Genomic DNA, 96,240 nt, shown 5'->3' with positions numbered 1-96,240 from the left:
ATCTCGTTTAGAGATCGAAAAGCCAATTCAGAAATGAGTTGGCTTTTTTTGTGTCTGTAAGAAATAAAACGTCGAATTTCCTCTTTTTATTACTTGCCAAAACCACTGTTCAAATATACAGTAACTTTGTTTTTCGATAATATAAATAGAGGCATTAAAATGCACATAGCACAAACTCAAAAGCAGCAAGAACCTTCACAATGGAAAACATGCAGCTTATGCAATAAAGAGGCTTTTTGTAACCCATCGACTAGCGTAACAATGGCATGGATAAAAGCAGGCTTTGGGCAACAGAAATGCACTTGGCATTGCGAAACCTGCAAACCTGCTGCTAAGTTAATGAATTAACTTATCTATCAAATTAATGGTAATATCATTGTATTAAAAGATCCTAACTTGATTAGGGTTCAAAATAAAAACAAGGACTTTAACCATAATGAAAGTAATCAGCTTTTACTTCGCATATTTTTAATAAACCATATAATCAATGAGTTAAAATGAAAAAACAAAAGAATGGCGATAAGATGGCGACAGATATTTTCAGTTTAATAATGTATGCATTTTCTTAAATAACAAAAAAATCTTAATTCCTTCGCAAAGTACACATATTCCATAATTGAGTTTTTACACACCATTAACGTAATGTTTATAGTTAATTCATGCAAGTGACACTAAGCAAGTTCTTCCTAGAACCTTCGCTTGCGTTCTGGAATAGCCGAGAGCTTTATAGCTCTCGGCTTTTTTCTATCAATAGGATATTCAGATAATAATAAGAAAAGGTATTACTACTTGGTACTACAAAGGCTTAAATCTTTAACTTCATCAACAACAGATTCAAGATAGCCAGTATTACTTATGCCAGTTTATTTATTCGCTTTGGCCATATACAGCTTTGAAGTATCATAAAAATCAAGGCGGCTATACTCATACTGTCAGTTACCTGTATATGAATAAAACCATAATCATGTATTAACTCTTTATTGAAGCAAATTGAATAATGTTGTGCGCCAATAAAAATATTAAATACAATGTAAGCTAGAATCCAAAGCGTACTATCTATCTTAGATGAGACTAACCTTGCAATATACTTAGTTAGTAACAAAGCAAAAATAGAAACTATTATGTATATAATCAACTCATTCATCAGAACTCTTTCTCATTCCATTAATTGTATTGTAATTACCATAAGCTTCACCAAATAACGCTGGCTTACTCATTGTTCGCCATCCTTTTTGATAATCGGCAGCTAAATGTCGGAATAATTTAAATTGTGTCGCATCGGGTACACTGGCATAAGGTACTTTCTTTATTACATTAACTAAACCATATATTGATAACCCTAGATCAACAGAGCTATATGCTAGATCTGCTTCTCTTACACCATAACCCAACGTTTTAGATGCAGCACGATACCCTTCTTTCACCCAACCAACATTACTAACTTCTTGCTCACCGTTAAGATAATCCATAATGTTAGCACTATTTTCATAAATATTATTTGCTCCGTGGCTAACCATTGAAACTCCAACAGTTCCACATAATGCTACACCTGCGATAGTAGTTAAAGGTGTTGAGGCACAAATGGCATAACCCCCTGTGACTTGAGCAATACCACCAATGGTTCCTATTCCATATTGAGCAAGAGCTCTTGCTTGCTCAATAAGAGAACGTCTTTCCTTTTTCACATAGATAACAACGTCATCTTTTGTGATTTTTCCCTCTTCATAATCAGATCTCAAGCATTTACCAATATGTACATACTCGTTTCTAAACTGATACTGAATCATTGGATCACTTAAACATTCAACACTCAATGTATTACATTGAGCCATTAACCCACGAATAGCTAAATCAACCTCGTCATTTTCAATATCATTATTCATGAATTAGCGTCATTAATTGATTTCAACCATGAACCATATCCATTTGTATTTCCAGATAGGTGCTTCCATTGAATATCTCGGTATGAGATAAGTACAACCTCCTGCATCTCATCTTGGTTAAAGTCAATTACGTGAGGCATATTCATAGAAACACTTCTAATTTGAGCGCCCGTTAATATGATTTCATAAAATCTTTCCAAGCCAGACGATGCACTAGGTCTATAAAAAGTAATGGTGCAATTTAGCACATCACCATCACTACACGCTTGTGACAATAGTGGGGTACTTTTATCTATTTTTTTTACGATTTGAATTGGTTTATGTATAGATTTGTTTTGATATTCAATGCCATGAGAGAATGATAATACAGTAATTTCATCTTCATGATTTCGTTGATATGAATTACCCATTGAATCTCTAGTATTACAACCTTGAGATATGCAACCAGTATTAATACTCTCTATTGTTAGATATGCAGTGCCAGCCATTACAATTCCAGTTTTTAGCTAAAGTTATGCCATTCTACCAAAGTCCAAAATCTCCTTAATACTGAAGACCTAGTAAAATAAACATAACAAGTAGGCATTTTTACTAAAACACTAAAAGCGTGATACTAATCCAACCAGTATTGATTTCAATCTATTGCAATCAAATTATAACTCTAATTCACCTTATAGCTACCTGCAGAACTTCCCTTATCAACCACAACCATCGCATTGGTAGTTATCTCATCAACTATTGCATTTGCTATGGCTTCGGCTAAATCCGCAGCTTTCGCAAACTCGCCCTCTGTCACCATGCCTTTGCCTTCCATCTCTTTAACAATCTTGGCTTTTAATGAGCCTTTATCTAATGCCATATTACTTTCCTGCAAATACGGTGGTTGATCCATCCACATGGGGTTTCCCCGTAAACGGACAAATACTTTCACAAGTGATAACTCCTGCACCGCCGTTTAGTGTGATTATGTCACCTTTCATATTGATGTTCTTTGCTTGAATAAGTTGGTCTTTTGAAATGGTGATCGTTTGCTGTCCGTTGATGACTATCGTGTCGTTTTTTTCTATCGTTAACACTCGATTACCCATCACGGTTAATTTGTCATTAAGACCAATCACTACATCTCGCAGCTTACCAACCACTTGAACCAATTCCCCTGCAGAGGCCATTTGCATATTGCCCAATGCACCAAGCACAAGATTATCACCTGCCAGAACATCAATGGCACCCAATGACTCAATCACCTTTTGGCCCGTGATAGACTCGGTACTGTGTTGTTTTACGATCTGTGTTTGTTGACCTGAATTGATGGTATTGACATCGGCCGTTTGTGTTTTTAAAAAAGCATGATCATGCTGCTCTTGGTCTGTCGTTTTCCACTGATTGCCAACAGTGTCAGTACGTTCTTGGACTTCTTCTCGTTGCTGCAGTAACAGTTCGCCCACTTCAATATTTGGTAATGTCCAACCAAGACCCAACACCGTTCTAATAAAAGGTTGGTCAGCTCGACCATTCGCAAAAGCAAGCTCGACAATAGAGCCCTCATTGGGCGCATGAAACTGGCCTTGCTCACTGCCGCCAAAACCAATCGGCAACATCACACTTTTATAAACAGGTACCGTAATTTCAGGCTCACCGTTCTCATTCAGCAATTGCACATCCGCTGCGTATCGAGGACGAAAGGCCGTATTAATATCACCACTGTTGGCGCTATCGGTGACCGCCATGACTTGACCCAACTTAGGCAAATGAAACCCGGCCGCAAGCTCTGGAAACAACTGCTTTATTTTCTGTTTATCTGAGCTGTCTTGTTTACCCGTAGACCAAAACAGAGTGAGTTCATCGTCTTTGATTTCTTGTTTGGTGATGCGCTGGCCATTGACCTCAACCGCCGGGCGAATAGAGGGAAACAGCGGCAACGTGACACTGTTCCCCCCTTTTTGTTTTTGGATTAATTCTTGGGGAATAAGGATTGGTTTATTATGATAATTAGAATCTGCATGACTGCCAATGAAGATCATGCCATCCGCTTGCTGATACCACACAAAATCTGGAATTCGAAAGGCTCGACCAATATTTTCAAGCACCTGATAACCCGATCCATTACTGGTAAAGTTAGCCACCGGTGTATTGAAATAATCGGCATTATCGTTATAAGTGAATGAAAGACCGGTGTCTTTACTCAATTTATCCAGGATACTTTTTACGGTTGCATGTTGAAGTGATAATGGTCGTGATGAGCTGAGTAAAAAGCACAATTCACGCACCACTATTCGAGTAAAACCAATGTTGTTTGGTGTGGCCTTAGTGATGTATCCGGTGAACCATGGCTTTAGTGTGCCATTGCTACCCAATTGATAATGGATATTCTGACCAACAGCAATCGCCTGCTCTTTATCTTCCACGGTTAAAATACCTCGACCACCTGCAGATAACTCAAGTACCCAATTCTCATCCGAGGTTTTCATTTCAATACTGTTAATCAATAGACGCTTTTCAATCTTCATTGTAATTGCGCCTCGATTTGTTTATTGAGTGTGTCAGCATTAATCGCCGGTGTTTCACCATCAACCGTGCGTTTTTTATTGTTCTTTTCGGCTTGCTGCTCGGCCACACTTAAATGCTCACGCAATTGAAAGCTCACTTGCCACGCAAGCAAACCGTCTTGTTCGACTGCTTGCACTCGACCTGCAAACCGAACTTGACGAATTTTAAGACCTTTGGCCACATCACTGCCGATCACAAACACCTTTCGCGTCCCATCTGTTTTTTTCATTCGCGCTAACTCATACAAACGAGATAACTTGGTAATGTCTCTAAAATCAATCAACCCTGAAATCGCCAACTCAGCCCCCTTTTCTCCTTGCTCTGCATTCGAGGTCGATGATGAAAAGCCCGACATGTCTTTTTCTTTGATTTCAAAGCTTGGATTTACACGGCAATTTTTTAAGTTAATGGATTCCCCATCTAACACTAATAAGGTCATGAAAATAACTCCGTAAAAAAATCCAAAGGGGTGTCTGACAGCATTAACGCGACCGCCGAGTGAGCATAATTTGCATTAGGCACATCAGCGTGTTCAATCATCGTAGCAATCGCATTGATTGAACCATCGACACAAAACACATGTACATCACCACTGATTTGACTGAGTGCTGTGATGCTAGTTTTTATATTGTTCAGTGTACTGACTCGTTTAATGCCTAACGCTTCAAGCTTTTGTACTACTGTGTTCTTATCACTCGAAAGACTCTCTAATTGCGAGAGTTGAGAGCCAAGTAAACTAGACGTATCTCGTAATGGATTGGTGTGTAAATGTTGCTTGGCTTTAAAGCGAGGCTGCAGCGGCGCACTTCTTATATCAAACTTGGTTTGCTCAATGGTTAACTCGCTGCTCGCTTGTCTTGCCGCCGCTTGCCATTGTGGGATTGGCACCACCGCACCAAAACGCTGCAGACTTTGTGCAAATTCGGCCAACGTTCTGGCACTCAATAACACCATCACCGCATACACATGGCCACCGGGTGTTTTGCTGTCATTTGGATCGCGTAACTTAAGGATCATTTGTTCAATGGCATTTTGTGAGGACAACACATGACCCGTTTCTTTTTTGTTGCCAATACCAAACTGATAAGGGGTAATACACAATTGCTGACCACTAACCAAGAACCCATCAAGCTGCTGACGTAAACTAAGTAAAGCCAAAGCATCCGCGCTTAATGTCCCTTGTGAAAACGACGCCTTAGGCCCTACCTGAGACAAACGGCCATTGGCCGCTGTCATTTCACCATCAACATGGTTTAATACATCACACGCTTGCTGATGAATTCGATTGAGTGACGTTGGCCACTGTAAGGTTGAATGCTGCCAACTCATACCAATCCCGATAAGGTTGGACGACCGCATTCTGGAAAATCATCTTGCTGTACGTATTCATTTAAAAGAATGCGATCACCAAGTAGCGAAAAATACTCATCTTCACTGTAATGGGTTTTTCTTAGCTCTGAGTACAACTCTGGAATTTGCTTATCCTGAGCATAAAATAATAATTCAGTTTCAACCTTTGTCAGTTTGACTTGCTGCCATTGCTTTTCGTCTTGCGCCCACACAAAACGATAACGAAGAGGATCGTATTGCCATTGACCAAGTTCCTCATTCCATGAATCAAATTGCTCTGGCTCTAATAATGTATGAGTGTTTGGAAGCAAACCAAGCTCTTCAACTTGGTAATCCCCTTTTTCATCGTTATCACGATCTTTGGAAAAAGCAATTTGCTCACGATGGTCTTCAAGCTGCTTCCACTTTCCATCCACTAAATGAACCGCGTATCCTTTCTTTACTTTGGGTGGTCTAGTAAACGTATGTTTTTCAGGTAAGGTAAAATTAAAGTCACTAATCAAAAGCTCTTGACCTTCTTCATTCCAATACGAATTTCCAATCTGAATTGGATAGACCGTCCATTTCTTTTCTGCGTATAGCACCGTTTGAGTTTCAGGGTCAAACTCTGGTGGTACTTCCAATACGGCCCAATCAGGATAATCACCATCAGGAGTACCAATAACAAAAAACTGACCAACAGGAGAGAAAAATTCATTTAAGGACTTATCCTCAACTTCTGACCATGTTTGATTTATTGCATCAAACTTGCCCGTCATTCCTTTTTTAGAGGGTTCATAAATCACCGTGGTGCAATCAGAACCAAGAGCCGTTCCTGCGGCTACATGTTCTTTATCATTACCTAACCACCAACCCTCAGAATGAATTCGAGAAATATGTAATGTAATAGATTTCTTTTGGACCTTATTCATTAGGCTAATCTCACTATCCAGTTAAATTTACGATGATTGATGGTATTTTTAAGCGCACCAAATAAAGCAATCATGACACTATGAGCGTGTGAACCAATTCCGACGGTATGGGCATGATTACCAGCTGCAGCAACCGGATTATTGGATGAGGTGTTATATCCTTTTTGTGTTTCTCCCCTTTCCATATATAAGCCAGAACCACCAACACCACCTCTAGCCCATCGATAAGGATGTATGTGATTACCTGTCGTATTACTTGTTTTGGTTCCTAAATTAGTAGAACTCACAGTGGAATTGGGATGTCCATGCTCTTTAACTTGACCCTCTTCATAAGCAAGGACCAATTCACCGTCTTCTTTACCCACAATCCCAAGACCACGCATATCAGGAATAATGCCATCTGGATACAGCTTGGCGAGTTCAGGATTCGCAATCACATCAAACCCTTGCCCTTTGTGAATAGCAAACCCCTCTGGCGCAATGTCTGAGCCCCAAGGCAATGGCACTCCCACCGGACAAATTTTTGCGGCCAAAGACAGCCATAATTTATCTAATACGTATTTTTGAATACCACGCCAGAACTGTGGCAATTTAAGGTGTTTTGGCTCTTTCGATTCGTTATCAATATCTGCATCAGTGGCCGCATTATCCACTCGCTCAAACTCACCAGTACCGCCCACCAATCGGACATCACTGATATTTCCGGCACTGTCTATCTCTGCAATTTTAGTCAGATAGTGTTGAACACCATTGTCATCCACATGGTTGATTAATTCTGTGGTTGAACAAATCAATGACACCACCGTTTGCCACTGGCTTGTTAACTGGCCTTGAAAACTGGCGTCCAAATAAATACCGCTACTAGGAACGACATCAGTAATGGTGATATTTTGTGTGGCATGGCAACGCAAACCACCCACATAACCGATACCTAAATTCGCGCTGTATACGCTGTCATTTTTTTGGACTTGAAAACCATCGGTTAAAAATGTGGCGTGACCATAATGGTCAATATTAGATAAACGCTCACGTTCATCCATTCCAAACAAACGCGCTGTAAAATCAATCTGCCAAGTAGACGCATCGACATTAATGCCAGTGATACTCTTCGCGCCTGAATAGCCCATTAATACCGAGCGCGTAATACTGTTACCCGTAGCCACACCCGAAACACTTTTTTCTTTATCTGTATTGGGAAAGTGGCTAATTGCAGCAATGACGCCCGACGCTTTGTTTCTTAGCCCTAACCAGTTAAATGAAAAATCACCCACTGTCGTATCCATAATGAGTGAATACACCACCGCATTAGGATTAATAAAACCAGATTGAGATACATCCGCGACATAAACAATGTGCTCTGCAGGTGGTAATCCTTCTGCTCTATCAATTGGTGCGTTAGGATCTTGATTTGGTACTAACGCCAACACCATTTCATCTAAAACAACCGGTGTATTATTGGCTTCTTGTTCAGCCTTATAGCTTTCAAAGGCCAAAGTAATAGCAGATTGAGACATAATTATTCCTTTAGTTCTGCAACAGTGATGCCGTGTTCCCAATGAAGAGGTTGAGCGGTGAACTCAAGACTTACTGGTGACAACACTTCAAATTCATAGCGGCGACAAGTACGCCCGTAGTACGCAATAATTTGCCCAAGTAATATGTTATTGACTGCGAGTTGGTCATCCGATAATTGAATACTGATGATGTCAAAATCACGTTCAACCAATCGCTCTTTGACCTCAACATGACCAATACCTAATCGAGTAAAAATACGTTTAAACCCAGCGACTTCTCCGGCATCTTTTGCGTTCACAAACGCAAACTTCACACGCTTTCGATACAGCGCTAATGGCTCTCCATTAAAACGGGTAATGTCTCGCTCCCACGCCAATAGATTCAACACCGCAAGCGAGCACACCAAAGGATCCGATTGTTGTAATGGGAACAGCAACCACGTTCGAACCGTTTGAAACAGAGCTTGAATACCGTTGGCCAGAAAATACGGCTCTTTGATTTTCTCGCTAAGGGTGACACCATCCATCCACCAAGGCGGCTTTTGCTCTGGTAGAATTGGGGCTTCTTCTTCAGTGTTCATTGGCTAACTCCACCAATAAGGTTTGAATGCGAGGAATAGATAAACCACTCACGATGTCATCGCCTTGACCATCGGCCGTAATTTTCAAACTCATTAATCCGTCTTGATTCAAATCATTGTGAATTTGTTGGCCTAATCGACTCAATGAAAAACGGGTGTTCGGAGCGGTTTTATCGATACGATTAAATTCAGCGTTTTCTCGAAACGCACATCGAGCACGTTGCTCTACCCCTTTTTTAATGGTCTCTTTCATCGCCTCATCGATGCGCTCATCACAAAAGACCTGTATTGATAATTCATGTTGGGTTTCAGCAATCGCACGACAAGTGAGAATGTCCCCATGTCCATGATAACCCTCGCCCATGATGTAATTATTGAGCTTATCAAGTAGGCTCGTTGGCGTTTCACCGACATCCATTAAGATAAACGCCGTCGAGCTGCCCGGAATAATATGTCCTGTATTTTCAAAGAAAATAAGATCCGAACGAATGCCTGCTACCGTTGCAATAATAGAGCGATACACCGCATCAATATGGTAATGCCCAGCAGCAGTAAATTGATTTCGAGTACGAAGCATTAAATCATCGTCGGTTTCATCTTCCGTCCCAAGGCGAGTAATGTAATCACTCTGAGTCACCGCACTTATAATGCCCGACACCGCTTGTGGCAAAATACTGTAATAACCCGCACTCAAGTTATACGCGATACCTCCATGCTCAGCTTCTGCCAATACCTCACCATTGATGTCACCTGCAGGAAGAAGCGTGTCTTCTATCACTATTAATCGATAAATAGTGTCGTTCACACGCTCTGTTTCAATGACCGTTCCTTTAGAAATATTAACTGCAGTATCACGATCTTCTTTTGTAAACAGAACCACACCACGCATTGATTGTTTGAGTTGTCTTTCAAGCCCCACTTCCCACGCTTTTAAATCGGCATATACTCCTTTGGCCGTAGCTGCAAACATATTGGGTAATACGTGAGTGGCAAGTAAGACATTCACAAGCCAAAGTACCGGCGCAATCACCACCGCTTTAATCAAACGCCAGAACGGAGACATGACTGAATCATTACTGATGTTAGAGCCTGCCGCTTCAACCTCTTTTTTTAGCTCGGCTTCAATGGCCTCTTCGGTGGTTAGAATGCCACTGTCATTGATGATTTTTTCAAAATCGACCGTTGGGCGTAAGCTCATACCTGTACCTCCAAAGTAACCGGACCAAACTCTTCGGTGTCTGCCGTCAATAAAATGAGTAACTCGTTTTTTGTACTGGCTCCCATGTCGGTGGCCGTGGCGCTGCCTGCCACAATGCGTTCGTCTTCTTCAACAAGCATTTCAATTCGAGTCAGCACATAATCACGTTTAGCTTTGTTTCGCTCTGCAGATAATTCTCTCGCAATCCCTGACTCTAAAATGGAATGCACCACATCCTGACCAATACTTTGGCGGTTATCGGTCATGATAGGCTGCGCCCCTAAATCAAAATCCATACCACCATCAGTCACTAATACATCAACGTATTTTTGCTCACTCATCCCACATCCAACTCTGAACGCTCATCTAAATCAGCCAATGACAAACTGCTCGCTGTGGTTGTGATGTACACATCCCCCATGTGAACCTGTTTCCCTGAATTCCCCTTAGATGACTTCGCTACTTGAGCCGCAAAACTCTCTTGTGGCTCAATGCCTCCCACACCACTGTTTAGATAGTTTCCAATCGGTGCCGTTTTTGCTCCAACTTCAATGTCATCCATTGCGATTGGGCTCGAGACTTCTGGCATGGACACTGAGCTGTCACTGCCAATATCTATTCCTGGTATTAAATTGATTTTCTCAACAACCCAATCAATAGTGGCCCCTAATTTCTTAAAGAAATCCATGTTACTAAAGGCCGCTTTTAGGTCATCCCACCAATAAATCACAGCAGCGACCGCCGCTACAATCAAACCAATGCCAATAATGATGGGTAACATTGGCACTTGAGCCAATGCCATGGCTAAGGTTGCCGCAATCGCAGCGGATCTCATGGCAAGCAAACCGCCGCGCATTAACACCATCACCCCATTAAAGATAATGGTTGTGGTTGTCCATCCGGCAGTCGCTAACTTAGCAATGCCTGCCACCATCGAAAACAGAGAGACAATTCCGGCAATCGATAACAAGGCAACCCCTGCATAACCAATAAACTCGGCAAGCACCGGATACTCTTGGGAATAACTCACAAGCACCGTTAATCCATTAGATAACGCACCAGCAACACGATTAATGGCCGGTAAAATAAGCCCACCAACCGCCGCACGAATAGCAAACCATGACGCTTCCAATCTTTTCCACTGGTCAGTTTGCGCTTTCGCCATTTGAGTGGCTTTATCCATTCCCGTTACTTTGCCCAATGTCTGCATAGACTTGGCCAGTCCATTGGTGTCAGTCATCAATAACTTAATCATGCCAACCGCTTCATCACTGCCGAACGCTTTCTTAAGTGAATTTCCTTCAGCCACATCTATCGTGTCACCAAACTTGGTTTTCAATTTCCCAAGAATATCGAGCATTGGCAGCATTTGGCCTTGGCTGTCTGTAAAACTCATGTTGAGTTTGTCTTGCGCTCCAGCAACCCCCGTTAAAAATGCTTTGTATTTTGTACCGGCTTCACTGCCTGACATCGCGGCTTGCAACGTACCAAGAATGGCCATTTGCTCATTCATCTTAATACCGGCAGAAGTTGCATTGGCTCCAACACTGGTGAACGCATCACTCATGCCTTTACCCGTGGTTTTAAACATCTCCACCGATTGCGCCGTCATGCCTGCGACTTGTTTGGACCAAATACCAGCCCCCATTTCATTGGCTTGGTTTTTAAATACCCCATACATGGTGCCCATGTAACTGGTGATGGTTGCCGTGTCCGCTTTGGTGGCCGCCGCTAATACCGCCGAGCTTTTGGTAATATCAGAGAGTTGATCCCCATTGATACCAGAAAAGGCCGACTGAATATCATAAGAGGCGTTCACAAACTCAGTCGCCGATTTCCCATACTCGGCCGAAAACATCAACGCGGTGTTTTTAAGTTTATTTAAATCCTCTCCAACCACACCCAATGAAGCCACTTCACCCAGTTTTCGGTCCATTTCAATGGCTGGCATCAATGCCGATTTGATAGCAAGACCTGACGCAATTAATCCTGCGGCACCGCCAGCCACTTGATTCATTCCGGCGCGACCTGCATCAGAGACATTGGTCACCTCTGCGCCAATGGATTTCAGCGGTTTGGTGGCTTGGTCAATGATGGCCACTTGCAGCATTAATTTATCAAGACTTGATGCCATGCATTCCCTTACTCACTATTTCGGACCGCCATTCAATCCACTTGCCACCGCTTTAGCCAATTGCTCAGTTCGGTGTTTTTCAAGCCACAAAGCCCGAGCCAAAGAGTCTTCTGAATCGTCTTCATTGGGCAAATGGCTACGCCTGAAAATCAACGCTTGCTCAATAAAGTTGCTCTCAATGGCCTTGGCTCGTTGGGTTAGTTTTTTACTTCGATTTCCAGATCACATTCATACAGCTCATTCACTTTATTAAGCAGTTTCATCGCCATGCCCGGCTTAGAAAGAAAGTCATTCAGATTCTCTTTATCCGCAGGCAATACGATGCGACGCAAATAGTTCATGATGGGCGCCATCTTGTCGTTCGGCTGCATTTCATTAATGTATTTGTTGTACGCCACCATGTTTGGTTCAAAGCGCAATTGAATACCACCGACGGTTAATACAATGCTGTTGCCTTCTTTTGCTTTGGTCATGATTTTTCTCGCTTCTCTAACAGTTTATAAATTTGGTCGAATCCGGTTTGGATTTGGCGCTCTACTCGCTCCGCCAAATCCTTTACCTCGGGTTTAGTGGCGTATCGTTCAGCCACATGAATTTTCAAATCGGACAGCTCTTTGGTCATCGAAAATAACTTAGTAATAAGAGCCGTCAGTAATAAGGTTAAAAAACTGGCAATGGCAACAAACGCATTCACCCAACTAGGATCCATAATTACTCCTTAGTAGGCCGCACCTCGGGAACTTCTTTTAATCGCTTACCCTGCAATGACATCAATACGTCATCAACCGTCTCTTGCATGACATCGTTGGTCGTCAGTGATTTTAATTTCTCTAGCCCCCACACCACCAAGCGAGTAGCAAAACGCTCAACAATCACTTGCCACGTAATTTGCAAGAAAATGCCTTTCACAATCTCCCACAAACTTTTCCCGAAAATACCCATTAAAAAATTCATGATTACTCCTTCATAATCGTTAGTTTTGCAGGCTTACCGCTCAACTCTTTCATTAATGCCTTAAACGCAGTGCCTGAACTAACAACACTCCACTCACCATCAAGACACCCAAAGTCCACACCCGGCGCACCACAACCAATAAGCTGCGAGGGTTTATTGGCGATATGCCACAAACAGGCGTCTCGAATACTTGGACCTGATACCGTTACGCCTAAATACTCAGATTCAAGGGCGTAACACTCACCGTATTTATTGCTAACATGCGGAAGCAGATCATAGTCACCTTCAGGAACGCACGATTTGAACGGCTCGTTATTAGCCCAAACAGGTTCAACAAAACAGCAAACACGACTGCCATCCGAGCGAAATAAATAGGAATACGTGCCGTGTTCAAAGTAACGACGCTTTAATTGGTAATACTTCATAACTTCCCTTTATCATCTAATTCTTGGCAAGTGACACAATATTCACACCCTTGCTGAGCGTCTTGTCGTGCCTTGGGGATCTCATCACCACATTCCAAACAATGGGGTAAACTTTCATGATGAGAATGTCGTTTGTTTTTTGCGACTTGCTCACCGACATACGCGGCGCACAATCTCATATCGAGCTCTGAAGCTTGGTCTAATGCGTCCATATTTCCCCTTAGAAATTACGAATGTCATAATCAGATAAATACGGCACACCATTAAGCTTCACAAAATCAGAGCCCGTTACAAACCCTTTCACTTTGTGTTTAGTCAGCTCTCCGCCTTTTGAATCAACATTTAATACGTCCGATAACAGCAACTTCACTGCATCCAATTCAACCTTCATTTCTTCTTCGCCATTGTTGGCATAAAAGAGAGCATCATGAGGTGTCATCCCACGCCAAGAGCCAGATTTACGCGCCGCATCAATCAGTAAATTGAAGTTCTTAGTTGAGAGTTCATACTCAACGTCCGCCCCCACTTCACCATCAATATGACCTTTTGGAATACCACGCTCTTTCGCCACGACAGTGCCATCATCAATAGTGACTGTTGCTGTTTCAACATGGATAAATGTCCCCATGATCTCCACATCAAAACTGCTTCCAGATAAACGAGACATTATTAATTCCCTCCCGGGTTACTTAAATCGAGCATTAAATTGATGGTAATTTTTTTCGGACAATCCGTAGGTTGAGCCGTGATATATAGCTCTACTTCCGTTTTGGTTTTCCATGCAATCGTGATGTCTTCATCTTTTGGCGGCATAATGTCACCCACAAATGGGACACCATTCACGACGGTTGCTTTGCCCATGACTTTTAAGTCACGCATGAAATACATCTTGGCACTGGCCATGGATTGCGGTTGTGAATTGAAGTTACGATCACCAATTCGAGTCACCGCACGAATACGCATCAAACGAGCGACCTTATCCATCACTCGACGATTCTCAACCACCTGATAATCACCGCCTTCAATATCAAGCATTCGACCATCAGCCCAATAGATCCCATCAACATCCGGATACCACATTGGCACCGACAGTCGATTCTTTTCTAAGGTTTGCAACGTGGCCAGTTGCAATGTCACGCCGTCTTTATCTGTTGGCAGAGTCACATCACCAATCAATGCCCCCGTCATCACGCGGCAAGGCGAATCGGCAATAGATACTGAGCGATTACTTAACCGTCCCATTAACTTGCCAAGCGCATCCGTCCAAATTGCAGGAATGATCATTACGCCATCTGCCGCAATGGTGTCTTGCAATGCAACCATCGCCGTTTCCCAATCAGACCACGCTTGCTCTGCAATCAATGCAGTGGTTAGTGCAACGAACTGCCAGCGACCAAACTTTGCGATCAATTCATTACGAAAGGTTTGCGCCGCAGAGACCTCCGCTTTTGTTTTGATGGGCTCACACACCACAATGCCTTCAAAGCTTTGGGTTTCTTGTGCTTTACGAGCCCCATCGGTCCAATTAGTTTCATCGTCAGCTAATACATACACCGCTGCCGTCCAATTCTGTCCAGCGTTTACCATCGCTGCCAGTAGATTGGATTTTAAAAGACTCGCCTCTGCTCCTAATTGCACATCAAAATCCGTTTGCGTATTAACCGACAGCACCTTGCCTTGGTTTGCGGATGCCTTTCCGATAAAAAGAGAGTGGCGTTCAACTTCACTCACCTCACCTTGCATCATGTTCTTTTGGTTAACTTGAACCGTAGGGAATGTCATTTCTGCCCTCTCATTTCATTGCGTGTCATTGTGGTTAATGCCTTTCTATCAATCTCAGCAAACGGTCTTGCAGGCATTGGGACATCCCAACGACTTAACGGTGACTTATCACTGAGTATTCGAATGATTAACCCGGCTTGTCCCACACTTAAATTTTCCGTTATCCATTTCAAAGGCGGTTTTCTTAACTTTCCTTTTCGCCCCTTTGGGGATAACCGTCTTGAAAATACTTTATAATCCAACTCTCGTAATCGCTTCGCTTGAGTTCGAGTGGCGGCTGAATCACTATTAACACCGCTCTTTTTTAACACTTTTATGGATTGAGCTTTTGAGCCCTTTTGGTCAATCCCATGGTGATGAATAAACGCCACCTTTGCAGATTGAGCCACTTTCCATCCAATCGTTGCACCACTGGCAGAGACCTTGGTCACCGTCATGTATCTCGCAATACCCGACTGCATTTTTCCTTTACGTCGGCTTTTGCGTTTTTCCCACGGTGAGCCATTTGGTGTCTTTTGTGCTCGTGCATTCTTTTTTGATTGCTTAACCGAGGCTTTAGACGCTTTGGCTAATATCCGTTCACGTTTTTTCGGGGGCAGCGATAAGGCTTTTACTGTTTCTAATACCGCTAACTCGGTCTTTTTATCAGGCGTAATTGAGATCATTTCTCTGACTCAATCAACGTGACATCATTCCCCGTGTGTAGCCATATTTTGTCTGCGACCCACACCTCATAAGGCTGTAAGCTGTAGGTCTTCCCTCGAAACGTGATCTCACCCTTGTCATCTTCAACTACCGTAATGGTTTCAATAAAAGGCACTGAGACTTCAATCGTGACGGTATTGTCAGATTCAGGCTCTACCGAGTACGACGGCTCACCTAACTCGAATGTTTCTCGATCAGGATCGTTATCCATGACCCATGCCATCATCGTGGCAATCACCACCATGGGATTCACTTCTTTAAACGGAAACTCTTCAATACTAAATACCGCGTCGTATTCCATTTTCCCAAGCTCTAACCCAAGCCCCATGTGCTTTGGTGTTAAACGTAAACCTACATTTTCCATCCAAGAATCAACTTGTCTGTGGAGTCGTGTTGGCATAACGCTTAACATCGCCGCTGTCAGTCCTTTAAGTAAATAGCCTTGCTCTACTTGCTCAGTCATAGCAATTCAATCCCTACGCGGCTTTTGCCTTTAATCGCTCGAATGTGTTGCTGACTTTCAGCAAGTAGACTGTCTCTTGTTTCTGGCTCACGCTCGGCCACGTTATCCCCAGCGTCACGTAATTGAGTTGTCGCAAACTCCGGTAATAACTCCGATTTAGCCCGAGCAAATACCGCACTTTCATACAAGATGATAAGCAGATTCTTATCGCCAACTTTCGGCTGACCTAGAACATCTTCCGCCTTATTAATGCCTTCGGCTTCGTATCCTGTTTTTACGGTTATCAATGCAAGATTAATTTGAGCAACCGCAGCGGCAACAGCGTAAGCAATCGTGTCTTTGTCCATCTCCATTGGCGGCGCACGACGCTTTTCAAAATCACCGGCATTTAAGTCAGGCCAAAAGCCATCGTTCTCGATCACGGTGTCTTGATATTCATTGTCTGTTTTGCCATTAAACATACGGATGCCTTTTACTTTGTGTTGCTAAAAATTGGTACGCCTCTAAGCCACTGGTCAACACGTTACATTCAGCACATCGCTAATGAACGTTTGCCAGTTGAGGCGCATGGCAGGGAGTCGTTGCTCTACAAATTCACACCTTCTTTTAAGGCTCGAATTCGTTGATTAATGTTATCTAACACCGTTTTCACTTTTGCTTTGCCATAGATGTTGTCCGCTTCAGTAAGCAGCGCATGTGCTTTCTCTAACGTTTCGACATCACCAACAGACGACGCTCGTGGATGACCATCTTTATCTCGTAATAAAAATAAACCGGCGAACTTAAAATACTGACAAGTGAGCCTTTCACTCAAACGCCATTTTTCTCGCACTTTTTTAAAGGTCTGTGAAAAATACGGATCAATCGAATGACCCATGTTTGACATTTTATGTGTCCACTCCAGCACATGACCTGCACAGAACGTGGCCAAATCACGGTTAAACGGAGACGTCACGCCAAGCTCAATCGCCTTATCACACCATTCAATTGCGGTATCTAACTCTTCAATATCAAAGAGCCAAATGATCATCTGAGAAAACAACGGATTATCATACGTTTCTTTATTTGCTAAATAGTCCTCAATAGATGGACGATATTTAGGTATAAGCACATCACGTTTATGAGTAATTTTGTCTTCGATACGGTTAATGCTTTTCAGCACCGCCATGTCGTTTTCTAATTCAATCAACAATAAATGTAAGCTTTTAGGCTCAAGGCTCGACACCAACATAGACGGCGTTTCTTTTGCTAATATCGCTTGGCGTTGTTTTGCTAACGGACTGGCCATGTTTCTTTCCTTATGCCGCAGGTTCAACAATCGTGACTGATTCAATCGCCGCAAATTTCTTATGGTTACCGACCGCGTACCCTTCCATACGAATATGGTTTGCTTCATAACGCAGCTCATCGTCATTGTTTTTCTGACGACGCTGTTGCGTGTTCGATTGAGTCAACACTTGCAGGTTCTTGGTGTTCGTCACCCAAATCTGAGTGGCTGGAAAGAATGGCGGTGTATACGCTTTTTTACCTGCAATGGTTTTTGCCAGTGATTGTGCCGCTTTATGCTCTGTTGGAGAATCTGCCGCTTCAAGCAATCGGTGCTGCTCGGCCGCCACTAAGTCAGAGCCAACAAGCACAACCAGATCAGGATCTTGACGATGCTCTGGTGCAATGGTCGTATTAATTAAATCTTGAACCAAAGAATCCAGATTTTTATACGACTCCGCCGTGTTACCCGTAGGATCTAACTTCACACTTGCTAATACTTGAGCTTTGGCTTTTTCTTTAACAATGGTTAACCACCCTTTGTTAACGTCTTCGCCCAATGGATTAGCCGATGGATCGGTTGCATCTGCAATCGTTTTACCGTTAAAACCCACACGCAGAATATCAAGCGCAAACACACGAGTGATGGCATTAAGCATTAACTTAAGCCACTCGCCTTTTTTGCCCGAGTTCGCCCATTGCGTCATGGTTTCCCATAAAATATGTGCGCCTGAATCCGTTTTGGTCAATTCATACGTATTACCGCTTTGACCCATTTCACGACTAAAACGACCTTTAGCAGTACGACCTGTAGATAAACCACTGTTACCGACATCGATCACTTGACCTTTAATTTGAGGCACTGATAGCAATGAAATCAAACCAAGAAACGCATCTGATTCAATAATCATCTGACGTAATGTGGTTTCCATTGGCGGCGTAATATTAAACGTACTGTAAGGTGCGTCTGAGCCTGCTGCCGTTGATACCGCTAAACTAAATTCAGCAAGGTATTGAGTTGAAAGTGCATTCAGCATTAACAGATTGCTCCTGCAGTAAATTTGTCATCATCACCGACCGCTTCATTCGGACGCTGCCCCGGAACTTCTTTTGAAAGCTCTGCAAACTTGGTCTCTAACCCTGTTACTTTTTCAGCAAGTGGGGTGAGTTGTTTTTCAAGCTCTGCACTAAATTGTTCAGCAGTAAAATGCTGTGGTTGCTCATCGGTTTCCACCGGAGCGGTTGCAGGTACTTGCTTAGAAAATTCGTCTTTGAGCTCATCTTTAAGCTCTGTTTTTAGCACACTGAAATTCTCTTTTAGTGCTTCTGCTAATTCTTCTTTTGTCACATCAATGTCCTCGGGCTCTTGAGGTTCAGCAAATTGCTCAGGCAACTTGCCACCAGATTGGAAATAATTGGCGATCACACCAAAGGCATCTGCAATCACGTTTTTTGAGTAGCATTCATCTAAGTTAAACGCTTCTAAATGACTGCACTTAATGATTGAGTCAGGCTGATACCCCTGAATGTCACTTCCTTGTTTTGAAAACTGTAGGCGCGTTGTACCTGTGGACGCTGGAGAGTCAGTCACTGCTAGTCCCATGAGATACGCTTTGCCGGTGCTTTGAAAATTGGGATGAATTTCAATTGAGGTATACAGCTTTTGCCCTTTTTTATTGGCAGAGAGTAATAGGCTGTTTGGCATCAATTTAGATAACAGTCGCCACTTGCCCGATCTCTTTTCTGCTTTTACATGTAGCACCTCCCCCCAATTATTTCCTTCAAATACATTCCAATGTGAACGTGAGTGCTCAGGCCAAATAAGTGCGGCATAAAGCTCTGGAGAATATGACTCCCCCATTTCTTTAATTTGTTTCTCACTGATCTCGCGACCATCAATAGTCACGCCTTCAGTAGCAACAATTTTCCACTCACTTACTTTGCTCATCTCGTCTCACAATATGGTTAATGCCGTGTCAGTGAGAGCAACAATACGCCTTTGAATCACGAATATCAGTCAGTTCAATTCCGACAAATTCGGATATTGGCAAAAACGGAATTTATCGGAATTCAAGATGGATATTTGCCATTTTTCAGGGCGTATGATGCAGAGAAATACACAAAATAAGAGAAGACATGGCGTACTCACCGGAAGTAAGGCAAGCAGCACGAGCCTTATATTTGAAAGCTTGGACACCCAAAGAAATTGCCTCAGAGCTCAAACTCAGCAATGAACGCATTCTTTATTATTGGGCTGACCGTTATGGTTGGCGCGATATGTTGCGAGAGCATACGGTAGACGAAGCCATTGCCACTCGTATTCAAGCCATCTTAGAAATGCCAGAGCCAAGTAAAGGTCAAATGGATTTACTTGAGCGCTTAATCAAACACCACACCAATTTAAAAAAACTACGCTCGCAAGATGTGCAAGCAGAGAAAAATACAAGCAGCGGTCCATCAAAAAAACAGTCTTCTTCTGAGCCGAAAAAAGAGAAAAAGCCAAAAGGAAAAAATAAAAAGAATGGCGTTGACCACATCACTGAAGAGGATTTTACAGCGTGGCATGACTCGTTGTTTGAATATCAACTTACGATGCGTGACAACGTACATCAGCGAACGCGAAACATTCTTAAATCTCGCCAAATTGGGGCAACGTTTTATTTCAGTGGCGAAGCATTAGAAGACGCTATTTTAAGCGGTGATAATCAGCTTTTTCTTTCTGCATCGAGAGCCCAAGCCGAAGTATTTAGAAGCTACATTATTGCGTTGGCCAAAGAGTTTTTAGACATCGATCTTACGGGTAATCCGATTGTGTTATCCAACGGAGCTGAACTTCGCTTTCTATCTACCAACGGCAAAACCGCACAGAGTTATCACGGTCACCTTTATGTTGATGAGTATTTTTGGATCCCTCAATTTGATGCAATTAAGAAAGTTGCATCAGGCATGGCCACGCACACAAAGTGGCGTAAAACGTATTTCTCTACCCCCTCGTCAAAAAGCCACCAAGCTTACCCATTCTGGACTGGTGACCAATGGAGAAAAGGCAAAGAGTCACGTGAAAAAATTGAATTTCCAACCTTTGACGATTATCGAGACGGTGGCCGTCTTTGCCCAGATAAACAATGGCGTTACGTCGTCACGATAGAAGATGCGGCTAATGGCGGTTGTGGCTTATTTGATATTGAAGAGTTGCGAGATGAATACAGTAAGGAAGATTTCGACAACTTGTTTATGTGCATCTTTGTTGATGGAACTCATTCTGTTTTCAAATTCTCAGCACTGCAAAAAGCCATGGTCGATGCAACGCACTGGAAAGATTTTAAGCGTAATAATTTACGGCCATTCGGCTCTCGTGAAGTGTGGCTTGGGTATGATCCCTCTCGAACCCGAGATAACGCTTGCCTAGTAGTTGTTGCTCCACCCATTGTCGCCCCTGAAAAATTCAGAATACTTGAAAAACATTATTGGCGTGGGCTGAACTTCCAATATCAAGTGGCTCAAATCACTAAGGTATTTGAGCGTTATAACGTAAGTTATTTAGGGGTTGATACCACAGGAATTGGTGCTGGTGTATGGGATTTAATCCATAAGAAATACCCACGCGAAGCTCACGCAATTCCTTACAGTAACGAAAGTAAAAACCGCTTAGTCATGAAAATGATTGATGTGATTGAATCTGATCGTCTTCAATTTGATGCCGAGCATAACGACATCGCCATGGCATTCATGGCGATAAAACGAGCCCCAACCAATTCAGGCAATGCCATGACATTTAAAGCAGAGCGCAGCGAGCTGACAGGCCACGCCGATGCATTTTGGGCAATTTCACACGCACTGATTAATGAACCTCTTGATCACAAGCAAAAACAAAAATCGACTTGGCAGATATAACCCATGACTGAAGAAAAACTCACTACCACTGAACCTTCCGATGAAAGCATCATTTTTAGCTTTGGCTCACCAGAAATCATGAACAGTGATTTTAGTAACTACGAATACAGTGAATTATTTTATAACGACACCGATGATTATTGGGAGCCGCCACTCGATAGAAAAGGACTAAATAAACTGACTCGCGCCAATGCATACCATGGCTCTATTTTAATGGCGCGTCGTAACATGATTTCAGGTCGCTTCATTAAAGGCGGTTTACGAAAACAACAAGTTCAAGCGGCCGTGCATGACTTCTTGGAATTTGGGGACACTGCCATTCTAAAACTGAGAAATCATTTTGGTGGAGTGGTTGGTCTTTATCCACTGCCAGCCATGTATTTACGTAAAAACAAAAAAGGAAATTTTGTCCTACTTGAGCGTGATAACAAAACACGGATATACAAAAAAGAAGACGTTATATTCATTAAACAATACGATCCAGTGCAGCAAGTTTATGGTGGTCCCGATTATCTTGGTTGTGTGCAATCGGCATTATTAAGTGAAGATGCAACCACGTTCCGCCGCCGTTATTACAAGAACGGTTTACACATGGGGTTTATCTTCTACGCTACCGACCCAAATTTGAGTAAAGACGACGAAGACGATTTAAAACAAAAAATGGCAGCAAGCCGTGGCATTGGTAATTTTCGTTCGATGTTCATCAACATACCTAATGGTAATGAGAAAGGTATTCAACTCATTCCTGTTGGTGACATTGCCACCAAAGATGAATATGAAAAGATTAAAGACGTGACAGCTCAAGAAGTGCTGACAGGTCATCGCTTCCCTGTTGAGTTGGCCGCTATCATTCCAAACGGCGGAACCCGTGGTGACCCGATTAAATTCAACTATGTTTATAATCAGAATGAAGTCATTCCCTCTTGCGAGATGTTTATGGATGCGGTGAACTCTGACGAGGAAGTGCCAAAAAACTTACATTTTGAATTTAATTTGGAGAATTCAATGGAGTAAGAACGCTTTATTTTTTCTGCTATAAATTGAAATTTTACTTTTGGCCTGAAATTCCCATTCAGGCCTTATTGATAAAGGGCTAAGAGATCTTTTTCAGATCTTTAATTGAAAACATGATCTTTCCAAAAAAGGCCACGGAAAAACTGAGAGCCTTTGTTTATCAAACAGTTAAAAAGGACATAACCAGGTACTACACGCTTCATAATTTCAATTTACTGAAATATTTTTCAATTTACGAAATTCTTAAAATCAGACCAATTAATTTAACTTCAATAAGTTACCCATTAAAACCACTGAAATAAAACTGAAAAAATTAAAAAAAATGAGGCGGAGCGCGTAGGTAGGAGGAGTGATTTTTCCGTGGCTTTCTTTCTGTTTTTTACTATCAAAAAATTTCAACTAACATAATATAAAACACGTTACAAAAACAACATACTGTAATATTATCTATTTCCTTAATATTTCAATAAGCAGAAGCCTTTGTATGACTTGATAAATATTTATCATACAAATTAATATTCAATTAAAAAATAGACCTCCAAAAGACTTTGAACGAATCAAAGGTAACCAACCTCAAAATATGGCGATAATATTCATGCCTCATTTAGGATTATTATGTTTAGCAAGAAAAGCTCCATCCAATCCAATGAATTGAAACACATCAATAAAACACTAAAGAAAATTGAAATATCTTTAAATAATGAAGAAGAAAACAAAGCTAAAGCAGCGTGCGATATGTTCATCAAAGTATTCGAACATGACCGACAAAAAAGTCAAAAAATTGAAGATAAAGCAAATAAAATAATTACTTTTTTAGTATCACTTTTTACCCTTTATGCTGCTTTATTTATTTGGGTATATAAATCTAGCGAACTGATAAAGGAGGGCTTTTTTCCTGTAAATATGGTTCACAACGCATTAATTTTAATTCTTCTTGTATCCGGCCTATTGTTACTTGTTAGTATAAATAAAGCTTTTAAAGTTCAATGGCATAGACAAGAAATGAATCCTGTTGCGAGTTTTGAAACATTTTACAAAATGAAAATGGATACAGCCTGTACAGCTCAAAAAATATATGATTTTTATGCTACTTCATACTCAAAAATTTCTGAACATAGAACTACAAGTAATATAGAAAGAGGAAAACAGTTAGAATCGGCATTTGATTGGGCACGAATAGCTGTAATATTTAATTTATTAAGTTCTCTATTAATTTTATATGTTACAACTAATTCAAGCTCATAGCTCAATAGAAGTTAACATCACAGCTAATAACTGTATAAAAACACAGCATTATTTCGTATAATAAACACGTCAGTCAGTGAGGTGTTTATGAGAATTCTTTGCCCAGAATGCGGTGGTAAAAGCTGCATTCAAAAATCAAATCGTGTTTCGTTAAGTTATTCAGATTTATACTGTAGTTGTCGTGACCCTGAGTGTGGTCATAGCTTTGTAATGAACCTAACTTTCAGCCATACATTAAGCCCATCAGCTAAAACTTCTAGTCAATTGGCGTTTGAGTTATTAAAAACCTTAGCGCCCAATCAGCAGCAAGAACTCAAGCAACAGCTTTCAATGTTGTAATAAAAAAAACCACCGAAATTATTCAGTGGTTTTTTTTAATTACAATTTTACGAGTCTTCTCGAGCAACTACTTATCAACTCATGCCTCTTTAATTCTTCTTTTGAATTAGCTACCCCGACATAGCCAGCTGATTCATGTTTTATTTTACTGCACAAATAAAAATCAATTAATATAGGTATCCCGGTGGAATATGAATAAATAGTTACAGCTCTTCCTACTGGCTTAAATATTAACGCTTCGATAGCGCTAGTTATTGGTGATGCTGGTGTTTCAAGCAAAATAGTTCCTAAAACTACCAATGATGCTGAAATCTTAATGATGTTCATTCCATTTCCTTCTTCCAAACCCAAAATTAGACTCCCTTCAAGACTAAACAACTTTTCCGAAAATAAGGGGGGTTGGAAGAACGGATACTGCGGCGCAAAATTCATTTTAAAACTAAAAAAGTTACCCACGGGGTAACTTTTTTAGTCTCCAGTAAACATCAAATGCACATCTTCGGTGATTCGGCATCATCAGCCATTTCTATGATTTGCCTTAACTGATCAACTTGAACAGAACTCAATTTTTCACGATGGTCAGCCACGACCAACCCGACAAGGTACATACCTATATCAGTTCTATTTTCTTTATAATCACTCATAGCAACAGCGTCCAAAATTAGCTCCATTGCTTTTAGGTATTGTTCTTTATCTGTCATTGCTACTGTAATCCTTGCCAAAAGACCTGTATAAATATACAGTATTATTTATTGAGTTTACAGTAAATAGAGATAAATATGATTCAACTTGCAGAAATAACAAGAAACCAATCACAAATTCCTCAATGGAAAACCTGCAGCTTATGTCATACCAATGCCTTTTGCTTTCAAGTAACTAGCGTAACATCGGCATGGATTAGAGCAGGCTTAGGGCAACAAAAATGCACATGGCGATGTGAGAAATGCCAACCAAATTCATAATTATCTAATGATATTCCTACATAAGCATTGATTGCTGCTGCGTATAATCAATATAAGCAGCCCAGCAATCACTTACCTCATTCACGTCTCTCTCATAAATTGGTTTTCTGTCCTGAAGAATAGCTTTCCAATATGCTCTCTTATCTTGGAAACGAATAAATGAATCTTGATAAAAAACGTCTGCTTCATTTTTTACGTCACTCAAATCAAGATCACGACAGTTCATTGGCCACCCTCTTGCACCAGCTGCCCAAAATATGAATTTATCAATCTGCTCTTTTGCTGACTCACCTTCAAAGGTAATACAAAACTTATTCTCAGAACTAACGTGAACACCACGACTTTTCATTGTCTTATTTAATTTCTCAGCCTGCTTCTCTAATCGAATAATTCTACTCTGCAGCTTTTTCAATACATCTTCAGGTTTGTTCTGTTTCTTCGCTATCGACTTGGCCACTATGGTTTGGGCTTTTTGCTTATGTATCTTTTCGACCTGTTTTTTTATTGGTCTTTTCCATTGCTCAAGCTTATAGCCTAATTCTTTAATAATTGCCGTCATGTTATCGGCATCAAAAGAGGCGATACATTCCCACGCCGGGGCGCGTGAACACTTAGAAATATTATAGCGATTTCCTTTTATCAAACCTTGGTCGGCATTTTGCCCTTTTGCTGCATAGCCAACAGCTTTGATAATGTAAGAACCTGCCGCTTGCGGTTTTCTAATTCGCTCTAATTTAGCAAAACCATGACCCCATATTTTTTCAAGACGTTTTGCCCAGGCACTAAACAACGGTGGCTCAACTTGCCAGCGTAATAAAATATGAACATGAGGATTTGATTCACCAGCTTCATTCGCCGGTGATTCAGCTACCCAAATATAATGAAAATCACTTAATTCTTGTGTTGGACCAAAATCGCTTGGTTTAGTGTGGCCACCAACCTTCACTCTTTTTAGGTCGCAATACTTAACATCACTTTCTTTATCAATTTGAATTGAATGATCTGCAGTCCATCCACGGTGATACAGCTTTTTAGCTGAATCAAGAAAACGAGATACCTCTTTGCCCATTGTGGTTTCAAGTGTTTTTTCTAACGTAAATTCTTTTTTAGGCTTAAATTCTAACGAGCAGTATTCACCAGCAATCTCACCATTACGGTTTAAGACTCTTGGATAAGGATTTTCATCTGATGGAATTGTTGAGTAAGGCCCAGCAATATTACAAATAGGGTCCATTACTTTTTTCTCATTGGCCTTTGCCGTTTTCGTTACCATGTTACGTTTATATTGAATTGGGTGATGCGCCCCCATTGTTTTAGATGCTTCACCATCAGTCATTCCACCAAAAATAGCGAGACGTTGGTCTTTATCAAACGTCAAAGTTAAAAACGTAGTAAACCCTTCATGACATGTTGAAGTGTAAGCCGCTGCCTCAAAAATTTGACTCACAGAACGCGAGGTTAATTTTTCTGTAAAGCGTTCGCCGGTGTTTACTTCGGGTGCGCTGCTCGATGGCGTTTGTGTTATCGCTTGAAATTTATATGTCTCATTCCACTCGCGGTGCATAAGCTGCATCGAAATGGGAACAATCTTAGGTTCACACGCATTTCTACGCCCCTTCTCGTTCAATACTGCCGCTGTTGATTGCTCAGCCCCTAAATACAGTGAATCGTGATTAAAGTAAGTCTCAGGACTCGAATATTCGATATTTTCTGAGACTTTCTTTGCCATTTCAGGCTTATTTATTTTTGTCGGACTTTTGCGCCCTTGGACAAGGCTATACTCTCCGGCGATTCTCGCCGCCACTTCGTGGATGTATTTAGGTGTTTTATTTAGTTTCGCAAAATAATCAGTCGCTCGCTCAATTTCAGCAATGTGTTTTTCTTTTCGATTAAGAAAGCGATCATAGACAGGTAAACTTTTAACTAAACCAGACTCTAAAAGCTGCATTTCTTGTGCAGAATATGGCTGTTCCTGAATTTTTGAACCTAAAAAACCCGCTCGGAAGCAGGCATCATTTCGTTTAATTTCATCATGGGGTCGTATTGACCCCATTATATAGAGTAGATCTTTTTGTTCCATTAACTCACAACTCACTTAACTCTTGTGAATCACATAAAAGAAATCCACCAGTGTGATTTCCTCTTGCTAACACCCCATTAAGAATGTGAGTGCAATCCAACATTTCACAGGCTGATTGAATGGCATCATCACGGCTTTCAAACTCACCTATTTGTTTAACCATCAATTCACCAGTATCTTTATCTCGGACTACACCACCGCCAGAGTTCATTGTTACTGCAACAAAGTTTAGGCACATACTATCTCTTCTTTTTTGTCTTTTGCTTCTGCAACTAAAGAAAGTAATTTATCTTCGATTTTCAGTAATTCTTCTAAGACTTTTGGTTCATCTAAAGATACAAAACCACAATCTAATTGTTCTTCAGAATCATTAAATTCAGCGGTTAAATACACTGCTTTAATACCTGTCGAAAAAGTAACTCGGATTTTTAAATCATCTTTCACACTATGAGCTAAAGCGATTAATTCAAACACTTGATTGAGGACTGCATTCTCTGACTTATTAATTGATTCAATCGACAATGCTTTAATCCCCGTTTTCTCAGCAAGCACTGTTGCTTCTTGCGCTAACGTTTTAGCTTCAGACAAGATTTCTTGTGGTGTCATATTTTGATATTTATTCATGCTAGCCTCGTTATTTAAAGTCAGATAAAGAAATTGAATTGAATTTGGTTGCTACAGTAGCTATTCGCTTAATGGCGCGATGTAAACGAGCGAGTTCTAATGAATCCATTTCATCTAACCCTATGGTTACGTGACGTTCTTTAAGTTTGGCTGTAAAACAAAACGCTCGGCGATCATCTTCTGTAAGGTTGTTCCACATTAATCCGCCTTGGCTTTTGCTATTAAACATTTCATGCAAAGCGGCAATGGTGACTTCTGCAGGTGGTACTTGTGAAATCTCTGATGCTTGTCCCATGCTTATCTCCTTTATGACAAACTTGGAATAGATGGCATTGACTGAGCAATATCAAAAGCACAAGAAAGAACAGGTATAGAGTGAAACTTGTGTTCTACCTCTGCCATTAACAGAACTAACTCGTTAATGGTGTATTGCGCTTTTTCTACAATGGCATCTTTGGTTTTTAGTGTTACGCGGTTCGTTTGATTGATATCTAACGTGTGACGAGTAATTTCACCCGTTGTCGCGGTTACTTCTAAAACACGATGCGTAAGCTCTTTATTGGTTGCTTCTAACTTTGGTAATTCAACAGCGGTTAAACCAAGCTCAAGCAAAACACCCTCAATAATCGCCTTGTTACCAGACGCTTTGGTTATTTTGAGTAACTCGATAACTTGCAGTTGGTGAGGTTGAGCGCCGTTAAGTTTGTTTCTTAACATTTGCCCTTTCATACCTACTGCACCGGCTAACTTTTCTAGATCTTCTTTAGCGGTAAAACGCACCATTGCTGAATCAAGAACGTTTTGTTTAAGCTCTGTTTTTGCATACATTGAATTCACTCCTATCAAAAGTAATACTCAAATGAGTCTATTAAGAGTCATTAATGAGAAGCTTCTAATGCGCGTTTAGTAAGTAGTGCAACGTTAATGAGTACTTTCTCATTAGTTTTGTCTTTTTTAAGGATTGGTAAACGGTTGTCTTTACACATCACTTTTATTGTTGCGACGTTTATCCCTGAAGATGCTGAAAACATCTCAATTGTTTGATAAGGCGATGTAATCGCTAACACTGTTTGATTCATGGTGGTATCCTTATGGGTTATTAAATGCGGTTAAATATGGGTAATGTCGGATAATTAAACTTAGAACGACACCTCAACGCACTCAACCGCAAGCGCTAAATTTCACTTTGTTCGTATTTGCGTACATTTAGATACTAGGATCTTTCTAATGGATAGTCAACAACAAATAAGCCCATATACGTACGATGGTGGCAGACCCGTACTTGAACGAGTGCAAGAAATACTTAAAGAAAATAATTACGGTAGCCTTTCTACAGCACTAGACATTAGCCGCAGTACCTTATCTACATGGCGTAATAGAGATCTAACGCCATTCGAATTGGCTAGTCGTATGCATATAAAGCTTGGTGTATCTCTTACTTGGTTATTACTTGGTGAAGGTGAGAAATACGACAATGAAATTGCAGAAGCTAATCAGCGCAATAAATTACCTAGCTTTGAATTGAATGATGGCGAGTTAGCAGAAAAAGCCCCTCTCTACTTTGACCCTGAATTTTTAGGCGAGAAAGCGACTACCTGCGATTTGATGGTGGTTAGTTTTAATGGTCAAAAGCTTTTTGTTGATAAGAACACAACGAAGATTGTTAGCGGCAGCTACTTAACGAAAAGTAAAAATGATTTTGCATCAATTGTTGAACTTGAGCGTTCGCCACTGGGTGAAGTAATGCTTGGGGATAATGCGATTGATGAGAGTCAGTTGGATGTATTGGGTAAGGTTGTTTTGATCTAAATTATAGATATATTCTCTAAACTATTATTGAATAGAGTTTAGTTGTAAAAACTCTATTCAATAAATAATAAATCTTGATTATTTGACTAACCAATTTAACTCTCTTTCAATTAAACTATGTTTAGTAATCCTACTTCTCAACAAATTAACTTTAATTTTAAGGTTGCTCTCTTTAGTTGAAAACTGAATACAATCCTTATGTTTTTTTATCAATTCATTTGCCGCAGCTCGTGAAAAACCAAAATCTTGTAACTCTATCTCTTTTAAGTCAATAGCTCCATATTCTAAAAACGGAGCTAGATTATAACCCGCATCCAATTCACCATAAATTGAGCTGCATAACTGATAAAAGTGAGCGCTATAACTTTCTAACTTAAATGTTATTTCATTTTCAATACACTCTATAGTTTCAAGAATCTTTTGATTAATATGTATAGGATTTTCTATATCAAGATCAATCCATTGGTTATAAATGTCTGGATCTCTCACTTTTTTTCCATATTTAATCGCATTATTAATCATCATACTCAGAGGAGTTCCTCTCAACCAAGAGTATGTCATGATAATAAGCTGCTCCAAAGAATCAGGATTCTTCCTCAAGCCGTAAATATCATTTAGCATATATATATATTTAGCCACATCATCTCGATTATAAGAATGTAAGTAGTTTTTTCTATTTTTAGCGTAAGAAAAAGCTTTAGCTTGAATATTACTATCAAAATTATGATTACTCACAAATGCATTTTGATCTATCCCTTCAAGACCTTTACGTTTTAAGTGTTCATTTCCTGAAGAAATAATATTATTTTTAATTTTATCTGGAAAACTGGATAATAACGTACCTACTTTGTTTGTTTTATTATAATCCATAATTTCATGTAAAATTAATGCACTTAATTCTTTTATTCTCGCATGAGGTTCTTTGGTTTTATCATTCAAATAATTAAGTATTTTCCTATGTTTAGATAATACCTCTAAAATCCAATCATTTATTATAACTTCATTATCTTTTTTAACTTTTTCTTCAACTTCAGTCCAGTCCATATCTAAACTATTAATACATATTATATTACCTGTTAATTCATTTTTATAACGGCCAGCTCTACCAGCTAAATTCCAAAAATCAAGACTACATTTACTTTCATCTTTAACCGTCATTTTAGAAAATGGATAAATAAAAACATTTTTAGTCGGAAGATTAACTCCTTCTAACAATGTTGATGTACAAAAAATGTATTTTATTTTTTTTCTAGCATACAAATCTTCAATTCTTTTTCGAATAAATGTAGGAAGAGAACCATGATGATATGCAACACCATACTTAATTAATTTTGATAGATAAAAATCTTCATGAATAAAATCAGCGATAAGTTGAGATTCTAATAATAATTCTTTATCTTCATATTCATTCACCTTTCCAGTTTCAATTAAATAATTTAAAAATTCATCGCATTTTTTAACGCACTCACTTTTACTGGATATAAAAACCAAATTTGAAGGACTTTTTTCTCCAACCGAAGTTATAAGCTCAAAATCAGTTGAATAAGTTTTTTGAGGTTGAAACTCTATTACTTTCTTGCTAAGAGAATCAAAATATTTAAAAACATTAGTTTTAATATCAGCAAAATATAAATTTTGAGCTACAGGACTTTCTTTTATACTTAAACTTTTAGTTTTTTCTCCTAAATCAAAAGTAGTAAAAAAAACTTCTGGATTAGAAATTACAGGACTAGAAAATACAACTCTCATCTTATCGAATATATCTAATGATCTTCTAATTACTTTGAATAAAGTAATTGTTCTCTTACTTTTCCGTTCAACTAACTTATGGGCTTCATCAATTATTAAAATATCAACATACATATCTTTATAATTCGGTTCGAAAAGAAAACTATTATAGCGTTCTTGAGTAAATATCAATATGTTTTTCTTTTTTATATCTACTCCTGATACAGACTTACTGATATTAATATCATTTAATTTTCTTTCATTTAGCATGTAACGGAAATCAATTAAATACTCTTCCAACAATGCTTTTGTCGGGAGAATAAATACAATATTATCTACTTTATCAATTAATTCTATTGCGGTATTCTTTAAAATAAAAGACTTACCTAATGACGTTGGACCGGAGAAGCTAAAGTGAGAACAATCAATAATATCTTTATATATTTCGAATTGAGAGTTAGTGAATATGTTATCACTTAATGATATTTTTTGAGTTAGTTTCCTAACTTCACAACTAAGTTCAGAGTTAACTGGTAACTCAATACTATCAGAAGTAAACACCTCTTCTGCTGAAAAAAGTCCAAATTTACTTAAGATTGATTTTGTAATTAACTGACAACTATAATCATAATTAAAAAGCTCATAAACTGATGAAATTATTTTTAATGATAATCCTCTATAATACTCTTTGTCTGAATTAGAAAAGAAATCAGCATATCTTAATAATTTTTTATATTCATCATTTGTTATTGGATTTATAGATATATCATTGAAATTGTTTTTTGATATAATCAAAAACAGCTTCACATAACAGTCATTAAATTCTTCACTATTAACTATTTTAGTGCAGATATAGTCAATTGCATTAACATTCATTAATCAACTTCTCCATCAAGTCATATAACTCATTGTCTTTATTTACTGGAATTACGAAGACATTAACTGTAATGCCATAATCCAAAAAATCTAAATAATTTTTTGGTATATTATCAGCAGCTAGATTAATAATATTATTAATACATTCATTCATATTACAATCTTTAGTTATATTTAATCTATCTAAAGATATAGTATGTACTATAGATATAGATTTAATCTCTTTATCTACATTTCCAAAGAGTATATTATAAATATCTTCACATTCATCTTCGGAATATTTTTTATCTAAAAATGCTCGTTCAGTGATCAAACTAGAGTTAAGAGAATAAGTATTTATATCATTTATTATCTGCCCTAAGGTTTGATTAATAGTTTCACTAATATCTCCATACCCTGTAAAGTTTGAAACTAAAAATTCGATCTCACCTGTTTTTGATACTGAATAATGCATATGATGATAATTAGAATCCTCAATACACGTGGAATAAATATGTGGTGCATGCAGAAATGATTCTACTACTTTACTAGATAATAATTTACTTACAGGATCTAATGATCTTTTATTTTTTATAATATTTATAGCAGACATCAAAAATAAATTTCTATGTACTACACTCTTACCTAAAACAACATCAAAATTTGAAAATAATGAATCTACAATAGAACTTAAATTAAATCTAGGAATCCCTTTATTCCGAGGTATTAATCCATTTAATTTCACCTTATGATTTATATTAACAGAAGATAGCAAATTAAATTTAGATTTAAATTCTTCATCAATATTTGAAGTCATAAGAGGGATTCTAAAAACTGAACAAGAAAAATAATCATTTAATATAGAAAAATCAATATCAAACAAAAGTTCTCCAGATAAATCATTATCCGATTCATTATTTGTTATTACGGAAACTGCAGTACACTCACCAGCGATACTATTTTTAACAACCAGAGATCCAGAAATACCATAGTATGAATCGCTTTTTTCTACTAATTCCGAAATACTATTTGAATATATATTAAAAAAACAAACACCACATTCGATTACTGCTTTATCTAAAATAACTCTTGATACTGCAGTATTATTTTTCTTATATCCATAAATAGTATAATCACCATCAGCTACCTTACCAATCTTTATTGTATTTCTAGCAACCTCTTCAACACTGGTAATCACCATATCTTTATTCTTAAAACTGTATACTTTAATTGGTGTTAATTTATTATTTTCATAAGTAGTAAATTCTATTTCTTCAATATTTAATTCAACATTACATTCTTTACAGCTATCTGTATCGTTATTTTGATATTGTTCACACACATCTGTTTTATGACAAAGTCCGTGCTTTGAAGTAATAACAAACGATGTATTATCTGAGCTTGATTTAAAATGATAACCACTTGATTCAGCATCACAAACGCTCACTTTAATTGCATTTTCTCTACTCATAGAAAACTGTATTAACTCCATTATCTGAGTATGTTACATTAACTTTAAAGTTCAAATCATGGCATTGTTCAAAAAGTTCTCGAACTCTTACATCATTACTACTCATGTGTATCGTAGGATTATTATTAAATTTTAGAATCCTAGCTAAAGTAATGTTATTTGGATGATTATTTTTTGATTTATCTGCACAAATAATATAATCCGTAATACCTATTATTTTTAATAATTTTAAACTCGTATTTTTTTTACTTCCATGATGAGAGAGTTTAACTACATTAAATACTCTATCGTTTTCATTTATATCTAATAATGAATCAACAATATCTTTTTCATGTGAATCACCAAGAAATAACGCTTTAGTATTTTCATATTCTATGATAAATGAAATACTAGATTTATTTGTTATTGATAAATCTTTTTTAAATTTATCACACTTTAAATTAATTATATTAAAACATTCAGATAATGAATCTTCACTATTTTTTAATGCTGATATTTTCTTTATTTTATCTTTATTAAATTTATTATCTAATAAAGATAAAGTATCTATACTCGGTGTTAAAGGAGTAATTTTGACATTACCAATGTGTAAATGTTTATCTTCTTTCGTTAGCGTGATTACTTTTATACCTTCATCATCTAAGTTTTTTTTTAAGTTTATATCCTGCTTAAATGAAATTTTCTTTGTTTTTACGCTAATTACTTTCCCTAATAACTCTAAACTATTGAATACAAAACAATTTATAATAATACCTTTCTTTATAAATTCTTTATAACCACCAATATGATCATCATCATTATGCGTTACAAAAGCAACATCTACAGAGCTTCCATTTAACAATTCTTTCAATTTATTCGCTACTCGATTACGTATAACAAATTTTTGAGGTCCAGAATCAATTAGAATTTTTAAATCACCACAACTAACTAATAGGCAATCACCATGACCAGCATCTAATATATCTATATACAACAAATCTTTTACCTATACATGAGTCAGTTACAGATTATTCTACAAGAGTTAATTAGGTATCGCCTAACTACATAATGTGATTAATTGAAAATTCCACTCATAAAGAATAAATTCGTGATGAAGTGCACGTTATTTGTATTAAATACCTATTAAGTAGAACATCTAAGATCAATGTATATAACATCAAATTTAAACATTGAAGATTCTCAATAATCGCATTACTGTATATATATACATATTTATCGGTATTTAATGTGTCAGTACGTAATTTAAAAGATGGAAGTAAGAAACCTTGGATTTGTGAATGCTATCCAACGGGCCGAGAAGGTAAACGGATCCGTAAACGCTTTGCAACAAAAGGAGAAGCAACCGCATTTGAAACCTTCACGATGAAAACTATTGATGACAAACCATGGCTTGGTGCAAAAGAAGACAAACGCCCTCTTTCTGAGTTGCTAACGCTTTGGTTTAATTTACATGGTAAGCATTTACGCTCAGGCGTGACTACTTATCGCCGGTTAATGATGGTATGTGAAGAACTGAACGACCCAATCGCTTTACGTTTAACACCGACTGATTTTGTTCATTATCGCGCAAATAGAAAAACACGAGGCCGAGGAACAGGACGAAGCGGCGGTGAACTTTCACCAGCCTCACATAACTTTGACCAGCTCTCTCTTCAAGGTGTGTTTAACCATTTAATTGAAATTAAAGAATGGGATTACCCAAACCCAATGCTGGGAATAAAGAAGATTAAAACAGGTGAAAGTGAACTCACTTTTTTATCTAAAGCTCAGATTGATGATTTGCTTTTGTTTGTATCAAAAAGCCCTATTGGTGATCAGCTCTCTTCTATTATCAAAATTTGCTTATCCACTGGTGCGCGAATTATGGAAGCGGTAAGTCTTCAAGGCTCTCAATTATCTGAGTATAAGATCACGTACATTAATACTAAGGGGAAACGAAACCGCACTATTCCCATTTCTAAAGAATTATATGATGAGCTTTATCAACCGACTTCTGGCCGAGTTTTTACCTGTGGCTATGGTGTTGTTCATAAATGGCTAACCTTGGCATTACCAGATTTACCCAAAGGACAATCGACTCACGTTTTGAGACATACTTTTGCGAGCCATTTTATGATGAATGGTGGTAATATCTTGGTATTACAGAAAATCCTCGGTCATCAGGATATTAAGCAAACAATGGCTTATTCACATTTTGCACCTGATCACCTAAATGATGCGGTTTCGTTAAACCCATTAAATGCCACCAAGTACGACATAAAATATGGCGACAAAGTGGCGGCAGCGGTTAACAACCATTAGTTTTCATTACCCTTATTTAGTTTTACTCACATAACTAACACATTGAAAAATAACGAAACCCTATATAAAACAAGGAATCTAGAAAACAATGAAAGTAATCAGCTTCAACATAAATGGCCTTCGTGCTCGCCTTCATCAACTTCAAGCTATCATTGATAAGCACAACCCAGACGTTATCGGTCTTCAAGAGATCAAAGTACATAACGAAATGTTCCCTGTCGAAGCTGTCGAAGCAATGGGCTATAAAGTCTACTTCCATGGACAAAAAGCACATTACGGTGTTGCTATGCTATGTAAAGAAGAGCCTATTTCTGTTCAATATGGTTTTGATACGGATACCGAAGAACATCAAAAACGCATGATCATGACGACACATCAGCGTGAAGATGGTTCACAGTTCACCGTTATGAATGGGTATTTCCCACAGGGTGATAGCATTAAGCATGAAACTAAATTCCCATACAAACGTCAGTTCTATAAAGATCTAATGACTCATCTAAACTCTCATCATAACAGTGATGAAGAACTCATTATCATGGGTGACATTAATATCAGCCCTATTGATTTAGATATTGGTATTGGTGAACCAAATGCGAAACGTTGGTTAAGAACGGGTAAATGCTCATTCCAGCCAGAAGAGCGTGAATGGCTACAAACATTAAAAGATTGGGGATTTGAAGATACCTTCCGTAACCTTCATCCAGAAGTAACCGACCAATTCTCTTGGTTTGATTATCGCTCAAAAGGCTTTGTTGATAATCGTGGCCTTCGTATTGATGTTGTAATGGCTACGCCAACACTCGCAGTTAAGTGTACTGAGGCGGGAATTGACTACGAACTACGTGGCATTGAAAAACCTTCTGATCACGCACCAATCTGGTCTACATTTAAATAATAATAAGCTCTCATCTCAATTTAAGGGGAGAGCTTTTTTATTATGTTATTGTTACGAATAAAAATAAGTTTGCTACGATACTCATTAAATACTCTATTTTAATGATCTACATATAGGCTAAACCTTATTTAGACTCGTGTTATTGAGGAAATACAATGAAATTATTCATCTTTGACCACTGTCCATTTTGCATGAAAGCAAAAATGGTCGCAGGAATAAAAAAGCTTCCTGTTGAATTTACTTATCTTCAAAATGATGATGTCGATACACGTATCGAAATGGTAGGCGCAAACATGGTACCTATTCTAGAAAAAGACGATGGCAACTATATGGCTGAAAGTCTTGATATTGCAAAATATCTCGATGAGATCGATCACCATCCTGTCATAGAGAAAGGCACTCACGCTGACGATATCTCAGAGTGGCTAAGTAATGCCCGCCCCTTATTTAATAAATTAACCTTCCCTCGTTGGACTCAATTTGAGCTACCTGAATTTGAGCGTCCTGAAGCAGTAACGTGGTTTACAGAGAAAAAAGAAGCATTTATTGAAATGAGTTTTAAAGAGGCTCTTGCTCAAAGTGATGAATACATTAAGTCGTTAAAACCTCTTTTAGTTAACGTTAATTTCATTACTTTACCATCAGAAAAAGGCAATAAGATCACTTGGGATGATGTCAATTTTTTCCCATTCCTACGTAACCTAACCGTCGTAAAAGGATTAGATTTCCCACCTCATCTGAAAAACTATCTAGAAGAGATTAATGAACTAACAGGTGTAAATCTATATTTAGATGTCGCTGTATAACATTAATTTAATTAGTGGTTATAAGGTAAAAAAAGAGCACATAAAAGTGCTCTTTTTTTTATCATTACAATTAGAACCAACGTTGGAACCAAAGTATTTCACCATGCTCAATGAAATCAAAAAGACTCAAAAAGAATGCGCAAATAACGACTAACTTTACTAGCCTTATCAATAAAAATGATAACTTCATAACAATCTCCTCAAGAGCCTAAGCTGACCACCTACTTGTTCGAATGAATCTTAACAAAAAAAGAGCACATTCAGTGCTCTTTTTGATTAGTACTTAAAAGCCAGTTAACTTAATGGCCTCATAAATCTAAGCATTCGTGTTTCGAGCTGCTTAAATATAAAAATAATAATAAAAGTTAGACACATGTAAAACAGACCAGCTGCTATATACGATTCAAAAGGAGCATAATAACGAGAATTAACTAATCGAGCGGCTCCAGTTAATCCATTAAAGTGACAATCCCAGCGATTGCAGAACCGTGTAACATGAAAATCACTTCATTACTGTATGCTGGCAATGCTCTACGTAAAGCACTTGGTAAAATAATGCGTTTATAAGTTTGAAATTGACTCATACCATAAGCCTTAGCAGCTTCAATTTCACCTTGTGGTAATCCATTGATTGAACCACGAACAATTTCAGATGTATATGCGCCTGTATTTAATGCAAAAGCAACCAAAGCACAGAAAGAGGCATGCTCCCATACGGTGTCTTTTACTGGATAAAATTGATCCATCCCATAATAAATAAGGTACAACTGGATCAGTAAAGGCGTTCCTCGGAAGAAATAAATATAAGCCCAAGCAGGCACCCAAATTAATGGATTAGTGCTATTCCTTGCTATCGCAGAAGGCACAGCAATACACAAACCAATAACTAAAGAAAGCGCAACCAACCAAACCGTAGTCCAAAGCCCTTCTAAATAAACAGGTAGGCTCTCAATAATAATTGAAAAATCCATGCTTACCTCGTATGAATACTAAATTTACGCTCGACTAGCTTTAACGCGCCTGTCGAAACGGCAGTGAATAACAAGAAAATACACGCAACAGTCATATAAAACGTAAATGGCATTTTTGTAGTGCCTGCTGCCATTGAACTCACTCGTACCATATCCTCCAAACCAATAATCGACACTAATGCGGTTGTTTTTAATAACACTAACCAATTATTACCAAATCCTGGTAATGCATGTCTGATCATTTGTGGGAACAAAATACGACGAAAAGCCATCGCACCACTCATCCCATAAGCTTTTGCGGCTTCCATTTCACCGCGATCTACTGCCATTATTGCACCGCGGAAAGTTTCAGCCATATATGCACCAAAGATAAACCCAATAGTTAAGACACCAGCGATAAACGGGCTAATTTCAATGTAATCTGGAAGGTAAGAAAACCATTCATGCTCAGGATTAGAGTTAGTCATCCACTCATTAATCCACTCATTCGTTGCGTACAACCCGTTGTTAAGCAGCATCTGACCGCCAAAAAATAACAACATCATTAACACAAGATCGGGGATACCACGAACAACCGTTGTATATACGGTTGCGATTGACCTTGCCCAACGATAAGGAGCCATTTTAGCCAATGCTCCGAGTAAACCTAAGAATACCGCTAAGATCAGAGATAATAGAGCCACTTGCAGCGTCACTATTGCCCCCTCTAGGATGGAGGATTCATATCCTTGTAAATCTAACATACTGCTTCCAAGCTTTCACTTTAATACCCACTCCAATACATAAGACTTACTCGATATATATTGGGGTAAGTATGACTATTAGAAATAATGGAAGAGACACCGAGTGTGTCCCCTCCCTTTAATAATTAATTCTAATGTTTATTCACCATAAACATCATAATTAAAGTATTTAGCGGCAATCTCTTGATAGATACCTTTTTCACGTAATGAATCAATTGCTGCATTTAATTGGTTAGTTAAATCTTTATCTTGCTTGCGAGTTGCAATGCCAAAGCCATCACCAAACCATTTAGGATCAGTTAATGATGGGCCAACAAACTCATACTCTTTACCGCCTGGCTTATTTAACAAACCTTCTTCAAGTGCTGATGCATCACCAAGAACAGTATCAATACGGCCAGCTTTAAGATCGAGGTATGCTTCATCAAATGACCCGTAACGTTTAAGATCAACGCCTTTACCAAAATTATCTGTTAAGTATTTATCATGCGTTGTTGCGCGTTGAACACCAACAGTTACACCTTTAAGACCCTCTTTTGTCATTACTAGTTCTGTTCCTTTTTTAGCAACAAACTTATTTGGGATCAGTGCGTATTTCTCAGTAAAATCAATTTTCTTTTTACGCTCTTCTGTAATCGACATCGCTGCAATAATTGCATCGTACTTACGAGCAAGCAGTGATGGAATGATGCCATCCCAATCTTGAGCCACAATTTTACAGCGAGCTTCCATCTCTTGACACAGTGCGTTTGCAATATCAACATCAAAACCTTTTAGTTCACCTGAAGGTTCTGTCCAACTAAAAGGAGGATAAGCCCCTTCAATGCCAAATCGGATTTGCTTCCATTCTTTTGCTTGAGCTGCGCCAGTTACGGCCGTAGATGCAACAATTGCTGCTAATAACCACTTTTTCATTTCCTTGCTCCTGTAACTAATTTAATTATTCTTATCCATATTTACTTTGTTGTGTTTCGGTGGAACTCATTTCATCAATCTAATAAATGGATGAAATAAACTGTTGCAGTCTTTCTGATTCCGGATTAGTAAAAAGCTTTGCAGGGTCTCCCTGCTCTTCAACTAACCCCTGATGCAAAAACATCACATGATTTGATACGTCTCGAGCAAATGCCATCTCATGAGTTACAACTAACATAGTGCGACCATCTTCAGCGAGATCTCTCATTACACCTAACACTTCCCCAACTAGCTCAGGGTCAAGTGCTGAAGTTGGTTCATCAAATAACATCACTTCAGGATCGACAGCTAATGCACGAGCAATAGCTGCACGTTGTTGTTGTCCCCCAGACAAATGTCCAGGATAATAATCCCTACGTTCATACAACCCAACTTGCTTTAATATTTGCTCCGCTTTTTCAATCGCTTCTGCTTTTGGCATACCTAATACATGTACAGGTGCTTCAATCACATTCTGTAAGACCGTCATGTGAGACCAAAGATTAAAACCTTGGAAAACCATCGCTAAACGAGATCTAATTCGTTGAACTTGTTTTTCATTCGCAGGAATTGACTCACCTCGACGATTATTTTTCATTTCAATGAGTTCACCATTTACCCAAATTTCACCCTTTGTTGGTGTTTCAAGTAAATTAATACAACGCAGGAAAGTACTCTTACCTGAGCCTGATGATCCAATAATAGAGATTACATCACCTTTATTGGCTTCTAATGAAATACCTTTTAGCACTTCATTTTGTCCAAAATGCTTGTGTAAATCTTTTACTTCTAGCGCGACTGCATCCTTCATGCGCCATATACTCCTAATTTCAATCACACATTAATCGTTTGCTTTTCTCTTTATTCTTAGAATTTAACACTCAAAATTATCACAAGCAACAATTTATTAACCAAAGCATGAGCGGTAAACATAATCCAAATGAATGAAGAATTTTAATTCAAATAAAAATAGATTTTACGCACTTATCAACTTAATTCTAATATTTATATTCACTAATGAATTAACAATATTGAAACATTTAAATTTAGGTTTTTATCCTTAAAATACAACGAATATAGCACATACTACACGTACTACATGTAAATGAATTACGACTATTATTTGCTTTTTATTAAGAAATGTTAACAAGTTCAATATTGTTGATACCATTCTAATTATGCATCAAAAACACTGTAGAGGACTGTTATTAAAAGAAAAAAATAGTAACAAAACCATCATTAACATAATAATACCAAAGTATTAACCGTCTCATTTTGTAGTTTTCTTTCATATACAATTATATAGTGATCGAGATCAATCATTGGCTTAATTTTCATGTGCTACACTCAGCCCAAATAACAAGAAACACCTATCAATATTATTAATATATTGACTCTTTATTTTACTTTAAAATTTTATTATGAGGATTCTATGTCTATAGACAAAGATCAGAACGAAAAAAGCTATAGCGAGCTACATCGCCCAGCTTCTGAGTTCAATAGCCGTTCAGATTATTTAGATCATGAACTTCAAATCATGAAACCACGTCGCTTTCGCTTGAATTTACCAGGCCGTGATTTCCGTTTTGAACTTGAAGATCTAGTTCCTGCTTTAGCTGGTACAATTGGTATTATCGCAATGTATTCTGCGGTAATGATGTCTTGGGCTGATGGCCTAACTCAAGCATGGGATCACGTAAACTTAGGCAAAGAGTTTGCTATTGAAGTAGCTCGTGTTGAAATGCTTATCCCTGCACTATTATTCTGTATTCTTGCATCTGGCTTTATTAACCCTAGAGCTAACCTTGCAGGTAACCACGGTCCAATGATACCTCTAATCGGTACGATCGCTCTTGCCGGTGCCCACCCTCTTGCTCTTGCTCTTCTTTTGGGTGTCTTTGGTCTATTATTAAGCTACTTTAAAGGTGGCTCTAAACTGGTCAATTTAACCTCTGAAGGGGTTGCTGGCGGTTTACTTGTCTTTTTAGGCTTTACCGGTGCAATGAGTCAAATTGGTGAAATCCAATCTTGGGCAACAAGCCTACAATCTGCTGATGTTGCAAAAGGTAGTATGGGTTATGTTGGCTTAGTGGTTTTAGCTGTAAACATCGTTCTTTATGCTTTATTAGCACGTGTTAATAAACGTTGGTTAGCGATCCCTGCTTGTGCATTTACCGGCTTAATCATTGCTCTTATCTTTGGCGCTGGTTTTGATTTGGTTTTTGAAACAGAAATGGGGCTACCAAACCTGAATCCAGTTTACTGGTGGGGCTCAACGACTGAAGGTTGGATGCTTGGCTTACCAAACTTACAGCACTTTATTGCTTCATTGCCGTTTGCAATTCTTGCTGTAGCAATGTGGTCACCTGATTTCCTAGGTCACCGTATCTTCCAAGAACTAAACTACCCTCGTCGTACTGAAAAAGTATTGATGGATGTGGATGACACTATGACCATGTGTTCAATTCGCCAAATGGTTGGTACAGCCGTTGGTGGTGGTAACATTACTTCTTCTTGGGGTACCTACATGATCCCTGCAGCGATAGCGAAGCGTCCTATCCCTGCTGGTGCAATTTTACTAGGCTCTTTATGTATCATTATTGCAATCTTAGGTTTCCCTATGGATGTAGCGGTATGGCCTCCAGTAATGCGTATTGCTTTATTAGTTGGTGTATTCTTACCTCTTCTTGAAGCTGGTGTTCAGATGATCAAAGATACTAAAGATTCTCAATCTGCAGGTATTTGTATTTTTGCAGCCGCTGTAACCAACCCTGTTCTTGCATGGGCTTTAGCAATGTTGTTAGATAACAATGGGTTAATTGGCGACAAAGAGCGTTCTAAGAAACTTTCTTTTGCTGATCGTATTATCATTCCTGCGGGCGTATTAATTGTTTGTTTCATTGCAATGCTTGCTGTTGGTATGCTTGAAGGTCAATATGGCATCCCAGCTTTACTTTAATTAAGTAAGCGTTACTATAATACTTCTGGGGTAGCGTCAACAGCTACCCCAAAATTATTAAAAAAGTTTAAGATTTATTGATTTAGTTTAAGGTTTATAAAAAAAGTTTAAGCTATGATTGAAAAATAGAGCGATTAGTCGCAATATGAATGCGTATAGACTAGTTTTTATAACCATCCATATTGTTATTAATATTAGAGTGTACTATTTGCCCATACGGGTTGTGGTCTATTCATAACACCACTTAAATAGTACGTATTTTTTCTACTAAGAAAGGTAGGTATATCATGGCAGAGCAATTTGCTAAAGCTTGGACAGGTTTTGCAGACGGTGAGTGGCAAAACGAAGTTAACGTTCGCGATTTCATCCAAAAGAACTATGCGCCTTATGAAGGTGACGAAGAATTCCTAGTTTCTGAAGGTACTGAAGCAACTAACAAGCTTTGGGCTAAAGTAATGGAAGGCATCAAACAGGAAAACGCAACTCATGCACCTGTTGATTTTGATACTTCTCTTATCTCTACCATTACAGCTCATGACGCTGGATACATCAACAAAGACCTAGAAACAATCGTTGGTCTTCAAACTGATGCTCCTCTAAAACGTGCAATCATCCCTAACGGTGGTGTACGTATGGTTGAAGGTTCTTGTAAAGCATACGATCGTGAACTTGATCCTATGGTTTCAAAAATCTATTCTGAATACCGCAAAACACACAATGCTGGTGTTTTCGATATCTATACTAAAGACATTCTAAACTGTCGTAAATCAGGTGTTCTAACAGGTCTTCCTGATGCATACGGCCGTGGTCGTATCATTGGTGATTACCGTCGTGTTGCACTTTACGGTATTGATTTCCTAATCAAAGACAAGCTAGCTCAATTCGCTTCTTTACAAGAACGTTTTGAAAAAGGCGAAGATCTAACAGCTACTATGCAACTTCGTGAAGAAATTGCTGAGCAACACCGTGCTCTAGGTCAAATCAAAGTTATGGCAGCTAAATACGGTTGTGATATCTCTGAACCAGCAACGACAGCTCAAGAAGCTATTCAATGGACTTACTTCGGCTACCTAGCAGCTGTTAAATCTCAAAATGGTGCTGCAATGTCTCTAGGTCGTACTTCGACTTTCCTAGACATCTACATCCAACGTGATATCGAAGCTGGTCTTCTAACTGAAGAAAAAGCTCAAGAAATGATTGACCATTTCGTAATGAAGCTACGTATGGTTCGTTTCCTACGTACTCCTGAATACGATGAGCTATTCTCTGGTGACCCAATCTGGGCTACAGAATCTATGGGTGGTATGGGTATTGATGGTCGTACACTAGTTACACGTACTAACTTCCGTTTCCTAAACAGCCTTTACACTATGGGTCCTTCTCCAGAGCCAAACATTACTGTTCTTTGGTCTGAGCAACTGCCTGTAGGCTTCAAACGTTTCTGTGCAAAAGTATCTATCGATACTTCTTCTATCCAGTACGAAAATGATGACCTAATGCGTCCTGACCTAGGTTCTGACGATTACGCAATCGCTTGTTGTGTATCTCCAATGATCGTTGGTAAGCAAATGCAGTTCTTCGGTGCTCGTGCTAACCTTGCTAAAACAATGCTTTACTCTATCAACGGCGGCGTTGATGAGAAGCTGAAAATCCAAGTTGGCCCTAAAGAAGCGCCAATGACTGATGAAGTTCTTGATTACGCTAAAGTAATGGATCGTCTAGATCACTTCATGGATTGGTTAGCAACTCAATACGTTACAGCATTGAACTCTATCCACTACATGCACGACAAGTACAGCTACGAAGCGTCTCTAATGGCTCTTCATGACCGTGACGTTCGTCGTACAATGGCATGTGGTATTGCTGGTCTATCTGTTGCAGCCGATTCTCTATCTGCAATCAAATACGCTACAGTTAAACCAATTCGTGACGAAGATGGCATCGCTATCGACTTCGACATCGAAGGTGATTACCCTAAATTTGGTAACAACGACGCTCGCGTTGATGATATCGCATGTGAACTAGTTTCTACGTTCATGGGTAAAATCCGTAAGCTTAAAATGTACCGTAACGCTATCCCTACTCAATCAATTCTTACTATTACATCTAACGTTGTATACGGTAAGAAAACTGGTAACACACCAGATGGTCGTCAAGCAGGTGCACCTTTTGCTCCTGGTGCTAACCCAATGCACGGCCGTGATGAAAAAGGTGCTGTAGCATCTCTAACATCAGTAGGTAAACTACCGTTTGCTGATGCACAAGATGGTATTTCTTACACATTCTCTATTGTTCCTAACGCACTAGGTAAAGACGATGACAACCGTCGTTCTAACCTTGCAGGCCTAATGGATGGTTACTTCCACCACGAAGCTAACGTAGAGGGTGGTCAACACCTTAACGTAAACGTTCTTAACCGTGAAACTCTAGAAGACGCAGTTAAGCACCCAGAGAACTACCCACAACTAACTATCCGTGTATCGGGTTACGCTGTGCGTTTTAACTCTCTAACTACTGAACAACAAAAAGACGTAATCGCACGTACTTTCACTGAAACTCTATAATTTCAGCGTTAATTAAGTAGCATTAAGCCCTGCCATTTTGGTGGGGCTTTTTTATTTCCACTTTCCTCATAATTCCCCCTATTTCTCTCTGGTTACCCTACTTAATTAGTTCAAAGTGTAATAAAATGGCCACATAATTATAGCTCGGAGAAATGTCGTCATGTCTGTAGGTCGTATTCACTCTTTTGAATCTTGTGGTACCGTTGATGGTCCCGGTATTCGCTTTATCATCTTTTTACAAGGTTGTTTAATGCGTTGCATGTATTGCCATAACCGCGATACTTGGGACACGCATGAAGGTAAAGAAGTTACCGTTACTGAATTAATTGAAGAAGCAAAAAGCTATCGTCACTTTATGAAAGCATCTGGCGGCGGCATTACCTGTTCTGGTGGCGAAGCAATGCTTCAACCTGAGTTTGTTCGTGATTTCTTCCGTGCAGCACAAGCTGAAGGTATGCATACCTGCTTAGACACTAATGGCTATATCCGTAAACATACTGATGTTATCGATGAAGTATTAGAAGTCTCTGATCTTGTTATGCTTGACCTTAAACAAATGAAAGATGATATTCATAAAGAGTTTATTGGTGTATCAAACGCTCGCGTTCTAGATTTTGCTCGTTACTTACACAAGATTGGACAAAAAACGTGGATCCGCTACGTTATTGTTCCTGGCTATACAGACGATGAAGAATCAGCACATCTACTTGGTGAATTCATTAAAGACATGGATAACATTGAGAAAATTGAATTGCTTCCTTACCACCAACTAGGTGCACATAAATGGGAAGCGATGGGGCTTGAGTACCCTCTTGATGGAGTAAACCCTCCTTCTAAAGAAACCATGGAAAAAATGGTAGAGATCCTAAGCCAATACCATAACAACGTGAAATTCTAAGCTCGAACTTCACCCTAAATTTATTCTAAATGCCCGACTATCGGGCATTTTTATTGGAAAAAATCATGTATCAATTAAGCTTTTCACTACAAGAATTTCTCTCAGAATATTGGCAGAAAAAACCAGTTATCATCAAAGGTGGTTTTGAAAACTTTCAAGACCCAGTAACGCCTGAAGAGTTAGCCGGTTTAACACTAGAAAATGACGTGGATTCTCGCTTTGTTTCTAACTTAAACAACGAATGGAAAGCAGAACACGGGCCATTAAGCGAAGAACTATTCGATACGCTGGGTGAAACTAATTGGTCTATTATCGTTCAAGCCGCTAACCATTGGCACGAAGGGGCAGCTGAGCTATTTAAGCCATTCAAACAAATGCCAAACTGGTTATTTGATGACATCATGATCAGTTATTCTGTGCCAGATGGTGGCGTTGGTCCACACATTGATCAATACGATGTGTTCATCATTCAAGGTCAAGGCAAGCGTCATTGGCGTGTGGGTGATATCGGTGAATATCAAGAAGAGCACCGCCATAGTGCATTAAAGCAAATCACTGGATTTGATCCTATTATCGATCAAATTTTAGAACCTGGTGACATTCTTTATATTCCACCAGGCTTCCCACATGACGGCTATGCATTAGAACCATCAATGAGCTATTCAGCGGGCTTTCGCTCTCCAAAAGAGCAAGAGCTAGTAAGTAATTTTGCGGATTTCATTATTGAAAATGAACTAAGTGATGTGCATTACCACAATCCAGATCTTCAAGCGCAAACTCACGGAACAGAGATTACAACGCAAAGCTTTGAAGACTTAAAAGCCATGATGTTAAATGCCATGTCTAATGAACAGAGCCTTAAACAATTTATGGGGGAATATTTAAGTAACTCTCGCCATAATCTAAATATCCTTCCTGATTCTGAAAAATGGACAACTGAAGAATTACTTGGTTACTTACAGTCAGGTCAAGCTCTGATCAAAGTTGCAGGCCTTCGTGCTTTCTATCATGAAGCCGAAGCATGTGAAGGTAACATGACGCTTTATATTGATGGCGAAAGCTATGTTTTCCCACTAGCTGTAAAAAATGATGTCATTACGCTATGTGAAACATCAGAATTTACACTGCTTGATGTCGAGAATTTACTGCAAGATCCACATTCAGTAGCTAACTTACTGCAGTTTGTAAATATCGGCTACTGGTTCGTAGAATCAGAGGAAGACGAAGAATAACAACTATATTAATCTGATTTTTTACCACTGTAATTAATTATACAGATTAAAAACAACGCCCATGAATTTAACTCCATGGGCGTTTTTATTTTCATTACAGAAAGATTTAAACTTTAAACTGTGACATCAGCTCTTTTTGTTGTGTAGATAAAGAAGACAGTTCCAAACCTACCTCTTCACCTAGGTTCGCCTGCTCTAGCATCTTTTGGCTTGAATCTCTGATATTACTGACGCTTTGATTTACTTCATTGGATACCGCTTGTTGCTCTTCTGCGGCTCTCACAATCTGCATATTCATGTCTTGTATCGTTACCACCGCATCACTGATCTGCTGCAAACTTTCTACTGATAATTTAATGGTTGATGCTCCATCTAAAGCTATCGTATTGCCTTCTGTGATAGCTGAAACCACGGATTTAGTTCCCGATTGCAACTGATCAATAACCGTACGGATCTCATCAACCGAATCTCCAGTACGGCTCGCAAGTTGACGAACTTCGTCAGCCACAACAGCAAAACCTCGCCCTTGCTCACCTGCTCGTGCTGCTTCAATGGCAGCATTCAATGCTAATAAATTAGTTTGCTCTGAAATACCTTCGATAACCGATAAAATCGTCGTAATATTAATGCTATTACTTTCTAATTCTTGAGCTACGGGAACCGCTTTTTCCATATTAGCAACTAACGATTGGATCACCGACTCAGTTGTTAGTATTAACTCTTTTCCTTGGTTTGATGCTGATTCAGCTTGTTTAGCCGCATCCGCTGCCAATGTAGAGTGATCAACCACTAAGCTTGCTGTTTGAGTTAACTCTTCAACAGCAGTTGCAACCATATCAACTTCTTTAAATTGAACATTACTGCCTTCTTTAGATTCGCTTGCAATAACACTCGATCGCACAGCAACATTAGATAACTCATCACTACTTTGAGCGACATCTTTAATTGTAAATTGCAGTTTTTCTAAGAAAGCATTAAACCAATGTGCCAATTGTCCTACTTCATCTTTATTCTGTATAATCAAACGTTGAGTTAAATCCCCTTCACCAGAAGCGATATCTTTTAAACGTGCCGCGACAACTGAAATAGGTTTTACAATCTGTTTCGTTGCAAACCACAAGGCTACCAAAACTAAAAAAGTTAACCCTACGCCAACACCTGCCTGCATAAATAAAAATTCATTTCCTTGGCTTATGAGTAATTGATCTAATTTTTCAGCATCAGAAAAAACAGTCTTTCTATCAACTTCAATAATTACTCCCCAATTTTGCGACTTTAAATTAATAGGCACGAAGACAAATAGCTTATCTTGATTAGCTGACCATATTAATTGTGTCGTCCCTTGTGAGACCCAAGAGGATACAGAAGATAATGTACTGTCATGGGCTCCTAAGTTCTGCCCAAAAGAAACCTCTTTCTGGTCGGATAAAATAAGCTGCCCTTTACCATTAACGATATAAATAGCACCTTTTCCATTAAATATAGCTTTATCCGCTTGAGTAATTAGCCCAGACAATCGAGCAATATCAAGATCAATACCTACCATTCCGATGGTTTGACTCTCTTTTATTAACGGGGCAGTAATAGAGCTAATCAATCTTGTGACTCCATCACTTTCATAATAATAAGGATCCATAATACATAAACGACTTTCTTTTAAACTACATGTAAACCAATAATTAGCAGTATCACCGTTAGATTTTGCAGTTGTGTTACCTAATTCTTTCTCAGTAAACACACGCATTTGAGCAACTTCAGCGGCCGATTTAAACCAATAAGGAGCAAAGCGTCCTACTTTATTTGAACTTGCATACCCTGCATCATGATAATTAAAATCTTCTCCGTCTAACATATCTGGTAAATAGATACTGTAAGTACCATAAATATTTGAATATTGCTCAACAGGTCGTTTCATCATATCACTTAAAGATTGGCGTAAATCACCACTGTCCATAAAGGTATCTTCAGCACTCTTTTGAAAAAATAACGCACTTTCAGCAAGCATTTCTGCTCGGTAAATCGCTTCATCTAAATAAGTTTGTATTTGTTTGGATTGATTTTTCGCTTCTGCCATTAACAATGTTTGAGTTTGCTGAATAACGGAGTTTGATGTTTGTTTTTGAACAATTTTTTGATTTTCAATCGATGAGTAAATTGAAAACCCAATAAGCGAAATAGCAAGGGTGATAAGTCCAATAGCTGCCGCTATGGTTATCTTCCACTGAAGTGAAAGTGATTGCATATAATATCCTTTTAATATGACTTCGTTGACCTGTTTATTTTCTAGTTATTCTAATCCTGATAAGTCGTTGATCAGATACTTATTTAGGATGTTATTAAAACGCTATCTGAATTCTTATGATTATATATATCGACAGTTAGTAAAAAATATTTAACCAAATATCAACATTTTATTTAATAGGTACAAAAAAAGCGCGATATAAAAACTATCGCGCTTAAGCCTGTCACAGGCTGAATATAAACTTAATTACTCAATGTGGATAAGTCAACCAACCACACGGTAATTAAAATTAAATACTGGCTACTGCCAGACAAGAAACAGCATGTACATCTGTCCCTTTTAGCTCAGGTTTAGTTTGGGCACATATATCTGTAGCTTGAGGACACCGAGTACGGAATACACAACCAGAAGGTGGATTGATTGGCGAAGGTAAATCGCCTTCTAACATATCAATTACCTTTGCTCTCTCAAGCTTTGGATCTGGGATTGGAACCGCTGACATAAGCGCTTTAGTGTATGGATGTTTAGGATTACTAAATAGTGCATCAGATTCACCTAACTCTACTTCATTACCTAAATACATAACTAACACGCGATCAGAAATATGCTTTACAACTGATAAATCGTGAGCAATAAAGACCAAACTTAAACCAAGTTCTTTCTGCAGTTCTTTAAGAAGATTAACAACCTGAGCTTGAATCGATACATCAAGTGCAGATACTGGTTCATCACAGATAATCATTTTAGGCTTTAAAATAAGCGCACGGGCAATACCGATGCGTTGACATTGACCACCAGAGAACTCATGAGGGTAACGGTTAATTACGTTAGGTAGTAATCCCACCTTCGTCATCATCTCCTTTACTCTGTCTTTTACTTCATCTTTAGTCAATTTCGGATAAAAGGTTTGTAGTGGCTCAGCAATGATATCTCCAACCGTCATACGAGGATTAAGAGAAGCTAGTGGATCTTGGAAGATCATTTGAATTTCTTTACGCTTTTGACGCAAAGGCTCATCTTCCAGCTTAGTTAGATCCTGACCAAGCCAAACAACCTCACCTTCTGTTGCTTCTACTAAACCAATAATTGCACGAGCAAACGTTGATTTACCACAACCAGACTCACCTACAACACCAAGCGTTTCACCTTCATATAAACGAACATTTACGCCATCTACTGCTTTTAAGTTAGCAGGTTTTGCCCAAGGCCATACAGATTTTGATGGAATGCTAAAATGCACTTTCAAATTCTTTACATCTAGAATTAAATTTTTATCTACTGACATTACCACGTCTCCTGATCAGAAAAACAAGCACGTAAACGACCATCACCAAATGGTTGAAGAATTGGTGCTTCTTGTTTACAACGGTCCATTACTCGATGACAACGCTCTTGATAAGGGCAACCTGTAGGTAAACGAAGTAAATTTGGTGGATTACCTGGAATTGTTGGTAATATTTCACCTTCTTGATCTAAACGTGGAATCGCTTTTAATAGACCCTCTGCGTATGGGTGGCTTGGCTCATAGAAAATCTCATTAACACTACCGTATTCCATGGTACGTCCTGCGTACATCACTAATACTTTGTCGCATGAGCCTGCAACCACACCTAAATCGTGGGTAATCATAATAATTGCAGTATTAAACTCACTCTTTAGTTCATTCAATAGCTGCATAATTTGTGCTTGAATAGTTACATCTAATGCCGTTGTTGGCTCATCAGCAATTAATAGTTTTGGACGGCACAATAAAGCCATAGCGATCATTACACGTTGACGCATACCACCAGAAAACTCATGGGGGTACATTGTAATACGCTTACGAGCTTCTGGGATCTTAACCGCTTCTAGCATGCGAACTGACTCTTCAAATGCTTCTGCTTTTCCCATGCCTTTATGCAGCATTAATACTTCCATCAGCTGATCACTGACTTTCATATATGGATTAAGAGAAGTCATGGGATCTTGGAAGATCATCGCCATCTGCTCTGCACGAATTTTATTCAATTCTTTTTCTGGAAGGTTTAGAACTTCTTTACCTTCAAATTTTGCACTACCAGTAATAATACCGTTTTTAGCTAATAGACCCATTAAGGCAAAAACTGTTTGTGATTTACCAGAACCTGATTCACCCACAATACCCAATGTCTCACCCTGTTTGAGTGAGAAGTTTAAATCATTTACTGCGGTTACATTACCATCTTGAGTTGTAAACTCTACGCGCAGATCTTTTACATCTAATAAACTCATAATTCTTTCCTGCTCAAATTTGTTTAATAATTAGCTGTCCACACAGAGAGTTATCTGTCTTTTGGATCCAGCGCATCACGTAAACCATCACCCACGTAGTTAAAGCAAAATAAGGTAACAACCATAAATAAAGCGGGGAAAGTTAGTTGCCAAATAGCGACTTCCATTGTTTGAGAGCCTTCTTGAAGTAAAGCACCCCAGCTTGTCATTGGCTCTTGAACACCAAGACCTAGAAAAGATAAGAAAGATTCAGTTAAGATCATACTTGGAATAAGTAGCGTTGAATAAACAGCAACAATACCCAATACGTTTGGTACGATATGGCGAGTGATGATACCCCACTTGCTCACACCACAAACGTGTGCTGCTTCGATAAATTCTTTACTACGCAAGCTCAATGTTTGACCTCGAACGATACGAGCCATATCAAGCCAAGCAATCGCACCGATAGCCACAAAAATAAGTACAATATTACGACCGAAGAAAGTAACTAGTACGATTACTAGAAACATAAATGGAACCGCATATAAAATTTCAATAAAACGCATCATAATACGGTCGACTTTACCGCCAACAAATCCTGAAGTTGCACCATAAAGCGTACCAATAAGTACTGCAACAAATGCACCTAGAATACCAACCATTAATGAAATTCGACCACCAACTAAAGTACGAACAAACAGATCTCGGCCTAAACTATCTGTGCCAAAAAGATGAGTCATACTTGGTGCTTCATGCAGTGCATACCAATCGGTATCGTCATAAGCGTACTGACTAAACATTGGTAAAAAAATCACGGCAAGAGTCATTACGGTAAGTACACAAAGGCTGATCATTGCAGCTTTGTTTCGCATAAAACGAAGGCGAGCATCCTGCCATAAACTACGACCTTCAATCTCTAGACTTTCTGAGAATTTTTCAATCGCTTCTAAATTTTCTTTTTTCGTTAACATACGTCCGTCCCCTATTAATAACGAATTTTCGGGTCAATTACTGCTAGTAATACATCAACAATGGCGTTGAATAAGATAAATAGGAAACCAATTAAAATAGTCACCCCCATTACTAACGAATAATCACGGTTGAAAGCTGCATTTACGAATAACTTACCAATACCCGGTAAACCAAAAATGGTTTCGATAACAACTGAACCAGTGATAATACCTACGAATGCCGGCCCCATATAAGAAACAACAGGAAGCATTGCTGGTTTTAACGCATGTTTTAGAACTATGTAGCGGTAACTTAACCCTTTTGCACGAGCTGTACGGATAAAGTTACTATTAAGCGTTTCAATCATACTACCTCGGGTAATACGAGCAAATGTTGCTACATAAAGAAATGACATCCCCATAATTGGTAAGAACATGTATTTAAATGAACCATCATGCCAGCCCCCAGCAGGGAACCAACCAAGCTCAATAGAAAATAGATAAATAAGTGCTGGGGCTAATACAAAGGATGGCATTACCACCCCGACCATGGCGGTGGACATAATGCTATAATCGAGCCAAGTATTTTGCCTCAATGCAGCTAATGTACCTATAGATACACCAAGAACAACCGTAAAAATAAAAGCAAAGAAACCGACTTTCGCAGATACTGGTAATGCAGCTTCAACAAGCTCATTTACTGTATAATCTTGATATTTAAATGATGGTCCAAAATCACCTTGTAAAATATTACCAAGATAGGTGGTGTATTGTTCAAATACTGGTTTGTCTAAACCATATTTTGCATTAATGTTCGCCATTACTTCTGGTGGAAGTGGACGCTCAGTAGAAAATGGGTTACCAGGGGCAAACCTCATTAAGAAAAATGAGATGGTGATCAATACCAACATAGTTGGGATTGCTTCAAGGATCCGTTTGATAATGAATTGAAACATAATTCACTCTTCCAGTCTGTGACAAAAAATAAAATAGAGATAGATCTAACCACTACACGCTATCTTGCGTGCAGTGGCTTTTTTTATAGTTTTAGTTACTAATAATTACTTAGCTTTGATATATAGATCTTTTGAGTAGATTTTCTCTTCCGCATTTCCGGTTGGGAAACCACCTACTTGTGGGGATAATAGACGAGACTTAACGTACTGGTAGATCGGTGCTATCGGCATATCTTTCGCCAATAGCTGTTCAGCTTGTAGGTAGATAGCTGTACGTTCTTCTTCTGATGTTGAGGCTAATGCTTTTTCAATCAATGCATCATATTCAGCACTTCCATAATGCTGACCACCAGTTGTATTCTTACTAACCATCAATGTTAAGAAAGCAGATGCTTCATTGTAATCACCACACCAACCGGCACGTGCCACTTCAAATTGACCTTGGTCTTTTGAATCTAGGTAGGTTTTCCATTCTTGGTTTTCTAAAACAACTTCTAGGCCAAGTGTCTTCTTCCACATAGAGCCTGCAGCAACTGCAATTTTCTTATGGTTTTCAGATGTATTATATAGAAGTGTAAATTTCAGTGGGTTTTCAGGACCGAAACCTGCTTCTGCTAATAAACGTTTTGCTTCAGCATTACGTTCATCTTGCGTCATTTTACCGTAGGCAGGAAGTTCAGGGTTAAAGCCTGCTGTAATTTCTGGTGTTAAGAAATACGCAGGTTTTTGACCTTGTCCTAAAATCACATCAGAAATAATTGGACGGTCAATAGCATAAGAAATTGCTTTACGAACACGAACATCATCGAATGGTGCTTTTTTCGTGTTAAATGAATAGTAGTAAGTACATAGACTACCAACAACTGAAACTGATCCTGGCTCTTCTTTTTTCAGACGTTTAAAGTGCTCAACAGGCAATTCATTTGTAAAGTCTAATTCACCAGAAAGGAAACGATTCATTTCTGAAACCTGATTTTCAATAGGTAAGAACGTTACTTTATTTATTTTCGTATTCGCGTTATCCCAATATTGTTCATTACGAACCAATTCTAAACGCTCATTCACAACCCATTGATTAACAACATATGCACCATTACCAACAAAATTGCCAGGCTTAGTCCACTGGTCACCAAATTTTTCAATCGTTGCTTTATGAACAGGTTTTACTGTTGTATGACCCATCATTTTAACAAAATAAGGAACAGCAGTATCAAGTTGAACTTCTAACGTATTTGCATCTATCGCTTTAACGCCAAGCTCACTCTTGTCTTTTTTACCCGCAACGATATCTTTAGCGTTCGCCATCTTAGTATATTCCATATACCAAGAGTAAGGAGATGCAGTGGCAGGATCAACAGCACGTTGGAAGCTGTATACAAAGTCATCCGCAGTTACAGGATCGCCGTTTGACCACTTAGCGTCTTTACGCAAGTGAAAAATGAATTTTTTGTTGTCTGTTGTTTCCCAACTTTCTGCGACACCAGGAATAGTGTTACCTTCAGCATCTTGGTTAACAAGACCTTCAAGTAAATCACGAATAACGTGAGATTCAGGCACACCTTGAGATTTGTGAGGATCAAGAGTTGCGACTTCAGTACCATTACCACGAGTCAGCTCTTGAACATCAGCGTAAACCACTTCGGTCGACATTGGTTTTTCAGCAGGTTTAGTTTCTTTAACTGGTTGCTCTGCGGTTTTATCTCCACAGCCAGCAAGTGTTAGTGACAGGCCACCAAGCAAGATCGCTTGTGTTATTTTATTCTTATACATGCATTAACTCCAATACATTTTATTTAGCATCCATGACACTCTTCGGGCAAAACGACTTGCCAATCATTTATTATCTAAAAACGTGAAATACGCTTAAAAAACATAAAAACCTTCGAAGAATTGTGGGAAACATTATCAATCATTGAAGTAATTTGCCACATTTTTGTTACAAAACGCCTGATAATTTTTAAAAACATCACAATCAGCAGTATAAACGACCACATTTTAACCTTTTAGTAAATATGAGCGCAGTTGCACTATAAAAAAATAAAATTTCACACTACTTCTACTAAAAGAACATTAAAAATAAGAATAGAAAACCAAAAATTCACCAAAAAGATAGATAAAGACACTAACCAATGTCGATTTAAGAGCTTAAAAGTTAATTAAATCGAATAATTAAGCTCCTTAAGTAACGCAATACATAAAGCATAAATTTTAGACCGACTCTTCATTATTTTGACTGCATTACAAATCAAACATGTTGATTATCCTAGATTGCTACCAAACTCAGCATCACAATTGGTAATTTATAAAATATAAACAAAGATAGTAGTAATGCTGAATTTTTCAGCAGAAATCCGTTAAGGGTTAATTAATCAAGGATGTTATTTATGTTTAAAAATAAACTAGGGATTTGCTCAGCAGCAGTAGCCCTTGCTCTATCAGCTCCAAGCTATGCAGCCGTCCCTGGCCAAGCCATTATTTCTTGGATGGAAAGTGATTTTTCAATTATCGATGTAGATCAAGCGGCAACTTCATATAAAAGTTTAGTTACAATAAAAGAGTTTGCTGAAGTACCAGTAACTTGGGATCGTTGGTCTGGCGAATCAGCTGAAACATGGAAAGTTTTATTAAATGGTCAAATCGTTCATGAAGAAGCGATTGCAGCAACAGCATCACAAAAAGCATCAACCGTTTTGCAAATAAGACAAGGCGGCCAATATTCAATGACGGTTCAACTATGTAATGGAACAGGAGCCGCAGAGGAATGTAGTACAAGTGCTCCTAAAGATATTGTAGTTGCAGATACAGATGGCAGTCATTTAGACCCATTGCCAATGAATGTAGATCCAGCCAATGGAAATTACACGACTCCTACAGGTATGGTTTCTGGTGCTTATTTTGTTGAATGGGGGGTTTATGGTCGTAAGTTTGCTGTTGACCAAATTCCAGCACAGAACCTCACTCATATCCTTTATGGCTTTATTCCTATTTGTGGCCCTAACCCATCATTAGGAGAAATAGAGAATGGCAATAGCTTAGCAGCACTAAACCGCGCTTGTGCTGGTACTCCTGATTACGAAGTCGTCATTCATGACCCATGGGCTGCGGTTCAAATGCCACAACCTCAATCAGGTCATGTTCATAGTACTCCTTATAAAGGAACTTATGGTCAAATGATGGCACTTAAACAACGCTATCCTGATCTTAAAATTGTTCCATCAATCGGTGGGTGGACCTTATCAGATCCTTTCTATGACTTTGTTGATAAATCCAAACGAGACATCTTTGTAGCTTCAGTTAAAAAATTCCTTAAAACATGGAAATTTTATGATGGTGTAGATATCGATTGGGAGTTCCCTGGTGGTGATGGTGCAAGTGCAACTGGTGGTGATCCTGTAAATGACGGCCCTGCTTATGTAGCTCTAATGCAAGAACTAAGAACAATGCTTGATGAACTAAGTGCAGAAACCGGAAAAACTTATGAGTTAACTTCTGCCATTGGTGCTGGTTACGATAAGATTGAAGATGTTGATTATGCAGCAGCTTCTCAATATATGGATTATATTTTTGCGATGACTTATGACTTCTTCGGCGGTTGGAATAATGTTGTTGGCCATCAAACTGCATTAAATTGTGGTTCTCATATGTCGCAAGCCGAATGTGATGGTACAGGGTTAGATGACAAAGGCGAACCTCGTAAAGGCCCTGCTTATACAATCACTAATGCGATTGACTTATTACTTGCTCAAGGTGTTGACGCTAAAAAATTAGTCGTTGGTGCAGCAATGTATGCTCGTGGTTGGAGTGGAGTTACTCGTGACAGCATGACCGATCCAACAAACCCAATGACTGGTGTTGGTAATGGTAAGGTAGCTGGCTCTTGGGAAGCAGGTGTAATTGATTACAAAGATGTTGTATCTAATTACGTGAATAAAGCAGGCGTTGAAGTTGGTTATGATGATATTGCTCAAGCGGCATATGCTTATGACCCAAGCAATGGTGATTTAATCACTTATGATAATAAACAATCTGTACTTGCTAAAGGTGAATACGTTCGTTCACTCGGTTTAGGTGGTTTATTTGCATGGGAAATTGACGCTGATAATGGTGATATTCTAAATGCAATGCAAGAAGGTCTTGCTGGTGACGGTACAGTCACTCCTCCTAAAAATAAGAAACCACTTGCTAATGCTGGAATCGATATTGCAATCACAGCACCTACCACTGTTCAGCTTAATGGCTCTTTATCATCAGACAGTGATGGAACTATTGCCTCTTATGCTTGGGCTCAAACCTCTGGACCAGCAGTAACACTAACGAACCAAAATACGGTTAATGCAAGCTTTGTAACTGATGGGCTTACTCAATCTGAAACTCTTCAATTCACTCTCACAGTAACAGATAATGAAGGCGCAACAGCTTCTGATTTAGTCTCTGTAGCAGTAACCGTTGAAGGAACAGGACCTGTTAATACCCCACCAGTGGCAGCAATTATTGCACCAAGCTCTGTCAATAAAGGTGATGTCGTTATACTAGATGCATCTTCTTCTACTGATGTTGATAGCGATCCACTAACATTTACGTGGACAGTTCCGTCAGGAATTAATGCTACAATTACCGGCTCTAAAGTAACTTTTACTGCAGGTCCTTATACGACAGATACTCCGCTACCATTCTCAGTAACTGCAAATGATGGTCAAGCATCACATACAGCAACAGTAAACGTTACTGTACTAAAAGATGCTGGAAATCCACCTGTAACTTGTGACAATGCATGGGATGCAACAGCGGTTTACACTGGTGGCAATCAAGTATCTCAAGCAGGAAAAACATGGGAAGCAAAATGGTGGACTCAAGGTAACGACCCATCAACTTCTGGCGAATGGGGAGTGTGGAAGGAAGTAGGCATTTCTACTTGTAATTAGTACTCTATTATAAAACTACTATAAAAAAGGCCCAATTCATTATGATGATCTGGGCCTTTTCTTTATCAAGAAAAATTATTGGAGCAAGTATTACTTACCTAGCGCTTCTTTATAATGAGTTCGGCAAACCGATACATATAGCTCATTACCGCCAATAGCGACTTGATCACCATCCGCTATCGCTACACCATGTTCGTCGGTGCGGATAACCATGTTAGCTTTACGGCCACAATGACAAATTGTTTTTAGTTCAACTAATTTATCAGCCCATGATAATAAGTACTTACTGCCCTCAAATAACTCACCTAAGAAGTCAGTTCGCAGTCCATAACACAACGCTGGAATATGCAGTTTATCGACCACTTCAGTCAATTGATAAACTTGCTCTTTTGTTAAGAACTGACACTCATCAATTAAAACACAATGCAATTTACTTTCTTCATGAAGTGTTTTAATCGTTTCATACAAATTCATATCGGTATTAAATAAATGTGCATCTGCATCTAAGCCAATACGAGAACTCACTTTCCCTACACCATAACGATCATCAATAGCAGCAGTAAAAATCGCTGGGTTCATTCCGCGCTCTTGGTAATTAAAAGATGATTGAAGAAGTGTTGTTGATTTACCCGCATTCATTGCCGAGTAATAAAAGTACATTTGAGCCACAAATGTGTCCTCTATTAAAGTTTAAAAATTTGGTAATAAAAAAGGCTGGAAATACCAGCCCTTTATATAAAACTGCTTATCTTATTTACGACGCCATGTCGTACCTTCAGCGCCATCTTCAAGAACAATATTTAATGCTGCGATAGCATCACGAGCCGCATCAGCGGCTGCCCAATCTTTTGCTGCACGAGCATCATTACGAGCTTTAATCAATGCTTCAATTTCAGCGACTTCATCATCGCTACCACTATCGCCTTGCAAGAAAGTTTCTGGATCTTGAGATAATAAGCCTAAAACCTCAGCTAATTCACGCATCAGAGCACCAAGCTTCGATGCGGCTTCGACGTTTTCTGTCTTCAAGCGGTTTACTTCACGCGCCATTTCAAACAATACAGAATAAGCTTCTGGTGTATTAAAGTCGTCATTCATTGCCGTTGAGAAACGAGAAACAAACTCTTCACCACCAGCAGCAGTAACCGTTAAATCAAGACCACGTAAAGAGGTATACAAACGCTCTAGTGATGCACGAGCTTGGTTTAAGTTATCTTCACTGTAATTCAATTGACTGCGGTAATGACCAGACATTAAGAAGTAGCGAACCGTTTCTGAGTCGTAATGCGCTAATACATCACGGATAGTAAAGAAGTTGCCTAATGACTTAGACATTTTTTCACGGTCAACCATTACCATACCACTGTGCATCCAAGTATTTACGTACTTAGAATCATGTGCACAGCATGACTGAGCAATTTCATTTTCGTGGTGTGGGAACATAAGGTCAGAACCACCACCATGAATATCAAAGTGATTACCCAAAATAGAAGAGTTCATCGCAGAACATTCAATATGCCAACCTGGACGACCAGGCCCCCATGGAGATTCCCATGTCGGTTCGCCAGGCTTAGACATTTTCCATAATACGAAATCCATGCCACTGCGTTTCACGCTTGCTTCTTCAATAGTGACACGAGAACCAGCTTGAAGTTGCTCAAGATCTTGACGAGAGAGACGACCGTATTCGTCGTACTTTTTCACTTCAAACATTACATCGCCATTTGATGCAACATAAGCAAAACCACGTTCAATCAAACGTTCAACTAACTCTACAATTTCAGTAATATATTCAGTAGCTCTTGGCTCTACATCTGGGCGTTTCATATTTAGTGCATCGAAATCAGCATGCATATCAGCAATTAGACGCTCAGTTAATGCTTCACACGTCTCGCTATTTTCAGCAGCACGTTTAATAATTTTATCGTCAATATCTGTAATGTTACGAACAAAAGTAAGATCGTAACCTAAAAAACGTAAATAACGAGAAATCACATCAAAAGAGACAAACGTACGGCCATGACCAATATGACACAAGTCGTAAATGGTAACCCCACACACATACATACCGATTTTACCTTCGGTAATTGGTTTAAATTCTTCTTTTTGACGTGTAAGTGAGTTATATATTTTCAACATGCTCTTTTTTTACTCATTATTTGTTTAAAGGATATATAAAGGCTATTAAACCTATATTAAGTAATGATAGCAAGAAAATTCCCTGTAGATCCTCCTTAATCTTAGGTAAAATCAAATTCTATTTAAATACAATTACAAAGGTAATTTCATGATCATCCTTCACACATCTTTTGGTGACATCACAGTTAAGCTTCACGAAGATAAAGCACCAGCAACTTGTGCTAACTTCTTACAATACTGTCAAGAAGGTTTCTACGACAACACTCTTTTCCACCGTGTAATTGATGGCTTTATGGTTCAAGGCGGCGGCATGACAGCTGGTCTTGAAGAAAAAACTAGCCGTGCAACAATCAAAAACGAAGCAAACAATGGCCTAAGCAACAAAGTAGGCACATTAGCAATGGCTCGCACTATGGAACCGCATTCAGCAAGTTCTCAATTCTTCATCAACGTTAACGACAACAAATTCCTAGATTTTAAATCTGAGTCTATGGATGGTTGGGGTTACTGTGTATTCGCTGAAGTTGTTGAAGGCATGGACGTAGTAAATAAAATCAAAGGTGTTGCAACAGGTAACTACGGTTATGTACACCAAGATGTTCCAGTTGAAGAAGTATTCATCACTGGTACTACAATTACAGAATAATTCTGTTTTTATGCCAGCTTTATAAATTAAAGCTGGCATCATCCTATTAAACCAAAAGCATTTTATGACTATTTTATTTATCTCTGATCTCCATCTCTCCCCTCTTAGACCTGAAATTACCGATTGCTTTCTAGATTTTATGAGCAATGAAGCTATCCACGCAAAAAAGCTTTATGTATTAGGTGATCTATTTGAATTCTGGATTGGCGATGATGATAACTCACCATTTAATGTTGTAATTAAAGATGCATTTAAGGCGTTAACTCAACAAGGTATTGAATGCTACTTCATTCAAGGAAATCGAGACTTTTTATTGAATAAACGTTTTTGTAAAGAAACCGGAGTTCAACTTTTAGCAGATCACACCGTAATTGATATGGATGGTGAAAAAGTGTTAATCATGCATGGTGATACGCTTTGTATTGATGACATCAAATATCAAGAGTTCCGTGCAAAAGTTCACCAGCCGTGGCTCCAATGGGTGTTCAATCGTATCCCTCTTTTTATACGTCAACGTATCGTTAAAAACGTACAAGATAAAATCAAAGAAAAGAAGCAACATAAAGAACTAACGATTATGGATGTCACTCAAAGTGAAGTTGAAAGAATTATGTCTGAAGAAGGTGTGAAAAGGCTGATACATGGCCATACTCATCGCCCTGACACCCATGTTTTTACGTGTAATAATCAAGAGATGACTCGTATTGTGCTTGGCGATTGGTATACCCAAGGTTCGATTCTTGAATATAAGAACAATATATACACACTTCATGAAAAAAGTTTTAAATAAATCACATTAATCACTCACTCTTATTCTGGAATAAGGAGAATCATAGTCTTTTCTTAATAAAGAGATTATGATGAGGCCAGATTCGATTCAACACGCTGTAGAGAATAACGTTTATGTATTCATATGTTGCTCGTCAACCTATCTTAGACATCAAAAAAAATACGATTGGTTACGAATTATTATTCCGAGATGGTCCAAAAAATACGTTTCCCGCAGTAGAAGCAGAAGAAGCAACAAGTCGACTACTATCTGATCATTTTTTAAGCTCACAGTGTAATGCAATCAATGACAAATTAGGCTTTGTAAATTTCCCTCAACAAAGCCTAATTAATTTAGTTCCAATGCTGTTTAACTCTCATAATCTAGTGGTTGAGATCCTTGAAGATTGCATCCCAAATCAAGATTTACTTAATGCAGTTAAAACCCTTTCTGAGCGTGGTTATAAATTAGCACTTGATGATTTTGAACCAAATCCTCAATGGACTCCATTTTTACCTTATATCGATATTATTAAGTTTGATATTCGTACTACGCCTATTTTAAAGGCAAAATTATTCATTCGTCATTGTGAAAAATACAATATTTCTTTCCTTGCTGAGAAAGTAGAGACTTATGAAGAATTTGAGCAAGCAAAAGCCGCTGGATTTATTTATTTTCAAGGTTACTTTTTTAGTAAACCAGAAATGCTACAACAGCGAGCAATTCAACCAAATCAATTATCAATAATGCAGTTGTATAAAGAAATTTCAGCTCCAATTGTTGATTTTAAAGCCGTTGAAAAATACTTAGTTCAAGATGTCTCATTGTCTTATAAATTACTGCGTTTTGTTAATGCATCTTCAGTTATTGATAAGCCAATTACCTCTTTCAAACAGGCTCTTGTCTATTTGGGCGAAACGAAATTACGTCAATTTGTATCGCTTGTTGCAGTAGCTCATGCTACACAGCATAAACCGCAATCTCTCTATACTCTTTCGATACATCGTGCAAAATTATGTGAGTTAATTGTAAATAAAACTAATATAGATCTCGAACCAAGCCAAGCATTCTTAGTAGGTTTATTCTCACTACTAGAGCCTTTGTTAGATCAGCCTTTGAACAGTTTGATTCAACATCTGCCTATCTCGACTGAAATAAAGCTAGCACTAACAGAGCGTCAAGGCTCTTTAGGTAAGTTAATCTTAGCAATTGAGAGCTATGAAAAAGCAAGTTGGACTACGGTATCTCAATGTTGTGTTGCTTTGAAAATTACCGAACAAGAATTTACAGCCTGTTATAAAGAATCTGCTGAATGGGTAGATGACATAGCAAAATAGAGAACGAACTCATAATGTCTAAAGCGAATCATTGTCCATGTGGCACCAAAAAAAACTATTCAGTTTGTTGTGAGCCAATTCATAACAACCATGAATTAGCAATAACACCAGAATTACTAATGCGTTCTCGTTACAGTGCTCATGTAAAACAATTAATTCAATATATTATCGATACCTACCATCCTTCTTGTCACGCAGAAGAATTTAGAGACGGTATAGAAGAATCTATAGAGCTTGATTGGCGAAAGCTGAAGGTAGTGTCTTCATACTTATCAGAGACTAGCGATAATGAAGGTTTTGTTTCTTTTAAAGCAACCTACTCTGAAAATGGACAATTACATCAATTGAAAGAACACTCTCGCTTTCTAAAAGAAAACAGAAAGTGGTACTACGTTAATGGCGAGATTGAATAAACCATACCTTTACATTTAAATACATCAAAGCCTGGTATTCGTATCAGGCTTTTTTATTTCGATGAGTTCAAAAAAACGAGAGTCATAAAACTCTCGTTTATATTTTTATAATTCGATATCTTTACGATGGTTTATCTTAGATCAGAACTTCTTAGAGATAAGAGCTGAACCAGCAATAATAGCGACACCTAACAGCATGATTGGGCCTTTACCACCATCAAAACCAGATGAGATCCCCATGAATGCAACGATTGCGATTGCAACAGGGATAATATACTTAACTAGTGCATACCATAAGCCAAATAGTGGAAATTTAATTTCACCGCCATTTGTTACTTCATCTTCAAGATCTTCACGCTTTAATCTCCAACCAGCGAAGATACATACCAACATACCGCCAACCGCTAGGAATATCTTATCAGTTAATAAATCAAAGATATCAAACGCTCCTGTATCAAACAGCGTTGGACCAAGACCACCTAAAGATAATGAAGCAAACACACACAAAATAGCCATTACAGAACTTGCAGCAATTACCGCTTTAATTCGAGTAAATTTCTTCTCATCAATTAAGTAAGAAACGACTACTTCTAATAGAGATACTGAAGATGTCAATGCTGCTACACTTAAACCAATAAAGAACAGTAAAGCAAGCAGAAGACCAATCAAACCACCCATTTCTGCAAATATTTGTGGTACAACAACAAATACTAAACCAGGCCCCGCAGTTGGTGCCATTCCAAATGCAAACATTGCAGGAAACATAGCAACACCCGCAAGAACAGCAACACCGGTATCCATTGCCGTAACCATCGCTGTTGTTTGAACTAGATTCTCTTTTTTCTTCAAGTAAGAGCCATAAGTCATCATACAGCCCATACCAAGAGATAATGAGAAAAACGCTTGACCTAATGCTGCAAGAATAACATTACTGTCAATTTTAGAAAAATCAGGACTAAATAAGAAATCAAGACCTGCCATCGCACCAGGAAGCATTAGACCTTTTACAGAAACAATAATTAAGATAATAAATAATAAAGGCATTAAGATTTTGCCGGCTTTCTCTATACCGCCAGAAATACCTTTCATTACAATAACAATGTTTAGAAGTAGGTATAAGCCCATCCACATAAGTGGCTCTACAGGGTTAGAGATGAAAGCACCAAAACTATCACCAATAGCGGCCGGAGTGTCTAATAGACCCGTACCCACTTTAGCAATATAAGCAATGGCCCAACCACCGACTACAGGATAGAAACCCATAATCAATAAGCCACTAACTACACCAATAACACCAGCAAAAGTCCAACGACGATCTGTCGATTTAAACGCACCTACCGCTGATTTTTGAGTACGACGACCGATAGCAAACTCAGTCAACATCACACTAAAACCAATAAATATTACAAAGAATAGGTAAATAGCAACAAATGCACCACCACCATTCTCTCCAGCTGTATATGGGAATTTCCAAATATTACCTAAACCAACAGCAGATCCTGCTGCAGCCATTACAAATCCTAATTTTGAACCCCAGGTATCACGGGGCTTAGTGGTATTACTCATAGCCACAAGTTCTCCAAATATTCTATATTGTTGTATATGCACTGTGTTTGTATATGAGCATCAAAATGGTGTACAAAAAAGTGTACACTTAAAAAAGGTTTGGTTAACACTCAATATTGCAAGTAAAACAGTTTAGGAATAAAATTGAAACCCCTTAGGTTAAATTTTTTAACGTACAGCTCTCTTTTTTAACCTAAATGTCTACAAAACCATCAGTAAACTTTATTTTGTAAATTTTTCCTTCCTTATCTACTCTTTTCCTACAACACCTGATTTAATAGAGATTCATTTACTATTTCAATGACAAAGGCTAATGGATAAATTTTATCAAGCGCTTACTCTTATTGGTTTTATCTTATACTGGCTGCTCGTTGCCGGTGTCACAATACGTGTTGTTTTTAAACCAAGGCCTGTTGGTGTCTCTTTAGCTTGGTTAATGATCATTTATATCATCCCTGTGTTAGGGGTAATGGCGTACTTCTTAATTGGAGAGCTTAACCTTGGACGAACACGTGGTGAGCGTGCCAGAGCTATGTTTACTCCTTATGAAGAATGGTTTGCACAAGTGCATAACTGCCAACACCACCAACCCCAGTCCATTTCTCATCGGATTTCAGCTATTCATAATCTCTGTTCCAATAGATTAGGCATTCCCGCGTTAAGTGGGGATACCCTTTCGTTACTAAATACACCTGCCGAAATTTTAACCGCTATTGTTCGGGATATTGAAAAAGCAGAACATGAAATCAATATGGAGTTTTACATTTGGCATCATGGTGGGCTAGCTGACAGTGTTGCAAGTGCATTAATTAAAGCGGCAAAACGTGGAGTTACTGTTAATGTACTTTTAGACTCCGCGGGAAGTATCGATTTCTTTAAAAGTCATTGGCCTAAACTGCTTAAAAACTCAGGTGTTAATATTGTAGAAGCACTCAGTGTTAGTCCTTTTCGTATGTTTTTTAGACGATTAGACTTGCGCCTGCATCGTAAAATCGTCGTGATCGACAATATAATCGCTTATACTGGCTCAATGAATTTGGTTGATCCACAATACTTCAAACAAAATTCAGGTGTTGGACAATGGGTTGATGTCATGATCCGTTTAACTGGTCCAAATGTCGCTGTGTTAAATACAATACATGCATGGGATTGGGAAGTAGAAACTGGGATCCGTGAATTACCAACTCAGCCTGAATGCCCTATTTCAATAGACCCATTCAATCACACAACTCAAGTGGTACCATCTGGCCCAGGGATGCCTGATGATATTATTCAACAAGTCTTAATCACTGCAATTAACCAAGCAAGAACATCAATTACAATCACAACCCCTTATTTTGTGCCTAGTGAAATATTGCTTCATACATTACGAACTACAGCCCACAGAGGTGTTGAAGTTAAATTAATTTTACCGAAGAAAAATGACTCATTGATGGTAAGTTGGGCATCTAAATCTTTCTTTGAGACACTACTTAAAGCCGGTGTTCAGATCCATGAATTTAACGGAGGGTTATTGCATACCAAATCCGTCGTTATTGATAATAGCCATTGTATTATTGGTACAGTTAATTTAGATATGCGTAGTTTCTGGTTAAACTTTGAAGTGAGCTTAATCGTTGATGACCCTGAATTTACTAAACAACTTTCTTGGGTTCTTGATGGCTATTTAGAACAATCTACCCCCGTTGAACTTACTGTTTGGCAACAGCGTAATTTACCACATCGTTTTACTGAACGATTCTTTTCTATGTTTAGCCCATTGCTTTAACTGCAAAAATTCAAGTTATTAGCATAAAATAATCCGACACATAAATGTAAAAAAGCCCGCCACTTAATAATTTAAGTCACGGGCTTTTTTTTATAAAAATGTCGATTAACGAATACCGTTTAAAAACTCATGTCTTGTTGCTGGGTTTCTTTTAAAAATCCCCCCAAGAGCTGTTGTTGTTGTACTGCTAGTTGCATCCATAACACCACGAGACTTCACACAATAATGTGTCGCTTCCATCGTTATCGCCACATCATCACTGCCAAGTAATGTTTGCAGTGCAACTAAAATTTGCTGAGTCATACGCTCTTGAACTTGAGGACGCTGCGCAAAGAAACGAACAATACGGTTAATCTTTGATAAGCCAATAATTTTCTGACGAGGAATATAAGCTACCGTTGCTTTACCATCAATCGTAACTAAATGATGCTCGCAAGTACTAGTAAGAGTAATGTCGTTAACTCTTACCATCTCATCACAGTTCATTTTGTTTTCAATAACAGTAATTTTAGGAAAATTGGCGTAATCTAAACCTGAGAAAATTTCATCAACATACATTTTAGCAATTCGATGAGGGGTTTCCTCTAAACTATCATCACTAAGATCAAGACTTAACAGCGTTAAAATTTCACGCATGTGTTCTTCTATACGTTCTTTTTTCTCTTCACGACTAATTCCATTTTCCTTCATTGGCGTCTCAAGACCACGCGCGATAAGGGCATCACGCACTAAAATGGCTGATTCACTGAATGATGACATCGTATACTCCAAATAACCTAATCAATTGAACTTTGCTAAGGATACCCGCTCTGTCAGATAAATACACCCTGATTTTACTGGGTCTATTAGATGTTAAGAGGCAAAATATGATAATGTGCTGTCATTATTACTATTAATCTAGAGAGTATCATGATGGATTGCTGCGCAACTCAAGGTTTGATCCCAGTAGAAACGGCCTTAGACACCCTTTTATCTCAAGTTTCCCCTATCTCAAATACAACTATATTACCGCTTGCTGATGCGATTGGTTTTGTCTTAGCTGAAGATATCTGCTCTCCAATTAATGTACCTCCATTTGCCAATTCAGCGATGGATGGTTATGCCGTTCGTATCTCTGATTTAGAACAATCATTAACCCTATCTCTTGCAGGCAAATCTTTTGCTGGTATCCCTTTTGATGGCGAATGGGCAACACAAACTACCATCAGAATCATGACAGGAGCAAAAATCCCTGAAGGTTGTGACGCCGTAATTATGCAGGAGTTGACTTCAGATTCAGAAGGTAACATCACGTTTGATCTTTCTTTAGCTGATGTAAAACCACAAACAAACATTCGCCCTATTGGTGATGATGTTGCTCAAGGTCAAACTGTTTTAGAAAAAGGCCATCGCTTAACACCCCGAGACATTCCATTAATCGCCTCTTTAGGTATTAATGATATTCCCGTAGTAGCAAAACCAAAAGTTGCCTTCTTCTCTACTGGTGACGAGTTAAAACCATTAGGTCAACCATTAGAAGATGGTCAGATCTACGACAGCAACCGCTATGGTATTAAAGTTTTAATTGAGCGTTTTGGCTGTGAAGCGATCGACTTAGGCATTATCCCTGATTGCCCTGAAACACTAAAAGAAGTGTTCTTAAAAGCAGATAAAGAAGCCGATGTGGTCGTAACTTCTGGCGGCGTAAGTGTAGGTGAAGCAGATTATACAAAAGATATCCTAGATGAATTAGGGCAAATTGGTTTCTGGAAACTCGCGATTAAACCAGGTAAACCATTCGCATTTGGCAATTTACCGAATTCTTATTTCTGTGGATTACCAGGCAACCCAGTTTCTGCAATGTTAACTATGTATGTATTGGTTCAACCAATGCTTGCTAAATTAGCAGGTCACTCAAAGTGGGAAGCACCAAAATCAATCCCAGCAGTCGCAACAACACTATTTAAGAAACGTCCAGGCCGTACAGACTATCAACGTGGTATTTACTCTATTAATGCTCTAGGACAATTTGAAGTAGCAACAACTGGTAACCAAGGTTCAGGTGCATTCAGCTCAATGAGTGTTGCAAACTGTTTTGTTGTGTTAGAACGCGAGCGTGGCCGTGTTGAAGCCGGCGAAATGGTCACTATTGAATTGTTTAACTCTTCTTTATATTAAGAGAATTTAAAGATGACTGAATTAACCGATCAAGAAATGTTGCGCTACAATCGCCAGATAATTCTAAGAAACTTTGACTTTGATGGGCAAGAGCGCTTAAAAGCAAGTTCTATTCTGATTATTGGTGCTGGCGGTTTAGGTTGTGCCTCAAGTCAGTATTTAGCGGCAGCAGGGGTGGGAGAACTCACCCTCGTGGACGATGATATTGTTGAAATTTCTAACCTCCAACGCCAAGTTCTTCATTGCGATGAAACCATTGGGGATAAAAAAGTTATTTCTGCAAAAATGGCGTTGAATCGCATCAACCCTCATTGTCATATTGAGACTCTTGATAAGCGCTTATCTGATGACGAATTGCGAACACTGATTGCTAATCATGATTTAGTGCTAGATGGCACTGATAACGTAGATACTCGTAATCAATTAAATCGCTTATGCTTTGAGTCAAAAACACCATTGGTATCTGGTGCAGCGATACGGATGGAAGGTCAAGTAAGCGTTTATACTTATCAAGATAATGAACCATGTTATCAGTGCTTAAGCAGTTTATTTGGTCAACAAGCATTAACCTGTGTTGAAGCTGGAGTAATGTCCCCTGTCGTTGGGATTATTGGCGCAACTCAAGCCTTGGAAGCAATTAAGGTATTAACTAATTATGGTCAACCGCTGACCAGTAAATTACTAATATTAGATGCCCTTTCAATGAACTGGCGTGAAATGAAGTTGATGAAGCAACCTTCATGTTCGGTATGCTCTATATAAGTTCACTAGTCATTTTAAAGCTACTTATCTACTAAAAATAAGTAGCTTTAATTAACCGTTTTACAGCAAATTGAATTCCTTTTTTCTTTCGCTTTATATAATTGAATATCCGCTTCATGATATATATGGTCGATACTTTTGACGGCTTTGTTTGCAACAATACAGCCAATAGAAACAGTTAGAAACTCAGAAACAGAACTTAAGTTATGTTCAATTTTCTTAACAGCTAATAGATGTTGAATACGGCACGCTATTTTTTCTAAATCATCAATATTAACGCCAGATAAACACACTGCAAACTCCTCACCGCCTATACGGCAAAAAGAAGCTCCCGGAAGCGCATTAATAGCATCATTTAAAATCCTTGCGAACATCAACAATGCTTTATCTCCCTGTAAATGCCCATAACAAGTGTTATAAAGTCCAAAAAAATCAATATCAATTAAAAGCACAGCTACGTTTGATGCATTTGGTGTTTTTAATATCTGATTGAATTTTTTTTCAAACTGCCGACGGTTACCAAGCTCAGTTAAGGGATCTTGCAAAGATAATAACTCTAGCTGTTCATTCATTGTTTCTAACTGCTTAGTTCTTGCTTTAATTTTCAACTCTAGCTCTTTATTTAACTTCTCTAATCGTTCAGTGGCTTGAGTTCGTTGTAATACCTCACTTAATGTAGAGATGAATAAGTTAACTATTTCTCTTTCTTCCGTACTAAGTACTTTCTTCGTCAAAAAATTATCTACAACAACAAACGCAAAGGGTTTCTTGTCTGTAGTTTGAATTAATGCGATTCCTTTACAGCCAAAACCAATCACTTCCATATCATGAAAAATAGGAGCTGATTCGGTATATATCAGGGTTTCAGGTTTATCGATTGCTTCTTGAACTACATCTAAGTTTTCACTATAAAAATAAGATTCATCAACGGTGTTACCTTGCTGATCTGTTCCCCATGTTCCTTGCAAACTGGTACAGTCTTCATTAGTTAATAAAATGCCAAGGCGATCCACTCCTAAATGTTTAATAGCAAAAGAAACCGCACTTTGACATACATCGCTTAATGTTTCGCAACGAGAGAAGCCAACCAAACTAATATTCAGTAACCGTACCGCTTGCTCACGTCGCTTTCTTATATAAATCTGAGATAATAATGCAGCAAAAGACTTCAACATCTCTTGTTGATAAATGGTAATCGGTTCACGATGAATAAAATTATCTAACGCTAGCCAGCCTACAGGGTAATTTTCACCTCTTAGTATCAGCATCGCATTCCACCCTTCACCAACAACCTCCCCCGCAGTATAGAGTGGAGCAGGATCAACAACGACTAACGTTTCAGAGTGGCTGTATAACGCTTCGATATAGGATGGTTCTAACTGATTTAAATCGTATGTCTTATGGTGTTCTCGAACCGTTTCTCCGTTCTCATTTGTCCCATAAGTGCTACTAAATGATCCCTGTTTATAATCCAGCAACATAAATACGCTGCGGTCAAACCCCATATCATCTCGAACTGCTTCAACCGCTGCTTTAAACAATTCATCTAATGTTTCGTGTTTTGATAAGTTAAGAGAAATATTTTGGACTAATTTCATTTTATCAAGAAAGAGATCACGTTCTTTTATCTCATCTAAGTATTTGGCCGCTCTCATGTCTCTTAAACGAATGTCATTACTCGCATTCCTTTCCGCTCTTATGCATTGCCATTGAGATGCTGCGATATATAAAAAATTCAATTTACTTCGTTCAACTAAAATGTCAGAAGGGATCTTTATATTTTCAATAATTAAATAGGAACGATTACAGGTATGACTATCTAATACAAATAAGAATGTATCGTTACTCAATATTTGTCTGTAATCCCAACCAATAGTGTTACTAGAGATAGCAACCAACCCATCACAACTACCAAACTGATTAGCCCAAACCCAAAAGCTAATAGGGATACTCTCTAAAGGTAAGTGCTCACCATAAATATAATCCTCATGGTAATCATAACTGTCTTTACGAAAAGAGATAATGGCGGCTGATGTAGCTTCAAAGCTAGATGAAAAATACCAAAAAAGAAGATCCGAAATGATTTTTCTATCATGGCATTGAATTATTTTTTGCTCTAACGTTTGTTTACTCTCAACGTTGGTCAGTTCAAAATTCTGAATCATTTTTATTTATCAGCACCCAATTCGGATTAATACATAATGATGCATATTTTTTTTAAAATAAGCGAATAAACCAATGGCATCGTTTATTTATTTGCGAAACACATCAATAAATAATTGATTAAATAACAACCAATTACATTTCATCATTGGTTAAAAACTTACTCAAAGATCTAACCATTCGTAAGATCACTACTATAAAATAACGAATCGGGTCATTATTTTCCTTTAATCAATAATACACAAAACTCAATATATCCATATGATAATTAAGAATAAATAGATAATTCATATTTTCTAATAAAAATAAATATAGCCTTGTAATACACTTTTAAGAAAACTGAAATATTACTGTCATATAAATTTTCTAAAGTGACCTCGTCAACTTAATCCGGCACGTATGCCTCATAAAGGAAATGAAAATGAAAAAGTCAGTTATCGGCGCACTAGCAATTCTGAGTTCAGTAGTAGCATTACCAGCATCAGCGAAAGAAACAATTTCTGCCGTTGGTTCAAGCAGCGTGACCCCTCTAATGGAAGTGTTTTCTGAGACTTACATGAAAGAACACTCAAACGTATATATCGAAGTTCAAGGCCCTGGCTCTTCAGCGGGTGTAAAAGCGGCAAAGAATGGCTCTGCGGATTTAGGTATGTCATCACGTAACCTTAAATCATCAGAAAAAGAACCAACATTAAAAGAATTAGTGGTTGCACACGATGGTATAGCTGTCGTGGTTAACCCAAGTAACAAGCTAAAAGGCCTAACGTCTGAGCAAGTAACTGCTATCTATAAAGGTGAAGTAAAAAACTGGAAAGAAGTAGGCGGAGCAGACAAACCAATCGTTGCTATCACTCGTGATACAGCTTCTGGTACTCGTGGTGCATTTGAAGACATCATGAGCTTAAAGAAAAAAATATCAGGTATGAAAGTTTCAGCAATTTCACAACGAGCTCAAGTTGCTAATGGCAATGGCGCTCTAAAGACAATGGTAGCAAGTAACCCATATGCTATTGGTTATATTTCTTTAGGTACTGTAGATAGCTCAGTTCATGCGCTTTCAATTGATAATGTAGTACCAAGTGTTGCCGACATTAAAAATGGCACATATAAAGTGTCTCGTCCTTTCCTTGTTCTATACAAAGAAGGACAACCATCAGTTGAAACTCAAAAATTCCTAAACTGGATGACAGCAGAAACCGCTCAAAACCTAGTTGAAAAGAAAGGCTACATCTCAGTTAACTAATTTCTACCTTAATTTGCCTGACCTGTGAAGGTCAGGCTTTTTCCATTTCGAATTTTTCGACATGTGAGTATTTATTATGACCATCGCAATGAATAATCAAAATTCAGTAAATCACGATACTCCTTCAAAAAGCCCGCTAAGACAAAAAAAGCGAGTTGATTGGAGAGAGCGCATTTTCCACGGTTTATTTTTAAGTTGTGCTGTTATTGGTATTGTTTCATTAGCAACCATTGCTTATTTCATCGTAAAAGAAAGTATCCCCGCATTTCAACAAGTTGGCGTAAGCGGTATTGTATTTGGTCAAGATTGGCTACCACCAGCTCTCTATGGTGTTTTCACCATGATTGTTGCTTCTGTTGTTTCAACCTTTGGTGCTGTTCTTGTTGGTGTACCTGTTGGAATATTAACCGCTATTTTTATTGCAGAAATTGCTCCTAAACGTGTTGCTGATATTATTCGACCTGCCGTTGAGTTATTAGCTGGTATTCCATCTGTAGTTTATGGTTTTTTTGGTCTTGTTATTATCGTTCCACTTATTCAAGACGTCTTTCAAGTCCCTGCAGGTAACACCATTCTAGCCGGTATTATCGTTTTAGGTGTCATGATCCTACCTACCGTAATTACGGTGTCAGAAACCTCTATTAGAGCTGTTCCAGCTACTTATAAAGAAGGCTCTCTAGCGCTTGGGGCATCTAAGATATTTACTATTTTCCGCATCCTTCTTCCAGCAGCTCGTTCAGGCATAATGACTGGTGTGATCTTAGGTATTGCTCGCGCATTAGGTGAAACCATGGCAATCATTATGGTTATGGGTAATGCTCCTGCCATGCCAGAAGGCATCTTAGACTCAGCAAGAACATTAACAGCAAACATTGCGATTGAAATGTCATACGCAAGTGGCATTCATGCTAACGCGTTATATGCAACGGGTGTTGTACTGCTAGTTTTCATCATGTCGCTTAATGGCATTCTTCTTTATCTAAATCGTGAAACGGCGAAATAAGACAATGAATAAACTTAAAAAGCAACGTCACATAAAAGATCAAATTGCAGCGGGATTCATCTGGCTATCAGCCGCAATTACCGTTGGATTCTTATTCTGGATCATTTGGTACATTCTTTCGAACGGCTTACAACACGTAAGTTGGTCGTTCATTACCGATGATTATACTCGAACGGGTGAAGAACACGGTATCTTCCCAATGATTGTCGCAACACTCTATATGGTATTAGCATCTATTGCCGTCGCAGCACCATTAGGAATAATGACAGCAATATACTTAACTGAATACGCCAAGATTGGCAGTAAATTTGTTAAAGTTATCCGTTTCTGTACCGAATCTTTAGCTGGTATTCCGTCGATTATTTTCGGTTTATTTGGTATGACTTTCTTTGTTGGGATTTTAGGCCTAGGCTTTTCAATTCTTTCCGGTGCATTAACACTAAGTATTCTAATTTTACCTGTCATTATTCGAACAACAGAAGAAGCATTAATGGCTGTACCTCAAACTTTCCGTGAAGGGTCTTATGGTTTAGGGGCGTCAAAAATATATACTATCTGGCGCTTAATTTTACCAAGCGCAATGCCTGGTATTTTAACTTCTGTTATTTTAAGTATCGGCCGAGTGATTGGTGAGTCTGCGCCAGTATTTTTAACCGCAGGTATGGTTGCGAGGATCCCTGATTCATTATTTGATTCAGGCAGAACATTAACTGTTCACCTATATAAGTTGACCACTGAACTCTTCACTATTGAAGAATGGAATCAGGCCTATGGCACGGCAACAGTACTGATTGTTCTTGTCTTAATTATTAATATGCTAACAAAGCTATTGGCTCAAAAAATAAATAAAGCATCTCATTAATATAAAACTTATTACTCACTATTTATTCACTGGTTGCACGAAAAGAAGTTGCAGCCAGTAAGGAAACTAAAATGAACAAATTTAATATTGAAAGCCTAGATCTTTTTTACGGTCAAAACCAAGCACTAAAAAGCATTAACTTACCGATCCCAGCAAAGCAAGTAACTGCACTGATCGGCCCTTCTGGTTGCGGTAAATCAACCCTTTTACGTTGCTTGAACCGCATGAATGATCTCATCGAAGGTGTAAAAATTACTGGATTAGTAAATCTAGATGGTAATGACATTTACGGTAATATTGACGTTGCTGATTTACGCATCAAAGTAGGTATGGTTTTCCAAAAAGCAAATCCATTCCCGATGAGTATTTATGAAAACGTCGCTTATGGATTAAAAGCTCAAGGCGTTAAAGATAAAAAGCATTTAGATGCTGTTGTAGAAAAGTCACTCCGCAGTGCCGCTCTTTGGGATGAAGTAAAAGACCGTTTAAAATCTCATGCGTTTGGGTTATCTGGCGGCCAACAACAACGTTTATGTATTGCTCGAACTATAGCTATGGAACCAGATGTAATTTTAATGGATGAACCTACATCTGCACTGGATCCAATTGCTACACATAAAATTGAAGAGTTAATGGAAACACTTAAAAAAGATTATACGATTGTTATCGTCACTCACTCTATGCAACAAGCTCGTCGTATTTCAGATAAAACTGCTTTCTTTTTGATGGGCGAATTAGTAGAGCATAACGATACTCATATTATCTTTTCAAACCCAAAAGATGATCGTACTCAGGGTTACGTAAATGGTGACTTTGGTTAATCCTATTTTTTGAATTATAACAAAAGCGATGGAAACTTTTGCCCCTACTAGTTAGGGGCTTTTTTTGTTATAAATTGTAATTTATTTGTTATATTTGTGGATTTATAATAGTAATTATGAATAATAAAGATAACTACATAGATATTACGGATAATTACATGAAGTTATTGAGTTTTATATCATTTATATTATTTTCTTTTTCTGTACAAGCTGACAAATCAGGCTATTACATAACAACTAATCTCGAAGAGTCTTCAGTGACTTTTCTTGGGGTTCAAACAGACCTTGATCGTGGCTATAACATTAAAGGAGGTTATGATTTCCCAATTTCAGATACATTTTATATGTCTGTTGAACTTGAATATAACAATATGGGCAGTTTTGATTACGACTGGAAGAAAGATAATGAATTTGCAAGAAGCCATATTGATGCCCATTTTTTCGGTGCTAATTTAAAATACCGAGCTTATATATTGGAATCTGATTTCTTTATTACCAGTATGTTTGGCTATGGCTATTACTACTTAGATATGGATATTGATTTTTACTTAGAAGAAGGGAATAAAGGTTTTAAAGGAAAAGGATCCCAAAGCCGAAGCGCCTTAGGCCTATCTTATGGTTTTGAAGCTGGATATGACTTTACAACACATTTCACTTTGACAGCAGGTCACAACATAGCACGTGCTATTATGGATGGTATTGGATATGACTTTGGGACCACTTATCTCGGATTAACGTATAATTTCTAATTCAGTTAGGCGTTTATTTATTACTAGAATCTGAGTACACTTAATCTAATAATAATGATTAGGTGTACTTAAATGAAAATTAATTCTCTCTTTGCTGCCAGTATTTGTCTTCTTACTTCAGTAAGTGCAAATGCCTCAATCCAACTGACTATTCCTGGAGATGTTGAGCTACTACTGGTTGACAATCAAGAAGTTGAATTAGAAAGTTCTTTCTTCTCTACTTCATCAAATCTTGAATTAGAAAACGGCGAGCACCAAATTGCATTTAGATACAACCCAGTATTTAAACAAGGTAAAGATAATATCATCGTCTCTAGCGATATTATTATTTCTAAATTCTCAGCATCAGATAAAGAGATCACCTTTAAATTTCCAACCTATAATTCGCCAGAAAAAGCAGAAGCCTTTAATACTGACTTAAATTGGCAACTTATCGATCAAAACAATGCAGCGATCCCTTATGCCCAGTCACAACTTATCCATAATGGTGTTCAAGTTGGCCGAAATATTCAATTTGAACTAGCGCAATTCAATAGCACCAATGATCCTGCCGCATTTAAAGAAGGCATGGTAACTGTAACTCATAAAGAAATTAAAAATGAGCAAGGCCAAAACACTGCTGAACAAATGCTGCATTACTGGTATGAAAAAGCAGATAAAGAGACGCAAGAACGTTTTTCCGCCTACTTATTACAAAATAAATAAACGCTCCATACAAATCAATAGACATAAAAATAGCCCACAATCATTGTGGGCTATTTTTTATAAGCACTTAAATTTAAAAATTACACTTTAAATTGAGAAACTAAACCATCAAGTCTCTCACATTGCTCTGATAATGAAAGACATGAACTTTCTGAACGATTCACCATCTGCACCATCTGGGTACTATTATCGGCGATTCGCTGTACATTCGAATTAACATCATCACTAACATGACTCTGTTCATTAGCTGCTGTTGCTATATGTGTATTCATATCATTCATAATAACAATCGCTCTTGTTATCTGATCTAATGATTTTGATGCTTCACTTGCTAGGTCAATCGTTTCTTTACCACTTTTAGTACTCGATTCCATCGCAACTACCGCTTCTTTCGCTCCCGCTTGTAAGCGTTCAATCATCTTTTGAATTTCACCAGTACTGTCTTGTGTTTTACTTGCTAACGCTCTTACTTCATCAGCAACAACCGCAAAACCACGCCCTTGCTCACCAGCTCGTGCAGCTTCTATTGCTGCATTTAGCGCTAATAAATTAGTTTGATCTGCAATCCCTTTAATGACATCTAAAATTGACGCTATATTTGATACATCACTATCCAAAGTATGGATTACAGTACCTGCTTGAGTGATCTCATTGGCCAATCCTTGAATCGATACTACGGTTTGCTGCAAAATAGCTTCTGTCGTATTGGCTTCTGTTGTTGCTCCTAAACTTGCTTGCGCCGCTTCATTGGCATTCTCATTCACCGTATTACTCGTCACTTGCATTTCATGTACAGCAGCTGCAACCACTTCACTTTCTTGTTGCTGGCTTGAAGAAAATTTAGCGATATTGTTTGTTAATACTTGAATATTATCCATTTCTGAACGAACGGTATTAGACGATACAATCACATCTGAAACCGTGCCGTGAATCTTTGATACAAATAAATTAAACGCTTGTGCCAATTTACCAATTTCATCACTTGAGGTAACCGCGATGCGCTTTGTTAGATCTCCATCACCAGAAGCAACTTCTGACATTGCCAGCTCTAATGACTGAATTGGTTTCACAATCCAGTTAATTGATAACCAAATAACAAATAAGCCAAAAATCACAGCACTAATTGCACCAATCTCAGAAATTATTTTACCTGAATTGATCCCATAATGACTTTGCTCTCCTAGTTTGACCTGCTCACTCATAATCAACTTACTAATTGATTTTAGTTGCTTACGCATGATCTTAAACTGATCTTCTAACTGACCACTATTTTCTTGATAATAAAATTGAGCATTATCAGGATCTGAGAATAAAGGTTCATAAAGTGAGACCCATTTTTCAGCCGCGTTAATTAACGTTGTTAATTCAAATTGAGTATTTAAAGGAAGGATATTTTCTTGATATAAAGTTTCTACTTTTTTTAAGCGAGGAATCGCTTTATAGGCGTTATCTTTAAACTCAAACGTGTGGTGTTCTCTTTCTGCCTTCGTTGTTGAAAGCATAAATCCTTGTGCTGCAGCGGTAACTTGATAAAGATCTCGGTATGCATCTTCTAAAGATTCATTTACTGGTTGAACAAGCTCGATTAACTTATAATTAACCTCCGCTTGCTCATTTAGCTTCATTACATTAAGCGTTGAAATAACACTGAATAAAAAAACAATGGCGACAATTGGCAATGCTATTTTTGTTTTTACTGATAAACGTCCTGCTAACTTCATAACCTATCCATATGAAATAAAAATAATTCAACGGACTATACCAAATATCAATAAATATAAATTGATCAAATCCATATGAGAGGCAAATAAAGTTCACTCATACCATTGATATTTATAAAGTTAATTTCAATTATTAAAGAAATTATTTAATGCACCTATTGAGAGTTCGTAAATCTGAGCGATTTCAATCTCACTGCATTCAGATAAATCCCCCTCTTTTCCTCTTTCTTCATAAACATTACAAAGTGTATGTAATTGCATTAATCCAAGACTGCCCGCAGATCCTTTTAGCTTATGAGCCAACTGATTGACTTGATAAGCCTCTTTATTAACAATCGCATCTTGCAGTTGAATTAAATTATCTTTAGAGGATTGTCTAAATAATTCAATAATTTTAAGCATTCTAATCTCACCTAATACAGCAAGATCACTTTTAAGTACTTTTTCATTTAAAACCATATCAATTTCCTTAACAGTGATGCTATCCATTGTAGAGTTAAATATTTCTTGGGATATATCAAACTCTTTAATCGGATAGGCATCACTTAAAAAACGGTTTAACATTTTAATCAATTGATTTTCAATAAGAGGTTTAGCTAAAAATCCATCAAAACCAGCAGCCAAATAGCTTTCCACATCCTCACTAAATACATGTGCAGACACAGCGAGTATCGGTGTATGCTTTATATTATTTTCTTTCTGTTGCTCTATTTCTCGTAATCGTTTTTGTAAAGTCACACCGTCGGTATCAGGTAGATTAATATCTAAAAGTAACATATCAAATTGGTTATTTTTTAATGCCTCTTCCGCAAATTTTCCGGTATCTACTGCTGTAACCCTATGACCTAAACGCTCTAGAAAACCAACCGCAACCATTTGATTAACAGGATTATCTTCGACGAGGAGAATATGAGCAGGCGCAACATCAGGAACCATACTATCTTCAGTATGAGCGGTAATACAATGCCCTTCTTCCAACTCTAAAGAGAACCAAAATGTGCTTCCTAGCCCCTCTTTTGAATCTACACCTATCTCGCCATCCATTGCTTCAATTAAACGCTGGCTAATCGCTAGACCTAACCCTGTTCCGCCATAAACTTTCTGGCCCTCTTCAGCTTGTGTAAACGCTTCAAATAAGCTGCTCATTTCATGCTCTGCAATACCAACACCAGTATCAACAACTTCAAACAATAATGTAGTATCTAAAATGACATGTAATTGAATTGTCACACTACCGGTATGAGTAAATTTAACGGCATTGCCGACAAAATTGTTCAGCACTTGTCTAATTCGAGTGCAATCGCCCATCCACCACGCTGGTATATCGGCAGGAACATCAAAAGCAAGTGTAATACCTTTTTGTTGGGCTCTTGAACTAAATAAATGATGCACGTCGGTGATCATCGAATGAACATTAAAGTTAATACGACGGATAGATAAATGACCCGCCTCAATTTTTGAATAATCTAAAATATCATTAAGTAGATCGAGTAAATTCTCACCACTACGATTAATAATATCTACATATTGTTGCTGTTGTGCTGTTAACCCACTTCCACGCAATAATTCACCCGTTCCAAGTACACCATTTAGCGGCGTTCTGATTTCATGACTCATCGTAGCTAAGAATGCCGATTTAGCACGGTTGGCTTGCTCCGCTAAATCACGAGCTTTGTCATGGTTAATAATTTCAACATTTAAACGTTCATTGCTCGATTTTAACTCTTGAGTTCTTTGAGCAATTTGTAATTCTAAGCTGTCTTTATAATCTTGAAGCTCTTGCGCGGTATCTCTAGCTACTAGAATAGAACGTCCCATTTGAGCTAATTCATCATCTCCTGATGTATCTAGCTCTATGTCTAATTGTCCATTAGCGACGTCGGTAATAGCTTGCTCATATTGATTGAGTCTCATAATTACGCGAGCATATACATAACGCCACATAATGTAGATAACTAAACATAAACCCAATAATGTGATTGATATAAGGAGTTGTTGCACAACTTTCAAAACAAAGTTCACATCAGCAACGGCTTGCTGTGTTACATCGTTTGCTTGCTCTAATAACTGTGCAATAGTTAAGTTTAACTCCTGAAATTGATGAATATTTTCATCACTTAATGATTTCAATTTTTGGTTTATATTAACTAATTGAATCAACTCATTAAAAAGGCGTTCACTTTTAGTGAGGTTATTTGCTAGCGCAAGCATTTGTTTTGTTCTACTTGGATCTTCAACAGCCTGCACACGACGCGTAATAATTGTCATGTCCCGATTGAAGTCTTGGCGTAATTTCTCAACATTAACAATGCTATGACTGTTTCTAGCATCATCAATGGTATTAACAACTTTAAAAGTAAGCAAACGCAATTCATGCAAACGTTCCGCTAAATCAAGGTCTATTTCCACCAACGTATCTAACGCTTTATATACTGCATTCTTATCGTTGTTTTCGACGAGATCATAGATCTTCACAACATTGGCAATAGTAATAGTATTAGAGTTAAGCACTTGCGAACGAGCTAACTCTTCTAATTGAAGTGCTGTTTTTGTTAGCTTTTGACTTTTATTTTGAATCAGACTGTGCAGGACAACTTTCTCACCGACGTTATTTCCCATCGTTGCTAAGTTATCAACAATTTCTTGTACTTGATGATCTAAACGAGTTAATAGAGCCTTATCAAATGGATAAACCCCTAATCCTTTCAATCTTACATATAAGCTTTCAATCGATGTAAATAGCTCTTGCCCATATTTTTTTCGATCTTCCTCTGAATCAACTTGAGAAAGTAATTGAGAAGTAGAGATTATTTTTGTACTCAAATCAGAGATATATCGAGCTTCAATTACTGCAGGAATGGCAGAATCTATTACTGTTCTTTCTGTTTTTTCAACATAAGAAAAACCAAGAACACCAACAACAGATCCAAAAGCCATAAGAGCAATCATCACCATAAAAGTAAGAAATAGCTTTCGACCTATCCCTGTAGAAGCAAATAACATAATCTTGAATACACTTTAGAAAATGAAGTAATGCGAGTATCATATCACCAACCTAAAGTCAGTGCGAAGAGACCATGAAACTTACTTTTCATTCCATAGCTATCTTACTAATTTCCATCTTATTATCTCCTCTTGCTCACGCAAAAGAATCATGGAAATTGTGTGCTATTTACCCACACTTAAAAGACTCTTATTGGCTTTCTGTCAATTACGGCATGGTTGAAGAAGCAAAACGTAACAATATTGAATTAACCGTTTATGAGTCAGGTGGTTACCCTAATATTGATCGTCAAAAAGAACAGATCAAACAATGCGTATCTATTGGTGCTGACGCTATTCTTTTAGGTACTGTTGACCCTATTATTTATCAACATGATTTAAAAAGATTAACCTCAGGGATACCTATCTTAGCTACCGTAAATCAATTAACGAGTTCATTACCTCCTCTGCCCCCCATTCATCTTGGTGAAGTCGGTGTAGATTGGTACGACATGGGCTATAAAGCGGGAGAGTTTTTAGCTAAAAGGCACCCTAAAGACTCTGGTATCACTTATATTGGTTGGCTACCAGGACCTAAAACTCGTGGCGGAACAAAACCTGTAACGAAAGGATTTAATGACGCAATAAAAGAAAGTGATATTGTAGTCAGTGCGACCTACTGGGGAGATAACAGTAAAGAGTTACAGCGCAACCTTATTCAAGATGCGCTTCAAAGTGAAAAACTAGATTATTTAGTAGGTGGAGCCGTGGCAATTGAGGTTGCCATCAGTGAACTTGCTAGTAGAAAAATGCAAAATGAAGTTGGATTAGTATCTACTTATCTAAGTCATGCGGTATATCGCGGTTTATTACGTAAACGTGTGCTATTTTCTCCTACTGATAAAATGGTTTTACAAGGTAGATTGAGTGTTCAACAGGCGATTGGATACTTAAATAATAAACCACTACCTTTTAGGTTATCTCCAAAGATAGAAGCATTAACACCAAACCATTTACCAAAAAATGTATTACTCGATTCTCTCTCTCCTGCGGAATACCGCCCTACGTTTTTTGTAGCTGCACAACCTTAGTTGCAGTGTCATTTAGTTGAGATGTAAAAGTAGTAAGTTAAAGAAAATTATAATTAAGGAACCTTTAATGAAAAAAACAACACGGATTATCCCTGCCCATAAAAATATAGCGCTTGTGGCTCATGACCATTACAAACCAGAGCTTTTACGTTGGGTTACAGAAAACAAGGAAGCATTACAAGGTCATTTTCTATTTGCTACAGGCACGACAGGAAACATTCTTAGCAGAGAAACCGGGTTAGCGATTAAAAGTTTATTAAGCGGACCTATGGGGGGAGATCAGCAATTAGGCGCTTTAATTTCAGAAGGTAAGATTGATATGATGATCTTTTTCTGGGATCCATTAAATGCGGTTCCTCATGATCCAGATGTAAAAGCCTTACTACGCATAGCAACAGTATGGAACGTTCCTGTAGCGATGAATCGTGCTAGCGCAAAACTAATGATCACATCTCCAAACATGACAAAAGAAGTTAAGATTGAGATCCCAGATTACGCTGCATATTTAGCTGAACGTTTATAATTCCAATCTAATTACAAAAAATAAAGCTCTTACTTAACCTTAAGTAAGGGCTTTTTTTATAAAAAATATACTGCTATTCAATAATAACGGGATAGTCTTTATCGACAATTTCCTGAACAAAAGGAGAAGGCTTACCGTGATATGCGATCCAGACTTTTTTCTTTGCTCTTGTTAATGCTACATAAAATAAACGACGTTCTTCTGCATAACTGAATTCCTCCTCATGAGGAAGTAATGCACCGTCTAATGACTCTGCTCGAGTTTTCATTGGAAACTGCCCGTCTGTCATTTCAACGATAAACACATAATCAGCTTCAGTACCTTTACTCGAATGGCACGTTTTATATTCTAGGTTTAACCCAGGATAAAATGTTTTCCACTCTTCAAAACAGTCAGGTTTATGATTGTGGTTTCGTCCCAAAATGAGTACGTTATCTCCAGTTTTACTATTCTTCGACAGTGACAGTAATTCTTTTTCAATTGAATTATGCTCAATCACTTTCACTGCTTTTCGTTTTTGCTTAGTAAAGCTGTTCAGCTCTTTTTTAAGCTGCATTGGGTTCTCTTGAATAAACCTATTTGCCACCGCACCAATTTGATCATTAAAGCGGTATGTCGTCGATAAATGTGCAATTTGGGTCGATTGGAAACGTTTTTCAAACCCTGTTGTTAACGATACATCTGCACCAGCAAAACGATAAATTGCCTGCCAATCATCACCTACCGCAAATAAGGTTGCTTTTTCTTGACGCGCATTTTCGTTATGACAAATAGCTTCAATTAAATCTAATCGCTGTGGGGAAATATCTTGGTATTCATCAACCATAACAAACGCCCAAGGCAAAGCATATTTTTTATCATTTATGTATTGCTTGGCTTTTGAGATCATCAGCTCGTAGTCAATCGCCTCTTCATGTTTTAACGTTCGCTCATACGCTTTAAAAAATGGCCACACGATATTTAATTCACTTTTTAATCGTGCAACATCAACATGCGATTCTATCTTTTCTAGAATTGTTTTTTTGTCCAATTGCAATGCATTAAGTTGGCAAATCTGTTTATACAACCACTCTTGAAGCTTCTCATTATGTGATTCTTCTTTTAAATCAACATCACCACGAAGGTAGGCAATTGGCCATTTTTTAAGATGTTTTTTCCAGCGGTTTGTTGCTGTCGCATTTTTCCACTCAGAATCAAGCACATGAATAAACCACTCTTTCCGGCTTTTTACATCAGTAACAAGGCAAGAAAGCTTAGGTTGTTGATATTCAGCATGACGGATAATTTCTAAACCCAATTGATGAAACGTAGCCACTTTTACTTTTTGGCCAACATCCGCACCTAATTTCTCAATGATTCTGCCTGACATCTCTTGAGCGGCTTGACGACCAAAGGCAAGTAATAACACTTCATCAGGCTGCGCCTGACCACTTTCAATTAGATAATTAACTCGAGCAACCAACACGCTTGTTTTACCAGAACCTGCGCCTGCTAAAACTAAAGTATGATCTTCGTTTAACAATAGTGCGCTTTGCTGAGATTCATTTAATGGTTGAGATTCACATTCAGAAAAAAAGGCTTTCCACTCTGTTTTTTGCTCTTCTAACCAATCGTCATTAAGAACTTTTAGCTGTAATTCAGGATCGGTAAGCCAATCTAGAACAGGGGCAATACAATCTGGTTGAAGTTGCTCAGCAAGCGGAATAGAAAGCCTTGTTTGTTCAAATAAATCATACAGCTTTTCAACCATCAACAAGGCTTCTGTTTGCTTAAGAAAACGGCGCTGAGATCTAAACTCTTCAACTAAATCCAACATTTGTGGTTTAAGTTGATTAAGCATCGCTATTTTAGATTCTTTCCAATCTGCATATGAATTTAATACCGTATTAATAATGGCGTCACACTCTTGCCAAGGTAAACCAGACACACGCCATGCGACTTGTTCATTACGGTTATAAAAACACAGAGAACTCCAAACCAACCCTCTTTGAAAGGTAACCTTGCCACTCCATTTATCAAATGGAACAGATACTTGGAACTTATGTGAAGTAAACAACAGCTGCTCTTGCTCTAATTCAAGTTGATAATAGTCACCTTGAACTAACCACTGAGCGAAGGTGGTTGCTTTTATCTGCATGATTCGATACTACCTAAAGATAATTGTATTGATGAGTGTATTTATACACCCATAAATGTCTGGAAGAGGGATAGGATATCAGGTTCTTTTTTTGTTGTCCCAGATCAGTATTAAGACAATGATCTACTCTCTGCTACTTTTTTCTCAATAGGACTTTGTTATGATGGCTTTTTTCCATAAATTAGATAATACCTATCGTGAGCTATCACCAACTTTTTCGTCAATATTGGTCTAATAAAACCATTAATTTTAGTGTCCGTGTATTAATCGCTCTAGTGGGTGCCGTTATACCATGTTGGTACCTAGAACAAAATACCGCTATTACCCCATTAATTTTAGGAATTATTGCTGCAGCACTAGCAGAAACTGACGATAAATTATCTGGTCGATTAAAAGCTCTTTTCTTAACATTTATTTGCTTTGCTATTGCAGCTTTCTCTATTGAGCTTCTTTTTAAAACCCCCGTCTTATTTGCAATTGGTCTTTTCTGCTCAACGTTCTCTTTTATTATGCTGGGAGCTTTAGGTCCTCGCTACGCAAGTATCGCATTTGGCTCCTTACTCATCGCTATTTACACCATGTTAGGTGCAGCTGAAAGCCCTAATATTTGGTATCAACCGATGCTTCTTCTCGGTGGAGCAGCTTGGTACTATTCAATCTCATTGACTTGGCAAATTTTCTGGCCTTTACAACCAGTACAACAAAACTTAGCCACCGTTTTTGAAACAATGGCGACTTATTTGAATAGCAAAAGTGAGTTGTTTCATCCCGTCACAAATCTAATACCTCAGCCTTACCGTCTTCAAGAAGCAAAAAATAACGCGCAAATGGTGACGGCATTGAATAACAGTAAAGCATCTTTATTAACGAGAGCAAAAGGTGGCCATGTTGTTGGTGCAAGCGATCGCTTTCTAAAAATTTATTTTATTGCTCAAGACATCCATGAGCGAGTCAGCTCTAGTCATTATCGCTATCAAGACCTTGCTAATACATTTAACCGAAGTGATATTCTCTTTCGCTTTAAGCATTTATTACATAGCCAATCAGAGGCTTGTAAAGAAGTTGCTCGCTGTTTATCTCTTGGTTTACCTTACCAACACGCTCAAACCTCTATCTTTGCTTTAGATGAACTACAACAGTCACTTATTGCTCTAAAAGAACAACAGCGACCAGAATGGCGCTTATCAGTGATTCAATTGGAATATTTATTTAATAATCTCGCTACCGTTGAACGTCAGTTTGCCAATATCAGTAATCCTGAACGCAGCTTAGAAACAGAAGAAGATACAGTATTAGCCGATCAAGGCGCACATACACCAAAAGCAATGTGGCAACGATTAAAAGCGAATCTAACAACAGATTCCGTTCTATTTCGCCATGCAATTCGAATGGCATTAGCATTGACTGCTGGCTATGGAATTATTCAAGCATTTGATTTAGACCGTGGTTATTGGATTTTATTAACCACGCTTTTTGTTTGCCAACCAAACTACAGTGCAACCAAAGAAAAACTCGTTGCTCGCGTCGCTGGAACACTTATTGGTTTATTGGCAGGGACGGCACTGTTAGTCTTGTTCCCTTCACTTGATAGTCAGTTAGTCTTAATGGTCATTGCTGGTGTGCTCTTTTTTGCTTTCCGTCTTGCAAATTATGGTTTTGCTACAGCATTCATCACCATTTTGGTTTTGTTCTGTTTCAACCAATTAGGCGAAGGCTACGCGGTAATACTTCCTCGCTTGGGAGATACAATCGTAGGCTGCGTCCTAGCTGTAGTTGCCGTGACTTACATCTTGCCAGATTGGCAATCTAAACGCTTGCACAAGGTAATGGCTGATACCGTTCATGCCCATCAAGATTATTTATCAAATATTATTGCTCAGTATCGAGCAGGAAAAAAAGATTCTCTGCAATATCGATTGTCTCGTAGACAAGCTCATAACAATGAAGCGGCCCTCAGTTCAGCCATTAGTAATATGTTGATTGAACCTGGGAAATACCAAACCGCAGTGGATGAATCATTCCGCTTTCTTTGCTTATGCCATGCAATGCTAAGCTATATATCAGCGCTTGGAGCCCATAGAGTACGATTAAAAGATGAAGAAACCCATCAATTAGTTGCCGAATCACACCGTATTATTCATTCGCATTTGAATCAAATTCAATGCCAACTGAGTAATACCGAGTGCAGTGAAAAACTAAATATTGTCGCTGAAGAAAGCATTGAGAAACGTTTATCAGAATGGCGTGATGAAGATGAAAACTCAGTAAAAATGGTATTACAACAACTGCATTTAATGCATCAAATCTTACCTGAAATGCATGCATTATCAGCAACATTAGGCACTCAAGTAACAGAGAAAAAATAGAAGGCTAAAGTTTGAACTGGATCTTTTTGGCTTATCGATAACTTGATGTTTATCAATTTTTTTTAGAACGAGGCGTCTACACTGGTGTTAGAGATACTTTTTAATAAAAGAACACCCTAACTCAGTTGGAGGCCTCACTATGAAAAGTGTATTTATTGCTGCTTTTGTTGGAATTGCTAGCCCAGATTTAATTAAACAACTCGCCTCTGTTACCCATGAGGAAGGAGGAAAATGGCTAGTAAGTAAAGTTCATTACCTTGATGCTCATATCTCAGCGGTAATAAAAATAGAAGTCCCAACAAACCATAAAAAAGCAGTACAAGATTATTTTGCATCGCAAGATGACTTATTGGTCACTTTCACTGATGCATTAGAAACGATTGTTGAACATCAACACACAAGATTAAAAGTCGATGCGGAAGACCGAGCAGGGATCGTTAATGATATTAGTAATATCTTGCAGAAAGAATCAATTGAATTGATCGATATGGATAGCCATCGAATTGGGGTTCCAGCAAATGGAAGCAGCGTATTTACGGCAACATTAAGCTTAAAATTACCAATTAGTGCTAATATTGATGACTTAGCTGCCGAAATTGAGGCACTAAGTAATGATATGGTTGTTACCGTTATTTAGCTAAACACTACGTAAATAATTAAAATGGCAGCCTAATATGCTGCCATTTTTATATACAAAGATAAACGTTAGTTTACAACCCATTGTGATAATGAACGTTTAAAATCGTCATAACCAAATTCATTTAGTTTTTCGATCTCTCCTGTCGCACGCTCACAGTATATGGATGGCATTTTCAAACCATTAAACCAATTTAACTTCACCATGGTATAACCAGCACTGTCTAGTAGGTGTAACTTCTGACCTATTTCTAATGGTTGTTCAAATTGCGTTTCGCAAAACTGATCTCCCGCTAAACATGAACAAGATCCAATCACATAATTGTATTTTCCATTCTCAGAAGACTCTAATACTGATGCTGGTTCATTATAGATTAAGGTATCAAGACGATGTGCTTCTGTTGCAGAATCAACTATGGCTGTTTTCTTACCATTCTCAACAATATCGACCACACTCACAACAAGATCCGCTGTTTTTGTAATGATCGCTTCGCCCGGCTCAAGGTACAGTTGTACTTTATGTTTCTCTGAAAACATTTTTAAGACAAAAGCGAGCTTTTCAACATCATAACTTGGCCATGTAAAGAATACTCCGCCACCTAAGCTTACCCACTCTAGCTTATCGAGATAAGCACCGAATTTATCTGAAATCGAATCTAATAACGATGAAAATGCATCTACGTCTTTATTTTCACAATTCATGTGGAACATAACACCATTGATATTCTCAAGCACTTGAGGATCAAGATGATCAGCTTGTACTCCTAAACGTGAAAATTCACGAGCAGGGTTAGCCAAGTCTTGGCCTGCGTAACTGACTCCGGGATTTAAACGAAGCCCTATTGATGCTTTTCCTTCAACTAAATGTCGATAAGCGGTAAGTTGCGATTGCGAATTAAAGATCATTTTATCGCAAATATCGACGACTTCTTTTACATCATCTTCACTATAGCCAACACTGTAAGCATGGGTTTCACCACCAAAAGTTTCATGACCTAATTTAACTTCATAAGGACCACTGCTTGTTGTACCGTCAAGATAAGGTTTAATGATGCTAAATATACCCCACGTCGAAAAGCATTTTAATGCCAATACTAACTTGACCCCTGATCGCTCTTTTAATTGTTTAGCTACTTCGAGATTAGCAACTAACTTCTTTTCATCAATCATAAAATAAGGGGTTTTTAAGTTATTCTTATTCAATTGAGCCGTCATGATTATGTTCTCTACTAATTTAACAACGTTAATGTGATATTCAGTTTCATCACATCAACCATGGTTATTTATCTAGCTTCAGACGTTATTATCAGAACCTAATTTATTTTAACGTATTGATCTTTGCTTGCCCTGGCACTAACTCTTGCACATGCCAATCCAGGCCAATTGTTGGCATCGTTTCGAGAAACGGATCAGGATTTAATTGTTCCATATTGAAAACACCAGCATCAGCCCATTTACCACGAAAAAATTGTAATGCTGCAGTAATTGCAGGTACACCTGTAGTATAAGAGACCGCTTGATGCTCTACGTCCTCATATGCCACTTCATGATCCGCATTATTGTAAATAAATACACTGCGTTCTTTACCGTCTTTTTTACCCTGCACCCAAGTTCCAATACAAGTTAATCCTGTATAACCGGGAGCAAGAGAGGTTGGATCTGGCAATAACGCTTTTAATACATGTAGAGGTTGAACAACCGTACCGTCATGTAATGTCAGTGGTTCAGGACTTAATAAACCAATATCACGCATACAATTAAAATAATTTAAGTAGGTGTCACCAAAACCCATCCAGAATTCAATCCGTTTTGCAGGGATAAACTCTTTCATGGAGCGCACTTCATCATGTGCCATTGAATAAACTTTATGATTACCACAATGAGGGAAATCAAACTCAAGCATACGTGTATGACACGGAACTTGCTTCCATTCTCCATCTTCCCAATAGAAAGAATCCCCTTGGATCTCTAACATATTAGTTTCAGGATCAAAATTGGTTGCAAACTTTTTACCATGATCACCATTGTTAATATCCATTACATCAATGGTTTCAATCTCATCAAACAGATGTTTAACCGCATAGGCAGCAAATACACTAACTACACCGGGATCAAAACCAGCACCTAAAATGCCAGTGATACCTGCATCTTTGAATTTTTCACGGTAACCCCATTGCCAATCATAGGCTTCAGGCACTTGTTGTCCTTCCGAGCATAGATCTACGGCTACCGATGTGTCTAAATACGAGACTTTTGCTTGGTAGCACGCTTCCATAATAGACATATTTACCCATGGAGGACCTGCATTAATGACAAGATCAGGCTTAACATCTTCAATAAGAACAACAAGTGCGTCAATATCATTTGCATTTACGGCTTTTGCTTCTAACTTTTTCGTCGTATCTTTTAGGTTATTCTTACCTTTAATCGATTCGATGATCTTTTCACATTTTGTAATGGTACGAGACGCAATCGTAATATCACCTAAAGTGTCATTATTTTGAGCTGCTTTATGTGCAATTACCCATCCAACGCCACCAGCGCCAATTTGTAGAATAGACATTATAGTTTTACCCTTATTTTTCTAATTCAATTATTAAATTTTCAATTTTCTCTAATAAAGACTCAAAATCACTGATCTTTAAACATGGATTTAATATGGTGAATTTCAACGCCGTCTTTTCATCCACAACAGTTTCACCTAACACTGCAATTCCACGAATTAATGCTTCAACTCTCAGCTTTTTGTTAAAACCATTTAACTCTTTGATATTTTTATTTTTAACTCGAAATAAAATGGTTGTTAATGAAGGTATTTCCAGTAATTCAAAACCCTCACGGTGAGTAATTAATTCAGCGACTTGTTGCGTCTGGTCTAACAAATGATCGTACATTTTACCTAGCTGATCTGGCCCGACACTTTGCATTGTCATAAAGACTTTTAGCGCATCAAATCGTTTCGTTGTCGCAATCGACTTATCAACTAAATTAGGCAGTTCATCCTCTTCTCGATTTAAGTACTCAGCATGATGTAATAAATAACCAAGGTGTGATTTATCTTTCACTAATAACGCACCACAGCTGACTGTTTGATAAAACAGTTTATGAAAATCAACACTGAGTGAATCTGCTTTATCAATACCGTTCAAACGCTTCTTATGGCGACTTAATACCAGCGCACCACCATAAGCAGCATCAACATGGAACCACATACCTTCTGTTTGAGTTAGATCAGCAAGAGCCGATAAATCATCAATAGCACCATGATCCGTCGTCCCTGCAGTTCCTACTAATACAAAAGGAATTAAGTCACTTTCTTTTAATTCATGAAGCGTTTTTTCTAATGAATCGATATTAATCGTCCCATTACCATTAGTATCAACACTACATACTGAACTCTCCCCTAAACCCAATAAAGAGGCTGATTTTTGGATAGTAAAATGTGATTTTTTAGAGCATATGATTCGCAACCTATCTGCGTAATCAGGTAAGCCCATTTGTTGAATAGAATGATCGCTCATTCTGTCGGAAATCCAATCCCTAGCAAGCAGTAACCCCATTAAATTGCTTTGTGTACCACCGCTAGTAAAAACACCGTCAGCCTTATGACCTAACTGGTATTTTCCACAAACCCAATTAATCACTTTTTGCTCGACGTAAGTTGCAGATGAAGCTTGATCCCAAGAATCCATTGATTGATTTAAAGCCGCTATCATCGCCTCTGCAGCAATTGCAGATAATAATGGTGGTGTATGAAGGTGAGCAATGCAATGAGGATGCTGGACAAAGATGGCGTTTTTGATTACCAAATTGATTGTGTGATCAATAACATCACGCAAGTTATTTGGCTTACTATCGAAATCAATGTTATGGATTGCTTGTTCAAGCAGTGCAGGTTCAAGTCCAGAGTAAGGCTTATCTATCTTTTCAAATACAGAAGACAGTGCTTTGTTAGTGTGGTTTAGCATCGTGAGGAATTGTTCAGATCCTCCTTCACCAGTTTGGATGAAATGTTGCTTCCAACTGTCTTGCGGATCTTGCTTATGTTGCTCATATTGCTCATATTGCTCTTCAGGCATGAGTGAAATAATGGCTTTCTCTAGTACTTTTAACGCAAAATCTATTTGTTCAAGGCTAATAATTAAGGGAGGTAAGAAACGAAGAACGGACCCATCTCGACCTCCTTTTTCAATCATAAGTCCACGCTCTAAGGCAGCCCGTTGAATCGCTAATGTAAGTTCACCATCACTATTTGGTTCTCCAAACTTATTTTTACTTCCGTCTCTTTGTTGGATCTCGATACCCAACATAAGGCCGCGACCACGCACTTCAGCAATACAACTGACTCGCTGTTGAATTGCTTGCAATCCTTTTTTAAAATACTCTCCAACAGCTTGCGCTTTAGTTACTAAATTATCACGTTGTATTATCTCTAATGCTTTTGATCCTGATACCATAGCAAGCTGGTTTCCTCTAAAGGTTCCCGTGTGCTCTCCTGCATTCCAAGTATCTATCGTCTTGTTAAATACAAGCAATGACATTGGTAATCCACCACCAATAGCTTTCGATAGGCAAAGAATATCAGGCGTGATCCCTGACTCTTCAAATGCAAAGTTGTCCCCCGACTTAGCTACACCACATTGAATTTCATCAAGAATTAATAGAATATTATGTTCGTTACAGACTCTACGTAATTCTTTTAACCAAAATGCTGGCGCTGGAATAACACCACCTTCTCCTTGGATGGGCTCGACGATCATGGCTGCAGGTTTCATAATTCCTGATTCATCGTCATTTAATAAACGTTCGATATAGCGAATGCTCGCTTTCGCACCAACCTCTCCTCCGATACCAAAAGGACAGCGGAGATCGTATGGAAATGGCATAAAATGAACATCTGACATTAAACCCGTTCGACGGACTTTTGTACTGAGATTACCCATTAATCCCATAGTGCCATTAGTCATACCATGATAAGCCCCACGAAAAGCAAACATAGTGTTTCGACCTGTCGTTTGCTTTGCTAACTTTATTGCTGCTTCTACAGCATCTGCTCCGGAAGGTCCGCAAAATTGAATAACCGAAGACTCTGAAAAATAAGAAGGTAAGAATGATTTAACCTGTTGAATAAATTTATTTTTAACAGGGGTGGTTATATCTAGTGTTTGATACGGTAGGCCTGAATCTATATGCTCCTTAAGTGCTTGATTAATTTCGGGGTGGTTATAACCTAGTGCGAGAGCACCTGCTCCTGCAAGACAATCTAAATAAATTTGCCCTCGAGTATCCTCAACTAGTGCACCACATGCTTGTTGTATCGCTATTGGAAAACGACGAGGATAGGATCGGACTTTGGATTCATTTTTAGATTGTTCAACAACGTGATGATCTGGAGTTAAGTCATAAAGTTCATCGACGATAGGAATTTCAACTGAAAATTTTGGTATTACAATGTCAGCATTGACATCAAAAAGTGTACTCATTTTTCTAACCTTGAAAAATCATATATTCCTTTAACTTAATCATGCTATTTTTTTGACAAAAAAATGCCAAAAACTAAAGGATAAGAAAGTTAAGATGTAAAAATGCATTCCATAGCAATGTGCTTATGGAAGTTAAGCCAAGTAATGGCTATGATTTTTCAGAGATTCAAGGTTCAGTAATGCTTCTAGCTTCAAGAACCGGACAGATTGGAAAAATAAAGCGGATTGTGGTGTGTAATTTAAATGCGTTCACTGTTGGGTTTCCCATAAACGTGACGTTTTGTCACTAGTATCCCTTCTATCAACAATACTCTTGCTGATACCTACCCTACGTATTTACTACTTTCTTTGATAGTAAAACGCGTCTCCCCCAGAGCGACTCCGAGATTGTGAACGAAAATAGCATATCTGTTCATAATATAGCAATGATTTTTCATAATAGAATTATCATTTAGATCTTATACCAATGTAATTAACTGGATGATCTATTTATTACACAGGAAAAATCGCTTAGGGTAGAATATGATAAGTAGTTATTCTGCAATACTATTTTTTAACGCAGCCATTAAGTGATTTAATCGGTAATAATGGTCTTTATCAAGTAACTCTTATTTCTGACAATTATAGAGTCATTTTACTTTGCTATAAATGTCAAGAAGCCCAATCATTTCTAATTGAGCTTCTGCTTTCTATTTAAAGGAACTAGAGCAGCGTGAGCTCGACCTGAGCAAGGTTGCACCTACCAGCTTAGTGCTAGTTATTGAGATTATGAATCGAGTCTCTTTTTTACTCTGCTGAAAACGTCAAAAAGCCCAATCATTTCTGATTGGGCTTTTTAA

89 protein-coding genes and 1 pseudogene are annotated in these 96,240 nt (G+C 38.1%); 32 read left to right on the top strand and 58 right to left on the bottom strand.

Going from position 1 to position 96,240, the window contains the following annotated elements:
- The first annotated feature begins 159 nt into the window (after positions 1-159).
- Positions 160-348, top strand: a complete 189-nt coding sequence (locus tag BTO23_RS03490) for a hypothetical protein (RefSeq protein ID WP_060991299.1) — start codon at positions 160-162, stop codon at positions 346-348.
- A gap of 788 nt (positions 349-1,136) precedes the next feature.
- Here BTO23_RS03490 and BTO23_RS03480 read toward each other — a convergent pair.
- The 26 genes from BTO23_RS03480 to BTO23_RS03360 all read right to left on the bottom strand — a co-directional run bounded on the left by BTO23_RS03480 (position 1,137) and on the right by BTO23_RS03360 (position 19,661).
- Positions 1,137-1,883: a DUF4225 domain-containing protein gene (locus BTO23_RS03480; RefSeq protein WP_105062953.1), complete on the bottom strand. Its 747-nt coding sequence runs from the start codon at positions 1,881-1,883 to the stop codon at positions 1,137-1,139.
- Complete coding sequence (gene tssD, locus BTO23_RS03475; protein ID WP_105062952.1) at positions 1,880-2,371, bottom strand: type VI secretion system tube protein TssD; 492 nt, start codon at positions 2,369-2,371, stop codon at positions 1,880-1,882. Before tssD ends, BTO23_RS03480 begins: the two co-directional genes overlap by 4 nt.
- Positions 2,372-2,544: 173 nt before the next feature.
- Positions 2,545-2,742, bottom strand: a complete 198-nt coding sequence (locus tag BTO23_RS03470) for a hypothetical protein (protein WP_105062951.1) — start codon at positions 2,740-2,742, stop codon at positions 2,545-2,547.
- Between the two features lies 1 nt (position 2,743).
- On the bottom strand, positions 2,744-4,390 hold the full coding sequence (locus tag BTO23_RS03465) for a hypothetical protein (protein WP_105062950.1): 1,647 nt from the start codon (positions 4,388-4,390) through the stop codon (positions 2,744-2,746).
- A complete protein-coding gene (locus tag BTO23_RS03460; protein ID WP_061013992.1) occupies positions 4,387-4,869 on the bottom strand; it encodes a baseplate complex protein in 483 nt (160 codons plus the stop codon). Before BTO23_RS03460 ends, BTO23_RS03465 begins: the two co-directional genes overlap by 4 nt.
- Positions 4,866-5,759 carry a hypothetical protein gene (locus tag BTO23_RS03455; RefSeq protein WP_105062949.1) on the bottom strand — a complete coding sequence of 298 codons (894 nt, stop codon included), beginning with the start codon at positions 5,757-5,759 and terminating at the stop codon, positions 4,866-4,868. The genes BTO23_RS03460 and BTO23_RS03455 overlap by 4 nt, the downstream gene beginning before the upstream one ends.
- Positions 5,756-6,691, bottom strand: coding sequence for a hypothetical protein (locus BTO23_RS03450; protein ID WP_105062948.1), 936 nt, complete (start codon positions 6,689-6,691; stop codon positions 5,756-5,758). The genes BTO23_RS03455 and BTO23_RS03450 overlap by 4 nt, the downstream gene beginning before the upstream one ends.
- Positions 6,691-8,205 carry a phage tail-collar fiber domain-containing protein gene (locus tag BTO23_RS03445; protein WP_105062947.1) on the bottom strand — a complete coding sequence of 505 codons (1,515 nt, stop codon included), beginning with the start codon at positions 8,203-8,205 and terminating at the stop codon, positions 6,691-6,693. The genes BTO23_RS03450 and BTO23_RS03445 overlap by 1 nt, the downstream gene beginning before the upstream one ends.
- Positions 8,206-8,207: 2 nt before the next feature.
- The gene (locus BTO23_RS03440) at positions 8,208-8,786 is read right to left on the bottom strand and encodes a phage tail protein (protein WP_061014002.1); all 579 of its coding nucleotides are present in this window, start codon (positions 8,784-8,786) and stop codon (positions 8,208-8,210) included.
- Positions 8,776-9,984 (bottom strand): baseplate J/gp47 family protein, encoded by a 1,209-nt coding sequence (locus BTO23_RS03435; protein WP_105062946.1) that lies wholly within the window; start codon positions 9,982-9,984, stop codon positions 8,776-8,778. Before BTO23_RS03435 ends, BTO23_RS03440 begins: the two co-directional genes overlap by 11 nt.
- Positions 9,981-10,325, bottom strand: a complete 345-nt coding sequence (locus BTO23_RS03430; protein WP_105062945.1) for a DUF2590 family protein — start codon at positions 10,323-10,325, stop codon at positions 9,981-9,983. Before BTO23_RS03430 ends, BTO23_RS03435 begins: the two co-directional genes overlap by 4 nt.
- Entirely contained in the window at positions 10,322-12,118 is a 1,797-nt protein-coding gene (locus BTO23_RS03425; RefSeq protein WP_105062944.1) for a phage tail tape measure protein, read from the bottom strand. The genes BTO23_RS03430 and BTO23_RS03425 overlap by 4 nt, the downstream gene beginning before the upstream one ends.
- Before the next feature lie 15 nt (positions 12,119-12,133).
- Positions 12,134-12,250 carry a DUF6890 family protein gene (locus BTO23_RS21640; RefSeq protein ID WP_425427802.1) on the bottom strand — a complete coding sequence of 39 codons (117 nt, stop codon included), beginning with the start codon at positions 12,248-12,250 and terminating at the stop codon, positions 12,134-12,136.
- Between the two features lie 65 nt (positions 12,251-12,315).
- Positions 12,316-12,591, bottom strand: a complete 276-nt coding sequence (locus BTO23_RS03420; RefSeq protein WP_061014010.1) for a putative phage tail assembly chaperone — start codon at positions 12,589-12,591, stop codon at positions 12,316-12,318.
- Positions 12,588-12,827: a hypothetical protein gene (locus tag BTO23_RS03415; RefSeq protein ID WP_061014012.1), complete on the bottom strand. Its 240-nt coding sequence runs from the start codon at positions 12,825-12,827 to the stop codon at positions 12,588-12,590. Before BTO23_RS03415 ends, BTO23_RS03420 begins: the two co-directional genes overlap by 4 nt.
- A gap of 2 nt (positions 12,828-12,829) precedes the next feature.
- Positions 12,830-13,072 carry a hypothetical protein gene (locus BTO23_RS03410; RefSeq protein WP_105062943.1) on the bottom strand — a complete coding sequence of 81 codons (243 nt, stop codon included), beginning with the start codon at positions 13,070-13,072 and terminating at the stop codon, positions 12,830-12,832.
- A 2-nt stretch (positions 13,073-13,074) separates the two neighbouring features.
- Positions 13,075-13,497, bottom strand: a complete 423-nt coding sequence (locus BTO23_RS03405; RefSeq protein ID WP_105062942.1) for a DUF5675 family protein — start codon at positions 13,495-13,497, stop codon at positions 13,075-13,077.
- Complete coding sequence (locus BTO23_RS03400; RefSeq protein ID WP_061014017.1) at positions 13,494-13,709, bottom strand: TraR/DksA C4-type zinc finger protein; 216 nt, start codon at positions 13,707-13,709, stop codon at positions 13,494-13,496. Before BTO23_RS03400 ends, BTO23_RS03405 begins: the two co-directional genes overlap by 4 nt.
- Positions 13,710-13,717: 8 nt before the next feature.
- Positions 13,718-14,164, bottom strand: coding sequence for a phage protein (locus tag BTO23_RS03395; RefSeq protein ID WP_211295913.1), 447 nt, complete (start codon positions 14,162-14,164; stop codon positions 13,718-13,720).
- 2 nt (positions 14,165-14,166) lie between these two features.
- The gene (locus BTO23_RS03390; RefSeq protein WP_105062940.1) at positions 14,167-15,279 is read right to left on the bottom strand and encodes a DUF2586 domain-containing protein; all 1,113 of its coding nucleotides are present in this window, start codon (positions 15,277-15,279) and stop codon (positions 14,167-14,169) included.
- Complete coding sequence (locus BTO23_RS03385; protein ID WP_105062939.1) at positions 15,276-15,944, bottom strand: phage virion morphogenesis protein; 669 nt, start codon at positions 15,942-15,944, stop codon at positions 15,276-15,278. The genes BTO23_RS03390 and BTO23_RS03385 overlap by 4 nt, the downstream gene beginning before the upstream one ends.
- The gene (locus BTO23_RS03380) at positions 15,941-16,447 is read right to left on the bottom strand and encodes a phage tail protein (RefSeq protein WP_105062938.1); all 507 of its coding nucleotides are present in this window, start codon (positions 16,445-16,447) and stop codon (positions 15,941-15,943) included. Before BTO23_RS03380 ends, BTO23_RS03385 begins: the two co-directional genes overlap by 4 nt.
- On the bottom strand, positions 16,444-16,908 hold the full coding sequence (locus BTO23_RS03375) for a head completion/stabilization protein (RefSeq protein WP_105062937.1): 465 nt from the start codon (positions 16,906-16,908) through the stop codon (positions 16,444-16,446). Before BTO23_RS03375 ends, BTO23_RS03380 begins: the two co-directional genes overlap by 4 nt.
- Before the next feature lie 125 nt (positions 16,909-17,033).
- The gene (gene gpM / locus BTO23_RS03370) at positions 17,034-17,735 is read right to left on the bottom strand and encodes a phage terminase small subunit (protein ID WP_061014028.1); all 702 of its coding nucleotides are present in this window, start codon (positions 17,733-17,735) and stop codon (positions 17,034-17,036) included.
- A gap of 10 nt (positions 17,736-17,745) precedes the next feature.
- The gene (locus tag BTO23_RS03365) at positions 17,746-18,750 is read right to left on the bottom strand and encodes a phage major capsid protein, P2 family (RefSeq protein ID WP_061014030.1); all 1,005 of its coding nucleotides are present in this window, start codon (positions 18,748-18,750) and stop codon (positions 17,746-17,748) included.
- Entirely contained in the window at positions 18,750-19,661 is a 912-nt protein-coding gene (locus BTO23_RS03360) for a GPO family capsid scaffolding protein (RefSeq protein ID WP_105062936.1), read from the bottom strand. The genes BTO23_RS03365 and BTO23_RS03360 overlap by 1 nt, the downstream gene beginning before the upstream one ends.
- A 188-nt stretch (positions 19,662-19,849) precedes the next feature.
- Between BTO23_RS03360 and BTO23_RS03355 the strand changes: the two genes are divergently transcribed.
- The 4 genes from BTO23_RS03355 to BTO23_RS03340 all read left to right on the top strand — a co-directional run bounded on the left by BTO23_RS03355 (position 19,850) and on the right by BTO23_RS03340 (position 24,205).
- Positions 19,850-21,607: a terminase large subunit domain-containing protein gene (locus BTO23_RS03355; RefSeq protein WP_105062935.1), complete on the top strand. Its 1,758-nt coding sequence runs from the start codon at positions 19,850-19,852 to the stop codon at positions 21,605-21,607.
- A gap of 3 nt (positions 21,608-21,610) precedes the next feature.
- Entirely contained in the window at positions 21,611-22,621 is a 1,011-nt protein-coding gene (locus BTO23_RS03350) for a phage portal protein (protein ID WP_061014035.1), read from the top strand.
- Between the two features lie 615 nt (positions 22,622-23,236).
- Positions 23,237-23,866, top strand: coding sequence for a hypothetical protein (locus BTO23_RS03345; RefSeq protein ID WP_105062934.1), 630 nt, complete (start codon positions 23,237-23,239; stop codon positions 23,864-23,866).
- A gap of 87 nt (positions 23,867-23,953) precedes the next feature.
- On the top strand, positions 23,954-24,205 hold the full coding sequence (locus BTO23_RS03340) for an Ogr/Delta-like zinc finger protein (RefSeq protein ID WP_105062933.1): 252 nt from the start codon (positions 23,954-23,956) through the stop codon (positions 24,203-24,205).
- 39 nt (positions 24,206-24,244) lie between these two features.
- On the opposite strand, the gene BTO23_RS03335 is transcribed toward BTO23_RS03340, so the two are convergent.
- Together BTO23_RS03335 and BTO23_RS03330 are read right to left on the bottom strand one after the other, a co-directional pair.
- Entirely contained in the window at positions 24,245-24,556 is a 312-nt protein-coding gene (locus BTO23_RS03335) for a hypothetical protein (RefSeq protein ID WP_146107781.1), read from the bottom strand.
- A gap of 134 nt (positions 24,557-24,690) precedes the next feature.
- Positions 24,691-24,906 carry a hypothetical protein gene (locus tag BTO23_RS03330; protein WP_105062931.1) on the bottom strand — a complete coding sequence of 72 codons (216 nt, stop codon included), beginning with the start codon at positions 24,904-24,906 and terminating at the stop codon, positions 24,691-24,693.
- Between the two features lie 78 nt (positions 24,907-24,984).
- Between BTO23_RS03330 and BTO23_RS03325 the strand changes: the two genes are divergently transcribed.
- Complete coding sequence (locus BTO23_RS03325) at positions 24,985-25,167, top strand: hypothetical protein (RefSeq protein WP_245922072.1); 183 nt, start codon at positions 24,985-24,987, stop codon at positions 25,165-25,167.
- A gap of 16 nt (positions 25,168-25,183) precedes the next feature.
- On the opposite strand, the gene BTO23_RS03320 is transcribed toward BTO23_RS03325, so the two are convergent.
- Genes BTO23_RS03320 through BTO23_RS03295 form a run of 6 tightly spaced genes read right to left on the bottom strand, consistent with a single transcriptional unit; the run spans position 25,184 to position 28,950 of the window.
- Entirely contained in the window at positions 25,184-27,247 is a 2,064-nt protein-coding gene (locus BTO23_RS03320) for a rolling circle replication-associated protein (protein ID WP_170066690.1), read from the bottom strand.
- 4 nt (positions 27,248-27,251) lie between these two features.
- Positions 27,252-27,485 (bottom strand): hypothetical protein, encoded by a 234-nt coding sequence (locus BTO23_RS03315; RefSeq protein WP_105062929.1) that lies wholly within the window; start codon positions 27,483-27,485, stop codon positions 27,252-27,254.
- Positions 27,476-27,871, bottom strand: a complete 396-nt coding sequence (locus tag BTO23_RS03310) for a hypothetical protein (RefSeq protein ID WP_105062928.1) — start codon at positions 27,869-27,871, stop codon at positions 27,476-27,478. The genes BTO23_RS03315 and BTO23_RS03310 overlap by 10 nt, the downstream gene beginning before the upstream one ends.
- 10 nt (positions 27,872-27,881) lie before the next feature.
- Complete coding sequence (locus tag BTO23_RS03305; protein WP_105062927.1) at positions 27,882-28,166, bottom strand: hypothetical protein; 285 nt, start codon at positions 28,164-28,166, stop codon at positions 27,882-27,884.
- A gap of 11 nt (positions 28,167-28,177) precedes the next feature.
- Positions 28,178-28,699: a phage regulatory CII family protein gene (locus BTO23_RS03300; RefSeq protein ID WP_105062926.1), complete on the bottom strand. Its 522-nt coding sequence runs from the start codon at positions 28,697-28,699 to the stop codon at positions 28,178-28,180.
- A gap of 50 nt (positions 28,700-28,749) precedes the next feature.
- The gene (locus BTO23_RS03295; protein ID WP_105062925.1) at positions 28,750-28,950 is read right to left on the bottom strand and encodes an excisionase; all 201 of its coding nucleotides are present in this window, start codon (positions 28,948-28,950) and stop codon (positions 28,750-28,752) included.
- Between the two features lie 148 nt (positions 28,951-29,098).
- Here BTO23_RS03295 and BTO23_RS03290 point away from each other — a divergent pair, with 148 nt between their 5' ends.
- Positions 29,099-29,680: a helix-turn-helix domain-containing protein gene (locus BTO23_RS03290; protein ID WP_105062924.1), complete on the top strand. Its 582-nt coding sequence runs from the start codon at positions 29,099-29,101 to the stop codon at positions 29,678-29,680.
- 78 nt (positions 29,681-29,758) lie between these two features.
- On the opposite strand, the gene BTO23_RS03285 is transcribed toward BTO23_RS03290, so the two are convergent.
- The 3 genes from BTO23_RS03285 to BTO23_RS03275 are packed head-to-tail and all read right to left on the bottom strand — an operon-like array spanning position 29,759 to position 34,710.
- Positions 29,759-32,284 carry a DEAD/DEAH box helicase gene (locus tag BTO23_RS03285; RefSeq protein ID WP_105062923.1) on the bottom strand — a complete coding sequence of 842 codons (2,526 nt, stop codon included), beginning with the start codon at positions 32,282-32,284 and terminating at the stop codon, positions 29,759-29,761.
- Positions 32,274-33,734 (bottom strand): hypothetical protein, encoded by a 1,461-nt coding sequence (locus BTO23_RS03280; protein ID WP_105062922.1) that lies wholly within the window; start codon positions 33,732-33,734, stop codon positions 32,274-32,276. The genes BTO23_RS03285 and BTO23_RS03280 overlap by 11 nt, the downstream gene beginning before the upstream one ends.
- Positions 33,727-34,710 (bottom strand): ComEC/Rec2 family competence protein, encoded by a 984-nt coding sequence (locus tag BTO23_RS03275; protein WP_105062921.1) that lies wholly within the window; start codon positions 34,708-34,710, stop codon positions 33,727-33,729. The genes BTO23_RS03280 and BTO23_RS03275 overlap by 8 nt, the downstream gene beginning before the upstream one ends.
- 251 nt (positions 34,711-34,961) lie before the next feature.
- Here BTO23_RS03275 and BTO23_RS03270 point away from each other — a divergent pair, with 251 nt between their 5' ends.
- From BTO23_RS03270 to grxB, 3 genes are all read left to right on the top strand, one after another.
- Positions 34,962-36,035: a phage integrase gene (locus BTO23_RS03270; RefSeq protein WP_105062920.1), complete on the top strand. Its 1,074-nt coding sequence runs from the start codon at positions 34,962-34,964 to the stop codon at positions 36,033-36,035.
- Between the two features lie 88 nt (positions 36,036-36,123).
- Positions 36,124-36,930 (top strand): exodeoxyribonuclease III, encoded by an 807-nt coding sequence (gene xthA, locus BTO23_RS03265; RefSeq protein WP_060991300.1) that lies wholly within the window; start codon positions 36,124-36,126, stop codon positions 36,928-36,930.
- A gap of 155 nt (positions 36,931-37,085) precedes the next feature.
- Positions 37,086-37,736 carry a glutaredoxin 2 gene (gene grxB / locus BTO23_RS03260; RefSeq protein WP_060991301.1) on the top strand — a complete coding sequence of 217 codons (651 nt, stop codon included), beginning with the start codon at positions 37,086-37,088 and terminating at the stop codon, positions 37,734-37,736.
- 294 nt (positions 37,737-38,030) lie between these two features.
- On the opposite strand, the pseudogene BTO23_RS03255 reads toward grxB, so the two are convergent.
- From BTO23_RS03255 to BTO23_RS03240, 4 genes and pseudogenes are all read right to left on the bottom strand, one after another.
- A pseudogene (locus tag BTO23_RS03255) lies at positions 38,031-38,707 on the bottom strand (ABC transporter permease).
- Positions 38,708-38,709: 2 nt separating this feature from the next.
- A complete protein-coding gene (locus tag BTO23_RS03250) occupies positions 38,710-39,450 on the bottom strand; it encodes an ABC transporter permease (RefSeq protein WP_060991303.1) in 741 nt (246 codons plus the stop codon).
- A 138-nt stretch (positions 39,451-39,588) separates the two neighbouring features.
- Positions 39,589-40,365: an ABC transporter substrate-binding protein gene (locus BTO23_RS03245; RefSeq protein ID WP_061002774.1), complete on the bottom strand. Its 777-nt coding sequence runs from the start codon at positions 40,363-40,365 to the stop codon at positions 39,589-39,591.
- Between the two features lie 79 nt (positions 40,366-40,444).
- On the bottom strand, positions 40,445-41,215 hold the full coding sequence (locus tag BTO23_RS03240) for an ABC transporter ATP-binding protein (RefSeq protein WP_060991305.1): 771 nt from the start codon (positions 41,213-41,215) through the stop codon (positions 40,445-40,447).
- A 621-nt stretch (positions 41,216-41,836) separates the two neighbouring features.
- Between BTO23_RS03240 and BTO23_RS03235 the strand changes: the two genes are divergently transcribed.
- From BTO23_RS03235 to BTO23_RS03220, 4 genes are all read left to right on the top strand, one after another.
- On the top strand, positions 41,837-43,363 hold the full coding sequence (locus BTO23_RS03235) for a DUF3360 family protein (protein ID WP_060991306.1): 1,527 nt from the start codon (positions 41,837-41,839) through the stop codon (positions 43,361-43,363).
- Positions 43,364-43,650: 287 nt separating this feature from the next.
- A complete protein-coding gene (gene pflB / locus BTO23_RS03230) occupies positions 43,651-45,927 on the top strand; it encodes a formate C-acetyltransferase (protein WP_061002776.1) in 2,277 nt (758 codons plus the stop codon).
- A gap of 160 nt (positions 45,928-46,087) precedes the next feature.
- Positions 46,088-46,825, top strand: a complete 738-nt coding sequence (pflA, locus tag BTO23_RS03225; protein ID WP_060991308.1) for a pyruvate formate lyase 1-activating protein — start codon at positions 46,088-46,090, stop codon at positions 46,823-46,825.
- Positions 46,826-46,890: 65 nt separating this feature from the next.
- A complete protein-coding gene (locus tag BTO23_RS03220; RefSeq protein WP_170066689.1) occupies positions 46,891-48,057 on the top strand; it encodes a cupin domain-containing protein in 1,167 nt (388 codons plus the stop codon).
- Positions 48,058-48,163: 106 nt separating this feature from the next.
- On the opposite strand, the gene BTO23_RS03215 is transcribed toward BTO23_RS03220, so the two are convergent.
- From BTO23_RS03215 to BTO23_RS03190, 6 genes are all read right to left on the bottom strand, one after another.
- Positions 48,164-50,299: a methyl-accepting chemotaxis protein gene (locus BTO23_RS03215; protein WP_061013830.1), complete on the bottom strand. Its 2,136-nt coding sequence runs from the start codon at positions 50,297-50,299 to the stop codon at positions 48,164-48,166.
- Positions 50,300-50,588: 289 nt separating this feature from the next.
- Positions 50,589-51,584, bottom strand: a complete 996-nt coding sequence (gene oppF, locus BTO23_RS03210; RefSeq protein WP_060991311.1) for a murein tripeptide/oligopeptide ABC transporter ATP binding protein OppF — start codon at positions 51,582-51,584, stop codon at positions 50,589-50,591.
- Positions 51,584-52,549 carry an ABC transporter ATP-binding protein gene (gene oppD / locus BTO23_RS03205; RefSeq protein ID WP_060991312.1) on the bottom strand — a complete coding sequence of 322 codons (966 nt, stop codon included), beginning with the start codon at positions 52,547-52,549 and terminating at the stop codon, positions 51,584-51,586. Before oppD ends, oppF begins: the two co-directional genes overlap by 1 nt.
- A gap of 50 nt (positions 52,550-52,599) precedes the next feature.
- A complete protein-coding gene (oppC, locus tag BTO23_RS03200; protein WP_061002780.1) occupies positions 52,600-53,502 on the bottom strand; it encodes an oligopeptide ABC transporter permease OppC in 903 nt (300 codons plus the stop codon).
- A 14-nt stretch (positions 53,503-53,516) separates the two neighbouring features.
- Complete coding sequence (gene oppB / locus BTO23_RS03195) at positions 53,517-54,437, bottom strand: oligopeptide ABC transporter permease OppB (protein ID WP_060991314.1); 921 nt, start codon at positions 54,435-54,437, stop codon at positions 53,517-53,519.
- A 105-nt stretch (positions 54,438-54,542) separates the two neighbouring features.
- A complete protein-coding gene (locus BTO23_RS03190; protein WP_105062918.1) occupies positions 54,543-56,207 on the bottom strand; it encodes an ABC transporter substrate-binding protein in 1,665 nt (554 codons plus the stop codon).
- 614 nt (positions 56,208-56,821) lie between these two features.
- On the opposite strand from BTO23_RS03190, the gene BTO23_RS03185 reads away from it, so the two are divergent.
- Complete coding sequence (locus BTO23_RS03185) at positions 56,822-59,359, top strand: glycosyl hydrolase family 18 protein (protein WP_105062917.1); 2,538 nt, start codon at positions 56,822-56,824, stop codon at positions 59,357-59,359.
- A 90-nt stretch (positions 59,360-59,449) separates the two neighbouring features.
- On the opposite strand, the gene BTO23_RS03180 is transcribed toward BTO23_RS03185, so the two are convergent.
- Together BTO23_RS03180 and cysS are read right to left on the bottom strand one after the other, a co-directional pair.
- Entirely contained in the window at positions 59,450-60,028 is a 579-nt protein-coding gene (locus BTO23_RS03180; RefSeq protein ID WP_060991317.1) for a thymidine kinase, read from the bottom strand.
- Between the two features lie 81 nt (positions 60,029-60,109).
- A complete protein-coding gene (gene cysS / locus BTO23_RS03175) occupies positions 60,110-61,498 on the bottom strand; it encodes a cysteine--tRNA ligase (protein WP_060991318.1) in 1,389 nt (462 codons plus the stop codon).
- 148 nt (positions 61,499-61,646) lie between these two features.
- Between cysS and BTO23_RS03170 the strand changes: the two genes are divergently transcribed.
- From BTO23_RS03170 to BTO23_RS03155, 4 genes are all read left to right on the top strand, one after another.
- Positions 61,647-62,144, top strand: a complete 498-nt coding sequence (locus BTO23_RS03170) for a peptidylprolyl isomerase (protein ID WP_060991319.1) — start codon at positions 61,647-61,649, stop codon at positions 62,142-62,144.
- A gap of 64 nt (positions 62,145-62,208) precedes the next feature.
- Complete coding sequence (gene lpxH / locus BTO23_RS03165; protein ID WP_105062916.1) at positions 62,209-62,934, top strand: UDP-2,3-diacylglucosamine diphosphatase; 726 nt, start codon at positions 62,209-62,211, stop codon at positions 62,932-62,934.
- A gap of 113 nt (positions 62,935-63,047) precedes the next feature.
- Positions 63,048-64,250 carry an EAL and HDOD domain-containing protein gene (locus tag BTO23_RS03160; protein WP_060991321.1) on the top strand — a complete coding sequence of 401 codons (1,203 nt, stop codon included), beginning with the start codon at positions 63,048-63,050 and terminating at the stop codon, positions 64,248-64,250.
- Positions 64,251-64,264: 14 nt separating this feature from the next.
- Positions 64,265-64,663, top strand: coding sequence for a YchJ family protein (locus tag BTO23_RS03155; protein ID WP_105062915.1), 399 nt, complete (start codon positions 64,265-64,267; stop codon positions 64,661-64,663).
- Positions 64,664-64,804: 141 nt separating this feature from the next.
- Here BTO23_RS03155 and BTO23_RS03150 read toward each other — a convergent pair whose 3' ends face one another.
- On the bottom strand, positions 64,805-66,235 hold the full coding sequence (locus tag BTO23_RS03150; RefSeq protein WP_061013836.1) for a sodium-dependent transporter: 1,431 nt from the start codon (positions 66,233-66,235) through the stop codon (positions 64,805-64,807).
- Positions 66,236-66,542: 307 nt separating this feature from the next.
- Here BTO23_RS03150 and cls point away from each other — a divergent pair, with 307 nt between their 5' ends.
- A complete protein-coding gene (gene cls / locus BTO23_RS03145) occupies positions 66,543-67,997 on the top strand; it encodes a cardiolipin synthase (RefSeq protein ID WP_105062914.1) in 1,455 nt (484 codons plus the stop codon).
- A 105-nt stretch (positions 67,998-68,102) separates the two neighbouring features.
- Here cls and folE read toward each other — a convergent pair whose 3' ends face one another.
- Positions 68,103-68,756, bottom strand: a complete 654-nt coding sequence (folE, locus tag BTO23_RS03140) for a GTP cyclohydrolase I FolE (protein WP_060991325.1) — start codon at positions 68,754-68,756, stop codon at positions 68,103-68,105.
- Between the two features lie 153 nt (positions 68,757-68,909).
- Between folE and moeA the strand changes: the two genes are divergently transcribed.
- Both moeA and moeB read left to right on the top strand, forming a co-directional pair.
- Positions 68,910-70,154 (top strand): molybdopterin molybdotransferase MoeA, encoded by a 1,245-nt coding sequence (moeA, locus tag BTO23_RS03135; protein WP_105062913.1) that lies wholly within the window; start codon positions 68,910-68,912, stop codon positions 70,152-70,154.
- A 12-nt stretch (positions 70,155-70,166) separates the two neighbouring features.
- Positions 70,167-70,916 (top strand): molybdopterin-synthase adenylyltransferase MoeB, encoded by a 750-nt coding sequence (moeB, locus tag BTO23_RS03130; protein WP_060991327.1) that lies wholly within the window; start codon positions 70,167-70,169, stop codon positions 70,914-70,916.
- A gap of 47 nt (positions 70,917-70,963) precedes the next feature.
- Here moeB and BTO23_RS03125 read toward each other — a convergent pair whose 3' ends face one another.
- Complete coding sequence (locus tag BTO23_RS03125) at positions 70,964-73,081, bottom strand: sensor domain-containing diguanylate cyclase (RefSeq protein ID WP_061002797.1); 2,118 nt, start codon at positions 73,079-73,081, stop codon at positions 70,964-70,966.
- 419 nt (positions 73,082-73,500) lie between these two features.
- Here BTO23_RS03125 and BTO23_RS03120 point away from each other — a divergent pair, with 419 nt between their 5' ends.
- The 6 genes from BTO23_RS03120 to BTO23_RS03095 all read left to right on the top strand — a co-directional run bounded on the left by BTO23_RS03120 (position 73,501) and on the right by BTO23_RS03095 (position 78,462).
- Complete coding sequence (locus BTO23_RS03120; protein ID WP_060991329.1) at positions 73,501-74,322, top strand: phosphate ABC transporter substrate-binding protein; 822 nt, start codon at positions 73,501-73,503, stop codon at positions 74,320-74,322.
- Between the two features lie 76 nt (positions 74,323-74,398).
- A complete protein-coding gene (gene pstC, locus BTO23_RS03115) occupies positions 74,399-75,325 on the top strand; it encodes a phosphate ABC transporter permease subunit PstC (protein ID WP_060991330.1) in 927 nt (308 codons plus the stop codon).
- 4 nt (positions 75,326-75,329) lie between these two features.
- A complete protein-coding gene (pstA, locus tag BTO23_RS03110; RefSeq protein ID WP_060991331.1) occupies positions 75,330-76,187 on the top strand; it encodes a phosphate ABC transporter permease PstA in 858 nt (285 codons plus the stop codon).
- 71 nt (positions 76,188-76,258) lie between these two features.
- On the top strand, positions 76,259-77,008 hold the full coding sequence (pstB, locus tag BTO23_RS03105) for a phosphate ABC transporter ATP-binding protein PstB (RefSeq protein WP_060991332.1): 750 nt from the start codon (positions 76,259-76,261) through the stop codon (positions 77,006-77,008).
- A gap of 158 nt (positions 77,009-77,166) precedes the next feature.
- Entirely contained in the window at positions 77,167-77,757 is a 591-nt protein-coding gene (locus BTO23_RS03100; protein ID WP_060991833.1) for a porin family protein, read from the top strand.
- 72 nt (positions 77,758-77,829) lie between these two features.
- Entirely contained in the window at positions 77,830-78,462 is a 633-nt protein-coding gene (locus BTO23_RS03095) for a YccT family protein (RefSeq protein WP_061002801.1), read from the top strand.
- Between the two features lie 80 nt (positions 78,463-78,542).
- On the opposite strand, the gene BTO23_RS03090 is transcribed toward BTO23_RS03095, so the two are convergent.
- Together BTO23_RS03090 and torS are read right to left on the bottom strand one after the other, a co-directional pair.
- The gene (locus BTO23_RS03090) at positions 78,543-80,183 is read right to left on the bottom strand and encodes a methyl-accepting chemotaxis protein (RefSeq protein WP_105062911.1); all 1,641 of its coding nucleotides are present in this window, start codon (positions 80,181-80,183) and stop codon (positions 78,543-78,545) included.
- Positions 80,184-80,309: 126 nt separating this feature from the next.
- Positions 80,310-83,186: a TMAO reductase system sensor histidine kinase/response regulator TorS gene (gene torS / locus BTO23_RS03085; protein WP_105062910.1), complete on the bottom strand. Its 2,877-nt coding sequence runs from the start codon at positions 83,184-83,186 to the stop codon at positions 80,310-80,312.
- Positions 83,187-83,260: 74 nt separating this feature from the next.
- Here torS and torT point away from each other — a divergent pair, with 74 nt between their 5' ends.
- Positions 83,261-84,256 carry a TMAO reductase system periplasmic protein TorT gene (gene torT, locus BTO23_RS03080; RefSeq protein ID WP_105062909.1) on the top strand — a complete coding sequence of 332 codons (996 nt, stop codon included), beginning with the start codon at positions 83,261-83,263 and terminating at the stop codon, positions 84,254-84,256.
- Positions 84,257-84,323: 67 nt separating this feature from the next.
- The gene (locus BTO23_RS03075) at positions 84,324-84,779 is read left to right on the top strand and encodes a methylglyoxal synthase (RefSeq protein WP_060991337.1); all 456 of its coding nucleotides are present in this window, start codon (positions 84,324-84,326) and stop codon (positions 84,777-84,779) included.
- Positions 84,780-84,852: 73 nt separating this feature from the next.
- Here BTO23_RS03075 and helD read toward each other — a convergent pair whose 3' ends face one another.
- On the bottom strand, positions 84,853-86,916 hold the full coding sequence (helD, locus tag BTO23_RS03070) for a DNA helicase IV (protein ID WP_105062908.1): 2,064 nt from the start codon (positions 86,914-86,916) through the stop codon (positions 84,853-84,855).
- 197 nt (positions 86,917-87,113) lie between these two features.
- Between helD and yccS the strand changes: the two genes are divergently transcribed.
- Both yccS and BTO23_RS03060 read left to right on the top strand, forming a co-directional pair.
- On the top strand, positions 87,114-89,282 hold the full coding sequence (gene yccS / locus BTO23_RS03065) for a YccS family putative transporter (RefSeq protein WP_061030083.1): 2,169 nt from the start codon (positions 87,114-87,116) through the stop codon (positions 89,280-89,282).
- Positions 89,283-89,421: 139 nt separating this feature from the next.
- Entirely contained in the window at positions 89,422-89,919 is a 498-nt protein-coding gene (locus BTO23_RS03060) for a glycine cleavage system transcriptional repressor (protein ID WP_061013856.1), read from the top strand.
- Between the two features lie 68 nt (positions 89,920-89,987).
- Here BTO23_RS03060 and nspC read toward each other — a convergent pair whose 3' ends face one another.
- The 3 genes from nspC to BTO23_RS03045 all read right to left on the bottom strand — a co-directional run bounded on the left by nspC (position 89,988) and on the right by BTO23_RS03045 (position 95,401).
- Positions 89,988-91,121, bottom strand: coding sequence for a carboxynorspermidine decarboxylase (gene nspC / locus BTO23_RS03055; RefSeq protein WP_172794743.1), 1,134 nt, complete (start codon positions 91,119-91,121; stop codon positions 89,988-89,990).
- A 115-nt stretch (positions 91,122-91,236) separates the two neighbouring features.
- Positions 91,237-92,481 (bottom strand): carboxynorspermidine synthase, encoded by a 1,245-nt coding sequence (locus BTO23_RS03050; protein WP_105062907.1) that lies wholly within the window; start codon positions 92,479-92,481, stop codon positions 91,237-91,239.
- A gap of 13 nt (positions 92,482-92,494) precedes the next feature.
- Positions 92,495-95,401, bottom strand: coding sequence for a pyridoxal phosphate-dependent class III aminotransferase (locus BTO23_RS03045; protein ID WP_105062906.1), 2,907 nt, complete (start codon positions 95,399-95,401; stop codon positions 92,495-92,497).
- Positions 95,402-96,240: the final 839 nt, after the last annotated feature.

Origin of the sequence: Aliivibrio sifiae, from assembly GCF_002954715.1 — a bacterium.
Lineage (GTDB): Bacteria > Pseudomonadota > Gammaproteobacteria > Enterobacterales > Vibrionaceae > Aliivibrio > Aliivibrio sifiae.
The sequence above is the reverse complement of the archived record's forward strand: the minus strand, read 5'-3'. Positions and strand labels throughout refer to the sequence as shown.

Coding starts and splice junctions, on each gene's coding strand:
- BTO23_RS03490 (WP_060991299.1), top strand. CDS start 160: ATGCACATAGCACAAACTCAAAAGCAGCAAGAACCTTCACAATGGAAA.
- BTO23_RS03480 (WP_105062953.1), bottom strand. CDS start 1,883: ATGAATAATGATATTGAAAATGACGAGGTTGATTTAGCTATTCGTGGG.
- tssD (WP_105062952.1), bottom strand. CDS start 2,371: ATGGCTGGCACTGCATATCTAACAATAGAGAGTATTAATACTGGTTGC.
- BTO23_RS03470 (WP_105062951.1), bottom strand. CDS start 2,742: ATGGCATTAGATAAAGGCTCATTAAAAGCCAAGATTGTTAAAGAGATG.
- BTO23_RS03465 (WP_105062950.1), bottom strand. CDS start 4,390: ATGAAGATTGAAAAGCGTCTATTGATTAACAGTATTGAAATGAAAACC.
- BTO23_RS03460 (WP_061013992.1), bottom strand. CDS start 4,869: ATGACCTTATTAGTGTTAGATGGGGAATCCATTAACTTAAAAAATTGC.
- BTO23_RS03455 (WP_105062949.1), bottom strand. CDS start 5,759: ATGAGTTGGCAGCATTCAACCTTACAGTGGCCAACGTCACTCAATCGA.
- BTO23_RS03450 (WP_105062948.1), bottom strand. CDS start 6,691: ATGAATAAGGTCCAAAAGAAATCTATTACATTACATATTTCTCGAATT.
- BTO23_RS03445 (WP_105062947.1), bottom strand. CDS start 8,205: ATGTCTCAATCTGCTATTACTTTGGCCTTTGAAAGCTATAAGGCTGAA.
- BTO23_RS03440 (WP_061014002.1), bottom strand. CDS start 8,786: ATGAACACTGAAGAAGAAGCCCCAATTCTACCAGAGCAAAAGCCGCCT.
- BTO23_RS03435 (WP_105062946.1), bottom strand. CDS start 9,984: ATGAGCTTACGCCCAACGGTCGATTTTGAAAAAATCATCAATGACAGT.
- BTO23_RS03430 (WP_105062945.1), bottom strand. CDS start 10,325: ATGAGTGAGCAAAAATACGTTGATGTATTAGTGACTGATGGTGGTATG.
- BTO23_RS03425 (WP_105062944.1), bottom strand. CDS start 12,118: ATGGCATCAAGTCTTGATAAATTAATGCTGCAAGTGGCCATCATTGAC.
- BTO23_RS03420 (WP_061014010.1), bottom strand. CDS start 12,591: ATGACCAAAGCAAAAGAAGGCAACAGCATTGTATTAACCGTCGGTGGT.
- BTO23_RS03415 (WP_061014012.1), bottom strand. CDS start 12,827: ATGGATCCTAGTTGGGTGAATGCGTTTGTTGCCATTGCCAGTTTTTTA.
- BTO23_RS03410 (WP_105062943.1), bottom strand. CDS start 13,072: ATGAATTTTTTAATGGGTATTTTCGGGAAAAGTTTGTGGGAGATTGTG.
- BTO23_RS03405 (WP_105062942.1), bottom strand. CDS start 13,497: ATGAAGTATTACCAATTAAAGCGTCGTTACTTTGAACACGGCACGTAT.
- BTO23_RS03400 (WP_061014017.1), bottom strand. CDS start 13,709: ATGGACGCATTAGACCAAGCTTCAGAGCTCGATATGAGATTGTGCGCC.
- BTO23_RS03395 (WP_211295913.1), bottom strand. CDS start 14,164: ATGTCTCGTTTATCTGGAAGCAGTTTTGATGTGGAGATCATGGGGACA.
- BTO23_RS03390 (WP_105062940.1), bottom strand. CDS start 15,279: ATGACATTCCCTACGGTTCAAGTTAACCAAAAGAACATGATGCAAGGT.
- BTO23_RS03385 (WP_105062939.1), bottom strand. CDS start 15,944: ATGATCTCAATTACGCCTGATAAAAAGACCGAGTTAGCGGTATTAGAA.
- BTO23_RS03380 (WP_105062938.1), bottom strand. CDS start 16,447: ATGACTGAGCAAGTAGAGCAAGGCTATTTACTTAAAGGACTGACAGCG.
- BTO23_RS03375 (WP_105062937.1), bottom strand. CDS start 16,908: ATGTTTAATGGCAAAACAGACAATGAATATCAAGACACCGTGATCGAG.
- gpM (WP_061014028.1), bottom strand. CDS start 17,735: ATGGCCAGTCCGTTAGCAAAACAACGCCAAGCGATATTAGCAAAAGAA.
- BTO23_RS03365 (WP_061014030.1), bottom strand. CDS start 18,750: ATGCTGAATGCACTTTCAACTCAATACCTTGCTGAATTTAGTTTAGCG.
- BTO23_RS03360 (WP_105062936.1), bottom strand. CDS start 19,661: ATGAGCAAAGTAAGTGAGTGGAAAATTGTTGCTACTGAAGGCGTGACT.
- BTO23_RS03355 (WP_105062935.1), top strand. CDS start 19,850: ATGGCGTACTCACCGGAAGTAAGGCAAGCAGCACGAGCCTTATATTTG.
- BTO23_RS03350 (WP_061014035.1), top strand. CDS start 21,611: ATGACTGAAGAAAAACTCACTACCACTGAACCTTCCGATGAAAGCATC.
- BTO23_RS03345 (WP_105062934.1), top strand. CDS start 23,237: ATGTTTAGCAAGAAAAGCTCCATCCAATCCAATGAATTGAAACACATC.
- BTO23_RS03340 (WP_105062933.1), top strand. CDS start 23,954: ATGAGAATTCTTTGCCCAGAATGCGGTGGTAAAAGCTGCATTCAAAAA.
- BTO23_RS03330 (WP_105062931.1), bottom strand. CDS start 24,906: ATGACAGATAAAGAACAATACCTAAAAGCAATGGAGCTAATTTTGGAC.
- BTO23_RS03325 (WP_245922072.1), top strand. CDS start 24,985: ATGATTCAACTTGCAGAAATAACAAGAAACCAATCACAAATTCCTCAA.
- BTO23_RS03320 (WP_170066690.1), bottom strand. CDS start 27,247: ATGGAACAAAAAGATCTACTCTATATAATGGGGTCAATACGACCCCAT.
- BTO23_RS03315 (WP_105062929.1), bottom strand. CDS start 27,485: ATGTGCCTAAACTTTGTTGCAGTAACAATGAACTCTGGCGGTGGTGTA.
- BTO23_RS03310 (WP_105062928.1), bottom strand. CDS start 27,871: ATGAATAAATATCAAAATATGACACCACAAGAAATCTTGTCTGAAGCT.
- BTO23_RS03305 (WP_105062927.1), bottom strand. CDS start 28,166: ATGGGACAAGCATCAGAGATTTCACAAGTACCACCTGCAGAAGTCACC.
- BTO23_RS03300 (WP_105062926.1), bottom strand. CDS start 28,699: ATGTATGCAAAAACAGAGCTTAAACAAAACGTTCTTGATTCAGCAATG.
- BTO23_RS03295 (WP_105062925.1), bottom strand. CDS start 28,950: ATGAATCAAACAGTGTTAGCGATTACATCGCCTTATCAAACAATTGAG.
- BTO23_RS03290 (WP_105062924.1), top strand. CDS start 29,099: ATGGATAGTCAACAACAAATAAGCCCATATACGTACGATGGTGGCAGA.
- BTO23_RS03285 (WP_105062923.1), bottom strand. CDS start 32,284: ATGAATGTTAATGCAATTGACTATATCTGCACTAAAATAGTTAATAGT.
- BTO23_RS03280 (WP_105062922.1), bottom strand. CDS start 33,734: ATGAGTAGAGAAAATGCAATTAAAGTGAGCGTTTGTGATGCTGAATCA.
- xthA (WP_060991300.1), top strand. CDS start 36,124: ATGAAAGTAATCAGCTTCAACATAAATGGCCTTCGTGCTCGCCTTCAT.
- grxB (WP_060991301.1), top strand. CDS start 37,086: ATGAAATTATTCATCTTTGACCACTGTCCATTTTGCATGAAAGCAAAA.
- BTO23_RS03250 (WP_060991303.1), bottom strand. CDS start 39,450: ATGTTAGATTTACAAGGATATGAATCCTCCATCCTAGAGGGGGCAATA.
- BTO23_RS03245 (WP_061002774.1), bottom strand. CDS start 40,365: ATGAAAAAGTGGTTATTAGCAGCAATTGTTGCATCTACGGCCGTAACT.
- BTO23_RS03240 (WP_060991305.1), bottom strand. CDS start 41,215: ATGAAGGATGCAGTCGCGCTAGAAGTAAAAGATTTACACAAGCATTTT.
- BTO23_RS03235 (WP_060991306.1), top strand. CDS start 41,837: ATGTCTATAGACAAAGATCAGAACGAAAAAAGCTATAGCGAGCTACAT.
- pflB (WP_061002776.1), top strand. CDS start 43,651: ATGGCAGAGCAATTTGCTAAAGCTTGGACAGGTTTTGCAGACGGTGAG.
- pflA (WP_060991308.1), top strand. CDS start 46,088: ATGTCTGTAGGTCGTATTCACTCTTTTGAATCTTGTGGTACCGTTGAT.
- BTO23_RS03220 (WP_170066689.1), top strand. CDS start 46,891: ATGTATCAATTAAGCTTTTCACTACAAGAATTTCTCTCAGAATATTGG.
- BTO23_RS03215 (WP_061013830.1), bottom strand. CDS start 50,299: ATGCAATCACTTTCACTTCAGTGGAAGATAACCATAGCGGCAGCTATT.
- oppF (WP_060991311.1), bottom strand. CDS start 51,584: ATGTCAGTAGATAAAAATTTAATTCTAGATGTAAAGAATTTGAAAGTG.
- oppD (WP_060991312.1), bottom strand. CDS start 52,549: ATGAGTTTATTAGATGTAAAAGATCTGCGCGTAGAGTTTACAACTCAA.
- oppC (WP_061002780.1), bottom strand. CDS start 53,502: ATGTTAACGAAAAAAGAAAATTTAGAAGCGATTGAAAAATTCTCAGAA.
- oppB (WP_060991314.1), bottom strand. CDS start 54,437: ATGTTTCAATTCATTATCAAACGGATCCTTGAAGCAATCCCAACTATG.
- BTO23_RS03190 (WP_105062918.1), bottom strand. CDS start 56,207: ATGTATAAGAATAAAATAACACAAGCGATCTTGCTTGGTGGCCTGTCA.
- BTO23_RS03185 (WP_105062917.1), top strand. CDS start 56,822: ATGTTTAAAAATAAACTAGGGATTTGCTCAGCAGCAGTAGCCCTTGCT.
- cysS (WP_060991318.1), bottom strand. CDS start 61,498: ATGTTGAAAATATATAACTCACTTACACGTCAAAAAGAAGAATTTAAA.
- BTO23_RS03170 (WP_060991319.1), top strand. CDS start 61,647: ATGATCATCCTTCACACATCTTTTGGTGACATCACAGTTAAGCTTCAC.
- lpxH (WP_105062916.1), top strand. CDS start 62,209: ATGACTATTTTATTTATCTCTGATCTCCATCTCTCCCCTCTTAGACCT.
- BTO23_RS03160 (WP_060991321.1), top strand. CDS start 63,048: ATGTATTCATATGTTGCTCGTCAACCTATCTTAGACATCAAAAAAAAT.
- BTO23_RS03155 (WP_105062915.1), top strand. CDS start 64,265: ATGTCTAAAGCGAATCATTGTCCATGTGGCACCAAAAAAAACTATTCA.
- cls (WP_105062914.1), top strand. CDS start 66,543: ATGGATAAATTTTATCAAGCGCTTACTCTTATTGGTTTTATCTTATAC.
- folE (WP_060991325.1), bottom strand. CDS start 68,756: ATGTCATCATTCAGTGAATCAGCCATTTTAGTGCGTGATGCCCTTATC.
- moeA (WP_105062913.1), top strand. CDS start 68,910: ATGGATTGCTGCGCAACTCAAGGTTTGATCCCAGTAGAAACGGCCTTA.
- moeB (WP_060991327.1), top strand. CDS start 70,167: ATGACTGAATTAACCGATCAAGAAATGTTGCGCTACAATCGCCAGATA.
- BTO23_RS03125 (WP_061002797.1), bottom strand. CDS start 73,081: ATGATTCAGAATTTTGAACTGACCAACGTTGAGAGTAAACAAACGTTA.
- BTO23_RS03120 (WP_060991329.1), top strand. CDS start 73,501: ATGAAAAAGTCAGTTATCGGCGCACTAGCAATTCTGAGTTCAGTAGTA.
- pstC (WP_060991330.1), top strand. CDS start 74,399: ATGACCATCGCAATGAATAATCAAAATTCAGTAAATCACGATACTCCT.
- pstA (WP_060991331.1), top strand. CDS start 75,330: ATGAATAAACTTAAAAAGCAACGTCACATAAAAGATCAAATTGCAGCG.
- pstB (WP_060991332.1), top strand. CDS start 76,259: ATGAACAAATTTAATATTGAAAGCCTAGATCTTTTTTACGGTCAAAAC.
- BTO23_RS03100 (WP_060991833.1), top strand. CDS start 77,167: ATGAAGTTATTGAGTTTTATATCATTTATATTATTTTCTTTTTCTGTA.
- BTO23_RS03095 (WP_061002801.1), top strand. CDS start 77,830: ATGAAAATTAATTCTCTCTTTGCTGCCAGTATTTGTCTTCTTACTTCA.
- BTO23_RS03090 (WP_105062911.1), bottom strand. CDS start 80,183: ATGAAGTTAGCAGGACGTTTATCAGTAAAAACAAAAATAGCATTGCCA.
- torS (WP_105062910.1), bottom strand. CDS start 83,186: ATGTTATTTGCTTCTACAGGGATAGGTCGAAAGCTATTTCTTACTTTT.
- torT (WP_105062909.1), top strand. CDS start 83,261: ATGAAACTTACTTTTCATTCCATAGCTATCTTACTAATTTCCATCTTA.
- BTO23_RS03075 (WP_060991337.1), top strand. CDS start 84,324: ATGAAAAAAACAACACGGATTATCCCTGCCCATAAAAATATAGCGCTT.
- helD (WP_105062908.1), bottom strand. CDS start 86,916: ATGCAGATAAAAGCAACCACCTTCGCTCAGTGGTTAGTTCAAGGTGAC.
- BTO23_RS03060 (WP_061013856.1), top strand. CDS start 89,422: ATGAAAAGTGTATTTATTGCTGCTTTTGTTGGAATTGCTAGCCCAGAT.
- BTO23_RS03050 (WP_105062907.1), bottom strand. CDS start 92,481: ATGTCTATTCTACAAATTGGCGCTGGTGGCGTTGGATGGGTAATTGCA.
- BTO23_RS03045 (WP_105062906.1), bottom strand. CDS start 95,401: ATGAGTACACTTTTTGATGTCAATGCTGACATTGTAATACCAAAATTT.